Source organism: Bifidobacterium bohemicum DSM 22767 (assembly GCF_000741525.1).
Taxonomy (GTDB): domain Bacteria; phylum Actinomycetota; class Actinomycetes; order Actinomycetales; family Bifidobacteriaceae; genus Bifidobacterium; species Bifidobacterium bohemicum.
On record NZ_JGYP01000002.1, the window covers coordinates 692,057 to 807,399 of the forward strand.

The 115,343-nt window shown below is 58.8% G+C and carries 86 protein-coding genes, 2 tRNA genes and 3 pseudogenes (2 of these 91 running past the window's edge); 42 read left to right on the forward strand and 49 right to left on the reverse strand.

Annotated features, from left to right (window positions below; all coding sequences use genetic code 11):
• Both BBOH_RS05110 and BBOH_RS05115 read left to right on the forward strand, forming a co-directional pair.
• Positions 1–2,008, forward strand: the 3' portion of a protein-coding gene (locus BBOH_RS05110; protein WP_052118219.1) for a YhgE/Pip domain-containing protein. The gene continues 899 nt to the left of window position 1, outside the view; only the last 2,008 of its 2,907 coding nucleotides appear in the window; its start codon lies off the left edge, out of view; the stop codon is at positions 2,006–2,008.
• Entirely contained in the window at positions 2,005–4,314 is a 2,310-nt protein-coding gene (locus BBOH_RS05115) for a YhgE/Pip domain-containing protein (RefSeq protein ID WP_035140270.1), read from the forward strand. The genes BBOH_RS05110 and BBOH_RS05115 overlap by 4 nt, the downstream gene beginning before the upstream one ends.
• A gap of 382 nt (positions 4,315–4,696) precedes the next feature.
• Here BBOH_RS05115 and BBOH_RS05120 read toward each other — a convergent pair whose 3' ends face one another.
• The 5 genes from BBOH_RS05120 to BBOH_RS05140 form a co-directional block, all read right to left on the reverse strand.
• Positions 4,697–6,559: an ABC transporter ATP-binding protein gene (locus tag BBOH_RS05120; protein ID WP_033522160.1), complete on the reverse strand. Its 1,863-nt coding sequence runs from the start codon at positions 6,557–6,559 to the stop codon at positions 4,697–4,699.
• A gap of 114 nt (positions 6,560–6,673) precedes the next feature.
• Positions 6,674–8,548, reverse strand: coding sequence for an ABC transporter ATP-binding protein (locus BBOH_RS05125; protein WP_033522159.1), 1,875 nt, complete (start codon positions 8,546–8,548; stop codon positions 6,674–6,676).
• Between the two features lie 204 nt (positions 8,549–8,752).
• Complete coding sequence (locus tag BBOH_RS05130) at positions 8,753–9,310, reverse strand: MarR family winged helix-turn-helix transcriptional regulator (protein WP_044098147.1); 558 nt, start codon at positions 9,308–9,310, stop codon at positions 8,753–8,755.
• A 554-nt stretch (positions 9,311–9,864) separates the two neighbouring features.
• Entirely contained in the window at positions 9,865–10,080 is a 216-nt protein-coding gene (locus BBOH_RS05135; protein ID WP_033522157.1) for a hypothetical protein, read from the reverse strand.
• Positions 10,081–10,482: 402 nt separating this feature from the next.
• Positions 10,483–12,009, reverse strand: coding sequence for an amino acid permease (locus BBOH_RS05140; RefSeq protein WP_161786443.1), 1,527 nt, complete (start codon positions 12,007–12,009; stop codon positions 10,483–10,485).
• A gap of 229 nt (positions 12,010–12,238) precedes the next feature.
• Here BBOH_RS05140 and BBOH_RS05145 point away from each other — a divergent pair, with 229 nt between their 5' ends.
• The 3 genes and pseudogenes from BBOH_RS05145 (at position 12,239) to BBOH_RS09265 (ending at position 14,906) form a co-directional block, all read left to right on the forward strand.
• Positions 12,239–13,786 carry an amino acid permease gene (locus BBOH_RS05145; protein WP_081930341.1) on the forward strand — a complete coding sequence of 516 codons (1,548 nt, stop codon included), beginning with the start codon at positions 12,239–12,241 and terminating at the stop codon, positions 13,784–13,786.
• 548 nt (positions 13,787–14,334) lie between these two features.
• Positions 14,335–14,541: pseudogene (locus BBOH_RS09570) on the forward strand (DUF4143 domain-containing protein); the annotation flags it as partial.
• Positions 14,542–14,645: 104 nt separating this feature from the next.
• Positions 14,646–14,906 (forward strand): ATP-binding protein, encoded by a 261-nt coding sequence (locus tag BBOH_RS09265; RefSeq protein ID WP_237743141.1) that lies wholly within the window; start codon positions 14,646–14,648, stop codon positions 14,904–14,906.
• Positions 14,907–15,063: 157 nt separating this feature from the next.
• Here BBOH_RS09265 and menE read toward each other — a convergent pair whose 3' ends face one another.
• Both menE and menB read right to left on the reverse strand, forming a co-directional pair.
• Positions 15,064–16,713 (reverse strand): o-succinylbenzoate--CoA ligase, encoded by a 1,650-nt coding sequence (gene menE, locus BBOH_RS05155; RefSeq protein WP_035140268.1) that lies wholly within the window; start codon positions 16,711–16,713, stop codon positions 15,064–15,066.
• Between the two features lie 193 nt (positions 16,714–16,906).
• Complete coding sequence (gene menB / locus BBOH_RS05160; RefSeq protein WP_033522155.1) at positions 16,907–17,731, reverse strand: 1,4-dihydroxy-2-naphthoyl-CoA synthase; 825 nt, start codon at positions 17,729–17,731, stop codon at positions 16,907–16,909.
• A 120-nt stretch (positions 17,732–17,851) separates the two neighbouring features.
• Here menB and BBOH_RS05165 point away from each other — a divergent pair, with 120 nt between their 5' ends.
• Both BBOH_RS05165 and BBOH_RS09270 read left to right on the forward strand, forming a co-directional pair.
• Entirely contained in the window at positions 17,852–18,217 is a 366-nt protein-coding gene (locus BBOH_RS05165; RefSeq protein WP_033522153.1) for a PaaI family thioesterase, read from the forward strand.
• A 268-nt stretch (positions 18,218–18,485) separates the two neighbouring features.
• A complete protein-coding gene (locus BBOH_RS09270) occupies positions 18,486–18,689 on the forward strand; it encodes a hypothetical protein (protein WP_152595390.1) in 204 nt (67 codons plus the stop codon).
• Positions 18,690–19,197: 508 nt separating this feature from the next.
• On the opposite strand, the gene BBOH_RS05180 is transcribed toward BBOH_RS09270, so the two are convergent.
• Entirely contained in the window at positions 19,198–20,628 is a 1,431-nt protein-coding gene (locus tag BBOH_RS05180; RefSeq protein ID WP_033522148.1) for an ATP-binding protein, read from the reverse strand.
• Positions 20,629–20,829: 201 nt separating this feature from the next.
• Here BBOH_RS05180 and BBOH_RS05185 point away from each other — a divergent pair, with 201 nt between their 5' ends.
• Positions 20,830–21,204, forward strand: coding sequence for a hypothetical protein (locus BBOH_RS05185; protein ID WP_033522147.1), 375 nt, complete (start codon positions 20,830–20,832; stop codon positions 21,202–21,204).
• A gap of 104 nt (positions 21,205–21,308) precedes the next feature.
• The gene (locus BBOH_RS05190; RefSeq protein ID WP_033522146.1) at positions 21,309–22,682 is read left to right on the forward strand and encodes a DASS family sodium-coupled anion symporter; all 1,374 of its coding nucleotides are present in this window, start codon (positions 21,309–21,311) and stop codon (positions 22,680–22,682) included.
• Between the two features lie 263 nt (positions 22,683–22,945).
• On the opposite strand, the gene BBOH_RS05195 is transcribed toward BBOH_RS05190, so the two are convergent.
• Complete coding sequence (locus BBOH_RS05195) at positions 22,946–23,770, reverse strand: LPXTG cell wall anchor domain-containing protein (RefSeq protein WP_033522145.1); 825 nt, start codon at positions 23,768–23,770, stop codon at positions 22,946–22,948.
• Between the two features lie 1,257 nt (positions 23,771–25,027).
• On the opposite strand from BBOH_RS05195, the gene BBOH_RS05200 reads away from it, so the two are divergent.
• From BBOH_RS05200 to BBOH_RS08805, 3 genes are all read left to right on the forward strand, one after another.
• Positions 25,028–25,978 (forward strand): type IV toxin-antitoxin system AbiEi family antitoxin domain-containing protein, encoded by a 951-nt coding sequence (locus BBOH_RS05200; RefSeq protein WP_033522143.1) that lies wholly within the window; start codon positions 25,028–25,030, stop codon positions 25,976–25,978.
• Positions 25,975–26,283, forward strand: a complete 309-nt coding sequence (locus tag BBOH_RS05205) for a nucleotidyl transferase AbiEii/AbiGii toxin family protein (RefSeq protein ID WP_033522142.1) — start codon at positions 25,975–25,977, stop codon at positions 26,281–26,283. The genes BBOH_RS05200 and BBOH_RS05205 overlap by 4 nt, the downstream gene beginning before the upstream one ends.
• An 89-nt stretch (positions 26,284–26,372) precedes the next feature.
• Entirely contained in the window at positions 26,373–26,819 is a 447-nt protein-coding gene (locus tag BBOH_RS08805) for a hypothetical protein (protein ID WP_143242485.1), read from the forward strand.
• A 206-nt stretch (positions 26,820–27,025) separates the two neighbouring features.
• On the opposite strand, the gene BBOH_RS05215 is transcribed toward BBOH_RS08805, so the two are convergent.
• From BBOH_RS05215 to BBOH_RS05245, 7 genes are all read right to left on the reverse strand, one after another.
• Entirely contained in the window at positions 27,026–28,327 is a 1,302-nt protein-coding gene (locus tag BBOH_RS05215) for an adenylosuccinate synthase (protein WP_033522140.1), read from the reverse strand.
• A gap of 181 nt (positions 28,328–28,508) precedes the next feature.
• Positions 28,509–29,414, reverse strand: coding sequence for a ribokinase (locus tag BBOH_RS05220; RefSeq protein ID WP_033522139.1), 906 nt, complete (start codon positions 29,412–29,414; stop codon positions 28,509–28,511).
• Positions 29,415–29,755: 341 nt separating this feature from the next.
• A complete protein-coding gene (gene rpe / locus BBOH_RS05225) occupies positions 29,756–30,421 on the reverse strand; it encodes a ribulose-phosphate 3-epimerase (protein WP_033522138.1) in 666 nt (221 codons plus the stop codon).
• 14 nt (positions 30,422–30,435) lie between these two features.
• Positions 30,436–31,434, reverse strand: coding sequence for a LacI family DNA-binding transcriptional regulator (locus tag BBOH_RS05230; RefSeq protein ID WP_033522136.1), 999 nt, complete (start codon positions 31,432–31,434; stop codon positions 30,436–30,438).
• Between the two features lie 139 nt (positions 31,435–31,573).
• The gene (locus tag BBOH_RS05235) at positions 31,574–33,229 is read right to left on the reverse strand and encodes a PTS transporter subunit IIC (RefSeq protein WP_074428586.1); all 1,656 of its coding nucleotides are present in this window, start codon (positions 33,227–33,229) and stop codon (positions 31,574–31,576) included.
• Between the two features lie 559 nt (positions 33,230–33,788).
• Positions 33,789–34,916, reverse strand: a complete 1,128-nt coding sequence (gene fbaA, locus BBOH_RS05240) for a class II fructose-bisphosphate aldolase (RefSeq protein ID WP_033522134.1) — start codon at positions 34,914–34,916, stop codon at positions 33,789–33,791.
• 217 nt (positions 34,917–35,133) lie between these two features.
• Positions 35,134–37,800 carry an HAD-IC family P-type ATPase gene (locus BBOH_RS05245; RefSeq protein WP_044098227.1) on the reverse strand — a complete coding sequence of 889 codons (2,667 nt, stop codon included), beginning with the start codon at positions 37,798–37,800 and terminating at the stop codon, positions 35,134–35,136.
• Positions 37,801–39,018: 1,218 nt separating this feature from the next.
• Here BBOH_RS05245 and BBOH_RS08810 point away from each other — a divergent pair.
• Positions 39,019–39,237 carry a hypothetical protein gene (locus tag BBOH_RS08810; RefSeq protein WP_152595389.1) on the forward strand — a complete coding sequence of 73 codons (219 nt, stop codon included), beginning with the start codon at positions 39,019–39,021 and terminating at the stop codon, positions 39,235–39,237.
• Positions 39,238–39,538: 301 nt separating this feature from the next.
• On the opposite strand, the gene BBOH_RS05255 is transcribed toward BBOH_RS08810, so the two are convergent.
• From BBOH_RS05255 to BBOH_RS05270, 4 genes are all read right to left on the reverse strand, one after another.
• Positions 39,539–39,609, reverse strand: a tRNA-Gly gene (locus BBOH_RS05255).
• A gap of 187 nt (positions 39,610–39,796) precedes the next feature.
• On the reverse strand, positions 39,797–40,732 hold the full coding sequence (gene htpX, locus BBOH_RS05260) for a zinc metalloprotease HtpX (RefSeq protein ID WP_033522130.1): 936 nt from the start codon (positions 40,730–40,732) through the stop codon (positions 39,797–39,799).
• A gap of 308 nt (positions 40,733–41,040) precedes the next feature.
• Positions 41,041–42,498 carry an FAD-dependent oxidoreductase gene (locus BBOH_RS05265; protein WP_033522128.1) on the reverse strand — a complete coding sequence of 486 codons (1,458 nt, stop codon included), beginning with the start codon at positions 42,496–42,498 and terminating at the stop codon, positions 41,041–41,043.
• Positions 42,499–42,796: 298 nt separating this feature from the next.
• The gene (locus BBOH_RS05270) at positions 42,797–44,695 is read right to left on the reverse strand and encodes a S1C family serine protease (protein ID WP_033522126.1); all 1,899 of its coding nucleotides are present in this window, start codon (positions 44,693–44,695) and stop codon (positions 42,797–42,799) included.
• A gap of 242 nt (positions 44,696–44,937) precedes the next feature.
• Here BBOH_RS05270 and tgt point away from each other — a divergent pair, with 242 nt between their 5' ends.
• The 3 genes from tgt to BBOH_RS05285 all read left to right on the forward strand — a co-directional run bounded on the left by tgt (position 44,938) and on the right by BBOH_RS05285 (position 47,769).
• A complete protein-coding gene (gene tgt, locus BBOH_RS05275) occupies positions 44,938–46,452 on the forward strand; it encodes a tRNA guanosine(34) transglycosylase Tgt (protein ID WP_237743142.1) in 1,515 nt (504 codons plus the stop codon).
• Positions 46,453–46,580: 128 nt separating this feature from the next.
• Positions 46,581–47,420 carry a nitroreductase family protein gene (locus tag BBOH_RS05280; RefSeq protein WP_033522124.1) on the forward strand — a complete coding sequence of 280 codons (840 nt, stop codon included), beginning with the start codon at positions 46,581–46,583 and terminating at the stop codon, positions 47,418–47,420.
• 263 nt (positions 47,421–47,683) lie between these two features.
• A tRNA-Leu gene (locus BBOH_RS05285) sits at positions 47,684–47,769 on the forward strand.
• A gap of 204 nt (positions 47,770–47,973) precedes the next feature.
• Here BBOH_RS05285 and BBOH_RS08815 read toward each other — a convergent pair.
• A complete protein-coding gene (locus BBOH_RS08815) occupies positions 47,974–48,138 on the reverse strand; it encodes a hypothetical protein (protein WP_156097526.1) in 165 nt (54 codons plus the stop codon).
• A 326-nt stretch (positions 48,139–48,464) separates the two neighbouring features.
• Between BBOH_RS08815 and BBOH_RS05290 the strand changes: the two genes are divergently transcribed.
• The 3 genes from BBOH_RS05290 to BBOH_RS05300 all read left to right on the forward strand — a co-directional run bounded on the left by BBOH_RS05290 (position 48,465) and on the right by BBOH_RS05300 (position 49,764).
• Positions 48,465–48,752, forward strand: a complete 288-nt coding sequence (locus BBOH_RS05290) for a hypothetical protein (RefSeq protein WP_143242481.1) — start codon at positions 48,465–48,467, stop codon at positions 48,750–48,752.
• A gap of 151 nt (positions 48,753–48,903) precedes the next feature.
• Positions 48,904–49,146 (forward strand): hypothetical protein, encoded by a 243-nt coding sequence (locus BBOH_RS05295; protein ID WP_033522120.1) that lies wholly within the window; start codon positions 48,904–48,906, stop codon positions 49,144–49,146.
• Positions 49,147–49,503: 357 nt separating this feature from the next.
• On the forward strand, positions 49,504–49,764 hold the full coding sequence (locus BBOH_RS05300; RefSeq protein ID WP_033522118.1) for a hypothetical protein: 261 nt from the start codon (positions 49,504–49,506) through the stop codon (positions 49,762–49,764).
• Between the two features lie 207 nt (positions 49,765–49,971).
• On the opposite strand, the gene BBOH_RS05305 is transcribed toward BBOH_RS05300, so the two are convergent.
• A complete protein-coding gene (locus BBOH_RS05305) occupies positions 49,972–51,009 on the reverse strand; it encodes a hypothetical protein (protein ID WP_143242479.1) in 1,038 nt (345 codons plus the stop codon).
• A 122-nt stretch (positions 51,010–51,131) separates the two neighbouring features.
• Positions 51,132–52,151, reverse strand: coding sequence for a hypothetical protein (locus tag BBOH_RS08275; protein ID WP_052362749.1), 1,020 nt, complete (start codon positions 52,149–52,151; stop codon positions 51,132–51,134).
• A gap of 487 nt (positions 52,152–52,638) precedes the next feature.
• Between BBOH_RS08275 and BBOH_RS05315 the strand changes: the two genes are divergently transcribed.
• Positions 52,639–53,127, forward strand: a complete 489-nt coding sequence (locus BBOH_RS05315) for an inorganic diphosphatase (RefSeq protein WP_033521408.1) — start codon at positions 52,639–52,641, stop codon at positions 53,125–53,127.
• A gap of 183 nt (positions 53,128–53,310) precedes the next feature.
• Positions 53,311–53,868 (forward strand): manganese efflux pump MntP, encoded by a 558-nt coding sequence (locus BBOH_RS05320; protein WP_033521409.1) that lies wholly within the window; start codon positions 53,311–53,313, stop codon positions 53,866–53,868.
• A gap of 247 nt (positions 53,869–54,115) precedes the next feature.
• On the opposite strand, the gene BBOH_RS05325 is transcribed toward BBOH_RS05320, so the two are convergent.
• Positions 54,116–54,991 carry a hypothetical protein gene (locus BBOH_RS05325; RefSeq protein WP_033521410.1) on the reverse strand — a complete coding sequence of 292 codons (876 nt, stop codon included), beginning with the start codon at positions 54,989–54,991 and terminating at the stop codon, positions 54,116–54,118.
• A gap of 236 nt (positions 54,992–55,227) precedes the next feature.
• Here BBOH_RS05325 and BBOH_RS05330 point away from each other — a divergent pair, with 236 nt between their 5' ends.
• The 4 genes from BBOH_RS05330 (at position 55,228) to valS (ending at position 61,739) form a co-directional block, all read left to right on the forward strand.
• Complete coding sequence (locus BBOH_RS05330) at positions 55,228–56,007, forward strand: winged helix-turn-helix transcriptional regulator (protein WP_044098151.1); 780 nt, start codon at positions 55,228–55,230, stop codon at positions 56,005–56,007.
• A gap of 288 nt (positions 56,008–56,295) precedes the next feature.
• Positions 56,296–56,964, forward strand: coding sequence for an endonuclease III (gene nth / locus BBOH_RS05335; RefSeq protein WP_033521411.1), 669 nt, complete (start codon positions 56,296–56,298; stop codon positions 56,962–56,964).
• Positions 56,965–57,033: 69 nt separating this feature from the next.
• Positions 57,034–58,563 carry an ABC transporter substrate-binding protein gene (locus BBOH_RS05340; protein WP_033521412.1) on the forward strand — a complete coding sequence of 510 codons (1,530 nt, stop codon included), beginning with the start codon at positions 57,034–57,036 and terminating at the stop codon, positions 58,561–58,563.
• 317 nt (positions 58,564–58,880) lie between these two features.
• Positions 58,881–61,739 (forward strand): valine--tRNA ligase, encoded by a 2,859-nt coding sequence (valS, locus tag BBOH_RS05345; protein ID WP_033521413.1) that lies wholly within the window; start codon positions 58,881–58,883, stop codon positions 61,737–61,739.
• A 164-nt stretch (positions 61,740–61,903) separates the two neighbouring features.
• Here valS and BBOH_RS05350 read toward each other — a convergent pair whose 3' ends face one another.
• The 13 genes and pseudogenes from BBOH_RS05350 to BBOH_RS05410 form a co-directional block, all read right to left on the reverse strand.
• The gene (locus BBOH_RS05350; protein ID WP_033521414.1) at positions 61,904–65,320 is read right to left on the reverse strand and encodes a glycoside hydrolase family 2; all 3,417 of its coding nucleotides are present in this window, start codon (positions 65,318–65,320) and stop codon (positions 61,904–61,906) included.
• 256 nt (positions 65,321–65,576) lie between these two features.
• Entirely contained in the window at positions 65,577–67,172 is a 1,596-nt protein-coding gene (locus tag BBOH_RS05355; protein WP_044098228.1) for an MFS transporter, read from the reverse strand.
• A gap of 259 nt (positions 67,173–67,431) precedes the next feature.
• Entirely contained in the window at positions 67,432–68,511 is a 1,080-nt protein-coding gene (locus BBOH_RS05360) for a glycoside hydrolase family 43 protein (protein ID WP_033521478.1), read from the reverse strand.
• 269 nt (positions 68,512–68,780) lie between these two features.
• A pseudogene (locus BBOH_RS05365) lies at positions 68,781–71,066 on the reverse strand (glycoside hydrolase family 127 protein).
• 239 nt (positions 71,067–71,305) lie between these two features.
• Entirely contained in the window at positions 71,306–71,722 is a 417-nt protein-coding gene (locus BBOH_RS05370; RefSeq protein WP_044098152.1) for a chorismate mutase, read from the reverse strand.
• Between the two features lie 97 nt (positions 71,723–71,819).
• Positions 71,820–73,910, reverse strand: coding sequence for a transcription termination factor Rho (gene rho / locus BBOH_RS05375; RefSeq protein ID WP_033521415.1), 2,091 nt, complete (start codon positions 73,908–73,910; stop codon positions 71,820–71,822).
• Positions 73,911–74,385: 475 nt separating this feature from the next.
• On the reverse strand, positions 74,386–76,059 hold the full coding sequence (locus BBOH_RS05380) for an NAD(P)/FAD-dependent oxidoreductase (RefSeq protein WP_033521480.1): 1,674 nt from the start codon (positions 76,057–76,059) through the stop codon (positions 74,386–74,388).
• 240 nt (positions 76,060–76,299) lie between these two features.
• Positions 76,300–76,614: a DUF2469 domain-containing protein gene (locus tag BBOH_RS05385; protein ID WP_033521416.1), complete on the reverse strand. Its 315-nt coding sequence runs from the start codon at positions 76,612–76,614 to the stop codon at positions 76,300–76,302.
• Positions 76,611–77,678 carry a GNAT family N-acetyltransferase gene (locus BBOH_RS05390; protein WP_074428533.1) on the reverse strand — a complete coding sequence of 356 codons (1,068 nt, stop codon included), beginning with the start codon at positions 77,676–77,678 and terminating at the stop codon, positions 76,611–76,613. Before BBOH_RS05390 ends, BBOH_RS05385 begins: the two co-directional genes overlap by 4 nt.
• Before the next feature lie 396 nt (positions 77,679–78,074).
• Positions 78,075–79,574, reverse strand: coding sequence for an Asp-tRNA(Asn)/Glu-tRNA(Gln) amidotransferase subunit GatB (gene gatB / locus BBOH_RS05395; protein WP_033521417.1), 1,500 nt, complete (start codon positions 79,572–79,574; stop codon positions 78,075–78,077).
• Between the two features lie 25 nt (positions 79,575–79,599).
• A complete protein-coding gene (gene gatA, locus BBOH_RS05400) occupies positions 79,600–81,138 on the reverse strand; it encodes an Asp-tRNA(Asn)/Glu-tRNA(Gln) amidotransferase subunit GatA (protein ID WP_033521482.1) in 1,539 nt (512 codons plus the stop codon).
• Positions 81,139–81,146: 8 nt separating this feature from the next.
• Positions 81,147–81,447: pseudogene (gatC, locus tag BBOH_RS08560) on the reverse strand (Asp-tRNA(Asn)/Glu-tRNA(Gln) amidotransferase subunit GatC).
• A gap of 1,279 nt (positions 81,448–82,726) precedes the next feature.
• On the reverse strand, positions 82,727–82,951 hold the full coding sequence (locus tag BBOH_RS05410) for a hypothetical protein (protein ID WP_033521419.1): 225 nt from the start codon (positions 82,949–82,951) through the stop codon (positions 82,727–82,729).
• Positions 82,952–83,156: 205 nt separating this feature from the next.
• Between BBOH_RS05410 and BBOH_RS09275 the strand changes: the two genes are divergently transcribed.
• The 8 genes from BBOH_RS09275 (at position 83,157) to trmD (ending at position 90,408) form a co-directional block, all read left to right on the forward strand.
• Positions 83,157–83,834, forward strand: a complete 678-nt coding sequence (locus tag BBOH_RS09275; RefSeq protein WP_052118175.1) for a leucine-rich repeat domain-containing protein — start codon at positions 83,157–83,159, stop codon at positions 83,832–83,834.
• Between the two features lie 57 nt (positions 83,835–83,891).
• The gene (ffh, locus tag BBOH_RS05420) at positions 83,892–85,580 is read left to right on the forward strand and encodes a signal recognition particle protein (RefSeq protein WP_033521420.1); all 1,689 of its coding nucleotides are present in this window, start codon (positions 83,892–83,894) and stop codon (positions 85,578–85,580) included.
• Between the two features lie 423 nt (positions 85,581–86,003).
• Complete coding sequence (locus tag BBOH_RS05425; RefSeq protein ID WP_035140144.1) at positions 86,004–87,326, forward strand: endonuclease/exonuclease/phosphatase family protein; 1,323 nt, start codon at positions 86,004–86,006, stop codon at positions 87,324–87,326.
• Between the two features lie 109 nt (positions 87,327–87,435).
• Complete coding sequence (locus BBOH_RS05430) at positions 87,436–87,702, forward strand: hypothetical protein (protein WP_074428534.1); 267 nt, start codon at positions 87,436–87,438, stop codon at positions 87,700–87,702.
• Positions 87,703–87,887: 185 nt separating this feature from the next.
• Positions 87,888–88,367, forward strand: a complete 480-nt coding sequence (gene rpsP, locus BBOH_RS05435; protein WP_033521422.1) for a 30S ribosomal protein S16 — start codon at positions 87,888–87,890, stop codon at positions 88,365–88,367.
• 2 nt (positions 88,368–88,369) lie between these two features.
• Positions 88,370–88,603 (forward strand): RNA-binding protein, encoded by a 234-nt coding sequence (locus BBOH_RS05440; RefSeq protein WP_033521423.1) that lies wholly within the window; start codon positions 88,370–88,372, stop codon positions 88,601–88,603.
• Between the two features lies 1 nt (position 88,604).
• On the forward strand, positions 88,605–89,330 hold the full coding sequence (gene rimM / locus BBOH_RS05445) for a ribosome maturation factor RimM (protein WP_237743144.1): 726 nt from the start codon (positions 88,605–88,607) through the stop codon (positions 89,328–89,330).
• A 169-nt stretch (positions 89,331–89,499) separates the two neighbouring features.
• Positions 89,500–90,408, forward strand: coding sequence for a tRNA (guanosine(37)-N1)-methyltransferase TrmD (gene trmD / locus BBOH_RS05450; protein ID WP_033521424.1), 909 nt, complete (start codon positions 89,500–89,502; stop codon positions 90,406–90,408).
• Positions 90,409–90,623: 215 nt separating this feature from the next.
• On the opposite strand, the gene BBOH_RS05455 is transcribed toward trmD, so the two are convergent.
• The 5 genes from BBOH_RS05455 to rpmB form a co-directional block, all read right to left on the reverse strand.
• Positions 90,624–91,229, reverse strand: a complete 606-nt coding sequence (locus tag BBOH_RS05455; protein ID WP_033521425.1) for a nitroreductase family protein — start codon at positions 91,227–91,229, stop codon at positions 90,624–90,626.
• 373 nt (positions 91,230–91,602) lie between these two features.
• Positions 91,603–92,238, reverse strand: a complete 636-nt coding sequence (locus BBOH_RS05460; RefSeq protein WP_033521426.1) for an RsmD family RNA methyltransferase — start codon at positions 92,236–92,238, stop codon at positions 91,603–91,605.
• A gap of 126 nt (positions 92,239–92,364) precedes the next feature.
• A complete protein-coding gene (locus tag BBOH_RS05465; protein ID WP_033521427.1) occupies positions 92,365–95,172 on the reverse strand; it encodes an ATP-dependent DNA helicase RecG in 2,808 nt (935 codons plus the stop codon).
• A 206-nt stretch (positions 95,173–95,378) separates the two neighbouring features.
• Positions 95,379–96,902 (reverse strand): MFS transporter, encoded by a 1,524-nt coding sequence (locus BBOH_RS05470; protein WP_237743145.1) that lies wholly within the window; start codon positions 96,900–96,902, stop codon positions 95,379–95,381.
• Positions 96,903–97,176: 274 nt separating this feature from the next.
• Positions 97,177–97,371 carry a 50S ribosomal protein L28 gene (gene rpmB, locus BBOH_RS05475; protein ID WP_033521429.1) on the reverse strand — a complete coding sequence of 65 codons (195 nt, stop codon included), beginning with the start codon at positions 97,369–97,371 and terminating at the stop codon, positions 97,177–97,179.
• A gap of 519 nt (positions 97,372–97,890) precedes the next feature.
• Here rpmB and BBOH_RS09575 point away from each other — a divergent pair.
• From BBOH_RS09575 to BBOH_RS05495, 3 genes are all read left to right on the forward strand, one after another.
• The gene (locus BBOH_RS09575) at positions 97,891–98,580 is read left to right on the forward strand and encodes a sortase (RefSeq protein ID WP_074428535.1); all 690 of its coding nucleotides are present in this window, start codon (positions 97,891–97,893) and stop codon (positions 98,578–98,580) included.
• A 236-nt stretch (positions 98,581–98,816) separates the two neighbouring features.
• On the forward strand, positions 98,817–99,587 hold the full coding sequence (locus BBOH_RS05490; RefSeq protein WP_081930344.1) for a TetR/AcrR family transcriptional regulator: 771 nt from the start codon (positions 98,817–98,819) through the stop codon (positions 99,585–99,587).
• Between the two features lie 78 nt (positions 99,588–99,665).
• Positions 99,666–100,421, forward strand: coding sequence for a mechanosensitive ion channel family protein (locus BBOH_RS05495; protein ID WP_033521432.1), 756 nt, complete (start codon positions 99,666–99,668; stop codon positions 100,419–100,421).
• A gap of 121 nt (positions 100,422–100,542) precedes the next feature.
• Here the strand turns inward: BBOH_RS05495 and BBOH_RS08820 are convergent, their stop codons facing one another.
• From BBOH_RS08820 to BBOH_RS05520, 4 genes are all read right to left on the reverse strand, one after another.
• Entirely contained in the window at positions 100,543–102,144 is a 1,602-nt protein-coding gene (locus BBOH_RS08820; protein ID WP_143242415.1) for a CPBP family intramembrane glutamic endopeptidase, read from the reverse strand.
• Between the two features lie 124 nt (positions 102,145–102,268).
• Entirely contained in the window at positions 102,269–103,477 is a 1,209-nt protein-coding gene (locus BBOH_RS05510) for a D-alanine--D-alanine ligase family protein (protein WP_033521435.1), read from the reverse strand.
• A gap of 217 nt (positions 103,478–103,694) precedes the next feature.
• Positions 103,695–104,690, reverse strand: coding sequence for an NAD(P)H-dependent glycerol-3-phosphate dehydrogenase (locus BBOH_RS05515; protein WP_033521436.1), 996 nt, complete (start codon positions 104,688–104,690; stop codon positions 103,695–103,697).
• On the reverse strand, positions 104,687–105,694 hold the full coding sequence (locus tag BBOH_RS05520) for a lysophospholipid acyltransferase family protein (RefSeq protein ID WP_081930345.1): 1,008 nt from the start codon (positions 105,692–105,694) through the stop codon (positions 104,687–104,689). Before BBOH_RS05520 ends, BBOH_RS05515 begins: the two co-directional genes overlap by 4 nt.
• On the opposite strand from BBOH_RS05520, the gene BBOH_RS05525 reads away from it, so the two are divergent.
• Complete coding sequence (locus BBOH_RS05525; protein WP_143242417.1) at positions 105,684–105,899, forward strand: hypothetical protein; 216 nt, start codon at positions 105,684–105,686, stop codon at positions 105,897–105,899. The two genes, BBOH_RS05520 and BBOH_RS05525, sit on opposite strands and share 11 nt — an antisense overlap.
• Before the next feature lie 48 nt (positions 105,900–105,947).
• Here BBOH_RS05525 and murA read toward each other — a convergent pair whose 3' ends face one another.
• The 3 genes from murA to leuC form a co-directional block, all read right to left on the reverse strand.
• A complete protein-coding gene (gene murA, locus BBOH_RS05530; RefSeq protein WP_044098157.1) occupies positions 105,948–107,315 on the reverse strand; it encodes a UDP-N-acetylglucosamine 1-carboxyvinyltransferase in 1,368 nt (455 codons plus the stop codon).
• A 445-nt stretch (positions 107,316–107,760) separates the two neighbouring features.
• On the reverse strand, positions 107,761–108,441 hold the full coding sequence (gene leuD, locus BBOH_RS05535; RefSeq protein ID WP_033521438.1) for a 3-isopropylmalate dehydratase small subunit: 681 nt from the start codon (positions 108,439–108,441) through the stop codon (positions 107,761–107,763).
• A 182-nt stretch (positions 108,442–108,623) separates the two neighbouring features.
• The gene (gene leuC / locus BBOH_RS05540) at positions 108,624–110,027 is read right to left on the reverse strand and encodes a 3-isopropylmalate dehydratase large subunit (RefSeq protein WP_033521439.1); all 1,404 of its coding nucleotides are present in this window, start codon (positions 110,025–110,027) and stop codon (positions 108,624–108,626) included.
• Positions 110,028–110,262: 235 nt separating this feature from the next.
• Here leuC and BBOH_RS05545 point away from each other — a divergent pair, with 235 nt between their 5' ends.
• The 5 genes from BBOH_RS05545 to BBOH_RS05565 form a co-directional block, all read left to right on the forward strand.
• Entirely contained in the window at positions 110,263–111,003 is a 741-nt protein-coding gene (locus BBOH_RS05545; protein WP_237743164.1) for an IclR family transcriptional regulator, read from the forward strand.
• Between the two features lie 140 nt (positions 111,004–111,143).
• Entirely contained in the window at positions 111,144–112,142 is a 999-nt protein-coding gene (locus BBOH_RS05550; RefSeq protein ID WP_033521441.1) for a ribokinase, read from the forward strand.
• Between the two features lie 187 nt (positions 112,143–112,329).
• Positions 112,330–113,373, forward strand: coding sequence for a LacI family DNA-binding transcriptional regulator (locus tag BBOH_RS05555; RefSeq protein ID WP_033521442.1), 1,044 nt, complete (start codon positions 112,330–112,332; stop codon positions 113,371–113,373).
• A 326-nt stretch (positions 113,374–113,699) separates the two neighbouring features.
• Positions 113,700–114,659, forward strand: a complete 960-nt coding sequence (locus BBOH_RS05560; protein ID WP_033521443.1) for a nucleoside hydrolase — start codon at positions 113,700–113,702, stop codon at positions 114,657–114,659.
• A 42-nt stretch (positions 114,660–114,701) separates the two neighbouring features.
• On the forward strand, positions 114,702–115,343 hold the start of the coding sequence (locus BBOH_RS05565; RefSeq protein WP_033521444.1) for an MFS transporter. It continues 783 nt past the right edge of the window; only the first 642 of its 1,425 coding nucleotides appear in the window; the start codon lies at positions 114,702–114,704; its stop codon lies beyond the right edge, outside the window.

The window sequence follows — 115,343 nt, forward strand, 5'->3', positions numbered from 1 at the left end:
GGCCAATGGTCAGGTCGGCCTGGCACTGTCCACAGCCAAAAGCATCAACCAGAACAACAACACTCTGATCGACCAACTGGGGGCGATGCACCCGACAGACCCCGCGACCCAGCAGGCCGTCCAGGACCTCAAGGCCGAAAACAAGCGGCTTGACGACTCCATCAAAAGTCTCCAGAACCTCAATTCCAGCGAAAATCTCGGGCGGCTGGTCTCCGGTGTCACCGCGAGCGCCACAGGCGTGGATAAGGCGACCCAAGGCGCGCTGGCGAATTCCGGGGCCGCGCGCAACAGCCTGGCCGGCGGAGCGCTGCCGCAGCTAAATACCGGGCTGAATTCACTGGCGTCGGCGAGCGCGACGACCAGCGCCGGGTTGGCAACCCAAAACGCGCTGGTCGCGCAGGCCAACTCCGTCCTCGACCAGCTCGACCAGACGACAGCGGCCATGCAACAGGCTTTGGGCGGCACTGACGAGGGACTGGCGGCATTGCAGAACCGCCTGTCCACACTCACCACGGATCTGGGCGCATTGAACGGCTCGGCCCTTCTGAACACGTCGGACGTTTTGAAGAAGGAAACCGGCAATCCCCGGCTCGACGCTTCGAAAATCGCGGATTTCATGCTTTCTCCCACCGTGCTGGACACCAAGGTCGTCTACCCGGTGTCCACTTACGGTTCCGGCATGGCTCCGCTGTTCACCAATCTGACGCTGTGGGTGGGCGCGTTCATGCTGGTGGTGCTGATGAAGCTGGAAGTCGACGACGAGGGCATCGACAGCCCCACGCCGGGCGAACGCTACTGGGGGCGCGGGCTCGTGCTCATGCTCATCGGCGTGCTGCAGGCCGTCGCGGCCGTCACCGGCGACCTGATCATCGGCGTGCAGTGCCACAACATCCCGGTTTTCTACCTCACGGCGGTGCTGGCGTCAATCGTGTACGTGAGCATCGCATACGCCCTGTCGACGGCGTTCATGCACGTCGGCAAGGCATTGTGCATCGCGTTTGTCATCGTGCAGATCCCCGGTTCCTCAGGCCTCTACCCCATCGAGATGATGCCGAGGTTCTTCCGTTCGATGTACCCCTACTTCCCCTTCACCTACGGCATCAAGGCGCTGCGCGAGGCCATCGCGGGCTTCTACCGGGCGGACTGGTTCGTGGACATCGGCAAGCTGGCGATTTTCGCGCTGGTGTTCTCCGCCATCGGGCTGGCTTTCAAACCGCATAACGGCGGTCTGAGACGGTTTGTTGACCGTCAGCTTGCGGAAAGCGATATCATCGTCAACGAGCCGGCCCTGCACATCGGCCACGAATTCAAGCTGGCCCAGGCTCTGAGCGTGCTGGCGGACAAGAGGGAATTCCACGACGCGCTTCAGGAACGCACCACTCATTTCGCCGGGCTCTACCCATGGCTGACGCGCGGTGGTGTCGTACTCGGGTTCGTCGTGCCGGTCATCTTCGCCGTCACCTTCTCCCTGGCGCCCGGCGTGAAGGACGTGGCGCTGGCCGCATGGATCATTTGGTACCTGATACTGATCGTCTTCTTCGTCGGTGTCGAGCTCTACCGCGACAACCTTGCGCGGCAGGCCGAGCTGGGCAATCTGGACGACGAGGCCGTGCACGCTCTGCTGCGGACCTACGACAAGCCACGCGTGACGCGAAGACGGAACCGACAGGCCAGGGCTTTGGGGGCGGCGGGACCGACCGGCGACGCCGGCCTGCCGGCCTTCACGGCCGCCCAACCGAACGACGCCGATGACACGGTGCGCATCGAAAACGGCGACATCGCCATGCTGCGCAACGTGCTCAATGATTCCGTGCAGACCGCCGACGCCATCGGGCTCGACGACACCATCGGCCGGTCCGACAGCTCCGGCCGCCAGAGCGGTCCGGCTGAACCCACAGCCGGACCGGCGGCCGGAAACACGCCCGGCGCCGGATCACGCGATGATCCAAAGGGCGGGACAACGGAACAACCCGGCGATGAAGGAGCGACGGAGGGAGGACTGCGATGAACACAATATGGAAACTGTTCAAGGGCGACGTCAGGCGCATGACATCCAATATCATTTCAATTATCATCATGATCGGTCTGGTGGTGATTCCGGCGATCTTCACCTGGTTCAACGTGACGGCGAGCTGGGATCCGTTCGGCAACACGCGCAATCTGAAATTCGCCGTCGCCAGCGTCGACAAGGGCTACAAAAGCGACCTCATGCCCATCAAAACCGACATCGGCGACCAGGTGATCAACCGGCTGCGCGCCAACAGCAAACTCGACTGGACCTTCACCACAAAGGACAAAGCCATCGAGGGCACGAAATCCGGCGAGTACTATGCCGCGGTCATCATTCCGGAGGATTTCAGCCGCGACATGATGACCTTCTTCTCACCGGACTCCAGGCACGCGACGCTTGAGTACTACACGAACGAGAAGAAGAACGCGGTCGCCCCGAAGGTCACGGGCGCCGGGGCGGATCAGATCGCCACCCAGGTCAACAAAACCTTCGCCAGCACCATATCCGCCACCGCGCTGAGCGTCGCCTCGGGTCTTTCCGACCATCTGGACGACCCCGCGTCGCGCGCGCGGCTCAGCACCTTCGCCGGCAACATCGACAACCTCGCCAACCAACTCGGCGAACAATCGAATACCTTGGGCACTTACAGCGCCTTGGTGACCGCTTCGCAGTCGCTGCTGACCAGTTCTTCGGCTTTGCTCGGCGGCACCGCGAAATCCGCCTCAGACTCGGCCAAGGACATCGACACGGCCGGCAAAGGCGTGTCCGACGTGTCGGAGGCGCTCGGAGCGACGGTCGCGACGCTTTCGACGGCGCTGAAACAGAGCGCCGCCAGCTATGGCTCGGTTGGCGACACCATCGACGGAGCTTTCGCCAGCGCGGGCAAGTCCTCGGCCGACGTGTCCAAAACGATGCGGGACGAAGCCTCCACCGTCGGTCAGCAGGTCGCCAATTACCAGCAGATCTACGACAGGCTCAACGCGGTGAACGCATCGGGCCAGCTCAACGACGCCCTGGCCCAACTTCAGGCGATCATCCAGCAGCAGAAGGCGCTACAGGCCACCCTGAACGTCGCGGCCGCCCAGCTGGACTCCGGCACCGCGGCGGCCGAAGGCCAACGTCAGGAGGCCAAGCAGCTCGCGGATCAGACCAAGAAGTCCATCCAAGGCCTCAACTCGAACCTCGACGCGACCCTCAAGCCGCAGATCAACGCACTGACCTCGTCGCTGACGGAGGCGACGAACTCGCTCAAATCCGGAGCCTCGAACCTGAACACGGCCATTGGAGGGATCGACGGCGCCGCAGACGGCATGGGAACGAAGCTCGATGATACGCGCAAGCAGCTGGCGCAATCACAGGACCTGCTGAACAGAAGTTCGAAGCGGCTCAGGAACTTCAGCAAGGAACTGAGTTCCGCTTTGAACAGCGGGGACATGGCACAGGTCAAACGGCTGCTGGCCGGCGATCCGGGCGAACTTTCGGAGGTCCTGGCGACCCCCGTGAAGCTCAAACGCACGGCCGTCTTCCCCGTCGAGAACTTCGGCACCGCGCTCACCCCGTTCTACACCTTCATTCCGCTGTGGGTGGGTTCGGTGCTCATCGCGCTGACGGTCAAGACCGAGGTGTCGGACAGGGTGCGGCGCCAGCTTGGCGAAGCCAGCCGAGGATGGGGTTGGGACCGTGCGGGCGACGGAGGCAGGGGACGCGCCAGACCGCTGAGGCGGGGCGCCGCCGTCGGCGAAGCCCAAGACGACACCCGGAAGGCGACTCCGATCGCCGAAGCCGGGCGAATCACCGTCAATCCCGGCACGAACACGCTGTATCTCGGACGTTTCGGCATTTTCGCCCTCATCAGTCTTATGCAGAGTACGTTCTCGTGCGCCGGAACCCTTCTGTTCCTTCGGGTCCATGCGGTGCATCCGATGCTCTTCATGCTCGCCGGCTGGCTGTCGGGCCTGACCTACGCCTTTGTCGTCTACACGCTGGTCGCCTGCTTTGGCACGGTCGGCAAGGCGATTGCGGTAATCGTTCTGGTCATGCAGATTTCCGGCTCATCCGGTTCGTATCCGCTCCAGGTGCTGCCCAGGTTCGTCAGCGCCGTCAACCCGTTCCTGCCGGCCGCACACTCGATTCAGGCGGCGCGCGCGGCCATCGCGGGCATCTATCAGGGGGACTACTGGATGCAGATGGGCATTGTGCTGATCTATGCCGCCATTGCGCTGGCCGTCGGACTGATCGTGCACAAGCCGAGCCGGTTCTCTCGTTGGTTCAGCCAGCAGCTCGAACGCACCAAGGTGCTGTAGTCCGGAACGAACGGGAAGCCGAGCAGGCGGCCGGTCGGCTTCCCGCATTCGCGGACCCGACCGGCCGTACCATATCTGTGGTCAATCCCCCCCCCCATACCGGGAAGAGTTCGACCATGCGGCAGCAGTCCCGTCGCCCGGTCTCACCCGCATATCCGGCGGCATTCCACCCTACGACCCAAAACACGTCACGTCGCGATTCATTTCTCCTCGCATCCGGTAGAATTCGACTCCAGGAACCCCGTAACGTCCCGAATCACCCGAATGTCAGGCGGAAGAACGAGACAGTCGAGACAGTAACGGCAGAGACGGCAAAGCGTCGTGTTCCGCGCCCATATGAGGCGATACGCGACGCTTAAGTCCGTGCAGGCCTATATGCGGTCTACGCGACCAGGCTGGTGAACTGGCTGTTGTAAAGGTCGGCGTAGAAACCGCCCCGCCTGAGCAGCTCCTCGTGCGTGCCCCGCTCGACGACGTCGCCGTGGTTCATCACCAGGATCATGTCCGCGTCGCGGATCGTGGATAGACGGTGCGCGATCACGAAGCTGGTGCGCCCCACGGTAAGCTCGTCCATCGCCTTCTGGATGAGTTCCTCGGTGCGGGTGTCGACCGAGGAGGTCGCCTCGTCGAGGATCAGGATCGGCGCATCCTGCACCATCGCGCGGGCGATGGTCAGCAACTGGCGCTGGCCCTGCGAAAGCGACGAATTATCGTCCAGCACGGTGTCGTAGCCCTGTGGCAGCGAGCGCACGTAATGATCGAGCCCCACGGCCTTGCAGGCGTCCTCGATCTGCTTGTCAGTGACGCCTTTCTTGTCGTATGCCACGTTCTCCTTGACGGTGCCGCGGAAGACCCACGTGTCCTGCAGAACCATCGAGAACTGTTCGTGTACGTTGGCGCGCGGCACGGTCGAGGTGTCGATGCCGTCGATGGTCATGGACCCGCCGTCGATGTCGTAGAAGCGCATGAGCAGGTTGACCATGGTGGACTTGCCGGCGCCGGTGGGGCCCACGATGGCGATCTTCTGCCCGGCCTTGACCGAGGCGGAGAAGTCGTGGATGATCGGCCTGCCCGGCTCGTAGCCGAAGCTCACGTGTCTGAACTCGACGTCGCCGCGCACGCGTTCGGCCTTGCCGGTCTTGGGGTCGCGGCCAAGCAGCGCGGGCTTGTCGGTCTCGTCGCTCATCTCGGGCTCCTCCAGGAAGCCGAAGACGCGCTCGGAGGCGGCGGCGCAGCGCTGCAGGTTCTGGAACGCCTGGGCGAACTGAGAAAGCGGTTGGGTGAACAGGCGCACGTACATCATGAACGCCACGATCACGCCGAACTCGATCTTGCCGTTGATGGCCAAGGCCCCGCCGGCGATGCAGACGGCCACGAAGCCGAGATTGCCGATGAGGTTCATCAGCGGGTTCATCAGTCCCGAAAGGAACTGGCTCCTCCATGCGGAGTCGTACAGGTCGTTGTTGTACCGCTCGAAGCGGCGGATGGAGTCGGCCTCGCCGTTATATGCCTTGACCACGATGTGGCCGGAGTACATCTCCTCGACATGGCCGTTGACGTTGCCCAGCGCGAGCTGCTGGGCCACGAAGTACTTCTGGGAGAAGTGCATGATGACGGTCATGATGACCATGCCCAGCAGGGAGGCGACCACGGCGCACAGCGTCATGATGACGTTGTTGTAGAGCATCATCGCCAGCGACCCGATGAACAGTGTCGTGGAGGTGATGAGCATGCCGAGGGACTGGCCCAGCGTCTGGCCGATGGCGTCCACGTCGTTGGTGATGCGGCTGAGCACGTCGCCGAAGCTGGTCCTGTCGAAGTACTTGAGCGGCAGCCTGTTGATCTTCCTTGAGATCGACTCGCGCAGGCTCTGACCCACCCTCTGGGTGACGGTGGCGATCATCCAGTGCTGGACGTAGCCGAGGATCGCGTACGCGGCGTACAGGCACACCAGGATCCATGCGATGCGCGTGACCTGGTCCATGTCCACGGACGCGAGCACCGGCGCGCCGTTGACGATGACCGGCTTGCCGCCCGCCATCCTGGGTTTCAGCCCGTCGACGATGGCGTTGGTCATGTTCTTCAGCTCGTTCGGACCCGCGATCTGGCAGATCGTGGCCACCGCGCCGAGCACGAGCGCGACGACGACCGCGGGGACCCACCTGCGGCAATACCGCATGAGCTTTTTCATCACCCCGCCGAAATCTGCCGGTTTCTCCACCGGCCCCCTCATTCTTTTCGCCATGATAGTTCCTTATATGATTGTCGTTCTAACGTCTCAGGATTCGCGCTCCGGCGGGACGCCTTCCGGCCAACGGGGTCGATGCCCCCGGGCACGCCCGTCGAAAGCGTTTGCGGCCTATCCGGCCAGCTCGTCCGGGGTCAGCTGGGACTGGGCGATCTGCCTGTAGACCTCGCAGGTGTCCAGCAGCTCCTTATGGGTTCCCTCGCCCACGACCCTGCCGTCGTCGAGCACGACGATGGTGTCCGCGTCCATGATCGTGCCCACGCGCTGAGCCACGATGAGCCTAGTGGCGTCGCCGGCCTCGCGTTTCAGGGCGTCGCGCACGGCCCGGTCCGTCTTGAAATCGAGCGCGCTGAACGAGTCGTCGAAAATCATGATTTCAGGGTGGCGGTACACGGCCCGGGCGATGGAAAGACGCTGTTTCTGACCGCCGGAGACGTTCGAGCCGCCCTGGGCGATCGGCGCGTCGTAGCCGCCGTCCATCCGATCGACGAACTCGTCGGCCTGCGCCACCTCGCTGGCGATGCGAACGTTCGAACGCTGCTCGGGGGTCAGATCGAGGCCTTCGGCGGCGCCGCTTGCGGCGATCAGGGCCGCTTCGCGCTTACGCCCCTTGGCCGTCGACGTGTCGGCGAGTTCAAGCTCCTTGGGGTCGTCCTTGTCGCCCGGCCGGTCGCCGTAGGTCACATTCGATGCCACGGTGCCTTTGAACATCACGGACTGCTGCGGCACATAGCCGATCTTGTCGCGCAGCGCCTTCAGGTCGTAGTCCCTGACGTTGACGCCGTCCACGAGCACCTGCCCGTCGGTGACGTCGTAGAAACGCGGCACCAGATTGACCAGGGTCGACTTGCCGGAACCGGTGGAGCCGATGAAGGCGACCGTCTGGCCTTTCCGCGCCTTGAAACTAACGTCGGAGAGCATCGTGTCGCGGGTGCCGGGGTACGCGAAGCTCACGTCGCGGAACTCCACCTCGCCGGCGTGCCCCGGCAGGCCGGCCTCCTGCGAGCCGGAGATGACGGACGGCTCGGTGCCGAGCACCTCAAGCACGCGCTGGGCCGAAACATCGGCACGCGGCCAGAGCACGAACACCATGCTCAGCAGCAGAAAGGCCATGATCACCTGCATGGCGTAGCTGGAGAACACCACCATGTTCGAGAAGTGCGTGAGCTTGTCCGCGGGAAGCATCGCGTCCTTGATCAGGTACGCGCCGATCCAGTAGATCGACAGACCCAGGCCGTTCATCACCGAGCTCATCACCGGATTCATCGCGGCCATGGCGCGCGTGGTGAACAGCTGCGTGTTCGTCAGTTCGTCGTTGACCTTGGAGAACTTGTTCTCCTGGTAGGCTTCGGCGTTGTAGGCGCGCACCACGCGCAGACCGGTCAGGTTCTCACGGGCCACGGCGTTGATGTTGTCGGTCAGCCGCTGCATGGAGCGGAACTTCGGCATCACCAACGCCATGACGATGATCACGAACAGCAGCACGATCACCGTGGCAATCGCCGTGGCCGCCGTCCATTCGAAGCCTTTGCCCGCGATCTTCACGATCGCCCACACCGCCATGATCGGCGCGCGGAAAATCAAGAGCACGCCCATGGTGATGAACATCTGGATCTGCGTGACGTCGTTGGTGGAGCGGGTGATCAGGGAGGCGGTGGAGAACCTGTGCATCTCGGCCGGCCCGAAGGACTCGACCTTGCGGAACTCGAGCGAGCGCAGACGCTGGCTGAACGAGGCCCCCACGCGCGCCGTCAGATAGCCCACGATGATGGCGCACACGACCGATCCCAGCGAGACGAGCAGCATCTTGCCGCCCTCCTTGAAGATGTCGGCCATTCTGCTGCCGGGGGTCTCGACCAGTTTGGTGACGCTGGACATGTAATCGGGCAGCTTCAGATCGAAGAACACCTGTCCCGCTATGAACGCGAGGCTCAGGATAAGCTGCCCTATCTCCGTTTTCGAGAGATATCTACTGATGCGAAACATGGCTTCCTTCCATATCGCGATAAGGAATACGCGGGTTTCGGAGCCTGGACTACCGAACACCCTTGGTTGTTAATAGTGTTAGATATTTGAACGTTGCATGGAATGATGCTCCTGGCCTACGGGATTGCGATTCGTTTCACCGGACTCGCAGAGGGCCGCCGCCCCAACCGATCCCGAAAGAACCTCCGGCAGCGACCCGTGCAATCACCACGAAGCCCCGCCCGGCTTGGACCCACGGCCCACCTCACCGTCCGACGCATCGGATTCCTTGGCTTCGGCGCGCACGGCACGTTCGGCAAAGGCCTGTTCGATCACCTTCGGATCCGGACGAGGCTCGCCCGGCCGGCACACCGACATGTACGTCATGAACTCCTGCGTCAGGCCGACGTACTCACGCGTGCGGCGCTCCCCCATCTGGGAGAAGATCCAGCGAACCGCCGAATCGATGTCATCCCTGTCGTGCCGCGCCTGCGCGGCACCTGCATCGGTGAGGGAAACCAGAATGTTGCGCCGGTCGTTCTCGTTGATCTGACGAGTGACATACCCCTTCTTCTCAAGCGCCCCCAAAAGCGCCGAGACCCGACCCGAACTGGCATGCAGGGCTTGGGCCAGGCGGGAGGGGGTCTGCGTGCCGTGCCTCAACAGCTGACGGAGCACGAACGGCTCGCCTTTGCTGGCACCCTCCACCTGACGCCACATGGTCGACCTTCCGTTATGCATCTCCTCGCGCATCGCCTGCATCGCTTCCTGTTCGAATCCCATGCCGAGCCCCTCTCGCCCTCAAACGTAATTAAAAGCTATCCTACTGAATATCTTACCCTATGAGCATTTAATCAGATGCAGCATTCATCACATTTCTGCATCGGCTTAATCCACGGCCCGCGTCTTATCGTTCGACGTCAATCACACACAAACCGCTTGCGAAGATTGCCCGACAAACCCCCGATCCGCCCCACACAAACCAAGGCAAACGATCGACTTACACGCCCTGAAACCAGCCAACCTCCGCGAACCCGTTCCCCCGCTCACCCCCCCCCCACCGCACCGCCACGCCTATCCTCCATCGAGCACACGCGGCCGCAGAAACGCGGCACGACGAGGCACAACAGACAACACGGGGCAGAACCGGCCAAAAATGGAGTCCAAGAATGCCGGGGCAATCAACACAAGGCGGGCAGCGTAGGCAGAACCGACCGGAAACGAACTCCAAAAACACCCCTCCACCGCAAACGAAAACCACCATAAGCAAAGAAAAAGGCGGAGCCCCTCGTCCCTGACGAAAGACCCCGCCTGTCACAGCTCAAAACCGCAGAAAATCAATCCTTGTCCTCATAGACAGGACGCAGATCAGCATGATGATTGCCAAGATATTCACCCACGGCCTCACGAATGACGACGGACGGACGAACCTGCTCATAATCCGCACTCGCCAGCACCCAATCAGCCAGCTCGGTCGTGGCACGGACGCACCAAGTCCTCTCCTGACGCTGATGAGCCCCGCTCTGAGCTTTCACACCATTCAACATTTTCATACTCCGAATTCTCTATTAACTATTACGTAAATCAACAACAATTACCTAGAAATACCGTTCAACCATCCGGCGACGCTCTTTCCAAGGCACATGTGCACGGGGTCTCGTACATGCCCTGCATCACAACCATGCAAAAGATATGATACACACGTCTTCATCCCATTGCCACTGTATTACCTTATGAGCGAACGTACGCTTGCCCGAAGCGTCAATTCGTCGCCTTCTTTTGCCGGAGGCGATAATCCCACCAGAAACACCGAGAATGCATACATCGTTCTACCCCTAACTGCAACTGACATCGTATCATGCTTTTGCCGCTCGCAGACACCAAACAAATCGCATAACGTCAAAAAGCGGCGGTAGGGTTGTAAATATACTCGATTCAACTCAACACAGCGCGCGTCAAACGCGCCGTTCGCGCATAACGTTGTACCCTCCGAACACGAAAAGCCAGATGAGGGCGATGGCCGCAGGCAGTCTCGTATCAGAAGCAATGAACAGCGTGAGATAAATAAAGACGAAGAACGCGACGGTGACGGCGCCGGTGGCCTTGTATGCCGGCATCACGAACCCGTCCGGGTCGAAATCCGCCGAACGACGGTAACCACGATGCGCAAGCATGATCAGGACGTAGACGAAGATGATGACGGCGCTTGACGCCGACGTGAACAGCATGAACGCATTGGAAACCTGGGGAACCAGATTGATCAGCGGAGCCAGCAGGATGAGCGCCGCGGACAGGATGATGCCACGCGCCGGCACCTTGCGCGAGGAGACGACGCCGAGTTTGCGCACCAGGGGCGAGCCGGACTCCTGCGACAGCTGCAACAGATTGCGCCCCGCGGAGTAGAGCAGGGAGTTGAGCGCGGACGACGCGGCGGTCAGGACCACGAAGAAGACGAGCGCCGACGCCCAGTTCAGACCCACGTACTGGAAGACCATGATGAAGGGGGAGGCGAAGGAGCCGTCCTTGTTCGGCTGGAACACGCGCCACGGCACGATTAGCATGATGGCCACGAGCGCGCCCACATAGAAGATGAGGATCCGCATGATGATCTCGTTGATCGCCTTGGGCAGAACATTACGCGGGTTTTTGGTCTCCGAGACGGTCACGCCCACGAACTCGATCATCTCGTAGGCGAAGAAAACCATCTGAAAGCTCATCAGGAACGCAAGCCAGCCGTTCGGGGCAAGGGAGAACCCCTTGACCAGATTGTCGAAACCGGCATGACCGGCGGGGACGACGTGATCCACGCCATTGATGTGCGCAGCAGGATAATGGTAGCCGATCACGACCATCACGATTGCCGTGACGATCATGGCCACGATGAGCGTGATCTTGATCATCGAGAACCAGAATTCGGTCTCGCCGAACGCCTTGACCGCGATCAGGTTAATCAGCGAAAGAGCCAGCAGGAAGCAGATCTCGATAAGCCACTGCCAATGGTGCAGGTCTATGCCGAAACTCCTGAAAAAGCTGACGAAGTATATGCCCACGGCGGTGATTTCGGAAAGCCCCATGAGAATGAGGACGATCCAATAGCTCCAGCCGGCGAAACGGCCCCAGCCAGGGCTGACATACTTGCCGATGAAGCCGATGAAGGTGTGCTGGTTCGGGTCGTGATACATCAGCTCGCCGATGGCGCGCATGAGCAGGAACATCACCAGACCCACCAAAATATAGACAAAGATGATGCTCGGGCCGGTCAACGCGATTGACTTGCCGGAGCCGAGAAACAGGCCGGTGCCGATGGTGCCGCCGATGGCGATGAACTGGATATGTCTGTTACTCAGACTGCGTTCGAGCTGGTTGCCGCCGCCGGCGTCGCCGCTGGGAGAAGCCGATGCATCGTACGACGAATCGCGGGAGGCCGCCGCCCCATCACCACCTCTGTTCACACCGCCCGGTTTCATCGTTTCGTCGACCATATGCCCCCTCCTGAATCCGTCATATCGGTAAATCCACCATACGCCATGCCATGATTAGACACCGGGAGCCCCGCACGATATGGACAGATTCACAAATCGCACTTCGGTGCCGGGTCATCAAGACCCGGCGACGACATCGACACCCGCTCCTAGACTGTAGGCAGCCGCACCACATAACCTGGTGTCGCGGCATATTACGAGCAGGGAATCCCGTATTGAGGAGCGCCACATGACCGGTCAGTCAGACAAGACAACAGACAACAGCAACACCACCGCCAGCGGCGCAACCGCAGCCGTTCCGAAAAGACGCGACCGCAACGCCCTTGTCCGCAAACTCAAGACCCGCCACATCTCCATGATCGCCCTCGGAGGGTGCATCGGCACCGGGCTTTTCATGACCTCCGGCGGCACCATCGCGCAGGCCGGACCCGGCGGCGGACTCGTGGCCTACGCGGCCATGGGCGTCATGATCTACTTTTTGATGACCAGCCTCGGCGAGCTGGCCACGAACATGCCCGTCTCCGGCTCGTTCGCCGTCTACAGCACCAAATACGTCGACCCGGCCCTAGGGTTCGCGATGGGCTGGGATTACTGGCTCAACTGGGCGATCGCCGGCGCCACCGACATCTCCACGGCTGCCCTGCTGATGCAGTTCTGGTTCCCGAAATCGCCGGGCTGGGTGTGGAGCCTGACCATGCTCGTCATCATCTTCTGCCTGAACGCATTCGTGGTCTCGGCATTCGGCGAGACGGAATTCTGGCTCGCGCTGATCAAAGTGGTCACCATCATCGTCTTCATCGTCATGGGCCTGCTGATGATCTGCGGCATCATGTTCCAGCCGGCGGTCGGCCTGAGGAACTTCACCTACAAGGGCGGCCCGTTCATCGGCGGTCTGCCCGCGATTATGGGCGTCTTTCTGATCGCCGGATACTCGTTCCAAGGCACCGAGGTCGTAGGCGTCACCGCCGGCGAGTCGGAAAACCCAAGTCAGGCCGTGCCGAAGGCGATCAACAACGTCTTCTGGCGGATCGTGCTGTTCTACCTACTGTCGATTTTCGTCATCGCCGCGATCATCCCGTACACGGACCCGAACCTGCTGGGCGCCTCCGACAGCAACGTCGCAATGTCACCGTTCACCATCGTCTTCGAAAAGGCCGGCCTGGCCGCCGCCGCGAGCGTGATGAACGCGGTGGTGCTCACCTCGATCCTTTCGGCCGTCAACACGGGTGCCTACGCCTCCAGCCGCATGCTGTACGGCATGGCCAAGGACGGCTACGCCCCCAGATTCCTAGGCACCACCACCAAACGCGGCGTACCGCTGGCGGCGTTGATCACCACACTGTGCATCGAGGCGCTTGCCTTCTCGTCAAGCATCTTCGGACCGAAATTCTACATGTGGCTCGTCACCGCCACCGGCCTGACCGGCTTCATCTCATGGATCGGCATCGCGCTGAGCCATCTGCGCTTCCGCCTGGCCTTCAAACGGCAGGGCCACGACCTTTCCGAGCTCAAATACCATGCCAGGCTCTTCCCGTTCGGCCCGGTCCTGGCCATCGCGGTCTGTCTGATCGTGATCTGCGGCCAGGATATCCCGGCCTTCGCCTCCGGCGACTGGGGCAAGCTGCTGATGACCTATTTCAGCGTCATCCTCGTGGCCGTCCTCTACTTCGGCTATAAATTCACTCACCGCACCCACATCGTCAAGCTCGACGAGATGGACGTCATGCCCGAACGGCCTGAACAGGCGCACGGGCAGCCAACGAAGCAGAGCCGATAAAGACCGCGAGCAGGCAATTCCAACCGGGATTATCCGGCGACTCTTCCCCATCAAGGAAATCAGTCATTCCGATATTTACCGGCATTCTACCTAACGCCTCCACCTTACCAAAACATTCGGTCAATAGATTGACCAAAATACCCAGCGATATAAAATTCGGTCAGTCTGATGACGGTTTTTCAATAATTTCTGCTAAACCTGTCAATAGACCGACAGTTCTAATAACGAGTGGCGCAAAGGGTTCATATGATCAACCGTCCGTACTGTCTGTCTTGGCTCGAATGTGAAGCTGCTCTCAAACGAGCTTGCGACGACTGCCGACTGGACGGTACGTGGAGCTGACCATGTTCCCGCTTTCCTTCGCCGAATATCGCACCACGCGGCCGGAGTCCAAGACCGCCGACCAGACGTTCCAACGGTACCTCACTTACGGCGGAATGCCCTACACGACCCATCTGAACGACGAACAGAGCATTGACGACTACCTTGGAGGCGTGTTCAACACGATCCTGGTGAAAGGCATCGTGGCAAGACGTCCCAAAATAGACATGCCGGCGTTCAATGAAGTTGCCGCATTCCTTGCGGACAACGCAGGGAATCTCACCTCGATAACCGACATCGCGAACCGTATGAAACAAGCGCATACCGCGGTTTCACGCAACACCATACGCGAATACATATCCGCCCTTTGCGACAATTACCTGCTGTTCCGCGCCGACAGATACGACATCAAGGGTAAATCCTATTTGCAAACAACGGGAAAATACTGCCTCGGCGACCCCGGCTTCAGATTCTGTTTCTTGGCAAATCGGTCGGCGACACCGGTCATCGCATCGAGAACGTGGTCTAGCTTGAACTGTTGCGCCGCTACCCGACAGTCTCCGTCGGCAAGGCAGGCAATAAGGAGATCGATTTCTGCGCAACCGATGCCGACGGAGTGCACTACTACCAAGTCTCGCAAACCGTTCTCGACAGCGCGACACTGACCCGCGAGCTTGAGCCGCTGCAAAGCATCAACGACAACCACCAAAAGACCCTGCTGACTCTTGACCGAATCGGCAATGGCGACCATAACGGCATCAAACAAATCAACCTACTCGACTGGCTGTTGGAGGTTTAAGCTCGCTTCGGGATGGGACATGCGGAAGATTGGAACCCCCGACGTTCGCCCTTTGGCACAGTGACGACGAAACGCGCACCACCTGCCGATTGATACGGTAAACAAACAGCCCACAAAACCACCACGCACGAACGTGCCGCGACGGGGCGGGCGATGGTCACGCCAACGACATGCCGGGCGTATGACACCGCCCGAGCAGGAAACGGCGAATCTTGCCAGTGCTGGTGCGGGGCAGGGTCTCTACAAGGTAGAAACGGTGCGGAACCTTATAATGCGGAAGCCGCTCACGACCGAAATCACGCAGGCGGGCGGTAAGCGACCCGTCGGCTCCATGCGCCACCACATACGCCACCGGCACCTCGCCCCAAGTCTCGTCCGTTTCGGCGGTTACGGCGATCTCATCCACATACGGACAATCCGCGTAGATGCGCTCGATCTCCTCCGGGAATACGTGCTCACCGCCGGAAATCAGCATGTTGTCGAGCCGGCCGTCAACATAAAGATAGCCATCCTCGTCGAAATGGCCAACATCGCCCGTGCGGTACCATCCATCAGTGGTTTTCTTGGCCTCAAGCGCGCCCGGTCTGTTGATGTAGCCGGGGGTGAGCGCGCCGGTTTTGACCAGTATCTCACCGCTCGACTCATCCAGCTTCAACGACGTGGTGAAGTAGGGTTTGCCGCTGGAAAGGGGCTTGCGAAGGCCGTCGGCAATGGCGGTGCCGACGATTTGCGAGCATGTTTCGGTCATCCCGTACGAACGCACCACCACCATGCCCAACCGATCGCAACGTTCCAGCAACGAGGAGTCACTCTTCTCTCCACCGAGGATGAAACCCTTGAACGACGGCGAGTAGCCCAGGCCTGAAGCTGCCCGGCGCTCGCGTTCTGACACCAATTGCTTGAGCATCGTGGGCACCACGGATATCCACGTCACCGGCTCGTCCGTAAGAATTCGTTCCATTTCGGCGGCATCGAAATGCCCCATCAGGCGCACCGTCACACCGAAAATCAGGCCACGCAAGATAATGGAATATCCGCTGATATGGAAAATCGGGACGGCGCAGAGCCACTCATCGGCCGGGTCGGCGCCCAGATTCAGCGCCACGCCCGTGGCCGAGACGAAGTGGTTGCGCACCGTCTGCTGCACGCCTTTTGCTGGGCCGGTGGAACCGGAGGTGAACATGATACTCACCACGTGGTCGTCGTCGAATTCCCGCGGAATCAGCGGACTCGGCAGGGTTGACGGTGTTGACAGGCTCGGCTGGATTGACGGGGACACCGAATCCGACAGGACCGAGACGACCGACACGTCGGAGTCGCCATCGATACTCCCATCGTCCTTCTGCCGAACCTCACCTTTACTGGCGGCGACCCTGCCGTCACCCGTCAACCGGCCACCTTCACGCTGACCCGCTCGCCCGAAAATCTCATCGAAACCTATGACACGGACCTCACCTAACGCAGGAGCATCGCCCAGCAATCGCGGAGAAAGGCCGTCGTCCTTAAGACAGCTGACCACGCCGGCGTCGTGCATCTGCTGACGCAACTCGTCGTCGGTCAGACGCTTGTTGAGCCACACCACCGTCTTGCCGTATAGCAGCAGCGTGACGGCGAGCAGATAGCCACGCATGGTGTTGTTGGAGACCATTGCGACGCGTTGCGCGGCGAATGCACCGTACTCGTCGAGCACCGCGCCCAATCGTTGCGCCTGCTTGAACACGTCGGCGAACGTATAACGCACCTCGCCGTCGTCCACGGCCACACGCTCCGGGGTAAGCATCACGCGTCTCAACACCCAGTTATCCATAGCAACTCCCCAACTCGTCGCACCCGCAACTCAATTCCAGGAACCTGTCACGAAACGGCACCTCACACCATCACAGAGTCCGTTCCATCACCGGACCCTCAACAACCGGCGAACAAACGACACTTGTCCACATCTGAAAGCCAGTTCATTCGCAGGACTCCGCGCGACCAAAGCGACCCACGGCAACCGACGATCACGGGAATTTCGGGAACTGGTCGAAATCAGGCTCGCGCTTCTGGTTGAAGGCGTCACGCCCCTCCTTGGCCTCATCGGTGGTGTAGAAGAGCATCGTCGCGTCGCCGCCGAACTGTTGCAGACCCGCGAGCCCGTCGGTCGCCGCGTTCATGGAAGCCTTGATGAAGCGCAAGGCCATCGGCGACTTGGTCAACAGCTCATCGCACCATTTGAGGGTCTCCTCCTCGATGTCCGCGAGCGGGACGACCTTGTTGATCCAGCCCATTTGCAACGCTTCTTCGGCGCTGTAGAAGTGGCCGAGGAACCACACCTCCTTCGCCCGCTTCTGACCGATGACATCCGCCAATAGGCCTGAACCATAGCCGGCGTCGAAGCTGCCGACCTTCGGACCGGTCTGACCGAATTTGGCGTTGTCCGCGGCGATGGTCAGGTCGCAAACCAGCTGCAGCACGTTGCCGCCGCCGACCGACCAGCCCTTGACCATCGCGATGACGGGCTTAGGGATGATGCGGATGAGGTGCTGCAGGTCGAGCACGTTGAGGCGCGGAACCTGGTCACTGCCGACGTACCCGCCGTTGCCGCGCACGCCTTGGTCTCCACCGGAGGAGAAGGCGAGGTCGCCCGCGCCGGTGAAGATGATGACGCCGATCGTCGCGTCGTCGCGGCAGATGGTGAAGGCGTCGATCAGCTCCTCGATCGTTTTAGGCGTGAACGCGTTGCGCTTTCCCGGACGATTGATGGTAATTTTGGCTATATGCTCGGACCTGTCGAACAGTATTTCATCGTACTGTTTGACAATCCGAAAAACGTGGCTGTCGGTCATTGTCCCCCTCCTTTGCCTTTGCATGAATCCAACACTACATCACCCGCCGCACGCTATGCTATATATGAACGTCCAGGCCACCGGCCACGCAAACACTTTATGGGAGTGAGGTTCAGCGTCATGTCGCTTGCAGACTGTCTTGGGATCAGCCGGCAGGAGGTCTCCAGAACGAAAGTCATCCTGTCCCTGCCCGTCACCGAAAACCTGTTGCAGCCTTTCGGCGTCCTTCACGGAGGCGTCAACGCGGCTTTGGCCGAGGAGGCCGCCAGCCTGGGAGCCTTGGAGTGGCTTGACGCCTCTCACCTGGCCGTCGGCGTGGACATCGGCACACATCATTTCCGGCCGGTCGCGTCAGGAACCTTGACCGCCACCGCAACCCCCGAACATGTCGGCAAAACCCTGCAGACGTGGCGCGTCGAGGTGTGCGCGGAAAACAAGCTCACCAGTGTTTCGACAGTCACATTAGCCGTCCGCGAACGTCAGTAGCCCAGCCCGAATATCGGAAAAATACTCCAACGGCCAAGCCAATCGGGCAATAAACCAAATATTCCGGCCTGTAACCCGTTTTTAATACCGCACCCCATACAATAGACGTATACGTTTTCATATACGTTTAATGATGGAGGCGGAGATGGCTGACAAACCTTCCAATGAAGTGCCACGGCAACCTACGCAGCAAATCGCGCTTTCAAAACCGTCAGAAAAGGATACTATGACAGCGCTGGTTAAAAACTTCCTACAGTAAAGAAGCGAATTGTCGCTCAACATGAACATGACGTTCGACGCGAGCACATACAACCACGCTGTCGAGCAAAAGAACCGTGCCAGAGATAATCCCCTCGCCGAAATCCGCGAATATGTGCAGGAATTTGTCCCCCGCTCCGCCGAAGGTGACGACATGCACACCCACAAGGAACTCCAAACCGGTCATTCCCATAAGTACCGGCCCAGAGATTGAAGGCAGATTCCTCCCATACTTTTATGTATCTTCATGCCTGGCACAACGATATAATGACGGATTCTTATATTCCAGTTTTCGATAGGCCGACGCAGAAACACCACGAGTTCTAAATAGAATTCGGGCCATACTTAGCATAACTACGGTTATCTTAAGTGTGGTTATGTTATTTATCTGCGAACCGCAAATAATCCTGGGGGGGGGGACGACTTTAAGCCTGCGCACCATCCGCGACGCGTCAACGCGGTAGATGATCAGCCGGCTGGAATCCGGCACGTCCAGCGCGTCGCCGATAGCCGTCAGGACCTTGCCCTGTCGCCTAAGGAAATCGCCGGAAGCCTTGACCTCCACGATCCGGCATTGGAAGCATCGATAATCCTACATTATCTTTACTGCGGCGCAACAATCCCAAATCAAAGCAAACGAATAATCGCAATCATCCGAATTTGCAAACGACTTGCGCCGCCCTTACCGATTCGACCCGGATTGCGCCGAAGAGCTCCGCGATTCACCGGTATAGATCATCCGTGGCGACGAACCGCATGCGACGATCGTCCCGATAACACTCCAACGTCCCTTTGCTGACACGGTTTTTGCTGAAAAGCAAAAACTCCGTCTTCCCGATGGGGAACCCCTTGACCAGCCCGGCACGCGCCTGTAGTTTGTCGATCGCCTCGACCTCGTTGAAGGAATTCCTCCACTTGCATTCGCCCAGCAGAATCCGCTGCTCCTCGTCGTTGGCGACCACCACGTCGATATCCGTCTGCTCACGCGCCTGCGGGTCGTTGCCCCACCACTTGCCGAACCCTGTCGCCGGAAACGGCAGGTCGCCGGCCACGTTCTGCCGTACCAGCCATTGCCGGCAGATATTCTCAAACCGGCCTCCCACATACGTTTCGAACACCTCGCCAAATGCGGAAGACTTGGCCAACCCCGGCCCTCCGCCTGACTCGATGACGGCCAGTTTCCGCGCAACGAATCGGAACCAATAAGCAAAAAACGGATCGCCGATGGCATACCTGCTTTTCCGCGACGTCAAGACGTTCTCGCCGAACGGCACCATGCGCTCGACCAGCCCCAGATCCATCAGCGTCTTCAGATAATTACTGATAGCCGAAGTCTCGAGTCCAGCATGTTCGGCAATGAGTTTCGGCGTATTGCTGCCTGCCGCGATGGCCTGTAGCACAGAATAATAAATCGCGGGGTCGCGCGTCTCCTCCCTCAGCAACATCATGGGTTCTTCACCGAGCATTCCGAGTTTGGAATATATCAGATCGACGACGTTCTCACGGTAGCTTTTCTTGGGATCGATACGCTCGAGGTAATACGGCGTGCCGCCAAAGGTCGCATAGTAATCCACACGCTCTTCGGAACCGGCATCCCCTAGAAAACCCGCAGCGTCGTAATAATCGAGAGGCTGCAGCCTGATCTGGGCGGTCCGTCTGCCGAACAAGGGACTCTTTGAGCCGAGCACCTCACTTTCCATGAAACCTTGGTTGCTGCCGGAAAGGATAATCATCACCGGGGTGTTTTTGAACCCGTGATCGATGGCCACTTGCAGCAAAGAAGGCAACGCGCGATTCGCTTCAGCGGCATACGGAAACTCGTCAAAGACAAAGACGAACGGTTTGCGTTCACCGGACTTCGCCTCTTTTGCGCGGTCGACCAGATAGTCCAGCGCCGAACGCCAATCCGGAAACCCCGGCGTACCTTCGGGGATGCCGAAACAACGATAGACCTCGTGGGAGAAAAGCTCGAGATTCAGCTTTGAACTTTGCTGCAACGCCGAAATGTAAACAACCGGCTTGCCACGCACGAATTCATCGATCAAGGCAGTCTTGCCGACCCGCCTACGGCCATATAGCACCACCATCTCATAGTCATGTCGCGCATACAGCGCCTCCAGCGCTTGCAATTCCTGCTTTCTGCCAATGAACATGCCAGCCCTCCGGTTCGCTTCGGCCCTAACATCGATGATGCAACTAGTCTATCGCAACATAACTACACTTAACATAAGTATAGTTAGCTTAAGTATAGTTATGCTATTCGTTGCCGTCAGGGAAAACAACAACATGCGAAATTTGCACCAACTGCACCAGACGGTAAAACATATCAAGCAACCAAAGTCACCCTCGAAGCGATGCGATACGCACAGGAAAGAGCGAACGGCAAGGTGCCCGACGATTCACCGACGTTCGGCAACGTCACCGACATGCAATTCCTCTTCGCCAACAACACCAGCTTCGCCACGTTCGACCTCAACGGCTGGGACGCCGGCAACGCCGCGTTCGCCGGCGTCACTCAAACCGGCACCTGGGTCGACAAGAGCGGCATCACCAGCCCCGCATGGAACGGCAGCACCAGCGACCTGGCCGCGCGCCGTCGGCGCCGGCCCAGCAGGAGCGTACGTCGTGGACGGATCCGGAGTGACTTTCCCGCCACTGGCGGTAGAGCCCGTCTCCGCGCTGCACTAAAGGCGCGGAAACGCTACCTGTCCAGTTATAATCCCAGCTAGCCACAACAGTGTGCTACACCATGTTCCGAAAGGACCGAACCGCCATTATGTCTTCAGCACTTACCAAGAAAAAAATTCCGTTAGCCCTGTTCCTACTATGTTGCGTGGGCCTGATTGCGATGTGGTTCACGCCCGCCCCGGCGCACGTACAACCCGCCGGCTGGCACAGCTTCGCAATCGTCCTGTTCTTCCTCGCAGGTTGCGTGTTCAACGTCGCCCCGCTTTCGATTCTTTCGCTGACGATGATGTCGCTGCTGGGCCTGACCGCGACGATGCCCGCCGCAACGCTGATCTCGTTCTTCGGATCGGCCCCGGTGTGGCTCGTGTTGTTCGCATTCTTCATGGCCATCGGTTTTCGCAAGACGAACCTCGGCGCGCGCATGGCCTACTGGCTCATCGCCCATTTCGGCCGTAGCCCACTGGCATTGGCATACGTCATGGCCATCTGCGACCTGATTCTGGCCCCGGTCATCCCCAACACCAACGCGCGCGGCGCCGGCATCCTTTTCCCCATCAACCAATCGCTGGTCGAGGCGTTGAACGAGCCGAAGGACCAAAGCAAACGCTCGGTCAGCTCGTTCCTCACCCTGGCCACGTTCCACCTGAACCTCATCATCGGCGGGCTTTTCCTGACCTCGATGGCCACCAACCCGCTGGTTGCGAGCATGGCCGCCAGCACATTCCACATCAAAATCTCGTGGTTCCAATGGTTCGCGTACGCCAGCGTACCGACGCTGCTGGCCGCGGCGATCGTACCCATCGTCATCCTCGCCATCCACCATCCGCAGGACCAGAGTGCCGACATGACCGTCGTACGCACGGCCGCACGGGACGCATTGAAGAAGATGCCAAAAATGGCGTTGAACGAATACCTGATGATCGCCGTGTTCGTGGTGGTCGTCGCGCTGTGGGGCACCTCTTCGCTCACCAAGCTCGACAACACCCTGATCGCGATGCTTGGCCTGACCGTGCTGCTCATCCTGCGCATCATCGATTTGGACGATGTGTTCGCGGAAAAGCAGGGCTGGAACATTCTGCTCTGGCTCGGGCCACTGATCGGCGTGACCGAATATCTCAACAAGACGGGCGTCGTCGGCTGGATCAAGCAGTGCCTGACCTCAAGCGTGCGCGGCATCCCCGCATGGCTCGCCGTTGCGGTGCTCGTCCTGCTGTATCTGTATGTGCACTACCTGCTCACCAGCGTGCTGGTGCACGTGCAGACGTTCTTCATCCCGTTCGCGCTTATTCTGGTCTCGCTCGGCGTGCCGCCGATCGTGGCGACCATGCTGCTCGGTCTGCTCACCTGCGTCTCCCCCGGCATGACCCATTACGGCACCGGAACCGCGTCCATCTACTACTCGACCGGCTATATCAGCCAGAAGGAATGGTGGAAGGTCGGCTTCATCGTCAGCCTCGTCAACCTCGTCGTCTACGCGGGCGCAGGCACGCTCTGGTGGAAGCTCATCGGCCTGTGGTGACGCCGATTCCAGTGGTCTGACCGCACCCGCCCGCATGGTTCGGCGGCCGAACCATGCGGTTTGCGGGCGCGGGACGCCAAGAAGCCTATGAAACCGTATGAGGGCCGGGCCGCCGGTTGGGGATGCGACAACCATCCAGCATCCCCAACCGGCGGCCCGGCCCTCACGCCATTGCAAGGCAACGCACCCCGAAACCGGATTTATCCCCGGACGGGTAGCGTGGCGCCATCACAAGCCACACCGCGAATCACGCGGCAGGTCAGTCACGCCCTGTGACGACGCAGCACCAACGCACCGGCCGCGGCCACCAACGATGCCACACCGGCGATCACCACGACGGCCACGGAAGCGCCCGTGCTTGCGAGCTCGCCACCATTCGCGGCGGCCTTCGGGTCCGTTTTCACATCCGAGGCCTTGTTCGCCGAGGTCGGCGGTGCCGCAGGCTTGGCGGCGATGTTCACCGCGGTCCACCCGGCAAGATCACCGTTCTGGTCCAGCAGCGCGATCTTGTGCTCGCCGGTCTTGTCGGCGGGCAGCAGCGGCTCGACATAATAACCCTTGTCATCCTTCTTGACCGTAAGGAACGGCGCGCCGGTCGGATCGGTGAGTTGCGTCGGACTGGAATAGATATAACCCGACCAGAAGCAATCCGGGGTATTTTCGCCGTCCACATTGGCCTTGCACTGGTCGATGAGCTGCTTGATGTAGATGCGGGAGGGCGAATCGGCCACCGGATTGGAGGGGGCCACCACGTCCCCTTTGTTGCCGGTATTCAAATCACTATCGGAAGGAGCCTTTGGCTCCGCCTTCGTCGTGAAAGCTGGAATATCGACAAAATGTCCCTCCGTACCGCTCTCAGTTCCAAAGCCATTAGCAGTACCAGTCCATGATTCCTCGTCGGTCTGGAAGCCAACTCGCATCATCATGATATCAGTATTGATCTTCTGCCCGGCCTTGCCCTGCTTAACCAGCTCCTGAGCATGAGCCGCGACGATACTGGAAGCGCCTGCCTTGTCCAAGACCTCACCATTTGCGTTGACATTATGATTGTCATAAACTTTGGATGGTTCCAAACCAACCAAAGTCATATGTTTGGTTCCACTAATATCTCCATCAACTTTCTTGGTATCGCTGAAACGATAGAAGTTCTTATTCTGAACGGCTGATGCTACCTTGACGCTTTTACTGCCATCAGGAACATAGTGATACCAATTTTGAGAATGCCATCCATAGATTCGCCGATACGCAGTAGCATCGAGCTTGTCGTCTGAAACACTCCCGGGGTCGGACGAACCTCCAAAATAGTCCGGACTATTCCCCGCGTATGCTTCAGTCGCTGTCGTCTCCGGTGTCATGCTAGTGACTTGAAGGAAGTCGACTACTGGCATGTAGGATTTAATTTCCCTGCCGTCTGGATTAAGCATGCCAGGCCGCTTCTGCTCAATCTTATGCTTAATTGTATAGTCAAAGGCGATGTCAGCCGTATGAGCGCCAATATCACTGACACGCACATTCGATATGACGACAGAATCCGGCAAGGCAGCGTCTTCGCCGGACTGCGGACCGACAGGAACTGACTTGGTCGACGAATCCTTCGCTTGTGGAGATGGGGTTGGAACGGCGGGCTTCTCAGACTTGTTAACCGCGGCGGGCTTGCCGGCATCCGTTGCCGTGCCCCCTCTGATTGTCGTGCATGTCGAGGACGATCTTCTGCCCGTCGGACTTGTCGGCCTGGCCCTGCGTGTTCCCGTCGGACTTGTCGGCCGTCTTAGCGGACGAGGCTACTGGGGGGGGGGGTCACGGAAGAAGGAGAGTTTGGAGCCTCCTCGGCGTTCGCTGCACCCACACCGGCGCCCGCGAACATCATGCACGCCGCCGCAAGAAAGGCGGCGACCGCATAGCGTTTCTTTAACATACCCTTTCCTTTCTCTCCAGACACACACGGTCTGGAACAGACGATAATACGCATTGCGTGTTAACGCATCACACGGACCAATGCGACACCGGCCCATACAACGGAAACCCAAGGGCCAGCAGTCCGACGGTTTTAGGCCGACACGAGAAAGGTTGTAGATCAGAGGCGACTCCTACGCCCTCTTTACAAAGACTGCGCACACCTGACATCACACGTCTACCGAATAAAGCAACGTCGTTAAAAGACAAATACTTCATACTCATATACAGTACTAGTACCGTATATAAACCTATAGATATATACAACTTATCGTTACAAAAGAAGGTCTTTTTTTATTGAATACAGGAGATATCGAAATTGATAATGTACTAGCACACTATCAATGTTACTATTCTTTGTCAAATCATTCGGCGTGTGATACCGTTGAGTGATGATTCCTTCGTATGTTTTTTACAAAAAACTGAATAAGGACAATGTCGTCGACGAGGTGATGGCGGAAAGCGCCGTCTTTAACAACGTTTTGAATCAGACCGTTATCAAGTCAATCTACAAAACCCTCAACGAAAAGCGCCTTCTGCTCCAACGCACCACGCTCACCGATTTCAGGAATTATCTAAGCTCATCCGAAACAGACCTGTTCGAAGAGATCTCAATAACCTGCAAAAAAGACGGTAAGACAACAACCAGGCTGGTTACTCGACATAAGGAGGTTTCGCCTTATGCCATAGCGCTCTCCTTGGCCCCACACACCTATGCATCGCACTATTCGGCCCTCTACTTGCAGAATCTAACGTTGAACATTCCGAAACCCATCTATGTCAAAAAGAAGGCAACTCGGCCGAAGGCTATGCCGGAACCGGAAAAACTGTCTCAAGCGCAACTGGAGAAGACGTTCGCGGTTCCCGCCAAAACAACGAACAGCATATACACGTTCCGTTACAAAGGTGTCACACGCGAGGTCTATCTTCTCGAAAAATCAGCGACGGTCGATAACGGAATCACGCGAATCTCTGCGCCTCATGCTCCCGCTGGCATCGCGATAAGCGGCGTGGAGAAAACACTGATCGAATGCGTACTCAAACCGAATTATGCAGGTGGCGCGCAAGAAGTCCTGAACGCATTTTACGCGGCCAAGGATCGCCTGAAGATACTGCGGATGATGCAGCTACTTGAAGAAGGCCGCTACTCGCTACCTTACGGCAAAAACATCTTGTTTTACATGGATCGCGCAGGTTACAGCGAACGTCAGAAGGACTTGGTACGCCAACGCATGAGCCCTGCGACACAAGAGCTCATCACTTATCTTGAAAAAAATATGCATAACCCGGCACTCGACGCGAATATTGGAATCTACTACCCCGAAAGGATTGCCGTACAATGACGAACGGTCAGCTAACCCACCAAGAAATCATCGAGAGAACTCTCGCGGCGCTCTTTTCAATCGACGAGTTCGCCGGGAGAATCGCTCTACGCGGCGGACAAGCATTGATCGCATATGGCATAACCACCCGTGCTTCCCAAGACATTGACCTGTTCGTGGAAGAAAATACCATCACGGAGGATGAACGTCTTCTCATACAAACTGCACTCGAAGAGCAGTTCGCCGATGTGGACATGGAAGTCAGGCAGTGCAAACTGATACCTCTGCCAGCCAAGTCTGAGCCAAAAAGCTGGCCAGAATCATAGTCCACGTCGCGCCTCGGAGCAATTCGACCAAAAGCAACCAACAAACACCATGGCAAAGTATCACCATAGAGATCTCGTTATCGAATCGAATGTTCTCCCTCGACAGAATCAACTCGGACGGCGTAGGCATTGAAGCCTCTTTGCTCGCGAGACTCGTTGACGAAAAACTTCTGTCATTGTGCCAGCACTGCCCAAGCTACACCAAGATACATCCCCGAAGGGGCGAGCAAGGCAATAGCTACCGAGCCAAAGATATGTTCGACATATCCTCGATACTAAAAGCAGATCACCAAACACGAGCCCGGATGCTATCCAATGAAGAAATTGAGCATCTTCGACTTTTAATGGGCGATATTGATTTGACGGCCGGCGATCTTGCCGCTCTCGCCGGGGACATCAGCAATCACGGCGATGAATACGCAACCGAATACGACATGATGAACAGGGATCTTGTTCTCACGGAGGAACGCATCGCCTTCACCACCGCGAAGAAGGATGTGCTGGACACGCTCCAGGCGGTCTGCGACAAGCTGTGACCGGAAGAACGCTATTGTCTGAGCTAACGATGGCGCGACCGGCAAGAGCGCGTTAACGAGGAGGCACGCTACGAACGCGAGCCGACACTTGCACGACCGACGTTCTGAGACAGGAGCGAAAGAGACCCAGCAACTTCCCCAATCAGCCCGACTGCCGAATCGGTCGGCGGGTACGCCGATCACCGCCCGACCATTCAGCCTCGCGCTCAGTCCACCAGCGAGCGCACTTGAATGATGTGGTCGCGCTGCGGGCCGGTGCCGATGGCGGAGATGCGGCAGTTGGAAAGCTCCTCGAGCCGCTTGACGTAAGCCTGGGTGGCAGCGGGGAGGTCCTCGAAACGGTGGGCGTGGGAGATATCCTCGGTCCAGCCGGGCATGGTTTCGTAGACCGGCGTGGCCTTGGCGAACGCGGCCTGGTCGACGGGCATGTCCTCGTAACGGGTGTGTGTGCCGTCGCCGTTGTCCACGTCGTAGGCGACGCAGATCGGTATTTCGTTCAGACCGGTGAGCACGTCGAGCTTGGTGAGCACGATGTCGGTCAGACCGTTGACCTGCGTGGCGTAGCGCGTCACGACGGTGTCGAACCAGCCGCAGCGGCGCGGGCGGCCGGTGGTCACGCCGAACTCGTGGCCTTGGTTGCGCAGCCATTCGCCGGCATCGTCGTTAAGCTCGGTGGGGAACGGACCTTCGCCCACACGCGTGACGTACGCCTTGGCTATGCCGATGACGCGGCCGATCTTGGTCGGCCCCACGCCGGTTCCGGTGCATGCTCCGCCGGCGGTGGGGTTTGATGAAGTGACGTACGGGTAGGTGCCGTGGTCGACGTCGAGCATGGTGGCCTGGCCGCCTTCGAACAGGACCGTCTTGCCTTCGTCAAGCGCACGGTTGAGCAGCAGTGACGTGTTGGCGATGTAGGGTTTCAGCCGCTCACCGAGTTTGAGAAGCTCGTCGGTGGTTTCGTCTACGTCGATTGGGCTGGAGTCGTAGATTTTGACGAGCATCTGGTTCTTCTGGTGCAGGCTTGCCTCGACCTTGTCGCGCAGGCGTTCGGCGTCCAACAGGTCGTGCACACGGATACCTACGCGGTTGATCTTGTCCGCGTATGCCGGGCCGATGCCGCGGCCGGTGGTGCCGATCTTGTGCTTGCCTAGGAACCGCTCGGTCACCCGGTCGAGGACACGGTGATACGGGGCGATAATCTGGGCGGACTCGCTCACCCGCAGCCGCGAACAATCGACGCCACGGGATTCAAGGCCGTCAATCTCCTTGAACAGCACCTCAGGGTCGACCACCACGCCGTTGCCGATGACGGGGGTGACCTGTGGGTTGACGATGCCGCTGGGCAGCAGGTGCAGCGCGTAGGTCTCGTCACCGACCACCACCGTATGGCCTGCGTTGTTGCCGCCGTTGAACCGTGCGACATAATCGACCTTCGTGCCGATAAGGTCGGTCGCCTTGCCTTTGCCTTCGTCCCCCCATTGGGTACCGATAAGAATGATTCCGGGCATAATCGACCTCCGAATTCGCGTTATTTCACCATTATTAGAATACCCGCACGCCTATACTGCCCTATTCTGCATCATCGGATGACGCCGCAAAGAGGCAAGCGTCCCTCTCATCGACCGCTTACGCGAAGAATAAGAGGAACGCCTTATTATTTGGTGCGTTAAGAAGCACGTAGACAAGGTCTCATCGCATTTCGTCAGAAGTGGGGAACGCGAAATGGTTACCGACACGGCTTACTTTCAGTGCAGCAGCACGGTTGGCGAAATTCACCGCCGCCAGAAAATCCTTATGCTGCGAATAGTGCACCGCCAGCGCTCCGGCGAACACGTCTCCAGCGCACACGCTATCGACCGCGTTGACCTTCACGGCATCGATCTCGTAAACCTGGCCCTCATGATAAACTACGCTCCCAGCGTCGCCCATCTTGACGATAGCGGTTTTGGGACCAAGCTCGACAATCGCTTTCGCGGCATTGAGGGCATCCACACGGTTATTGACCTTGATGCCGGTAATCCTCTCAGTTTCCTGCTGGTTCGGTGTCACACAATCGGCATATCGCATCGCTTCACGGAAGTAATTATCTGCCGGAGCCGGGTCTAGAATGATGTACATGCCCTTTTTGCGCCCCTCTTCCAGGGCAGTCATAATGGATTCCTTGCATGTTTCTAGCTGCAGGTCGAGCACAGGCGCGTCGATCTGGCTCATCGCCGTCTTGATGTCTTGCTCCGTTGTGGAATTATCGGCGCCCATCGTCCCGACCATCGTGTTCTCGGAGCTATCATCAATCTCGACGATGAACGTACCGGTGCCCAAATCTTCCGATCGTCTGACGAACCGGGTGTCCACGTTCCAAGAATCGAGATCGTCAAGTATCTGCTTGCCTGCGCCATCGTTGCCAACGCTGCCGAGCATCGCCACCTTGCCGCCAAGTTTAGCTGCGGCGACCGCCTGATTGGCTCCCTTGCCTCCCGGAATCATCGTTATACTTTTCGCGGTGGCGGTATCACCGTGCTTGGGATAGGTTGCGGTGAAGGCTTTGATGTCAAGATGCATGCTGCCAAGGACCACTACGTCATATTTCGTGCTCATTGTTTGTTCCTTTTTGTTTAGGGCATCATCGGACGCCGATTACGTAACCGGTTACGTAAAGGGGCGTATGAGTCGCGAGAGGCGTAAAAGGTACAGTTAACTCTCGCAGCCACCTTACGAACAGCGGTATCACGCGCTTGATGACGCTTAGTTATGGTGATGAATTATGGCTGATTGATAATGAATTACCGATTATGAATATATGAATGCTTGTCCGTATGACGCGATTTGGACACGGGACCGAACCTTTCGGCTAACGAAGTCAAGAGACTTTGCCATTCCAGCCCCAACAGCCCCGACCGGAGCCTTAATCTTTTCAGATAAGCGTCCATGCCGTCAGACTACGCTTGATCGAACAACAGCCGCGTATTTCTGACATTGTCGGCCAACGAAGAGCCCTGGCGGAAAATCGCACTGGTGCCACCGATGAACCTCGTGGCCCCACGTCGTGCGCACTCGGGAATGGTCCCGGCGCCGATATTGCCATCGACTTCAATGGGAATATCGCGCCCCCTGCTCCTGATTCGCCCAGCAAGGTTTTCAATCTTATCATACATTGGCTCGATAAATTTTTGTCCCGCAAACCCGGGATTGACAGTCATGACAATAACGTAATCAGTTACGTCATACACATAATCCAATGCCTCAAGCGGAGTCGCCGGACTGATCGCCACACCGGCTTCCGCACCGGCCCGGCGAATCTGGCTCAGCGTTCCTTGCAGGCTATTTGTCGATTCGGCATGGACGGCAATTCTATCCGCCCCGGCGTTAACGAACATCGAGACATACCGCTCAGGCTTATCCACCATCAGATGCATGTCCAACGGCCTGTCCGTCATATTTCTTACGCTTCGCACCAAATCAGGCCCAAGCGTGAAATTGGGGACAAAAGAACCATCCATGATATCTATGTGGTAGAAATCAACCCCCGCAGCATCCAACTGCTTGACATCCCGTTCCAGATTTCCCAAGTCCGCACACATCAACGAGGGACCTATCTCATACATTTACAACACTCCTTCTATACGCTCCTTGTCTGCGAAGTGTCACGTATGACAAGGTGCGGATCAATCATCTTTTTTTGCGGCTCGCTTCCAGCCTTGCTGCTTTGTTCGAATATGTCCAGCACCATATCCCCGATATTTTCGGGAAGCTGGTTGACTGTGCTCAGACGCGGGACCGAATATTTACTCATGTCGATATTGTCGTAACCGATGACCCTCATATCCTCAGGAACCTTCAAACCAGCATCGGAAATCGCCCGGAGCACGCCGAGAGCAATGGCATCATCCGAACAAACGACACCGTCGAAGTCACTGCGTTCCCTGAATAACGAGCGCATTGCCTCATAGCCGCCGGAAATCGAAAAATCACTGTATAGCTTCGTCACATGCCTCACACCAGCTTCGCTGATGGCACGCATGTAACCCTCATATCGATCCTCGGAGCTTTTTTCGGCGCTCGGACCCGAAACGAAGACAAGTCTCGAACATCGACCTTGCTGAATCAGATATTTTGTCGCTTGATAGGAACCGTTTACGTGATCGACCGACATCGCCGCGTATGGATGTGAGAAACACGCCCTGTCAATCGTCAGCGGCACAATCCCCTTACGATTCAGCGCTTCGAGGTCTCGCTCAGTGACATACAGCGAGTCAATAATCGCTCCCCGAACCCGGATATTCTCCATGAACTTCAGATAATATTCGACCTTGGTCCGATCATCCTCACTGTTGCACAGATATACGTGGTAACCTCTTAAAGCCGCCGCCTGTTCAATGCGACTCACCAGCTCGGCAAAGAACTGGTTGGTCAGATTCGGCACGAGCAAAGCGATGAGGTTGGATTCTTGCTGCGACAACGTCTTCGCCACGAAATTCGGCTCATAATCAAGCTCATCGATTATGGCATTGACCTTTTTTATGGTCTTTTTGCTTGCGCCTCCTCTCTGGTTGATGATTCGCGACACGGTTGCGGTGGATACTCCACTCATCTTCGCGATGTCTTTAATCGTTGCCATCTGTGACCTTCCAGTCCCGTTATCAGATAGAGCTCAATATCTTTCAGACTAAACCGGAGGGATGATTTGGCAAGTATTCACTAGGATGACATGGTCGCAGTATGCATACTCGCAAACCCGACCATGCCCCCGGCCGCAATCAACCAATCGTGGTCATTGCAGGAGTTCGGGACGAACGTAAACGATTACGCAGTGACGCCTTCACCGAACAAGAAGATTGCGGCAGCAGACTCCGGGCCTTCGACTTCAACCGAGCCTGCACGCTTGCTTTCATTCCAGACTGCGACGCGGAATCTGCCGCGCCTTGTTCACGATGCTCGACAACCTCACCATCACGATTCTGAATGGCTGCATTCCCGAGGTTCTCTTGGGTTGATGCCGCACCCGATTTGCCATCGCCGAGCGTAAGAGCCTCTTTGCGAAGCGTGCGGACATACCAGACGAACAGCGCGACATAGACGACCAAAGCCACAATGGAACCCAAGATGAGCTTCCAGTCCAAAGTCTTCGCCGCATTGCCAAAAAGCAAGGCGAGCATTTTCTCAATTGGGTCGGAATCCACAGCGCTGAACATTTCGTTCTTACTAAGGCCGGCAGGGAAGACACCCATCACCTTCGACGTCTGGGTGAGGAATGGCGCAATCAGGGTGGCCGCCCACAGGAAAAGCGGAATCATGATGACACCGATGATAGTCATGCGCATCACCTTTCCACGCGTACCGATAAGGAGTGCGGGCGCAAGCACGGTGAGTATGATTCCACCGAGCGGCAAGACGTTGTTGCCGGGAAGCACCATTGCAATAATCAACAGTATCGGCGCAAGAATGTTGGCCACGGCCCAGATTTCAGCGCGTGAGGCGAGAATCGGCCAATCAATGGCTACATACAGTTTACGGCCATGCATCCTGCGTTCCATGAATGAGCTGATGCCCTCAGACAAGGGCTCAATCGCGGGCCCGAACCAATCACCAACGATGCCGAACAGTTCCAGGGCGACTCCCGCGGTGAACGCCAATGTGAAGATATGCGGTGCGTCCTGCCTACCAAGCAAACCGACGAACACGCCAAGGTAAGCGCCGATCGCTCCCTTGCTGCCGAGGAAGCCGATCTTCTTGTTCAGAGTTTCGGCATCGAAGTCGTATTTGTCAATGATGGGGAAGATTCTGCTGATCAGCCTGTCAAGCAACACCACCACTGGCGTAACCAACAACTCGGGATGCGCGGTTGTGGTGATATTGGTCTCGTCATAGCCCAATAAATCGTTGATGGTTGGCTTCATCGCGTCGGCGTTGAACAGCATGAGGGCGTAGATGAAGACGACGAAAACCGACATCAGGAAGAAATTGCCGCCCGAACTCCAGTTGATCAGAAGCCCGAGAATCGAAACGTTCCAGATATTGAATAAATCGACGTTCAAGGTATTTGTGACCTTCAACGCCAGCATAACCAGATTGGTGACGATGCAGATGAATGCGAAATAGAGCGTATATAAGGAACTCCACGTAATCACGGCGATAGGAGCCCAGCCAAGATCGCTGATGGACAGATGCAGACCCGTGAACGAAACGAACGACTTCAACGCCGGTCCGAACGCTGTGGTCAGCAAAGAGATGACCGCACTCATGCCGGTCAAGGCCATTGCCATGCGAAGACCGCCCTCGAACGCCCGGCTCAGCTTGACACCGAACGCCAGCGAGAGCAACGTAATGATGACAAACATCATCGCCGCACCGCCCAAGCCGATAAACCAATTAAACCCCTGATCCAAGGTTCCCACAACTTTGGAGAAATCCATTGGTACACACCTTCCTGTGTCTAGTCTATGTCACTTCGTCGATGAATCATATCCGGTTACGGAATACGTAACCGATTACGTAAATAGACTATAGATGTCTTTGATGAAAAATGCAAGTTTGTATGGGAACACTTTCAATCATACTTGAAATTGAGCGGTTTTCAACCTATTCTCCCGTGCAAAAATGCACATTCCAATTTTTCGGCGTCTCATAACTTGTTTTTTTAAAAACCGATTACGTACATTATCGTTTTAAAATTCCGCATGACGACGAACAAAAATATCACCGCCGGAATCGGCCATTAGTTCATGCTTGCGATCAAAAAGCCCCATTCAAGCTTCCACTGACACCTTCCATCAACGCCTTACCGGCGCAGCTAACAACATCATCTCTCACCAACATTTCATCTGGTACCTGCACATTACAACCACCGGCAAAAAGATTCGACGATGGAGAATTGGGGGGGGGGTAGAACCCCGAAGACTTTCTGTCCCACACGCATCCTGCAGCAACGGTTGTCGTCCCATCCACAGGCGCGCTTTCAAACCAACGTAATCACTATTTGCGGGCCTTGCCCGCGGACCCGAGTTCCACGCAGGCCTCGACCACGCGACGAGCCATCGCGCTTTCGGCCTCGCGCCCCCACGAACGCGGGTCATAATACTGCTTGTCACCCACGGCGCCGTCCAGTTTGAGCACGTCATCGTAATGCTTGAACATGTGGCCTGCGACGGCTCTCGTGAACGCGTACTGCGTGTCGGTGTCGATGTTCATTTTGACTACACCATAACTGACGGCCTGTCTGATCTGTTCCAGCGACGAACCGGAGCCACCGTGAAAAACGAGCGCGAAGGGCTTGTCGACCGAGCTGGGCGCTCCTGCCGACCCGGCCAATCCGACCGGCCCCTCGGATCCGGCCGGCCGCGCGACCCCTGTCGACTCCGCCGATTGCCCCGACCCTAAGGCGTCCTGAATTTCGCCGAGCAGTTCAGGATGCAGCTTGACCACACCAGGCTTGTACGCGCCGTGCGCGTTGCCGAACGTGAACGCGGCCATATATGGCGCGACACTGGTCATGTCTTTGCCGCCCCGCCACAAACCCAGGCGACGCGCCACCTGACGGGCATCGTCCGGAGTGGAGTAAAGACTCGCGCCGGAATCTGCGACATGCCCGTCCTCCTCTCCGCCGACCGCGCCGACCTCGATTTCAAGCACGGTGTGGGCGCTGGCCGCTTCGCGCAGGAGCAGCGCCGCGACGTCGAGATTCTTATCGAGCGGCAGCGCGGAACCGTCCCACATGTGCGATTGGAAGGCCGGCTGTTCACCCCGCGCGACCTGCCGCGTTTCATGCTGCATCAATGGACGCACCCATGTGTCGAGGTACTGCGCCGAACAGTGGTCGGTGTGCAGGGCGACCGTGATGTGCGGGTAACGGGCCGCGACCTGTCGTGCGAAAGCCGCGAACGCAAGCGATCCGGTGACCCTGTCGTTGATCCGTTGCCCGGAAAGGTACGCGGCCCCGCCCACCGAAACCTGGATGATGCCGTCGGAATCGGCCTCCGCGAAGCCCTGCAACGCGGCGTTCAGCGTCTGCGTGCTGGTCACGTTGATGGCCGGGTACGCATAACCTCCCTGCCGCGCCGCGTCAAGCATTTCAAGGTACCGCTCAGGAGTAGCAATCGTCATGGCTTCATTATCCCCTCAACATGCAACAAGCGCACCAGGGTGCGGAACGTAAGCCCGGACTCGGCTTTCGGGCCTTGCATTGACGACGATGCCGCGTGCCCTCATCGGGATGACGGAAAGAACGGAACGCGGCCGTGCCCAACCGCCGAGCGTGCACCTATGCCCCGCCGAGGCACCAAAAGCGTAGACCGTACTTGTCGGGTGATGGCGGACTTTCCTATCCCTTGCGGTCGCGCAATGCAGTCAAGGCCCAAAGTATCGAAACCACGTCAATACCTTCCTGCATAAAAGCGCCGACGACCACGGGAATGAGATTGAACGCGGCCAGCACCATGCACACAATCGCCAGGCCCAAGCCGGCGATCACCGACTGCAAAAGCACGCGCTTGGTTTCACGGGCGATGACGATCGCCTGCGGCACGTCACCGATGTCGTCGTTCATGATGACGAGTTCCGCCGACTGAGCCGCGGCTGTGGAGGTACCGTCGGTCACCGCGACGCCGATATCGGCCGCGGCGAGAACGGGCGCGTCATTCACGCCGTCGCCGACCATCATCGAAACGGGACGCGGGGTGGGCTGGCCGGAAATCGTGCGCAGCAAGGCCGCGACCTTCGCGGTAACGCCGGAGGCCTTCTCCTGCGGCTCGGAGGCGACTGCTTCGACTGCGGCCAGTTTATCTTGTGGAAGCATGTCGGCACGTACATCGGCAATGCCGACCTCGGCGGCGATGACTTCGGCCGAGGCGCGTCCGTCACCGGTGAGCATGGTGATCTGCCGCACGCCAAGTGCCTTCAGGCGTTGCAGCGATTCCTTGGCATTGTGACGAGGCACATCACGCAATACAATACGGGCGACGATTTCACCGTCCACCGAAACGTATGTCACCATTTCGTCGGCGGCGCGTTCGCCGAACCGCGAGACCGGGAAAAGGCCGTCGCCGCTGGAAGCCGCCGGCGAACTTGCTGGGCCGGAATGAACCGGCTGACCGGACGCGCTGGTTCGAGTGGGCACGTCCGATTCACCGGATATGCCCGACCGGTTCGACGAATCGGATGGCCTCGGCGCCCCAGAAAAGACCGTTGAGTTCCTCGCCCCGCCCGAAGAGCCCGTCGACGTATCGGAAACGTTAGAAACTTTGGAAGCGTCGGAAACGCCTGAAGCGCCAAACGATGCTTGCGAACCCAATGATCCCGCAGCGCCTGGTTGTTCCTGTGATTGAGATTGCCCCAACGGAGCCGACACATAGTCGAAACGTCCCACGCGGATGAGACTTCCGTCGACCATGCCCTCGACGCCCTGCCCCACCTGCTCGTGCACACCGCGCACCACGGGGTGGGTGCCGAACGGGAAATCCTTGGAACGCTGATGTGGCTGAGTGGACTTGGCAGCGGAAACGGAAGCCGTCCTCGGTCGTACGACGCCATTCGAGACACCGGCTCCGGGGCCGAATTCCTCGCTTAAACGCCGCGCGACGGCGCGACCGGCCTCAACGATTCCGTGTCCAAGAATATGGACGGAATACGTCTCCACGATAGCCGCCATGGCAATGACATAATCCTCGAGCATCTGAGAGGTAAAGCCCGAATCGGGGCGCCGAGCGACAGCCGCGTACCCCTCAAGGTCGGCGGCCGCGCGGATCTTGCCCATCAAGGTGTCTCGCATATCATCCCGCACTTCGACGCGTGCGACCTGCGGACGCGACACGGTGAGCGTGCCGGTTTTGTCAAAGAAGATATGCCTCACACGGCCAAGGCTTTCGAGCACGGCCTGCGTTTTGATGAAGACGCCGGACTTGGCCAGCCGGGCGGTGCCGGCCACATACGCCACCGGAGCGGCAATGAGCAGGGGGCACGGGGTGGCCAATACGAGCACTTGGGCAAAACGCATGGGCGTGCCGCTGGCAATCCAAGCCACGATGGCGATGGCGAGGGAGACGACGGTGAACGGCACCGCGAGCACATCCGCCGTTCTGACCACTGGGGCACGGGAGGTCTGGGCGGCAGCGACCAGCCCCATCGTCTTTTGGTACTGCGAATCCTTCGCCAACTGCGTGGCACGCATAACCAGTGCGCCAGAGCCGTTGACCGCGCCGGACATGATGCGCGCCCCGGCAAAAACCGTGCGGGGCAGGGGTTCGCCGTTGATCGCGCTCAGATCAAGGGTGGCCGAGCCGCCCAGCAATGTGCCATCCACCGGCACCGTCTCGCCGGGCAGCACCACGAGCACGTCGTCCAGCGCAACCTCCTCGGCCGGGATGGTGCGGAAATGTGATGCGGCGCGCGCGGCGGTCGCGGAGGCGGCTTGCGAAGCGGAAGTGGGGTCGGAACCGGAAACAGGATGTGCAGCGGAACCCGATTCCGGTCGGGTTGCGCGACCTGATTCGGAACCGGCGTGAACCACGCCAACCGGAGCAGAACCGGTGGCCCGGAATCCGTCCGCTCTCTGCCGATCCTCCTGCGCGGCCCCCTGCCGGGCCTCCTGCGCGCGTAAGTCCCTACTGATTCCAGGGACGGTGGAGATATGTGCCATGCGGGGCGCGGCGTCAACCAGCGCGTTCAGGTTGCCTGCTGCCTTGCCTTGCGCGAAGGACTCGATGGCCTCACCGGACCAGATCATGAGCACCACGGCCCAACTGGCCCAGTACGCCCCGACTGCGAGGGTGGAAAGCAGTGCCAGAATGGCGAGAACATCAACGCCAACATGCCCTTGGCGTATGGACTCAACCATGCCGCGAACCGCGTCGACCACGGAAACGAGCACCAGCGCGACCACTATCAGCTGGCCCGCCGAGGGGCTGATGAACCACGAGGGCGAACCGGCCCACAAGCGCACGCGCCACAGGAGCGCGACGAACACGGCCGCCACGATGGTAACGGGAAGCATGGGGACCTGCCGGCAGATTTCGGCGGTCTTGCGAAGAATTCGCTTAATCACAACAACTCCTTGCGCTGTGTCGGGTCGGCCACGGCACAAGGTGCGCGACCGTCATACGGTCACGCCTTGTTAACCCATCGAAGGCTCGGCGCAACAGCGCAAAGCCACCGATACACGGCGTAAAGATATCACTTATGATAGCAGCTCGTGTGCCCTACGAGCCATGCTTTTTCGAGGTTGGCTCAAATCCAGTCCGTTTCCACATCAACACCGGGTTCCAAGCCGCCCGTAAATCGCTACCCTGATCGGCTGCCGTCACCTCGCAATGGGGGTGGCCCGCCCAGAAGCGACGCGATTGGTCCAGGACATTGCGGTTGCCGCATCAAGCTCATATCAGTGTTGCATCGAACTGAACTGAATTGCTCAAAAGGCTTGAAATCATTGGAGAACTGAGGGAATGCCGAAAAGCGGATGACGAGAGTCAAACTCACGATATTTAAAAGACCACGCATAGAAATATCGTTAGAATTCCAACGTTTTATTGGTTCTTTAGAAGTCGTTTTTAGTATCCCATGTAACAGCCATGTAACATTCTTCAAAAAACCTCGACCCCAGTGCTTGTTTCCAAACATCGGGGCCAGCGGCATAATCAGCGGGATGTAACAGACACCCCATCCGTTGCGGCCTCTCTGAGTAAAAGCTTTAATGGCCGGCTGAAATCCCAGCGAGTTACCCTGCCGCAACTGATACTGGCATCATATCACAGACGCTAATATTCCTTTTCTCGGATAGAATGAAACCGTCGTCAACGCCTTTTACCCGGGTGGAGGCGGCCGTGCGGTCTTCCGGCCGTATCGACCTCGCCGCGCTCGTCGTCATCTGGAGGCATCGCAGGCGCTAGCTAGGGCAGGCCCGGCGCGGGGCGACCCGCGTCGGACACTTCCTCCTTCGGTCCTTTGACTGTTCGGTTTCATTCTTCGTGTTGTCGAGCGTGCGGTGGATGGCGGCGCGACCGACGTCAAATCGGGCGGCGATCTCGTTGACGGTGACGGTGCCGGACCCGTAGAACTCAGGGACCCCGCCCAGCGTGGGCCCGGGTGAGTTTGGGCTTGCGCCCGCCCTTATGTCCTCGGCGACGTGCGAGCTGGAGGCCGGTGCGCGCCCGCGCCATGATCCCAGGAGGATCTCCGAGCACGTCATGGACGCGTTCATCACCATGCAGGGGGAGTGCGCGGAGCCGATACCGCACACCAACAGCCTCGTCGAGTCAAGGAACCGCCGGCCGCGCGACATGCCCCACAGCCACAAGGCCCATCGACGTTGCACAAGATCAAGGCCATCCGCCGGTGGTGCCACATGCACACCCCGGCACCGGAATCCTGCGCATGGCTCGCCACCCACGCCATCACCGACGAACAGATCGAACGGCTCAACGAACAGGCATGACAACACTCGCCCAAAGGCGCGGCACGCACCCTCGGCACACCGGAGAACTGGGGCACCGGCATCGATCGGAACGAAATTCCACACCCCCAACCAGATACCCCAATGCCACCGACTAGAGACACGTTTTTTGGCCTATAACCCCGGTAACGCGCATGAGCAAGGAGATAGAAAAGGCGGAGACGATTAGCCACCAACAAAACCGGCAACAATTTATCAAAATCGCAGTGATGTACGTGATTTTCCTGAATCACAGAAACGTTGATAAATCAACGATTTTGGTAGACTTCGTTGATACCCAAAGAGCGGATGACGGGAGTCGAACCCGCCTCTGAAGCTTGGGAAGCTTCCATTCTACCGATGAACTACATCCGCAATCGTACGCACACGACACATACGCTTAGTTATTCTACCACAGGCCGTCGGCAACCGTGCCGAACCCGTGTCCTACTTACGAGTGCAACATCCTTCCAGGCAATGGAATCCGAATAATTCCGTCATCCCGCGGATGTCGCACATCTCAATTGAACTCGGGCGCAATCGACGAATCATTATCGGATTCTTAACGACTCCGAGGCGCTGTTGACGAGCCCTCGACCGCATCCATCTGGCGCGCCATCTGCATCAGGCGCGCGATGCGCTCGGAGGTCGGCGGGTGCGTGGAGAACAGTCGGCTGAAACCTTCGGATCGGAACGGGTTCTGAATCATCATGGCGGCGGCTGATTGCGTGCCGGCGGTCTGCGGGAGCGGATCGGCGGCCGCGCCGTGTTCGATCTTGTTGAGCGCCGAAGCCAACGCCTCCGGGTCGCCCGTAAGTCTGCTGCCGTCCTCGTCCGCGTCATACTCGCGCGTGCGGGAAATGGCCAGCTGGATCAGCGAGGCGCCGATCGGCGCAAGAACCGAACTGATCAGCACTCCAAGCAGTCCGGAAATTCCAGAAGCTCCGTTCCGGTCATCGTCGCGCGCGCCACCGCCGAAATACATGAGCGAATAGCCCAGATACGTAATCACCGTCGCCATCGCGGAAGCCACGGCAGAGGTGAGGATGTCGTGATTGTAGACGTGCATCAACTCGTGGCCCAGAACTCCTCGAACTTCGCGTTCGTTCAGAATCCGCAAAATGCCCTGCGTGCAGCAGACGGCCGCGTGCCGCTCGTTGCGCCCGGTTGCGAAAGCGTTCGGACTGGTGGTCGGCGCGATGTAGATGCGCGGCATCGGCTTACCTGCCCGACCCGAAAGCTCACGAACGATGCGATAGAGTTCGGGTGCCTCGGCTTCCGACACCTGTTGTGCCCCCATCGAGGCAATCGCGACGCGATCCGAGAACCAGTATGATCCGAACGTCATCGCAAGCCCGATGACGACGTACACCCCCAATGTGCCGCTACTGGCCCCGGTCAACCACCAAATGACCATGATGACGGCCCACATCAGCCCGAAGAGCAGTGTGGTCTTAAGTCCGTTCCAATGCCCGTGTACCTTAAACGTGCTGTCCATAACCCAGATTCTAGTCGTCATATCTGTACTTTTGCTGTGAAGTACCCGAACGGAATGGAGACACGGCAAACGGGCACACAGTACGACCTGAGCACTGCGAACACACCGCCAGGCCAATAATCACGACAGAATCGCTACTTCGTCAACACCGATCAATTACGCTGCCGATGTACCCTTGCCACAAAGTCGTTTCAGACCAATGATCGACAAAACCGGTTTCCCGCGAGCCTTGAAGTCACCGCCGTTGCTTACGACGAAAACAAAGCGACCACCCGCCGAAAACTCCGACGGTGGCCGCTTCTATGATGTCAGCCTAAGGCCAGGGACCGCATCTGGTCCGGGTCGATCACCTTTTTGTGATCGCGACCCTCCTTGGCGCCCTCGGCGCGCTCGTAGGCGTCAACGCGCTTCCATCCGGCGAAGTCGATCGGCCTGACGCCACGTTCGTCGAGCAGACGGTCGATGGACCCGGGGTCGCGGTCCTTCGCAGGCAGCCCACCCTGAGCCAAATCCTCAAGCATGTTTCCGACGATCGCCAACGCATCGGATTTGGTGGAGCCGATCAGCCCGACCGGCCCCCGCTTTGCCCAGCCCGTTGCATACAGTCGCGGGCACACAGCCGCATCCCCCGTCTCGTCGGAGCTTGCGGGATTGTCGATGATGCGCCCGTCCACGTTCGCCAGCACGCTGCGACGCTCGTCATAGGCCACCCCCGGCACGCTCGCGGGTTTGTATCCGATGGCATGATAGACCGCCCCGACCGGATAGTCCACAAACTCACCGGTGTGGCGCATCACGCCGTCAGCTCCGGTCTGCGTGTGCTCGACTCGCAGCCCGACGACGTGGCCGTCCTGCCCCAGAACCTCAGTGGGCGCGGCGTTGAAGTGGAGATAGTACTTTCGTGGTGCGGGGTTTCCTTCGAAATCGACACCCCCGGCATCTTCCATGTCCTCGGCCATTTCGCGAATCACGAAAAGCTCCTCGACCATCTGTCGCGTGAGCTTGTCCTGTCCGGCGACCTCGATGGTCTGATCATCCAGTTCGAAGTCGTCCTCGTTGATGATCAGCTGCACGCCCGGCAGCTTCTCCATCTCGCGCAGCTCCTGCACGCTGAACTTGGCCTGCGCCACTCCACGCCGGATGAACAGGTGCAGTTCACGCGCCTTGTTTTGCGCGATTCCCTCGTAAACGTTGTCGGGGATATCGGTGCGTTCCTTCAAGTCGTCGGCGTTGCGCACCAGCTCGCGCGCCACGTCCATCGCCACATTGCCTCCGCCGATCACCGCCACGCTTTCGGCATCGAGCGGCCATGTGCGGGCGCCGGTCGGATAGCCGTCGTACCATTCCACGAACCGCGCGGCGCCGTGGACTCCGTCGAGGTCCGCGCCCGGAATCGTCAACAGCTTGTCGGCCACCGCACCCGTGGCGAACAGCACCTCGTCGTAGCGCGCCAGCAGGTCGTCCAGCGTCACGTCGCGTCCGAATTCAACATCGCAGTACAGGTGAATGTCGGGGTTGTCCAGCGTCTTCTCAAGCGCGTCCGCAATGAATTTGATGGCCGGGTGGTCGGGCGCCACACCGTAACGCACAAGCCCGAACGGCACCGGCAGCTTCTCGAACAGGTCGATACGCGCATGGCCTGGAAGGCCAAGGTCCGCTCCGCGCTTGGCCAGTTCACGCAGGAAAATATCGGAGGAGTACACACCTGCGGGGCCGGCCCCGACGACGGCGATACGCAGTTCGTTGTCATTATCGTTTTCAGTCATAGCTTCTAGATTATCGCAACGGGAAGGATTACGGAAAATTATTGCTCCCGGAACAAGCCCCATACATGACCAGAACAGATGGCTCGACCAAAGCACCGGGCCACCACCGTGCAGGCGCAACCAATCCGGTGGAACACCCCGCAAACCGGCGCATCGCCAGCAAATTCACGACAGAAAACCCAAGAGAATAGACTCGGCGGGCGAGGCTCCGAACGACATGGACCATATGCCGTTCCAGCGCCCCCGCCCGCCGAATCGTTACCTCCGAAATCCGTTCAACGATTCCGGTTTCACCGATTTACCAAAGGCCGAAGGGATCGAACAGGCCGCCGCCACCGTTGCCGTCCGAACCGTCACTGCCGGAACCGTTGCCGTTGTTGCTCTTGCCCTTATTCCCGTTCTGCTTCGGCGTTTCGGAACGGTTGGAGCCGCTGACCTTCGACTCCTGCTGGTCAAGCGTGACGTCCACCTCAATGGTCTTGCCGTCACGAACGACCGTCAGTTTCGCCTTGTCGCCCAGGGAGGCCGCACGTACGTACCCGAGCAGCGCGGAATTCGAACCCACCGCGTTGCCGTCGAAGGCGACGATCGTGTCGTTGGCCTTGATGCCGGCCTTCGCCGCCGGGCTACCTGGCGAAACGGCGGCGCCGCCATTGGAAGGAGTGGTCACCTGCGCGCCGCCGCGAGTGATGCCGTCGGCCTCGACCGTCGCGCTCTTGATTGCGACGCCAAGCACGGCGTGCTTGACCGAACCGTTTTCCAGAATCTCGTTGGAAATGCGCTTGACGAGATTCGAGGGGATGGCGAAACCGATGCCGATGGAACCCGACTGTCCACCAGAGGAGGACGCGGAGGCGATCGAGGAGTTGATGCCGATGACCTGTCCGGCCGCGTTGAAGGTCGGCCCGCCTGAATTGCCCGGATTAATCGCCGCATCGATCTGGACCGCGTTGGTGACGATCTCGGATTGCTGATTGTCGTCCATCACCGAAACCGGACGTTCCAACGCTGAAACGATGCCGGTGGTGGCGGTGTCGTCGTAACCGAGCGGATTGCCCACGGCCATCACGTTCTCGCCGACCGCAAGCTTGTCCGAATCCGCGAACGCCACAGGCCTCAGATCACTGGGCGGGTTCTGCAGCTTGATGACCGCCAGATCCGTGGAAGGATCGGCACCTACCACGTCGGCCTTGTACATCTGACCGTTCGAAAGAGTCACGGTAATGTCTGTGCTGCCGGAGATGACGTGGTTGTTGGTCACGACATGCCCTTTGTCGTCGAGCACCGCACCGGAGCCCTTCGCGACGCCTTGGCTCACCGTTGACTGAATCGAAACAACCGACCCCTGCACATTCTGCGCGACCGACTGCCAGTCCGGGGCCTGACCTCCCTTGACCGAAGCGGAGCCGGAGCCGGATTTGTTCGACGAGATGCCCGACATCGAACCGGAGGAAGGCACCTTGATCCAACCATTCGAAATGCCGGCCCAGCCAAGGCCGAGGCACAGGAAGGCCGCGACCAAGGCGGCCACCACCGCGGTGATGACATTGCTCGACGTCATACCGGACTGCCTTGCCGCGCCTGGCGCACCGTTCGGCCCCTGCGGGACATTTGGATCTTGCGGAACGTTGGGGCCATAGAAACCACCACCATTGGCTCCGGCACCCGCGCCGTTGAATTGACCCTGCGCATAGTACGGGTTGGCCTGGGGCGAACCGTTCCGGGATTCGGAAGAACCCCGGTTGCCTTCAAAGCCGCGGAAGATGCCGTTCCAAGGCATGCCTTTGGCAAAATCATCGCCCGGGTTGGACGGATTGCCTTGGTCCTTGGGGGTCTGACCATACTGCGGATTCGCGCCTGCCGCATTTTGCGTTGGAACCGTGCCGTACGCACCGTATTCCGGAGCGGGACGATATTGAGCCGTCGCGGATGCGGATGGTTCAGTCCCCGCATCGGCATCGGCCTGCTCGGAATCCCGGGTAGGCCGTGAAGACGCGCCATCAGGCCGATAAGTCGTGTGGAAAGTCTCGGTTGGAGCGGTGCCGGTATCCTGTGTCGCATTTACGCCATTCGGAATCACTTCGGTCGGAATCTGACCACTCGCATCGTCGCGGACATTCGAAGATGTCGTCTGCGTATCCTCATTAGGACGCGGGCGCTGGCTTGAACCCCACTCGTCCTTGTTATCTTCAGCCATTGCTGCTCCTTATGTACGGTTGTACGGTCTCAATAAACAGTCTTACCAAGCGTTCGACACCGCGTCATATTATGACACCACCGCAGAACGTGATACCTATAGTAAAGCACCCGTTCTCAACGTTTGCTGAATGTTTCTTGAAAGAAATACCTCAACCCCTTACGATATTACTTAGCACCACCGATTGCCACGAATGGCCTACTTGCGCTTATTTGAGACCGCCTTCGCCTAGAGTGAATGCCATGAGCACTTTTGACATTGACAGACCGGCAGCAGGCAACGACGAGAGTCCGTCCGCCCTGAACGAGGGCAACACGCACGATGTGTCGCGCGAGTCCAAGCTTTCTCGCAACACCGATACCGTCATGCGTCGGGGGACGCCGAATGTGGCCTCCGAAGCGACTCTACACGCGCAAACACATTCCGGCACGAACAGCTGGAACCCGGCACCAAGCGCTTCGGGACTTCTCGAACACCCGCTTGGGGCCGTCAAAGGCAAGCCCGCGGACCGCAGCAAGTTCTGGTTCGAACAGAAGACGCGGCTGGCGGACTCGGCCAAAGGACTTGGACGCGGCGGAGCCCGATACGGACGCACCGGTGTTCTGCACACTCCGCACGGCGATATTCGCACGCCGGTGTTCGTGCCGGTGGCCACGCAGGCCGCAATGAAGGGCGTTCTGCCGGAGATGATGAAGGATATGGGCGCGCAATGCCTGCTATCCAACGCATTCCACCTGTTCGAACGTCCCGGCGAGAACATCCTTGACGAGGCCGGCGGGCTGGCACGATTCGAGAATTGGGACGGACCGACCTTCACCGATTCGGGTGGGTTTCAAGTGCTTTCGCTGGGAGCCGGGTTCAAAAAGACGCTTGCGATGGACGTCACCGACATGAAGTCCGACGACGTGATCGCTCCAGGACGCGAGCGTAAGGCGTTCGTGGACGAGGACGGCGTGACGTTCAAATCCCCGCTCAACGGGGCGGAGCACCGTTTTTCCGCCGAAATCTCGATGGGCATCCAGCATAAGATCGGTGCGGACATCATGTTCGCCTTCGACGAGCTGACCACGTTGATGAACACGCGCGGCTATCAGGAGCAATCGGTCGAGCGCACCTTCCGCTGGGCGAAACGTTGCGTGACGGAGCACCAGCGGCTTACGGAGGCGCGGCTGGGCAAACCGTACCAGGCGCTTTACGGTGTGGTGCAGGGTGCGAATTACGAGGACCTGCGGCGTAAAGCGGCTTCCCAGATCGCCTCGCTCGATTTCGACGGCGTGGGTATCGGCGGGGCCATCGAGAAGCGCATCATCGGCGACATATGTGCGTGGATCTGCGATGAGATGCCTGAAAGCCGGCCTCGGCATGTCCTTGGAATCGCGGCGGTGGATGACATCTTCGCCTGTGCGGAGAACGGCGGCGACACCTTCGACTGCGTGGCTCCGGCCCGTTGTGCCCGCAACGGCGCCATCTACACGCGCGACGGCCGGTACAACATCAAACGTGTGGCGAACAAGCGCGATTTCGGACCGCTTGAGGAAGGCTGCGACTGCTACACATGCACGCACTACTCGCGCGCCTACGTCGATCATCTGCTCCGCGCGCACGAAATCAACGGGGCCACCTTGGCCACCATCCATAATGAGCGCTTCTTCATCAAGCTGCTCGACGACATCCGGGACTCGATCGACGGCGGTTACTTCGATGAATTCCGCGACGAGACCCTCGCCCGCTACTATGCGCACGGATCCAAGGGGTGAACGGACGTTCCGGCCCGGCTCACACATAATAGGTGACGTATATCACACATGGGGCCTCCCCGCAGACTTCCTCTGCCGTCGTTCAGGTACGATGGGAGACGCTCACCAGCGGCCACGAAAGGGTTGACATGGATTTGCATGAAGCGATGCTGCAACGGCATTCCGTAAGAATGTATACGGACGAGGCGGTCAAAGCCGATGCCCTACAAGCCATCGAAACGCAGATAACGAGTTGCAATGCGGCTTCGGGCCTTCACATCCAGATGGCAAGCGGGTTGGACGACGCGTTTTGCGGATATAAGACGCATTACGGTCGCTTTGCTGGGGTCCACAACGCCATCGCTCTGATAGCCGACATCCCATTGCCTTATGATTTGCAGCCAGGAAAGACGGGCAACGGCGCCGCGGACCACATTCCGAGGCAGGAGGCCTCGATTGAGGAAGCCGTGGGCTGGTACGGGGAGCGGCTGGCGTTGACGCTGACGCAGCTTGGTCTCGCCTGCTCGTGGGCGGTGCTCGACGACGCGACGAATGGTTGGTGGGACCTCGATGGCACCGAACGCGTCATGTGGGTGATCGCGTTCGGTCACGCGGCACGCCCCGGGGCCAGGCATCACAGCAAACCGCTGGAATCATTGTGCTCGTTGACCGCCAGTCTAGGGGCAAACGCGACACTGGCCGACGCGCCCGAGTGGTTCCGGCGCGGCGTCGAGGCGGCCTCGCTCGCCCCCACGTCCCTCGGCCAGCAACCATTTATTTTCGAACTTGCCTCTCGATCGTCCACTGAGCCCGCATCGGCGTCTGTCGCGGATCAAGAACCGTACGGAGCCGGTTCAAGAAGCAAGTCGGCAACCGCCGAGGTAATCGCGCGCGCCACGCCCGGCCTTTTCGCCCACGTAGGGCTCGGCTGCGCCAAGTGCCACTTCGAGATCGGAGCCGGCGCCGAGCATTTTGTTTGGAAGCGCTAAAGCAGTATCTTCACCCCTCCCACCGCCTTTCATTCCACAGGCGCCTTACGACGGGGAAAGCCGCACGAAATGGCACGCAATGGGTTTGTTCCAACGCGGCTATGCTCCATCATCGCCGGTTCTCTCACTCCACCGTGCGTCCCGGGAACGGGATTCGACCGGATGTTTGCGGCGACGATGGCAGGCAGAGGCCCACTAACTCAACACGCCGTTTGCCCTCGGTTGCATTCGTCCTTGGGCGGCGGTAATCTTGTCCCTTGTCTGCGAGTATGGCGGAATGGTAGACGCGCTGTCTTCAGGTGGCAGTGAGCGAATGCTCGTGGGGGTTCAACTCCCCCTACTCGCACCACAGTTTGAGGCTTCGGGAACGTTGAATTGCAGTGGTTCCGAAGCCTCAGTTTTTTACGAAAAACCCGGAACACAACAGGAAATATAACGCTTTTCCGATAACTCACGTGATTCAGAGCCATTCAAACGGCCTTATCGGCAATCAGTCAAAAGACCGAAGGAGGAAGTGCCCGGCACGGGTCGCCCCGCGCCGGTCCGGCCCTAGCTAACGCCTGCGCCACCTCCAGATGACGACCAGCCCGCAACCGACAACGATCGTGAGCAGCACGTCAACCACCGCGTTGTCCGCGTTGGCCGCCGGCACGACGACAAGCGCCGTGATGGCCTGGATGATCTCAGGCTCGTCAGAACCCTTCCTATCATTCGGCATATCAATACCCTTTTATACGAGCCGTCGGCCCCGGAACCTGGGAACAGGAACCGGGGCCGAGGCATACTTGGTCTCCTTAAAATCTCTGCCCACTTTCTGCCCACAGATTGCCCACAGATTGCCCACAATTTACTGAAAACACGATAATTTTTGGTGAATCGCAGCAATGACAGCAATCACATAATCGTTGGAATTGCAACGTTTCTGCGCCGAACCCTATAACGTTGGTCTTTGGGGACATTCCTAAAGAGAATAAGTCTATTCAATGGTTCGGGAAAGATCCTGTTTTGGTCGGAGCCAGATGGCCGGTACATAAAGAGGGTGCTTTGAGTGAGGATGCCGGCAAAGAGGCGATGCTTCAGCAAGGAAAAGATTTTGTGCTCAATGAGCTTTCAGAACAAATGTCCACAGACATGTTGGCGGTTGGCGCGAAGTTTGAGGAAACGCAGAAGCGGCACCAGGGCGAGCTCGAGAATGAGGTATTGTCTTTGAAGCGGAAGATTGACAGAGTTGTCGATACTTCGGAAGAACAGAATCACGAAGAATCGTGTTCGACCGTCCCGCAGTCGCAACCGGGAACCGGGGAACGAACTGATTCGATATGCCGAAACTGAATATGGGCTACAAAAGATGAGGGGTTGACCCTGATGCTGTTGAGTTACGCGCGCGTGAGTACGTTGGAGCAGAGCGAGGATCTTCAGACCAAAGCACTTAAGCGTCGGGCGCAACGGACGCTCCGAAGATGATGAGATAAGGATATATCTGATGACAAGTTCACAGGACGAAAAGGAATTCCAGGAATACAAGAATTACCTAGCCCAACCGTCACGACCCCTGCAAAGCGACCCTCTGGGGGAGACCAAAGGGGAGGACGCCCGCAGGTTCGGGGCGGCGTTGGCCGACCCCGCCACCAACAAACGGCAGTTGTTCGCCACCCTTATGGGACACCCAAGCCTCGAACAGCAGACGAAGGGCCGTGGCGAAAGTGTGCAGTACACCTACGCGTGACCCCGCAATTCAATGCATACATTAAAGAGGCCGTCAAACGAGAGAAGCTGAAAACCGTAGCGAATATATTCGAATGCTTATCGCCCGCGACGCCGAGATGCACCATATTGATCTGGCTGGCTCGCTGGTTTAATATAAGTCTGGTGGCTGATATGCCCGAGGGTATTTGATGTCAGTGAATCGAAACAATATGAGCTTCGCAGCTCATATTGTGTGCGTGAATGGGGAGGAACCTGTCCGATAAGGGGTTTCGCCCCATCCGGTCTTCCGAGTTGTTATGTCTTTAATGCGATACTCCGCAAGTGCCGACAACTGGCCACACCTCATCGCGAAATAATCTTCGAAAGGTAGGACTAGATGAACAGGACACAAAAAGAACAGGATGAGATCCGTGATTGGGCCGCCGACCTCAACCGTCAGGTCGAGCTTGGCGAGATCAGGCCCGTTCCCGGCGCCAAGGTGTATCGGGGCGAACACGCGGAGGCGATGACCGGCGATGATCTGCTGGCGATATTCGAGGGTCGTCCGCGCGAGGAGCATCTGAACACTTCCGCACTGATCCGCAAAGCTGTGGCCGAGTATCTTGGCAGGCACCACTTTTCCGCACGGCCGGCCTGAGATGAAGGCAGCAGGGTGCATTTTGAGAACTAAGGGACCCGAACGCCGCGAAACATCCAGTCGCATATGGGATTCGGTAGGCTTTAGGGACTGCGTGCATCCCGCGTTGTTCGCCTCGTGGTCCGAACCGATAATTGTGACGAGTTTCCGGGAGGATGAAATGAACGACGACATGACCGAATATGAGAAGGCGCTGGACGAGCTGCATCACACGCCCTCGAAACCGCCGCTGGCATCCTGGTCGGTCGACCGGGACATTCCTTTCCAATGCGCGTGCCCCCGGTCGTCGACCCTCGAGGTCGAAGGCGCACGCACCGTCACGTCCAGACTCCACTCGAACGTGTGACCGTCGGGCAGGGCGCCGCCCCTCCACGTCGCATGCGCCACATCCCCCGCCGGCGTCGCGCCGTCCTTGGTGTCGAACGCGAACTGGCCGCTCACGTCATGGTTCGCGGTCGCGTCGAACACCCGCTGGTTAGACACCGTATAATGCTGGCCATGCGGGTCGAACCGGTCGCTGAACGTCATCTGGCTGCCCATGCGGCCCGTATGCGACGAGATCACGGTCGTGTTCGTCATGCCGTCCGCGCTCACGCCCGGCTCGATGCCCTTCTCCGGCGGCGCCGGCGGCACATCCGCGACCGGCTCGTACTTGTTGAGCATAATCACCACGATCGAGACGTCGGCCGAGGCATACTGGTCCACGAGGGAATTCACCGAGGTACCCGGCTGATCCTGGAAAGGGTCACCAGTCCCGTAAGTAGTGCCGTTGTTGGCGTAGGTTCCGCCTGCCACCTGCTTTATCCAGTTGTCGATCCATATCTGCTTGGAGTCGTGGGACAGGCCGAGGTACCGCTTGTCCGTGCCGGTCATGGTGCCCACGCCGACCACGCGGCAGTCGGCCGTGCCGTCGCCGGGATGCGCCTCGTTGTAACGGGCCACGCAGTTCGTGTTCGCCTCGTCCAGCGCCTGCCGGGCCGAGGCCCGGCCCGCGTCGGCCATCGTCACGCCCGACGCGCCGAACGCCGCCAGGATCGAATCCATCGAATACCCGCCGAACCCGCCGTCGTTGTCGTCCCGATAGGCCCACTGCTGGACCATGTCGCCCGGAAGGGTGCCGCCGCCGCCCGCCGCGCCCGCTCCGCCGCCGGCATACGCCACGCCCGGCAGCAGGCCCGACAGGGCCGCAACCGCGGCCACCGAGGCGGCCGCCAGCCTTCCCGCTCTCTTTCCGTTCATCCTCATATAGCTCCTCCGCTATCATTGAGGAAGAGGACACCATGCCCTCTTCCAAATATATGGAGCCGTCGCCCCCCGTTCCGATCCGCCAAGAAAGAGACGGGGGACGACAGCAAAACCCTCAAAAATCAGCCAATACCACAAGCAGCACCATGCTGACAAACAGGTGCACCTCCATTAGTAACTCCAGTATGGCTAACCCAGTCCGGGTCATACCCGGGATTCGATGGCGCGGCCGGGGCCGCCGGGGCCGGACGCGCGGCGGGCGCGGGCGCCACGGGACGGTAGGACTGGCCGCCGCCCGAATAGCGGGCGCCGCCCGAACCGCCACCCGTGTATCCGCCACCCGAATAGCCTCCGGACGACGACGATCCGGTCGAAGCCGACACCTGCGCCTGCGCCTGCGCCGCGGCCTGCGCGTCCGCGTCGGCCTTCGCCTGCACGCTCGCGTTCACGGCCGACATCGCGTCGTCCAGCGCCTTGCCCGCGGCCCGCACGTCCTTCAGCGTCGAACCCTTGCCATCAAGCAGCCCGCCCGCACGGTCCACCGCGCCCGACAACACATCGCGCGTGCTCTCGTCCGCCACGCTCCCCGCCGACGAATCCAGCAACGCCCTGCCCGCGTCACGCCTCGAACCAAGCGAGGCACGCGCGTCGGCCAGCATCTTCGCGTCACGCGACGCCAACACACGCCTCGCCCGACGCACGACCTCCGACCGGGCCCCACGCAGCGAATCCACGGCCCTCGCGGCGCCATCCGACTCCGCCCGCGCCGCACCCGGCGAACCCGCCGAACACGACGGCAACGGGGCCTTCACCGCCTTCGACAGTTTCGCGTCCGCCCCGGCGAACGCGTCCACCGTGCCCGCATCCGCCACATCCGCCCGCGCCACCCTACGCGCCGAACCCACCCCGGCACCCAAACCACGCGAACGCAACAAGCGAACCTCCGACACACTCCCACGACACGAACCATTCGCCGAACCCACGGCCGAACGCCACCACCACCCGACACCCGCCGCCACGGCCACCAACACCAGCACCACCACACCGACAACCCAGACACGACGCCCACGCCACCAACGCCGAGGCAGCACACCGGGCTCGGGAGTCGCATCCGGAGCATCTATCTCACTTCGCCTATTCACACCACTCCTTTCCTTGTGGTCAGATACACATACAAGTCTATCAAAGGCAATACAAAATAACGCTTTATCGTCAGTCCCCTTCAATACCTCCGACCTGGTCATGCATCATGTACACATCCCCTTCTTCATCACCCCTGCTCGATTTGATGAACTCCGCTCGATACGTCGACATTGCTTGTTCCGGCAGCTATCTTTGATATTCACAGATTGACTCGTACAAGTAAAGTCGAACAGGGGTATGTGACCTAAATCGAAAGGCTTCCGGCGTGTTGTGGATAACTCAATATGCGACTATCCACATTCCGCCAATTCGAGCATTTCAACTGCATATCTATCCACCTAATTACTCTCAAAGAAGGCATTCACCATTCCGCTATCCACATTTTCAAAATCAAATTCCCCTCAACATCTCCGATATTTCTTTTTCGACCCTGACCTGCGATAAGCTGGTAGGGAACATATCTGACAACCATTTCAAGGAGCAACCATGGCAGAGACATTCAACGTCGTCGTCGAGATTCCGCGCGGGTCAAAGAACAAGTACGAGGTGGATCAGGAGACGGGTCGCATCATGCTCGACCGCACCCTGTTCACCGCGATGGGATACCCGGACGACTACGGCTACATCGAGGGAACACTGGGCGAAGACGGCGATCCGCTCGATGCTCTCGTGATGATTCCGAATTCGGTATTCCCCGGCTGCGTCATCGAGTGCCGCGCCGTGGGGCTGTACCACATGGAAGACGAAGAGGGCGGCGACGACAAGGTACTGTGCGTGCCTGCCGACGTACGCTTTGACGATATCAAGGACGTGAACGACGTCAACGAATATCACAAAGCCGAAATCAAGCACTTCTTCGAGCAGTACAAGGCTCTGGAGCCTGGCAAGGAAGTCATGCCCGGCGATTATTGGACCGGTGTCGAAGAGGCGGAGAAGCAGATCAAGGCCTCCCGCGAGCGCCTCGCACAAAAGTGACGCCTAGCGTCCAATATGATGTACAATAGACGGAACCCCGACCGGCAATACCCGATCGAGGTTCTGTTGATTACCATTTCGTTGGCTACCGTTCCTGCCCAGCCAAGCCTTTTGCTAAGAATCATAAAATTCGGAATATGAGTTAGGCTGATACACACACCCGGATCAAGCGAAAGCGATATCATGAACGTTGAAATACTGCTCATTGCGATTTCCTTATCGATGGACGCTTTTGCTGTCTCCATTTCCAAAGGCCTGGCCGTGCGCCACGTACGCGCGCTTGACGTGGTGATGTCAGCACTATGGATGGGCGGATTTCAGGCGCTTTTCCCGCTGATCGGCTACTTTTTCGCGTCTTTGTTCGGTCAATATTTCAACGCTTTCGGCCACTGGATTGTTTTCGCGCTTCTCGCAATAATCGGCGGGAACATGATTCGTGAGGCTTTTGGCGACAACGAAAACGATGACGCCGGCAGTTTCGACTGGCGGCATATGGCTCCATTGGCGGTGGCATGCAGCATTGACGCCTTCGCAATAGGCGTCAGCTTCCAATTCATGACCGTGAATATCTGGATGGCAGTTGCAGCCATAGGCGTAGTCTGCGCGGCATTCACCATAGCAGGCCTTTATCTTGGGCATCTTATCGGCAAACGCTTCCAGAAGCCCGCTGAAATCCTAGGCGGCATCATCCTTATTTTGCTCGGCGTCAAAGCCGTCCTCAATCATTACAGAATCCTATAGAAGCAGCATGAAAGCGCCTGAGAACTAGATATCTTTTGAGACCGCGTATCATATCAACTATCAACGGCAGATACCGACAATGGATACCATCCAACTGAACGGTCTGCCGCCTGATGGATCAGCGGCTCGAACGGCCTGACACGTAAACAGCCAAGCGATCAGATAATTGAACGATTAGACAATCGGACTCTCAAACGGCCGGACAGCCGAAGACCGGATAGACACGGCACGTTGAATCGGTCAGAGATCATCCGACAAGCAGCACCAAGGCCGCCACCGCCAAATAAATAACGAAACCGGAGAGCATCGGCACTGTAAGCCCCACGCCAATCCAGCCGCCACGACGGCGCCAAACGGTACCCTCATGCCCGTCGTTGGCAACCACATCACTGGCGTTCAGATCCCGCCACCAACGCGTCATGGCGACCAACAAACCGGCCATCATCAGCAATGCAAGCACCACGACCGCGATAGTAACCCATTCGCCGAACCGTGCAAGCGGACCTGTAGCGGCACCATGGAGATGTCCACCGAAGTAGCGCACCAACACCAAGGCGAAAAGCCAACCGGAAGCGCCGACCATCGTTACGGCGACCAAAAGCCCGTGCGCGAGCGAACGCACCATATTCGTGCGTTTCCTACGCAACATCTGACGTCCGAACCCCAGAATGACGAATGCCACGAATACAACCATGACACTCATGGCCCATCGAGTGCAGATTTCCAACAACACGGAAGAGGGAACCTGACCGAAATCCCCGGAGTGGCTCAGCACCGCGATACGCCGGCCTGACGCATCCGTCTGCGGGAGCTGCCCAAGCATCAGAAATTGCATGTCACCGACCAATACCGCCGCGCCGATCACCCCGATCACCCGCTCGAACGCCATGCCCGGAACAGGCCAATAGCCGGCCGCGAAAATCACCATGAAATCAGCTGCGAGCGCCAGAAGGGTCAACCCCACGCGCCCGTCGAACAGCAGCGATACGCCGAGCAGTATCAGCAGCAACACATACAACGAAACCGCAAGTACCACAGGCTTTTTTGAGATACCGCCATGATTGCGTCCGACGCCTTTTTCCTCGACATCGCCAACAGACCGTTGGGTCGCCTTCGCGTTCATCGTATCCGCACTCCATCCTCGAATCGCCCACAAGCCAACTCATAGGCCGCCCGATCCGCTCCCGCTTCCTTTAGCGACAATCAAGCGCCATAACCACAATGTAGGGCATCGGAAGCGAAGGTACTTTATATCGTCTATGCTAGCCGTAAGTGTCCACAACCTGCGGATGCGACAGTTCAAGTCGTTGTTCAACCTAAGCCCGTCCACGGACTTGACGACTTCGGCATGGAGGTGACATGATCGATCTGACTTTGATGACCAACTGCGCGGAACCCGCTCAAGTGCTGCCGTCCCTGACTTTGCTTTCACACCGAGTGCGCGTTCTGCCGATGGATGCCGGCAGCCTGGCGAAACTGCCCGACGACACCATTGTGCTACTCGATGCGTGCGACGACCTTGCCGACGCCAAGCGTCTATGCAGTCTGATTCATGCCGCCGGGCTCACCGTGTCGATTGTCCTCATCATTACCGAAGGCGGCTTCACCGCCGTGAACGGACAGTGGGGCATCAGCGACGTGATGCTTGCCTCGGCATCACCGGCGGAGGTCGAAGGACGGCTGCGGCTGGCCAGCGAACGCCGCACGGCGGGCGCACCGACGGTTGCACCGACCGGCATGCAAAAGGATGCGCCCACCGATTCGGAAGGCATCATACGGTCTGGCGAGCTCGTCGTGGATACGCGTAGCTATATCGCCAGCATCAAAGGACAGCCGATCAACCTCGCCTACAAGGAGTTCGAGCTGTTGAAATATCTCGCTCAGCACCCAAACCGTGTGTTCACCCGGGTTCAGCTCCTGCAGGAGGTATGGGGTTACGACTACTACGGCGGCACCCGCACAGTCGACGTGCACATCCGGCGCTTGAGGGCCAAACTCGGCGGGGAATACGAACATATGATCGGCACGGTGCGCAATGTCGGCTACCGCTTCGACCCGTCCGACGACGGCGCGGGCAACGCAGCACCAGACGACGAAACGGATGGCGAACATAACGGACCGGTTTCCCGACATCCGTAAATCACCTCGATTGCCATGACCGTCGCACCTTCTGACAGCGAAGGCCGGATGAAGATGCGTTGGCCTCCCAGGAATATTCGCTTAACCCAGTTTCTGCAGAAAAAAACACATTCCGGGAAAACACATCTGGGACCTGCAACAGACAATCCCGGTGAGTTCCGAGCGAATAGCCCCCCCGATTACCTTAATCTATGGCCGACAGCCATCGACGTCATCGGCTCAGCATGTCGTTGCCGCCCACAACCTCTACCATGAGACTGTCGAAAAAGTGCCACAGGAAGACCGAATATGCCCGAAGAAAGCAAACGCAAACGGCTTGAGCGCATGCACGCCGAATATGAGGTGCTGCGAGAACTGATACCCAGCCCACAATGCGCATTACATTTTAAGACACCGTTCCAGCTTCTGGTGGCGACGGTTCTGAGCGCGCAGACAACGGACGTGCGCGTCAACGGCGTGACCCCCGCACTTTTCGCGCGGTACGGCACGCCGGAACTGTTGAGCCGAGCCAATCCCGAGCAGGTGGAGGACATCATTCATCCGGTCGGCTTTTACCATACCAAGGCCGCGCACATCATTGAACTTTCAAGCCAGATTTCAACCGATTTCAATGGCGAGGTTCCGCAATCCATGGAGGAGCTCACCACGCTTTCGGGAGTTGGACGCAAGACAGCCAACGTCGTTCTTGGCAACGCGTTCGGCATCCCCGGCTTCCCCGTCGACACGCATGTGATGAGACTTACCGGCCGGCTTCGCTGGCGCACGGACTGGCGATCGACGCACCCCGACCCTGTCAAAATCGAAAAGGAAATCACCGCGTGTTTCGCACCCGAGGAGTGGACGAACCTTTCCCATCGGCTGATTCTGTTCGGCCGTTCCACCTGCCACGCACGCAAGCCCGATTGCGCGGACTGCCCCTTGAACGACACCTGCCCGTCAGCCGGAATGTGGGCCTAGGAACACCGATCGGCACCCAAAAGTCATCATTTTCAGCGACTTTTCAGACACGCGTTGTAGAATCCAGCTATGTCAGAGCGCGCACATCATTCGAATGGGCCAGTTAAAGGCTTGGTCTTCGTCGGCGTGGCCGCAATGCTCTTTGCCGCAATCGGATTCGGCTGGTCGCAACATGATCGTCGGGCACCAAACGGCACCACCTTCGACGCGATTTCGGAAGTGACCATCGGACTGGACGCCAAGGCCCCGCAATCGCTGGACATACGCACCACACCCGGCACCGGACTCGACCAGGCGTTGATCGGCAACGTCTATGAAACATTGGTCAGCCGGGACCAGAACAACAAACCGGTCGGCGGAGTGGCGAAAAGCTGGGAGACGTCGAAGGATGCACTGTCTTACACGTTCAACCTGAACAGCGACATGCGCTTCTCGAACGGTAACGCCATGGATTCCTCCGACGTAATATTTTCACTTGAATCGGTCATCAAGAACAAATACATCGGCTACGAGGGACTATCGAAAGTCAAGACGATCGCGAATCCCAACCCGAACACGGTAGTCATCACCCTCAACTCACCCGACCCGCAACTGCCAAGCACCCTTTCGACACGGGCCGGCATCATCTACGATTCAGCAAGCAACATAGACTACTCAACGGAGGCCTTGGGCAGCGGGCCGTTCACCGTAAGATCGTTCGATCCCGGCAACAGCATCAAATTCACCCGCAACACCCTGTGCTGGAACCAGCAGTCCGCCTCCTCACAAGTGATATTACGATACGTCGATTCGGCGGCAAAGCTGAACAAGGAACTCAAAGCCGGCGAGATCCAGATGGCCGTGCTCAAACCAAGCGACTCCCCCGAACCGTTCAAAGGCAAGAAGGACTACCGGATCACCTCAGGACAGAGCACTTCGAAACTGATACTCGCGCTCAACAACGCCGCCGACTCGATCTTCTCCGACCAGCTGGCTCGCAAATCCCTGCGTTACTCGTTGGACACCGCCAGTCTGGCCAAGCAGGAACCCATTGCCGGCTCACAGCTTGGAGGCCCCATCGGTCCGCTCGAACCCGGCTATGAAAATCTCAATGGCCTTTTCCCGCACAACCCGGAGGAAAGCAAAAAAGGACTGAACTACTTCAGTACCGGTTATTTGGGCACGATTACTTTCGTGGTGCCACAGGAGTACCGTGAAGTGGGTGAGGCCATCGTCAAACAGCTTGAGGCCACAAAGTTGAACATCTCCATGCAGGTGGTCGACGACAGCACCGCCGAGGCGCGCATGGCAAGCGGCGGTTACACGATGGCGCTGACCACGATGAGCGGCACCAATGACGACGCGGGCCAGTTCGCGCAGAACCTCTACAACTATCAGAACGGCAACGCCCAAGACCAGTGGAAGGCCGTGCTGAACGCGACCAGCGAAAACGATTACGAAAACGCGCTGAAGACCTATGCAAGAACCGTCAGCGGCGACGCAGCGAGCGCATGGCTTTTCAACCTTTCCACCACCACCGCGACAAGGCCAGGCGTCAAAGGCGTCAAAAAGAACATGACCGACCAGCGTCTGCCCCTGCGCGACATCCGCAAAGACTGAATTTTCCAGCTTGCCAAGATTTTCCAGCTTGCCAAGACGACCGGACGCACTTCGGCCATTTCGGATTCAATCAACCTCGTCTCTATCCTTATCCTCGACGAGCTCGACCGAGCTTTCGTCGGCCGTGCTCTAATTGCGGCTGTGCTCCGGCTGGACTCATGCGCCCCGGTTGGTTCAATGGACCACTATCGGGCAATCCGTGCAGTACACCCGAGCCCGACGTCCTCCGGCCATACTCCGACTCGACCGGCAAGTGCTCACGAAATCTCCTCAGCCTAGGGTTTCTATGTCACCATTGCTTTCTAGACTGGTCAGCTATGACTAACCAGAGCAACCGCGCAATCAACGCAAACCTTTCCCCGTTGCCCGACAAGGTGGGCGTCGACGGCCTAGAAGACAAATGGCGCGCCGAATGGGACCATGACGGCACCTACGATTTCACCATTCCGCGCGACGGCACCGGCGAACCGGACCGCAAGGCGGTCTACTCAATCGACACGCCGCCACCCACCGTCTCCGGACACCTGCACGTCGGCCATGTCTTCTCCTACACGCACACCGACGTGATGGCGCGCTACGAGCGCATGACCGGCAAGCACGTCTTCTACCCGATGGGATGGGACGACAACGGCCTGCCCACCGAGCGTCGCGTGCAGAACTACTATGGCGTGCGCGTGGACACGACGCTCAGATACGACCCGGACTTCAAACCCCCGTTCGAAGGCACCGAAGGCAGGAAAATCGATGCCCGCGACCAGGTTCCGGTAAGCCGCAGGAACTTCGTGGAACTGTGCGAAAAGCTCACGGCCGAGGACGAAAAGCAGTTCGAGGAGCTGTGGCGCTCCCTGGGCATGTCCATCGACTGGCGGCAGACCTACCACACCATCGGCGAGCACCCGCAGCGCGTGGCGCAAAAGGCGTTCCTGCGCAACCTTGAACGCGGTGAGGCCTACCAGAAGGACGCGCCCGGCCTGTGGGACGTCACCTTCCAGACCGCCGTGGCCCAGGCGGAGCTGGAAAGCCGCGAATACGACGGTTTCTATCACCGCGTCGCCTTCCGCTTCGAGGACGGCACCCCGATCTACATCGAAACGACCCGCCCCGAACTGCTCGCGGCCTGCGGTGCTCTGATCGCCAACCCAGACGACGAAAGGTACAAGCAATACTTCGGCCGATACGTCTATTCGCCGCTGTTCAAGGTGAAGGTGCCGATTCTGGCTCACCCCGCCGCCGAAATGGACAAGGGCGCCGGCATCGCCATGTGCTGCACGTTCGGCGACCAGACCGACATCGAGTGGTGGCGCGACCTCAAACTGCCGACCCGTTCCATCATTCAGCGCAACGGCCGCATCATCATGGGCGTGCCGGATTGGATCGAAGACGCGAACGGCAAGGCCGTTTTCGAGCAGATCGAGGGCAAGACGACCTTCTCCGCCCGCAAGATCATCGTCGATCAGCTGCGTGAATCCGGTGACCTGGACGGCGAACCAAAGCCGACCAAACGTATGACGAACTTCTATGAGAAGGGCGACAAGCCACTCGAAATCGTCACCTCCCGCCAGTGGTACCTCAAGAACGGCGGCACCGATATGAAGCTGCGCGCCGAACTGCTTGAACGCGGCAAGGAACTTGACTTCCACCCCGATTTCATGCGCGTGCGCTATGAGAACTGGGTCAACGGCCTCAACGGCGACTGGCTCATCTCACGTCAGCGCTTCTTCGGCGTGCCGTTCCCGCTGTGGTACCCGGTGGACACCGACGGACAGACGGATTACGAGCATCCGATCACCCCCTCCGAAGACCGGTTACCGATCGACCCGACCACGGACGTGCCCGAGGGATTCACCGAGGACCAGCGCGACGTTCCCGGCGGGTTCACCGCCGAAACGGACATCATGGACACGTGGGCGACCTCGTCGCTGACCCCGCAGATCGTGACGCATTGGGCCGAACCAGATGCGGAAAGCCGGGACCTGTTCAAGGCCACGTTCCCGATGGATCTGCGCCCGCAGGGTCAGGACATCATCCGCACCTGGCTGTTCAGCAGCGTGGATCGCGCGCACCTGGAGAACCGGTGCCTGCCGTGGGCGCACACCGCGCTTTCCGGCTGGATTCTGGACCCGGACCACAAGAAGATGTCGAAATCCAAAGGCAATGTGGTCGTACCCAAGGAGCCGGTGGACAAATACGGCGCTGACGCGGTGCGCTATTGGGCCGCGTCAGCCCGTCTCGGCCTTGATGCCACCTACGATGAGGGTCAGATGAAAATCGGACGCCGTTTGGCGATCAAGCTGCTCAACGCCACGAAATTCGCACTGGCCATCGGCCGTGAGGACGACAACCATCATGTCGGCTCCGCGGCCTCGGCCGCATGGGACCCTGCCGATGTCGTCGAACCGCTGGATCGTGCCGTGATGGCCAGGCTGGCCGAGGTGGTGCGCGAAGCGACCGCCTCGATGAACTCCTACGAGCACTCCAAGGCGCTCGAGACCATCGAAACCTTCTTCTGGCAGTTCTGCGACGATTACATCGAACTGGTGAAGAACCGCGCCTATGGCACGGCGGACTCCACCGGCCGCACCCCCACCCAGGAGGCCGTGAAGTCCGCTCGTACCGCCCTCGGACTTGGCCTGGACGCTTTTGCGCGTCTGCTTGCACCTTACATGCCGTTCGCCACAGAAGAGGTGTGGGGCTGGATGCATGCCGGGGAAGGCTCGGTGCACACCTCGAGCTGGCCCACTGATGAGGCTTATGTGGTTGCGGCAGCTGAACCAAGCCGTAAAGGCGAAAACGTCGAGACCTTACGCGCAAACGAGGAAAGGACCAGGCTGACCGACATGCTCGTGTGGGCCGGCAAGGCGCTGGCTGAACTGCGCGGACTCAAGTCTCAGGCGAAGGTCTCGATGAAGACCCCGATCCTGAAGGCCACGCTCAATGTGCCGCCGGAAGGCCTCGGCGCCGTCGAGGCCACGGTCGACGACATCGCCGAAGCCGGGCGCGTCACCGGAAAACTGACCGTGGATATCGCCCAAGCCGTCGAGACGACCGACGGCAGTGACGATGACGCGGGCTCCTCCAAGGAAGCAGACTCCGCCAAGTCGGACGATTCACCGATCGTCGTCAAGGTTTCCGATGCCGCCCTTGGTGAGCCGCCAGTCAGGAAACCGAAGCACTAACCCGGGCTGGACGCCACGTAGCAGTAGCAGGGGTGTCAGCGGAATTCCGCTGACACCCCTGCTTTATGAAAATCGGTCAAGACGCAACGGTTCGCGCGTCTTGACCGATTTTCATAGAACGGTGGATCGTGTTGCTAAGTCGATCCAGCGGAATACCCGGCCGCTTAACGCACTTGAGGCCGCAAAGTCAGCGAAAAGTCAAAACCGGCCTCATCAAGACGGTGTCGCCGCGCCAACTGCGGACCGCATGAATTGGAACCCATACCCGACTGCGCATAGTCCAAACACAACACCGTGTAGGGTGATGCTTCAAGCTCGTAGTCGTGCAGTCTCAACGTAAGCTCTTCCTGGGTGTACGGCGAGCAATTGAACGAGAACGACTTCGGCGATGCGACGGCAAGGCTCAGGATGCCAGAAGACACTTCGACCACGTCGGTGCCGAAATGCGAACCGTTCTCCTGAGGCTTGAGATACCGCTCGGTAAGCCCCTGCGCAGTGGAAGTGAAATCGCCATACCAGCTGGCCATATGCTTGTCCACGTAACTCTCGTAAGGTCCATATCCACAATATTCGACCCGATTCATCGCCTTGGGAAGGAACAGCCGCAAACCGAAACGAGGCAGGAACGGGAACGTCGCGGCATCACGACTTACGTGGAGCGTCATGCTCACCACGCCTTGACCATTCACGACCCACTCGGCACCCACTTGCGCAATCGGCTGTATGACCGGAGCCACGATGGCGATATTCGCGTTCACGTGCACGGCACCCTCGGCGTCCGGCTTCGCCTCGCAATCGTAGGCACGGCAGTAGGCACGCGAATATCCGGCATCCTGCCAGTCTTTTTTCGCGTAGATATCATTGTCGGTGGGGGCGCGCCACACGTTCAATTGGGCGGGCTGAGCCAGCAGCGACCGTTCACCGACCGACATCGAATCGACCAGACCGGTACGCCTGTCAAAAACGTAACGCCAGTTGTCGCTCGTAAGGACAATCTGCCGCGACGTCTCACCGACCCCAATCGAGTTCACACGCAGCTGCGACACGGCTGAATCGATGATGGCCGTCGCGCTGACATTGGAACGATTTGCAACCCGCACCGGCACTTCATCAAATCCGAGGTCGAAACCTTGCGGCAGCGTGGAACCGGCCCTCCGCAGACGGTACCGGACCAGCAGCGTGACTCTGCCGTGACCGGGGACATCAAGGTGCGGGAGTTTCAACGAACCTTCGCGATGCGCCGCAATACCGACGACCGGTCCACAATAAGCATTGAACATATCCCCGGGCAGCCCGGAGGCGGCGCCCCGCTCGGCAGATGGCGCAAAGTAACCCTGTTCGCGCGCCTCGCCGTCCACCAACAACTGCCATGAAATCGTCACATAATCGGACAAGTCAACAAAATCCATGTAATTATGGACCGTCAGCGTACAGGACTTCGGTTCAAAACCGACCACGCGTGCGGGACGGAACACGTTCTTGAACTCCTTAAGCCCGGTGTGCGGTGTTCTATCGGGGTAAACCAGTCCGTCCATGCAGAAATTCGCCGCGTTTGGAAACTCGCCGTGGTCACCGCCATAGAAGTAGATCCTATGCCCGTTCGTACCATGACCCATATCGACGGCATGATCGCACCACTCCCACACGCAACCGCCGAGCATACCGTCATGGCGCTGGAACGCATGGAAGTAGTCCTCGAGGTCGCCCGGGCTGTTGCCCATCGCGTGGCTGAACTCGCACAGGAAGTACGGACGCGATCCGTCGTCGCCATCGTCCCCGTTTTCACAGGTTCCATGCGGGCCTTCAGGCGTAAAGTAGGCGTCAATCGCCTCGACGGAAGGATACATGCGCGAATAGATGTCCAGATTCGAATAGTCGAGGTCGCTCCTGGGCGAACCGTGGATCGCGGCCTCGTAATGGGTCAAGCGGCTGGAATCGCGTTCCTTGGTCCATTTCAGCGCCTCTTCGAAGCCACAACCATAGCCGGATTCGTTGCCCATCGACCAGATGATCACGCCAGGATGGTTCTTCTGGCCTTCCACGTTCCGTTGCACACGATCCACGATGGGTTGGATGAAACGCGGCTCATCGGAGATCTTGCCGTTCCAGCATTCACGGTTGGCGCGCTTCTCGTACAGCACGTCAATGCCATGCGTCTCCATATCGGACTCGGCTATGACATAGAAACCGAGCTTGTCATATAGCGCGTAATAATGAGGGGCGTTCGGATAATGGCTCGTCCTTATGGCGTTGACGTTGTGCTCCTTCATCAACGTCAGGTCTCGCATGATCTGCTCCTGACTGATGGCGTAGCCCGTCCGAGGGTCGCTGTCGTGACGGTTCACGCCGTGTATCTTGATCGGACGGCCGTTGACTTTGACCACATTGCCATCCACGCTAACGTCACGGATGCCTATATATTCGGTGATGACCTCCACGGGAACGGCGCCCGTCCGTTGCCGGAGGTCACCCGGTCGCACCTCGTCGCGCGCAAACGTCTCCAGCACCAGACGGTAAAGGTCGGGTTGCTCCGCGTTCCACAGCATCGGCTTATCGACGGAGAACGTCAAGCTCGAAACGTCGCCTCCGGGTCGAGCCTCGGAACGCCCGACGAGGCTGCCTTGCGGATCGTATAACGTCGCGACGACCGGGCAGGGACGTCCCGGAAGATTGCCGACGAATGCGTCGGCGCTCACGACACTGCCGGAGACGGCGTCGGCAGCGGCCGGACGCCCGTTCCTCCCAACCGTGGTCGGCTCGGAATTCACGTCATGATTCCCGTCTATTTCCTCGGAACTTCGAGGGGCGAGGAAATCGACATCGACACGAACCTCTGCCCGGCCGTAATCGTCATGAAGGTCGGTGTGGACGAAGTAATCACGGATACCATCCTGTGGACGACGCAACAGGTAGACGCTGCGGAAAATCCCGCTCATACGGAATTTGTCCTGATCTTCCAGATAGCTGCCATCGCACCACTTGAGGACCAGCACGGCCACACGATTGCGACCCCGCCTGAGCTGACGCGTCACCTCGAACTCGCTGGTCGAATGGCTCACCTGGCTGTAACCGACGAAAGTGCCGTTCAGCCACACGTAGAAGCAGGAATCAACGCCCTCGAAATTCAGGAACGCCCTTGGAGCGGTCGAATCAACGTCGTATGTGAAATCACGCAGATACACCGCGCAAGGATCGTCCTGCGGCACGCAAGGCGGATCATACGGGAACGGATATTCGGTGTTCGCGTACTGGTGCTGGTCGTACCCCTGCATCTGCCATACCGAAGGAACCTCAATACGGTCGTATACGCCGATACCCGCATCCCCGTCCATATCGAAACCGTCGTCATAAAACGGCTTTCTCCCCTGCGCTCGAGCCGCAGTGACCTCCTCGTCCAAATCGTAGACGCTCGGGTAATAGCGGAACCCCCATTCCCCATCAAGACTTACGAACCTATCCGACCGCATACGCAGGTCGCCGCGATCGTCTTGGGGCACCGAATCGGGGACGAAGTAGGCACGCGGGGGCTCGGCACCGACATGCAGTCGGGTTAAATCCTCATAATAACGTTGTATGAACACAGCTATCTCTTATTCCTTTGCTTCATCGCAACGGCCTGAAAGCCGGGAGCGAGGCCACCATTGCATTTCATAACCAATGGTAGGGATATCCATGGCTGGAAACTCGAATAAACGCACAGCTTTCCAGTACTTTCCAATTTTCGAATTCTCCTTTCTTACATCGTTTTCCAAGGGGAACCAAGCGAGACGGCACGCATGTCAGCGGACGAAAACGTTCACAACGACCCCCCGGCATCTCCGACGCGACAATGTGCAATCACCCTTCCAAAGAGCCAGCCGCACGTTCTCGATCCATCCCCCGTCCATAGGGCAGTCCCGTAAGCGATTCGATCACGGCACGGTCGCCAGGAGCGATGTCGCACGGCCTACCACCTTCACGCTTGCGGTTGATTTCATCAAGTACCACCGCATCGGTACGCCTATCAAGCGTGAATGCACGTGAAACAAGCAGAGCCACAATCACCGAGACCGCAACCCAACCGAACATCAGCACCGCCAATCCCAATTTCGCGCTTTGCGGCTGCCAATGCCGCGTGGAATCGAAGCCACACCACATAAGGACCATACCTACGAGAATGTTCGCCAGTCCCGAGAACATCTGACGCAGTCCGGCTTGGATTCCTGAGAACGTGGAAGGACGGTAACGGCCGGTCACAACCTGATCCACATCCGAAATGAACGGGAACATGGCCCAGGGGACGGAACCGTACAACGAACGGAACGTGAAGTACAGTATGGATCTCGCATACACGAAGACGGTCCACCATGGATCAGGCAAACGCCCGACGACAATGGTGGATACGAACATGAGCAAGAGAGATGTCAACGCCCCTACGAAACCGACCGCATAGAGCGGCTTTGGCCCAAAACGGGTCAGCATTGTGCTGAACAGCGGCATAAGCGGCAACGAAATGACACCGGAGGAAAGCAAAAGTGAGGCGAAAGCCGCCGTGCGATTCCAATCGTAGATAACGAAGAACACGAAGACCTGGCCGAACACATCGTTGGAAATCTGGATGAGCAGGTATATGCAGAGATGCTTACGGAAAATCGACAGGCGTAACGTGCTTGCGTATTCGGCAAGCGCCATGGCAATCCGATGGATGAACGTGCCATGACGACTTTCATCTTTACTGCGGGTTTTAGAGTTCGCATCCCCAGCCGCCGCAAACTTCCCCTCTTCGCGCGCGTATTGACCGAACCCGGCTTCCTGAGGCGTCATCTCCCACGTCGAATGCCAGCAAATGAATACCGCCACCGAAAAAAGAACGACTATGGAGATAGCCAGTATCATGTAGCCCTTCGGATGCCGGTCACCGAAAATACCCAGTATGAAACCACCGGCTATCAGAATCACCGTCCCTGACAGCCCCGAAATGGTAAGCCGGGTCGTGGAAAGCTTGTTACGCTCACCAAAATCACGCGTCATTTCGCCGGCAAGCGGATTGTACGCCGCCGCGAAAAGCTGAGCCACAATAATCCAAAAAGCATAGGTGACGAAATAGACGGGAGTCGGGAAACCGGGAATCCACATCAATATACCGAGCAGGATCATCGGGGAGACCATGAATATGATGAGGCGTCTGCGTCCGAATCGACGGCCTAGCCGAAAACGGTACAGGTTGTCATCAAGGATGCCGAAGCACAAGGCGGCAACCGCACTAATCAGCGCGCTCATGCCGATGAAGGCCTGTGCGGTGCCAATCGACATTCCACAGAACCTTGTCCAGAAAAGCGCCAGATACGTGCCGATAAGCGCCATCTGCCCGCCACCGAAAAAGTCACCGACTCCGTAGCCGATTGCGGATTTCAAAGTGATTTTGCGTTTCCTGTCTGAATCATGGTCCGGCATCGAAGACGGTCCCATTCGTCCGGTCTTTTCAGAACAATCGGTCTCCTGGCGAACCGAATCATCAAGAGATCGGGAATCATCTTCCCGTTTGATCACCAGGCCGGAAGCATTACTTTTGTGAAACAAACATTGCATTATATCTTACGCACCCTGTCCACGTTCTTTGTCGCCATCGACGAGTCCCACACCGCCCCATTGTACTCTTGAGACAACGTAAGACACCCTTGTCGCATGCGATCCGCGTTTTCTTCCCCGGCTTCTATCGCCGCGTCCCGGTACCTATGATGCCATCGGATGACCTCAGGCGTTCATACTCGGCCCGTGTCAGCGAAAGCACTCCACCATGCTTGGTGTGGGCGCGCATATGGAAATCGTCCAACGCCATGTATTCAAATCCGCGATCGGGGTCGGAACCGACCATCGGCCTGTACCCTATGGACGGAATCACATCGACATACAAATAGACGTTCGGGTCGCTGTGGGACGCGAACAAAGCCGGACCTTCCACACCTGCCGGATTGTTATCTTCGATCCAATTCGCGCCAATCCTTTCTTGAAGCACCGTCCACCGGGTCTGCGGAAGCCACCAATGTGGATCGTCCGTCGCATCAAGCCAGATATTTGGATCCGGCCCATTGTCTTTCGTGACGCGGTAGGTGCGTTTCGCGCCCGAGGGCGATTCCAGCTGCAGCATCGTCGTATCGATGGTATCGTGCCCACGGTCGATGAAAACACCACCCAGAGAGAATGTCTCCTGCGTGAAATCGGTCGTCACGCCCCAAAGCACACGGTCATGCACGGTTGGATCTTCATGGCCCGAATCATCGTCCGCGAAAAGCTTGCTTGACCAGTACAGCACGAACGCACCACTTCCTCCACTATGCCCTTGCGGGTAATAGTCGGGAACCCAGGTGGCCTCGGGAGCCCATGCCATGCCCAATTGGGCATGCGAACCATCGCCACGGTCAGAAACGTCAAGCAGCCGAACATCGCTCCAATGCACAAGGTCATCCGTCTGCCAGACGAGAAGATTGGTGCTACCCTGATGGGAGCGGGCGTACCAGTCCTCGATACGGTCGGATCCGCCTTCTTTGCCGAAGACACGCAAATCGGTCGCCAGTAGGTAGATGCACCCCGTTTCAGGGTTACGTACGACATACGGGTCACGCGATCCGGTGGTGCCCACATGAGATGTGAGCACCGGGACGCCACCGTTGAGGGGCCTCCAACTATTCGGATTGTCACCGACGGACAGATCCATATAAATACGCTCAGCATAACTGGTCGGATCCTCGATGAAATGCACCAGCAAATAACCGTATGGATCGTCGTTACTCATGTTCACCATCGCTTGATAACTTTCCTATCGTTCATTCCTTGTCAGGATGGTCGATTACCTACTTCCGCAATCGGCCACCATATTCGTTGCTTGGTCGATCCTTCCTCTGAATCAAACAATAACGTTACCGGCTTTGCCACCGAACTCAAACAGCTCCCGTATGACTTTCAGGCAAAGCCGATTTCAGAGAAGATCGAAATTCGGGCAGTTCAGATTCCAGGCGGAATCAGAGCGCCGAATCAACTTTTGTCGGCTTACCCAGACCGGACTCAGTCGACATCCAAAAAGACGCGCATCTCCCCCAATCCTCGGTTGGCCCAGACGAAATAAGGGATCAAGGTCACCGTGGCGGGCTCACGCTTCGCCGGTATCCATTTGGAGTATAGCGGTTGAGAAGCCGCTTCAGCGAGACAGGCCGCCCGGTCATTTCGCCAGCCTCGCACCCTTAACCTCACGATTGGCCGAGTACATTCATCAACCGCGCCCAACGCCTCATCACCGAATCCTCGTGACCCGGCCCTGAAATCATATCGCTCGGCCGACACCTCAATACGTCCTTGCGAGCCGTCAACATGCAGCAGATGCAACCCGGGTCAGTTGTCGCACTCTTCCGCGCAATACACGATTGGCCCGCGGACGAAAGCGACCTTGCCGGCGTCTTCACTGACTTTTGGATTGGCCATGACGGGAACCACGTCCATCGCGAAGTCGAGTCTTACGACATCACCCTCATGCCAGTCGCCGCTTAGATACAGGTAACCGTCACGCACCACTCGGCTCATCCGCGGACCCACAGGCTCCCCTGCGGCATCCACGACGCTCACGGCGGCAGCGCTGGTCCGCCAGTCGCCAGCCCATGAAGGCAGGCGGAACGCGATGGCGAAATGCCCCGATTGGCGACCAGCACCTCTTTCGCCCGTACGACTTTGCGATTTTTCGGAGTTCTGAGCTACAAAGTGCACCGTTGCAGCGGCCAAGCCGGACCAGGGTTGATCGCCGTGCATTTCGAGACACACCGTGCAAGCGCCATCGGTGTCGTTTTCGGCATCGACCGCTTCGAAGCTCGTCCGGCCACCCACATACAGATGGACGAACAGGGTACGGCCATCGTCACCCTGCGTGTAGGCGTAGCACTGCACCGATTCAACGAGCCTTGCGATGTTGGGCGGGCAGCAAGCGCAACAGAACCACTTGCGACGCAAAGGCGAGACGTGGGCAAAACGCGAATCATGGTTAAGGTACGTCCGTGGTCTGACCTCTAGCGGGTTCACATAGAAGAAGCTTTTCCCGTCCATTGCCATGCCGGCAAGCACCGTGTTGTAGAGCGCCCGTTCCATCACATCCGCATACTCGCTTTTGGGTTCCAACTCAAGCATGCGCCGGGCGAAGAACACGAGCGACACGGCCGCGCAGGTCTCGCTGTAGGCAAGATCATTGGGCAGGTCGTAGTCGTAGGAAAACGCCTCACCCGCCGAAGTCGCTCTGATCCCTCCAGTCACATACAACTTACAATCGACGATATTGCGCCACAACCGGTCCACGGCTTGCTTAAGTTCAGCGTCATCAGTCAGCCTCGCAACATCGGCAGCACCGGAATAAAGATATCCTGCGCGTACGGCGTGCCCCACAGCTTCGTCCTGCTTTTTGACGGGCCTATGCGCCTGATAATAAGCGTATGGGGCGGGGCAATCGGTATTCGGCCTATATGCGACACCGTCATGAGCCGCCCGCTTACGGTCTTCCTGCTCGAAATACAGCGGGTCTTGGCCACGTTGCGTAATGAAATAGACGGCCAAGTCCAAATATCGGGACTCCTTCGTCACCTCATAAAGCCGCACCAAAGCCATTTCCGCGATCTCATGACCTGGATAGCCGTGCAGCCGCTCAGGTGAGGAACCGAATACCGACCAAACATAGTCCGCGAACCGACAGGCGGCGCGCAACAGCTTGTCTTTACCGGTGCCCTGATAATACGCTATCGCCCCTTCGATGAGATGACCCATGCAATACAGTTCGTGATGGTCTTTTAAATCAGTGAAATGCCGATCCATGCCGCCAAGGATGTAGAATGTATCGAGGTACCCGTTGGGCTGTTGGGCGGCGCAGACCACATCAATCGCACCGTCGGCGGTGGCCTCCAGATCCGGGTCGGGATGATGCGCCAAGGAATATCCGACCGCCTCGATCCACTTGGAAAAGTCCGTGTCCTGGAACACGAAACCATAGAATTTGTCGGGGTCCGGACGCGAGGGGTCTTCGGGCAGTACGTCGAAACCACGATCCGTGTAGGTCGGTGCCTCGAATCGCCCGCCCGTCGCTTCAGCTTCGGCCTCGCGCTGATTCTGTCTGGCCGCAGCACGGAAGTTATGCATGCAATAGCTTGGATCAGCGCCCGCTACCTGATCGTTGAGCACCCACCACTGATACGGCAACACCGCCGTACGCACCAATTCCTGCTCACGAGACCAAAACGAGCTGTCCACCGACGCCGACCGTATATCGATCGGATGACTGGTATGCGCAGCGCGATCAACGGACTTGGCTTTTTCGCTCATGCTGGACGCCTCCCAAAGATGGATTTCCAACGTTGAAATACCATGATAACAGCACCTGCCACACAAAAGCCAAACTCTGATCCAAGGGAGTGGTTCACGCGACCGAAGCCGGATTATACTACGTTTCGATTTGCGGGGAGGATAGGGATATTGGCGTCACTGTCGCTAATTATTGACTGGACGAGGTGATTCGACGACATCGCCTTGACAACGTCACTCATAAGCGTCGATGTCGACCGTCATTGATGCTCATCATTGACGCCCTCGGCATCGGAGACCGCAGCGCGGCTGTCATCCATGATCTGCTGATGCCGTTTTTTGGCCGCGGTGACCACGAATCGCAGATACTCCTGGGCAATGGCAGGGTCTAGTCCGTTTTCGTCCGCAAGATGACGCAAACGCTGCGACTGCGACCGTTCACGCCCCGGATCCTGCGGGGCGAAGCCGGCATCGGCCTTGAGCCTGCCGATCTCTTCCGTGTACGAAAAACGCTGCGCCAGCAGGCGGACGATATCGTCGTCTACCACGTCGACCGAATGCCGTAATTGCTCAATACGCACCACTTCCCGCGCAATGTCGGGATTTTGCCGAGCTTGCGTATCGTCAATGGTCGTATTCTGCCAGTCCGTTGTTCCTGAAGTCTGCCTGTCGTTCATGGTTTCAACAATACCGTGCGCCGCGCACTTACCCGACAAGCAAAAAGGCCCGCTAGAAGCGGACCTTTTGAACCACGGTCATTCACACCCGAAAAAGTCAGCCGTTGCCGTTCTGTTTGATGATGGCCTGAAGGAAGTCGCGGTTGGTCGGCGTCTTCTTCAAACGCGGCACTATGGTCTGATAGGCCTGTTCCGGCTCAAGTCCGCCAAGCAGACGACGCAGGCGGTAAATAACCGCCAACTCGTCGTTCGCCGTGATCAGCTCCTCACGACGCGTGCCGGAGGCGTTGATGTCGATGGCCGGGAACAGACGCTTGTCCGCAAGATCACGCGACAGGCGCAACTCCATGTTGCCCGTGCCCTTGAACTCTTCAAAAATGACCTCATCCATCTTGGAGCCCGTCTCCACGAGGGCCGACGAAATGATGGTGAGCGAACCCCCGTTTTCGATGTTACGAGCGGCTCCGAAGAACTTCTTCGGCGGGTACAACGCCTGCGCATCCACACCGCCTGACAGGATACGGCCTGAGGCCGGCGCAGCGATATTGTAGGCACGTGCCAAACGGGTCATCGAATCGAGGAGCACGACCACATCCTGCCCCAGCTCCACCAGACGCTTCGCACGTTCAATGGCCAGTTCGGCCACGGTGGTGTGGTCGGAGGCGGGGCGGTCGAATGTGGAGGAAATGACCTCGCCCTGCACGGTGCGCTCCATGTCGGTGACCTCTTCGGGTCGTTCGTCCACAAGCACCACCATGAGGTGCACCTCAGGATTGTTGGCCGCAATCGAATTCGCGATGTTCTGCAACGTGATCGTCTTGCCGGCCTTCGGCGGGGAAACGATGAGACCACGCTGACCCTTGCCGATCGGTGCCACGAGGTCAATCAAACGCCCGATAAGGTTGCCGGGTGCAGTCTCCTGTTTGAGTCGTTCCTGCGGGTACAGCGGGGTGAGTTTGGAGAACTGCGGACGGTTCGCGCTCTGTTCAAGGCTCAGGCCGTTGATGGTATCGATGGATTGCAACGGCACGAACTTCTGACGCTGGTTGCGACGGTCATTCTCTCGCGGCGGACGAATCGACCCTGTCACCGCATCACCTTTGCGTAGGCCATATTTGCGGATCTGCCCCATCGATACATAGACGTCGTTAGGGCCAGGCAGATAACCGGAAGTACGCACGAAGGCATAAGAATCCATCACGTCGATGATGCCTGCCACCGGCACCATGCCCTCCTGAGAGTCAGTACGGCGAACTCCTTCTTCACGCTCCATGCGCTCAGAACGATTCAAGGAGCGACGTTCGTCGTCATCGTGTTCCTCAGCGCCATAGCCACCGCGGCCACGCAAACGACGCTGGTGACGATCGTTGCGGTCATTACCGCGAGAATATCGGTCGTTACGGACGGCGTTGCGATCATTATGCCGCCCCCGACGCGTGACTTCCTGCCGGGGCTCGTCAGCCAGATCGACCTGATCGTCGCTTTCAGCGGTATCCACCACGGGCAGGGTTGCTAGAATATCGTCGAGATCACGTACCTGGCTCGCGGCGCTGTCGCGCTGAGACTGTTCTTGCGCACGGAAACTACGTCTGCGAGCGTGTTGCTCCTGCTCTGCGGAATCCTCGTTCTCGTCTTCGTCGGACCTCACACGGCGGGCGTTACGATGGCGAATCTGTTCCTCCTCAAAGGGAAAATCACCACCGTCAGCACGCCTACGACGATGAACGCCACTTTGCGAACCCGTCGTGCGCCCCTGATCGCCGGACTCAGCGCCGGACTTCGTGCGCTTTTCGTCATGGACATCTTCAGCAGCCGCTGTTTCCAGAGCTTCCTGAGTGTATCGGCGCTTTGAACGACCAGCCGGCTCCTTCTGACGATCAGCGGATTGTTCATCGCTGGAAGAACCCTTCTGACCAGGACCCTTAGCGATGTTGTCGTCTTCTGTTTCGGCATCCGCAATAGGAGCTGATTTAATGCCGTTTTTGTCTATGGAATCAGCGGACTTTGCAGATGTGCGAGACGCCCCGACCGTAACACCCTGCGGCGCGGCACCGCCGTTACGGGCAGCCTGAAGCGTCGCGACCAACTCGGGCTTGCGCATCGTCGAAGTGCCACGAAGACCCATCTGCTTCGCGAGTGATTTGAGCTCGGTGAGCTTCATATCCTCAATATTTTGGCTTGTTGCCACTAGCGTTACCTTTCCTCGACCTCTTATAGCGATACACCAAGAGGCTTAATGAAAAAGATGCGGATTGATTCAACCGCGTATGAACGTTCGTCGTTACCATACGACTTTCGAACTGGAATCAGTCTACAACCCAGTTCCGACTACAGTCAACCGGCAGACGGATGTCTGGCGTGGCGTTCATCACGTATATACGCGTAAATGAAGGAACCCCATGTTTAGCGTCAAGAGCCAGATCTTTCTAAAGGCGCTCTCGATCAGGGCGATTGCCATCCGTCAACCTTACGATCGATCTCGATCAGACACACGCAAAAGCACGGGTCACTCATGGTGAACCCAACTTTGACAAAGCTTGCCTATTCTAGACAATCAGCTGCAAATCGACCGATGACCCGAATATGAAAAGAGCGGGCATCCATTGGACACCCACCCTTGTGACCGTTATCGTCGGCACGGCAACCGACGGACTAAAAGATCGTTATTTCTGCTCGTGGTAGGATTTTTCGGTGTTGACGCTCCAGACGTTCTTCTTGTCCTCGCGTCCAGACTTGATGTTCGCCACGGCCTCCATCGCGCTGGCCATCGAATGGTCCTGATTGTTGTAACGGTGCTGGCCGTTGCGGCCGACGCAATACAGGTTGCCGAACGAATCGAGGTAATCAACCAGTTCAGGCATCTCGTCATACGTGTCGAAGTAGGCCGGATACGCTTTCCTGACATGCTCGCGGTGCGAGTCGAGCACGTCCTCCGGCCCGTTGATCACGCGCATGCGGGTGAGCTCCTTGACCGCGAACGCCGTGGCCTCCTCGTCGCTCATGTTCCAGAACTCGTCACCCTCCTGGCAGAAGTACTCCAGGCCGACCCACACCGTGTCGTCCACATCCTTGACCAGATACGGACTCCAATTGTTGAAGATCTGCACGCGGCCGACCTTGTAGCCCGGATCCTGCACGTAGATCCAGCAGTCCGGCACGATCGGCGGATTGCCGAGCGTCTTCATGTCCGTCGTGTTCCTCAGGCGCAGATGCTTGACCAATAGTCCCACCGTCACGAAATCACGGTAGGGCAGACCATTGGCGATGCGCGTTATATCCTCCGGAACCGCGGCCGCCTTGGTAAGCGCGCCACCTGCGTCCCGTCCGCCTTCTTCGACGGTCCGATCGCTGGGACCGCCCTCGAACGGACGCCCGATCGAATTGACCAGATCCTTGACCGGCATGGAACTGATGAACTGGTCGGCCTCGAGCTCCGTGCGCGCACCCTGCGAATCGACGTACACGACCGAGGCGATGGATCCGTCGCTCTTCTGTCTGAGCTCCACCACGTTCGCGTCGGTGATGACCCTGCCGCCGCCGTCCACGACCTGACCCTCCACGATCTCCCACAACTGACCAGGGCCAAGCTTGGGATACCAGAACTCCTCGATCAACGAGGTCTCGACCTGGCTGGAGTCACGCTTCCTCGGCATCATCTTCCGCACCGCGTTCTTCAACACGGAGATCACCGAAAGACCACGCACACGCTGGGCGCCCCAGTCCGCGCTGATCTGAACCGGAGTGCGCCCCCACACCTTGGTGGTGTACCCCTCGAAGAACATCGAATACAGCTGACGGCCGAAACGATTGATGTAAAAATTCTCCAGATTGTCTTCAGGCAGCTTGTGCACCATGCTCCACAGGTAGCTGAAGCCCGCCTTCATCGTCAGCTTGAACCCCAACGCCTTGAACAGACCGGGCGACAGGCTGATCGGATAGTCAAGGAAGTGCTGGTTCCAGAAAATACGCGAGACGCGATGCCGCTTGAGCATCACCACGTCGGTCCGCTCCGGATCCGGGCCGCCGGCCTCGAGATCATGGTGGCGGCCGAGCTTCTTGTCGTCGTACGAAGGGGCCCCCTGCAACGGCATGATGTTCCTCCACCAGTCCATCACACGGTCGTCCTTGGAGAAGAAGCGATGCCCGCCGATGTCCATGCGATTGCCGTTGTGCTTCACGGTCCGACTGATGCCACCAAACTCACGCGTCGCCTCCAACACGGTCACATCGAAACGCTCCGCGCCCCCGTCCTTCAACAACTCCCAAGCCGCGGTAAGCCCCGCAGGCCCACCACCGATAATCACCACGGACTGTCTACCAGATTTGCCCTCAGCCACGTCTACCTCCAAAACGCACTACCGTAATCGCATTATCAATTTCAAGTCAGCACAAGTCTACACGCACCCTGGTTCCGAGCCACTGGCCGCGCCAAAACGTACACGAGCCACTTGCAAAACCAATCATTCGTGACCGGGACGAAGGAGGAAACACCATCCGTGACGTCACTACTCAAGTCATGACCTGACGACGATCAGACAGACGGACAGACGGACAGCCGAACCATGTCACCGAGTGCATCAAGTCAGGGAATCCGGAATGTCGATGTCGGTCTTTTGGACTTCTTCCACATTCACGTCCTTGAACGTCACGATGCGAACGTTCTTGACGAATCGCGAACTGCGGTACACGTCCCAGACCCACGCGTCCGTCAGTTGCACGTCGAAGTAGACGTCCTGCCCGGCAGACCGCACGTTGAAATCGACCTTGTTGGCCAGGTAGAACCGCCGCTCGGTCTCCACTACATAGGTGAAAAGCTTGATGACGTCGCGGTATTCCCTGTACAGCGCGAGCTCCGCATCGGTCTCATAGTTGTCAAGATCCTCGGCGCTCACCGATGCTCCCCTCCGTGTTGACCCGCGTCGCCGCCCTTGCCGCGACTGGCATCGTCTTCATAACTCTCGCAACCCTTGCGGTCGCCTTCGCCGTGATTTTTTGCTGGATCGTCAGCCTTATCCCGGCTATGACCGTTCCGTCCGATCGTGCGCCACCACGCCTTCTTCGAGGTTTTGCCCTGCGTGGCGGAAAACGGCCAATTCGTGGCACCGTCGTTCGACGCAGGGCCGTCGTTCGACACGGCGCCGGCATGGTCGTCAACCATGGAATCCCGTTCGATCTCCACAGTGTGTTCGTGCGCGGCCATCGCCTCGCGAACCCCGGGATTGCCTTCGATCACGTGCATGCCGAAGGCGTCCAGCGAACGAATCGGATCATATTCATCTGCCAAAGTGTCAAGAATCATGAGATTCTGGTATTTCTGCAGCGTATCGTCCCACAGTGCGTCCCGCGAAGTGCCCGAATGGATAAAGCCGAGCGACTGGTACACCGAGAAGGTGCGGCTGCTTTTCTCAGGCACCGCCACCCAAATGCGATGCATTCCCAAGCCGGACGGCGTAGGTGCGAATCCGTACGTCATCACACGCGGCATGGTATCGCGGGAATAGCCGCGGCCACGGTAGTCCTTGCCCAGCATCATCTGAATACGCGCCGAACGCGACCACTCATCAACATCAATAAGAAAGACCATGCCGATGACATTGTCCGTTTCACCGGCGTCCACCTTGCCATCCGCATCATGGTCGGCATCCGTAAGCACCGACCACGCTATGGTGCGACGGGACTCCGGGTCACCGACCCCGGATTCAAGCGGGGTCAGACCGTTCATCCACGCCACGGAACGCTTTACCCACGTCTGAACCACGGTGCGCTCGGATTGCTCGTCTTTGCCGGTGTCCCCAGCCGCGTTGACGAACGCCTGCAAATCATCGAGTTTGGGCAGGTCATCAAGGGTCGCGGGACGCAGATGAACCATTTCCCCCTTGATTTCAGGAATTGTAATGCGTTCCGGTAACTGACGTTTATCGAGCTCGTTGACAAGGTTTTCGGAGTTTGCAGACATTTGCTTCCATTCCTCCAACACATTCGGAATCTTCGTTAAGGGTACCGCATTCGTCTGACTATTCCCCGCTCATATCATCATCTGCACTACCAGCGTCTTAATTCCGTTTTAGCTCTTTCAATTCCGTCGGCACAATCCAGCAAACCCGCAATATAGACCTATTTCTGAGCTTTGGCCGCACCGCAGCACGAACCGCACGCTTCTCCACCGCCGCACCTTCACATACCTGCGAAGGGTTTCATCGCCAGGCATTCAAAACGCCGACACGAAGCACCGGTCAACAACACAGCGACACCTGCATATCAAAGTGGGAGGCGGAACGATCTTGGACCGTTCCGCCTCCTGCAATCAGCGTCCGTGCAACTTATTGGAATTCAAAAGTTCCCAGAGCCGCACTCAGCCCCTGATCTTCTTCATGACGATTGACGTCACGGCCTTGGCGTCGGCCTGACCGTGCGTGGCACGCATGACGGAGCCGATAATCGCACCCATGGGCTTCATGTTGCCGCCCTTGAGCTTCTCGGCAATGTCGGGATTGGCCGCAAGAGCCTCATCGACGGCCTTTTCCAGCGCGCCATCGTCGGAGACGACCTCGTAGCCGTGCTTCTTCACGACCTCGGCCGGGGTGCCTTCGCCGGCGAGGACGCCGGAAACGGTCTGCTTGGCCAGCTTGTCGTTAAGCTTGCCGGCGGCGACGAGCTTCTCGACCTCGGCAACATCGGCCGGGGTGATCGGCATCTCCTCGAGCGCGACACCCTTCTCATTGGCAGAACGGGCGATCTCACCAAGCCACCACTTCTTGGCGCCGGACGCACTCGCGCCATCCTTGACGGTCTGGTCAATCAGGTCAAGCGCATCGGCGTTGACCACATCGCGCATTTCAAGATCGCTGAAGCCCCACTCATTTTGCAAGCGATGACGGCGTTCGCGCGGCATCTCCGGCATCGTCTTGGCAATCTCGTCGATGTGGTCCTGCGTGATGTGCAGCATCACGAGGTCGGGGTCGGGGAAGTAACGGTAGTCGTTGGCGTCGGACTTCACGCGCCCACCGGCAGTGGTCTGCGTGGCCTCGTCCCAGTGACGGGTCTCCTGCAGAACCTCGCCTCCCTCGTCAAGAATCGCGGCCTGCCGGCGAATCTCATACTGCAATGTGCGCTCGATGCCGTGGAACGAGTTGACGTTCTTGGTCTCCGAACGGGTACCCAATTCGGTTTCGCCCTTACGACGCAACGAAATGTTCACGTCCGCACGCATGTTGCCCTGCTCCATACGACCATGCGAGATTCCCAGGGTGCGCACGATGTCACGGATGGCTCGCACATACGCACCGGCGATCTCCGGCACGCGCTCTCCTGCACCCTCAACGGGCTTCGTCACGATTTCAATCAGTGGCACGCCGGCGCGGTTGTAATCAACCAAAGAATGATCGGCGCCTTCGATGCGACCGTCGGCACCGCCGATATGGGTGTTCTTACCCGCGTCGTCCTCGATATGGGCACGTTCGATCGGCACACGGAACACGGTTCCGTCGTCAAGCTCCACATCAAGGTAGCCTTCACCATTGGTCGGCTTGTCGAACTGCGAAATCTGATAATCGCGCGGCATGTCCGGATAGAAGTAGTTCTTGCGCGCAAACTGGCTCCACTCGTTGATCTGGCAGTGCAGCGCCAGACCCAACTTGATCGCGAAATCGACGGCGGTCTGGTTCACCACCGGAAGGCTGCCGGGCAAGCCGAGGCTTACGGGGGTCAGCTGCGTGTTCGGTTCGCCGCCGAACTCGATATGCGCCGGGCAGAACAGCTTCGTGTTCGTGCACAGCTCGACATGCGTCTCCAAACCGAATACCGGGTCGAACTCCTTGACGGCATCGGAATACTTCATCAATTTTTCAGCCATGATATCAATATCTCCTTGCCGTCTCTTACTTCGCGGACCCGAGCCACGGGGTCTTCAGGGACTGCCAGATCGGTCCGCCCCACTGTTCCTCGAGCGCCGCTTCGAGGGCGGCTGCCGGCTTGTACATCACATCGTCGCGCTTCTGCGGGGCAATGAACTGGAAGCCGACCGGCAGGCCGTCGTCCGAAAGCCCGGCCGGAATGCTCATCGCAGGGGTGCCGGCCATATTCGCCGGAATCGTGGCGATGTCGTTCATATACATCGAAAGCGGATCGTCCATCTTCTCACCAAATTTGAAGGCGGTGGATGGCGCGGTCGGAGAAATCAGCACGTCTGCCTTCTCGAACGCCTTGTTGAAGTCATCGATGATCAACGTGCGCACCTTCTGAGCCGAACCGTACCATGCGTCGTAGTAACCGGCCGAAAGCGCATAGATGCCGAGAATGATGCGACGCTTGACCTCGTCACCGAAGCCGGCCTCGCGGGTGTAGGCCATCATATTCGCTGCCGTTTGCGGCACGCCTTCCGGGGGCATGACGCGCAGACCATACCGCATGCCGTCGTATCGTGCGAGATTCGAGCTCACCTCCGAGGGCATGACGATATAGTAGGCCGCGAGCGCATAATCGAAGTGGGGGCAATCGACCTCAACGATTTCGGCACCCATGTCCTGAAGCAGCTTGACGCCCTCGTTGAAGCGGGCTTCGACGCCGGGCTGGTAGCCGTCGCCGCCAAGCTGTTTGATCAGGCCGACCTTCATGCCCTTCAGGTCACGCTTCCGGCCTTCGCGGGCGGCCTTGGCCAGCGGCGGAACGTCCATCGGAATCGAAGTGGAGTCACGCACATCGTGACCGCCGATCACCTCCTGCAGCAACGCTGAATCGAGCACGTTGCGTGAGACGGGGCCGATCTGGTCGAGCGAGCTGGCCATGGCGATCGCGCCGAAACGGGAGACGCCGCCATAGGTGGGCTTGACACCGACCGTACCTGTGAGAGCACCGGGCTGTCGAATCGAGCCGCCGGTATCCGTTCCCAAAGCCAGCGGGGCTTCGAACGCGGCCACTGCAGCAGCGGAACCGCCACCGGAACCACCAGGCACACGCTCCGTATCCCAAGGATTGTGGGTCGGGCCGAACGCTGAATGCTCGGTCGACGAACCCTGTGCGAATTCGTCGAGGTTGGTCTTGCCCAGAAGCGGCATGCCCGCGGCCTTGAGCTTGGTGATGACGGTGGCGTCGTAGGGCGGCACCCAGCCTTCGAGGATCTTCGAGGCGGCGGTGGTCTCGATGCCCTTGGTGACGATCATGTCCTTGATGGCGATCGGCACACCGGCAAGTTCCGGCAGACCTTCGGTTTCCCCGGCGGCGTTCCTCTTGTCGAATGCGTCGGCCTGGGCGCGCGCCTCATCGGCGGAAACGTGCAGGAAGGAGTGCAGAGTCGGCTCGGCGGCGTCGATCGCGGCCAGCTCGGCATCCACCAGCTCGCGGCTGGAGACCTCCTTATTGCGGATCTTTTCGGCCATCTCGGCCGCGGAGAGCTTGATCAGCTCATCATTATTCTGCATTGCGGCCATCACTCCTCACCTCCCAGAATTCGGGGAGCCACGAACATGCCGTCCTCAGTGGCGGGGGCGCCGGCGAGCGCCTCTTCGCGGGTCAGCGGCGTCTCGGCCACGTCCGGACGCAGGTACGCCTCAAGAGGGATTGGATTGGCGGTCGGCTCGACCTCATCGGACGCGACCTCCTGGACCTTGTTGATGGACTCGGCGATGACGTTCAGCTCGCCCTGGCATGCGGGTCGCTTCCTCGTCGGTGAGCGCGATTTTGGCTAGATCGCCAAGGTGCTCGACTGTTTCTCTAGTAAATGTAGGCATAACCCAATTGTATGTGTCGTCTGTGACGTTCAGATTGCCTCAACGTACTGCGAGGACATCGACAAGAAATCTTCGCGATACATATCCGAAATCACGCACCCCATACGACGATAACCGCGAAAACCAGGGTCAAAGCGTGACTTTCGTCGCATGGGGACAAACTCGGTGCCGGGAAATCCGGAGGGGGAGGACGAATATGCAACAGAATCAGCTTTTATGGTCGGAATCAATACGTTCCGTCGCATCCCCATGATTCCTCCCCGACGTGTTGTGAACACGGAACCCCGAAGGCTTGAAGCCCTGGGGTTCCGCTTAAGGATTGTCGTTTCGGTCTTCCGCACGACACCGGTAAACAGGGTGGGAACGGACTCAGAGCGTTATTCCGTATCGCCTGTCCGCCAAGGCCAGGTCTTCTGCTCCTGCAAATTACAAATTACATCGGAGAGCAGTGACAGCCAATCCTTTACTGGCACTGAGCAAACCCTTCTCCAAGCCAGAGGAAAGTCACCCGATCAAAAGCATCGAAAAACCGTAGCCACAGCAAACCTTCTCCGAGCCAAAGCAAAGTCACCCGACCAGGCAGCCGACGTCGCCTCCGGTGCTACACACGAATCCGCAGTCCCGGTCAATCGTCCAGCCCTTGTCCAAGCCGGCAAATCACCGGCTACCGCGAAACCGAACTTCCTTGACAGCGGCTTTCCGAGCCATCATAGCAGCGTCATCGCCCCAGGCGACCATGGCTTTCCCGGCGGTCTCGTCATCGAAGTTGCCATGGACTGTGGGTCCAAGAACCCCTTGCAATGCACCGGCCTCATACTCGTACGCCATTCGTTCGAATCATCGCCCACAGGCGACAGAAGACGCAGCCACGTCAACGGACCATCGGCTCGTAGATAACCTCGTAGATGAGGTAGGCAATAAGGTGCAATGGCCGTTTTTCGGCACAATCCGGCGTTCGTGCCGAAAACCGGCCAAATTAGACATCCCAAACGACCCCTTTTCGGCAGAACTCGACGTTCGTGCCGAAAACGAGCCAAATGGAGACGCTAAATGGCCCTTTTTCAGCATAACCAACAGTTCCTGCCAAAAAAGAGCCGGTTGCGAATACGTTATGAGAGCACTAACTCCGAGGACGAAAAGGCAACCGTGCCAAGTTCATATGGCGACGGGGCTTCGACATACGGCGGAAGGCCATGCGGCGGCGAACCCCAGAGGGCGCAAACACGATTCCGATGAGCAGAAGGAGACGGACGGCCCAGCCAAGGACAGGGCCGCCGCTCTAGAACATACCGTTATAATTGACAGTGGTCATCGAAGCAAGCGCTAGACGCTGCTTGTCGCTTTTGTGCACCGTGAGCCGGTCGCCTTCGATATGCCGTTCAGGGTATTGATAGTTGTCCTTCCGCCGAGGATCACGACACCAATGGGTCAGTGGTGTCGGATTATATTCACCCAGATCGTCGAGCACGACAAGCCCGTTCTGATGCAATCCCAGCTCAGCCATCAGTTCCTGTAGCGGAATCGGTGTCGAGATAACCGGCTTCGTTTTGTGACCAATTTTTACAAAGTTAGCTCAATTTTGTAACCTGTTTGCGAAAAATGACCTTATTCCGTAGTCAGTTGACACAAGCACCACTATCGAGCAGCCAGTAATCACCGGTTTTTGCTTCTGCGACCCGTCACGTGCATGAATCTACACATGATCATGAATGTCCGACATCGCCGCGCTCACCGGATTGGCCACGCTCAGCCTCAACGACAACGTCATAGACGGTTCCGGCCCGAACGGCCTCGAACAACCGGCCAATCTCACGAAGCTCACCGGCCTTTCCGCGAAGGGGAACGCCATTCAGAGCCTAAGCGCATTGCGCAAGCTGACCGGACTGACCATACTCAAGCTGGCACGCCATCGCATCACTGACATATCGGTGCTCAACAACTACCTTGACGGACTCGAGAAGGCGTTTCTGATTTACCGTGCCGAGCAGACCGATCTGACGGGCAAAGCGCTGTTGCGTCCGCAAAGCAGGTTCTATCCGGTCGATATTGGACTGCGGAACCTCACCGACGACTTCTCCCGCAAGGACCTCGGCGCCAGGCTCGAGTGCGCCGTGTACATGGGATTGCTCCGGCGCGGCTATCGCGCCACGGTCGGCTCGTCACGCTCGGCGGAAATTGATTTCGTAGCCACACGACAGGAATTCACCCGCATGGAGAGAACCTACGTGCAGGTAACGGCGAGCCTGATCGACGAGGCGACCACAAAGCGCGAACTGGCGCCGCCGCAGGCACGCACCGACGCATTCCCACGACTGGTGGTCACCCTCGACCCTTCCTCGGCGGGCACAACGGCGGAGGGCATCGAAATCGTTAACGCACTCGATTGACCGGGACAGTAGTCGAAGCGCGATTTCTCCCCACGAACCGGTAGGATTGGGAGCATTATGGCAGCATTTTCTTCTTTGACAGACAAGCTTTCGAATGCCTTCAAGCATTTACGGGGCAAAGGCAAGCTCTCCGAGGCGGACATCGACGGGACGATCCGCGAGATTCGACGCGCCCTTCTGGACGCGGACGTGGCGCTCGACGTGGTGCGGTCCTTCACCGCGCGCGTGCGCGAACGGGCTCTGGGCGCAGAGGTGTCCGAGGCCCTGAACCCGGCGCAGCAGGTGGTGAAGATCGTCAACGAGGAGCTCACCGGCATCCTCGGCGCGGGCGTCGACAGGCCGCTGAACTTCGCGAAGAACCCACCCACCATCATCATGCTCGCGGGTCTGCAGGGCGCCGGCAAGACGACACTTGCGGGCAAGCTCGGCTACTGGCTCAAGGACGCGGGCCACACCCCCCTTCTGGTGGCGGCCGATCTGCAGCGCCCGAACGCAGTGACGCAGCTGGAGGTGGTCGGACAGCGTGCCGGGGTGCCGGTGTATGCGCCGGAACGCGGCGTGCAGGCGCAGGACGAGGAGGGGCAGGCTGTCGTAGCCCCGGGTCAGGCCGCCGGCAACCCCGTGAAAGTGGCGCAGGACTCCATTACTTACGCACACGAGAAGCTTTATGACACCGTCATCATCGATACCGCCGGCCGACTCGGCGTGGACGACGAGCTGATGAGGCAGGCCCGCGACATCCGCGACGCCGTCAACCCCAACGAGATCCTCTTCGTCATCGACGCCATGATCGGCCAGGACGCGGTGCAGACCGCCAAGGCCTTCGATCAGGGCGTGGACTTCACCGGTGTGGTGCTCTCCAAACTTGACGGGGACGCGCGAGGCGGCGCCGCCCTCTCGGTGGCAAGCGTAACCGGCAAGCCGATCTTGTTCGCCTCTAACGGCGAGGGACTGAAGGACTTCGAGGTCTTCCACCCCGAACGCATGGCCTCGCGCATCCTCGACATGGGCGACATCCTGACCCTCATCGAGCAGGCGCAGAAGCAGTTCGACGAACAGGAGGCCATCGAATCGGCCAAGAAGCTCGCCACAGGCACATTCGGACTTGACGACTTCCTGGAGCAGCTGCAGCAGGTGCGCAAGCTCGGTCCTATGAAAAGCCTCCTGCGTATGATTCCGGGAATGGCTGCGCATTCCAAGGAACTTGAGGCGCTCGATGAACGCGAGATCGACCGCACGGAGGCCATCATCCATTCGATGACACCTGAGGAACGTCGAGACCCCTCCATCATCGACGGCTCCCGACGCGCCCGGATCGCCTACGGTTCCGGTAACACGGTATCCGCCGTGAACGGTCTGTTGCAACGATTCGAGCAGGCCGCGAAGCTGATGAAGCGCATGGGCAACAAGGTCGGTGGCGGCATCCCCGGATTCGGTGGACCTGCGTCAGGCGGCGGCTATGGCGGCAAAAAGGGCAGCAAAGGCAAAAAGAAGGGCAAGTCGAAGTCAGGCAACCCCATGAAGCGCGAGGCGGAGGAAAAAGCGTTGCGCGACAAGCTCGCCGGCAAATCCGGATCCGGTAATTCCAGATCCGGCGGAGGCTCGGCCTTCGCCAGGAAAGCTCAGAACGCCGACATTCCGCAACAGCTCAAGGAGGCCTTGGGGGCCGCTGACAACAAGACGGCCAACGGTCTGCCTGATTTGCCGCCGAATCTCGGCGGCGGCCTTTCCGGCCTGTTCGGCTGATCGACCGATAAGTTGCGGAAACCGCGTATTTCGGCAATAACGAGTGACGGAATACCCCAATCATTCCTGTTGTTGTGATGCAGGTAGCTGCCGTTACCGGAATTTTCTGCGCCATACATCCTTCATCAACGCGACCCCCCCCCGTTGAAGGAACCCCCTCGTTGATGCCTTCAGTCCCACAGGGCATGACCCGAACGGGCTTTCACGGGCGGACGCTAAAAGCCGAGGATAGCCCCGAAGGGGCGAAACGGCCATCCTGCCGCACGCACCGTCGATTCCGCGATCACGCACCCGCGTTCGAATGACCCGACATTCATGACTGACCATGCCGAATCGGTCGGCTCTCGGCGGATCGGTGACAAGTCATTCCGACACACCCATTACCATTGGCATATTCCACTGTTGTTCGAAGATCGGTGATATATGACAATCATGTTGATCGCGGCCCTCGTGATCATTGCCGCTTGGGCCGCCACGCGCTCACTTCCCGCAGGGTTCGACGGACACAAACCGTTGCCGTACCTCATCGCGCTCATCCGATGGCTGTGGGTTCCGGCGTTGCTGATCGCCGTCGTTTCCGGCGTGTCTGGCCATTGGCCCCTGACGTTCCTGGCGCTGGCTCTCGCGGCGGACCTCGGATACCTCGCCTCGCCCACCTACCGGAACCGGCAGGAACACGGATCGACGAATCCCGGTGCCACGTATGCGGCTCGTTTGAAAATGGCTTCGGACGGACGGAAGGCATCGACGACACTCCAAAAATCCCCAAAGGCGCCAACGACGTTTCAGAAGTCGACCCCGACCGAGAATCCGGCCGACACTGAGATGACCTTCAAGGAAACCGAGCCCAGCCACGAAGGTCTCAACGTAATGACGCTCAACTGTAAGTACGGGCACGCGGACGCCGTCGCCATCGTCCGGGCGGTAGCCGAACAGAACATCGACATACTCGCGCTCCAAGAAATGAGCATAACCCTGTCGCACCGCCTCGAACAAGCCGGCCTGGCCGACCATCTGCCCTACCGCCAGCTCGGCGAGGCCAAGGAATCCGACAACGGTGGTTTTAATGGGCTCTATTCACGTATCGAGCCAATCCGGCAGAAGGCGAGCGCGGTGGACTTACCGGCGGCCGATGTGCCCTCCCTTACCGTAAACGCCAAGGACGGAGGCACCATCACGTTGCATAGCGCCCATCCCAAATCTCCGATGCGCGGATGCAGACAATGGTCACAGGGAATTCTCGCCTTACGCGCGCTGGTAAATCGACAGGAAAACAGCGGCACGGTCGAAACCGTCGAATCGGCGGGTGACCCGGCCATGCAACCCGACGTCACCACCGACCCGGCCGAGGCACTCGTCAACCAGCCAAGCAACGCTGCTCCCAATGACAACAACACATCGCGCCCCATGACCGGCATCCACGGGAAGGACTGTACAAACCGCAATGACGCAATGCGCATTGCCGCCGGCGAGACCGTGATCATGGGGGATTTCAACTCGAACGTGGACCACCCAAGCTTCCGCGCTTTGCTCGCAAGCGGCCTGACAGACACGGGCCTGGCCTCCCCGCATCGAAAGGTCGCGAGCTTCTGCACATGGCTGAAATGGCCGCGCATGGAGTTGGACCACATTCTGACCACCTCCGGCCTGGAGGCCTACGATGTCCACGCCATCTCCGTTCCGGGCACCGATCACCTCGGACTAACCGGGCGGCTGACGACGAACGCTTCGGCCCGTTCCCGCTGAGAGCACCGACACTGCAATAAAGCCGGCACCAGTGTTGACAGAATCGGGGGACGTCCATATGCTGTCACGTTGGTTGCGAAACAGACTACGTTGAATCCATACTGGAACCATGAATTCAATGTTGAATGCAAAGAAGGGCATCATGGACGACACGAATGACTCGGAGATTAAGTTGGGCATTCCATTGACCGCTGGTCAATACCGGCAAATCGCACGGGCAGCGGCACTCGAACAGATGCCGGCCCAGGACTGGGCGACCCAGAAACTGCTTGCCGAGGCGGATGACGCCGTCGAACAGGAGGTCACATTCCAAGAGGTCAACGAGGAGTTCGACAGGATTCTCGAAAGCCTGGAAAAATCCACGGCCGCGGCTTGATGAGAGGCGGGAATGCGCCGATGGCCCGCCCGTGCGCACGCAATCCAGGCCGGGCGATATGCTGGTGAGGTTATTCGTGCGCACGGGCCCTCTCATACCGGGTGGCACGAGGAACACGTTCGTTCGGAGTGGTATGCCCCACATACGGTTCGGAACGAACACCCTGACATATAAGGAGAGCCATAATGGCCACCAAGATTCGTTTGAAGCGCATGGGCAAGAAGTTCTATGCCTTCTACCGCATCGTCGTGATGGATTCGCGTAAGAAGCGTGACGGCAAGTCGATCGAGGAGATCGGCATCTACGACCCGAACAAGCAGCCTTCGCTCATTCAGATCGATTCCGAGCGCGCGCAGTACTGGCTGGGTGTCGGCGCACAGCCGAGTGAGCCGGTTTTGAACCTGCTCAAGATCACCGGCGACTGGCAGAAGTTCAAGGGTCTGCCGGGTGCCGAGGGCACGCTGAAAGTCGCCGAAGAGGGGCCGGACGCCGCCGCTCGCGTTGAGGAAGTCGATTCGAAGGCTCAGAAGCTCAAGGCCGCCGAGTCCGCCGCCAAGGCGAAGGCCGAAGCGGAAGCCGCGAAGGCCGCTGCCGAGACCGAAGAGGCCGACAGCAAGGAAGAGGCCGCTCCCGCCGCCGAATCCGAAGCCGAGAAAGCCGAGTAGTCATGCTCACCCAGGCCGTTGAACATCTTGTCCGCAACATCGTCGATTTTCCTGACGACGTGTCGGTAAGGTCTCACGAAAACGCCCGCGGCGAATTGCTACGGGTGCGCGTCAACCCTGAAGACATCGGCCGTATCATCGGTCGCTCCGGCCGCACCGCGAATGCCCTTCGCACCGTGGTGCAGGCTCTGAGTGACCACGATGTGCGAGTCGACATCATGGATGTGCGCCACTAACGTGAACGAAGAATCACTCGGTTCATCGCGTCCGGCAGACCCTCAGCAACCAGAATCTGAGCTGCTGAGGGTCTGCCGTATTGGTCGCGCGCAAGGTCTCAAAGGCGAGGTCACGGTACAGACGTTTACCGGCGAACCAGAACGAAGGTTTGCCGCCGGTTCCACGCTTTATACGTCGGACGGCGCACACACCTACACCGTCGCCCATTCCCGCACCTTCAAGGATCGTTGGATTCTGCATTTCGAAGGTGTCGCCAACCGCGACGCTTCCGAAGCCCTCAACGGGTTGGAGCTGTATGCTCAGGCCGACGACCGTGACGAAATGATCGAAGAGGACGCCTGGTACCCCAAGGACCTTATCGGTCTGGAGGCGCGAATCGCTGACAAACCGGTCAACGGCGCTGATTCCGGCAAGGCGGGTGCCCTGGTCGGCAAAGTCGTCGATATGATTGACACGCCAGGCCAATCCCTGCTCAAGATACGCCTTGTCAGGCCGATGGTCGAGCACGCTGACGGCAGTTATGTTCCTGCCGAAAGCGCAAATGCCGAAACGCACGCAGGGAAAATCGAACAGTCCGGTAGTCGCAAAGGCAAAAGCAACGCCAAAGAGCCGAAAATCGTCAGAACGGCGCTGGTACCCTTCGTGGACCAGCTTGTACCCGACATCGATCTTGAAGCGGGTTCACTCAGGCTCGACCCTCCTTGCGGATTGATTCCTGGACTCTGACCCGTTCCCGACTGGCCAGGTCAGCAACTGTCATTTTCGTGATATTCCAAATTGCTTCAGTTGAATCGTGATTCACTGAATGCAGGGAGCAGTGAGGATTCTTCCCCACGGTCAGCGAAACGGCAGCTCATGAAACGACCTCGGACGGGGTCACGGTAGGGTTGGTAACATGTTTATTGACATCGTTTCGGTATTTCCTGAGTATTTTCGCTCGCTCGACCTCGGCTTGTTCGGCAAAGCCATCGAACGCGGGCTTGTCGAAGTGCGCACGCATAACCTGCGCGACTGGACCCACGACGTGCATCATTCAGTGGATGACACACCTGTGGGCGGCGGGGCCGGCATGGTGATGAAACCCGAAGTATGGGCCGAATGCCTTGACGATTTGCTGGACTTGGCCCCCCGAGGAATGACGGGCGGCACTTCCGGTTCGAAAAACACGAAGAACGCAGGCGACGCTTCGGCGCCCGCAATACCGAGAGCCGAAGATCCTGAGCACGGTGTCGACCCGGATCCCAAGGACACCGACTCCCCCATCCTTATCTTCCCTAACCCTTCGGCACCCCTATTCACCCAACACGACGCGACCGAACTGTCGCAGGCAAAGCGGCTCGTGTTCGGGTGCGGCCGCTACGAAGGCTACGACGCTCGAATCCCGACCTACTACGCTTCACAAGGCATCGACGTACATGAATATTCAATCGGCGACTACGTGCTCAATGGCGGCGAGGTCGCGGTGTCCGTGATGCTGGAGGCCATAACCCGCCTGGTGCCCGGATTCATGGGCAATCCGGAGTCCATCGTGGAGGAATCCTACACGGGCGGCGACGCGCTGCTTGAGTACCACCAATATACGAAACCGGCGGTTTGGCGAGGCTTGGCGGTGCCGGACGTACTGATCAGCGGCGACCACGGAAAAGTCGACCGTTTCCGTCGTGACGAGGCGCTGGCCCGTACATCGGAACTGCGGCCAGACCTGGTCGAGCGGCTCGACTGCTGCACGCTGAGCAAGCAGGACCGCAGAACGTTGATGACCCTTGGCTGGGAAGTCTCCGGCGACCATCCTCATAGGCTCTGATATGTCAAAATGGCCGAAGGTTGAACCGGCCGTCGGTTTTCATTCTTCAAGCGCTTTCACCCGATAGCACCCCGGCATGCCCCGCAGGAGAGGCGGTATCCAACCTTCCTGAAACAGGTTCGGCGCTTTACAACTGAAAACGCCCGCGGAATGGAAACCGCCCTCGAACTGAGCCGCCATCCGCCCGGATCGACTCCCGCCTTCACGGTCGAATGTCAGCGGCCAAGAACCCTTACGCGCTCGGAAGCGGGCATCCGCTCGGTGTTGCCCGTGGCGGTTTCGAAATCACCGAAGGGCATCTGCGCGGTCAGTCGCCAGTCGGCAGGGATGTCGAAAGCCTCGCGGACGGCATCGTCGATGAGCGGATTGTAGTGCTGGAGTGAAGCGCCGATTCCGGCCTCGGAAAGCGCGGACCACACCGCAAGCTGCACCATGCCCTGCGCCTGCTGGGCATAGGTCGGGAAAGCGTCAGCATAAGTCGGGAACTGTTCAGAAAGCTGCCTGACTCCATTCTCATCGTCGAAGTAGAGCACGGTGCCGTGGGCTGCGGCGAAGGTGTCGATTTTGGCGCTGGTCTTGGCGAATGCCTCGTCGCTGGCTGCCACCTTGCGCAAAGCCCCCTTGACGATGTCATTCCATAACTTGTCGTGCTCCTGACCGAACAGCAGCACGACGCGTTGCGCCTGAATGTTGAAGCCGCTCGGCACCGCCACGACCACGCGGCCAATCAGATCCACCAGCTCATCATCGCTCAGTTTCGAAGTGCCCTGAAGCATGTACTGGGAATGACGGCCTTCCAGTGTTTCGACAAAATCGGACATGTTTTCTCCTTATTTCACATCAGTAGTCCACGCGGCGAACCGAATGGCTTATGTCGTCAACAATACCGTCGTCCGCCTAAAGTGTTCACAGTAAAAAACGATTGTTCGCTAAGCAGTTCTGTGAGCTATCACACGCGACGTATCATATTTCTTTCTTAGCATAATCGATGCCGTTTGATTGACCCGTTGTGTTTACCGACCTCTACTTATTCGAAAACCCTAGGCCGCACATATCCGCGGCTCATCGCACAAGGTCATCTGATTGAAGGGTCGGCGCAAGCCATCCCGTTCGATCGATGAGACAAGCTCTCTTATTTCGCACGACCGACGGATCCCACGTCGCAGGTCTTCCCACCGAGAATAACGCCACCACTTACGCAGCGCTCGTATCGCTTGAACCGTCGTTCGCGGGCAACGCCTGCCCGTCATCGGCCGCAACCGCCTCGATATAGAACACGGCCGTCTCGCCATAGTCGCGACGGTCGGCGAACCGCCAGCCTACGGGCAGACTCAATGCCTCGGAACGCGTCGATCGCTCAAAAACGATGATCGTCCGCGAATCAACGACATCGGAAACAGCCAGACCAGCCACCAATGCGTTGCAATCCGAGGTGGCAAAATCGTAGGGTGGGTCGGCAAAAACCACATCGAACGCAGGTCCACTGTAACCGGAGGCGATACGCTCGGCACGTTTGCGAACCACCCGAGCCTTCATTGCGCCGGCATCCCAAGCCCGATTGCGCTTGAGTTCTTCCAACGTCCGGGAGATCAGCGCCGAAGCCGGGCCAGCCGCTTCGACGGCCACCAACTGGTCGGCGCCACGCGAAAGCGCTTCGATGCCAAGCGCGCCGGTGCCGGCGAACAGATCGAGCACGCGAGCGCTTTGCAGCACGCCCCAAGACTCAAGTTTCGAGAAAATGGCCTCTTTGGTGCGATCGGTGGTCGGTCTGGTGCCGGGTTTCGCTTTGGAAAGTTCGAAACCTTTGAATCGCCCTGAAATTACACGCATACCATCATGGTACCGTCTGGGAAGACCCAGGGACTCGAAGACCGAAGGTTCAAGACGTTGCCGGCGTATACGCCTCCAAACATCATGGACTTTCGCAGGGGAGCCACAGATCGCTTCCGACGAGGTTCAGCTGCTCAGGATTGCCGATTCGCCGCCCCGCGTGAAGTCGAGCACGGCACCGGCCAATTCGATCTCACCCTCCAATGACGGATCCCGGGCCAGGAGAGCCGAAGCCTGCGAACGTGCGTCGGCTATGATCCTGGCGTCCTGCACAACGCGCAACAGCTTGAGGCCGGACTTGGCACCCGACTGCGCATCCCCGAGCACATCACCGGCACCGCGCAGTTCAAGGTCCGCCTCCGCGATCTTGGCGCCATCCAAGGTGTCGGCCACCACGGAGACGCGTTGCTCGGCGATGCTGCCGGGTTCGGCACGCGAGACGAGGAACGCCCACGAGTTGGTGCCACCGCGCCCCACGCGCCCGCGCAACTGGTGTAGTTGGGTCAGTCCATATCGGTCCGCATCGAAAATCACGATACAACTGGCCTGTGGCACGTCCACCCCCACTTCGATGACGGTGGTCGCGACAAGTATCGGCGTTGCACCCGATTCAAAATCAGCCATGACCCGACGTTTGGTTTCGTCATCGTCACGCCCCGTCAGCGTCGAGAAGGCGACACCGGCGAACTGCGGCAGTGACGCCAGACGCTCGGCGATCTCATCGACGGCGTGCAGCGGCGGTTTTGGCGCGGCGTCCGCCAGGCCGTCCTGCCCGAAGTGGGCTTCGACGAAGTCGCCTTCCACGTCATTGTTTTTGGTGGAACGAACCTTTCCGACAGGTGACCGGACATGCGTTTGCCCCGATACGGCATCTTCCGCAACCGACGAACCGCCACGTTGCCCCGGCCGTCCGTCAACGCCATCATCGCTCCTATCGCCGTCGTCGATCGGATTCCCTTCGATCCGCGGGCACACGACGTAGGCCCGCTCCCCCGCATCGATCCGCCGCCGAATATGCACGAACATCTGTGCCATGGTGTTCGCATCCGCTTCGGGCACCACCACCGTCCGTATCGGCTTACGCCCACCCGGCAGTTCGGTCAGGGTGGAGATATCGAGGTCACCGAACCATGTCATCGCAGCCGTGCGTGGGATCGGCGTGGCGGTCATGACGAGCAGGTGCGGCGTCTTATCGCCTTTTTCCCGTAGTGTATCGCGTTGTTCGACACCGAAGCGGTGTTGTTCGTCAATCACCACCAGAGCAAGGTTCGGCGCCTGGAAGGTTTTGGAAAATGCCGCGTGCGTGGCGATGATGATGCCGGGATCGCCGCTTGCGCATTGCGCCAATGCCCGTCGCCGCGCGGCCAGCTTCATGCCTCCGGTCAGCAACGTCACAGGAACGTCATCCTCGAGTTTATCGACCATCCGTCGTATCGACTGCGCATGCTGCTCGGCCAGCACCTGCGTGGGCGCGACCAGCACGGACTGGTAACCGGCACCGACGGTCTGGAGCATGGCCGCAAGCGCCACAACGGTTTTGCCTGAGCCGACCTCACCTTGCAACAGCCGTTGCATCGGATATCCGTGCCCCATATCCTCGCAGATATCGTCAATCACTTCCCGCTGGCCTTGCGTCAATTCGAACGGCAGGGAGTCAAGAAACCGCTCACGCAAAGGCCGCCCCGCGTCGCAGTCGAACGCGTTCGCTTTCCGAGCCACCGTCCGCGCCTGCAACACGGATACCTGGGAGACGAAGGCCTCCTCATAACGCATTGCGTTTATGCCTTCACGGAATTGCTTGGTGGATTGCGGATCATGAATGGCAAGGAACGCGTCGGCTCGGTGCATCGTTTTTCGCGCGGCGATGACGTCGGCGGGAAGCACATCGGCGATGGCCTGACGCAATGCAGGAATGTCATCAGTCGGACCGACGGAGGCCGGGTCGTCTTGGGGATCCACCTGGCCGAATGACTCATTATCCGCTTCACCGCTCATTCTCACATTTTCCGGGCGGCTTTCACCTTCGTCATGGGCGCCGTTCGGTTCACCCGGCCGTGGGCTCGCAACCGCGTCACCGTGCCGCAGTGCATCCAGCATAGACAGGATCGATTCATGGATGTGGTCGCTCGAAATACGTGAGCTGGCATGGTAGACCGGTCGCGGCCTGCACACCCGCGCCAATGCCTGAGCCGAAGTCCGGGCATCGTAGCGGATTCCGCCTCGCTCCGGACCGGCCCCGGCATCACCGAAGGCAGACACACCATCCTCACCGTCACCTCGACCGTTCAGCCTGCCTTGAGTGTCCGGATTGCGCAGACCCGTCGCATTGCCCACAGCGTTATCGCCATTGAGCGCTTTGCCGTCGACGGAGAGACCCGGACGCGAAACCCTGATGTCATCGCCGCGCGAAGCCGCACCAATAACGGTGTTTGCGGTCCTCGTTTCACCGCGATCGAACGGCTCGAACACCATGGCGTCTTCCGGCGCGACGGTCAGAATCTCGGGATGCGTGAATTGCAGCTGACCGTTGAATGCCGTGGGCGCGCCCGCCACGACCACGGTCGACGACGTGCGCAATCGCCCTGCAAGCCAGTCCATATATTGTTTTTTGTGCGAGAAGAACACGAGTCTGCACCTCGAGCCGCGTACATGCCGCCAAGCCGCGAATTCCGCATCGTTCACCAATGCCTCAAGCCGGAAGCCGCGCCGACCCCCCATCGGCACGACACGCACGTCAAGCACCCTGGCTGCGAATGCCATCGGAATGCCGACCCTGGCTTCACTCACGGCATGCAGCGACACGGGATCGGTGACCCGAAACGGATAATACGTCAACGCGTCAGCGACGGTCGTCACGCCAAGCGCCTTGAGCGCACCGACACGTCTGCCGTTGGAGATCAACTTGGAAATCGGGGTATCGAGGCTCACGTTCATACCTTCATTCTAAGGAGCTCGGTCGAACGTCGACCACGACGCACCAGACAGGAGGGCGATGTCCGTCCGGAAGACGGGGGGGGGATAATCCTCATCGGAACCTTGATCCATGCATCCCACGGCAAAGGCCCCGCATGCCGACGATACGGCAAAACGAGGCCTTGATGCGTTACGTCACCGAGCGGGCTGATCATCGCGAACGGATGTCACCCCTGACGCACCGCCCCCTCGGAGACGGTGGAGGCCTTGAGCCAGAAGGAGGCGACCAACGCGATCACCGCCAACGCCAGCGCAAAAACAAAGCCCCACCGGCAACCGGCGACGAAGGCCGCTGCCTTGCCTGCGCCGGCCGCCTGCGCACCGGATTGACCGGCGCTGAGCAGAATGGTCGTGACTGCGGTGATCACCGCGCCCAGCACCTGCTGCAGCGTGTTGAGGATGGTCGAGCCGTCCGTGGAAAGATTCCCCGGCAGCGCGCCGAGCGCCGATGACTGTGCAGGGTTCATCGCCATCGGCACACCGATCATGAGGATGACGTGCGCGAAGACGACGAAGGCCAACGCCGAGTTCGGTCCTGCGAGCATGAGCAGCACGATTCCGACCACGGAAAGAGCCAAGCCGCCGCGAACTAGCCATTTGGCGCCGAAGATGTCGTAGAGCCGCCCGGAGATCATGGACATCGCCGCATTGACGATGCCGCCGGGCAACATCACCAGTCCGGTCAGGGCCACACGCACGCCCAAGCCGTTTTGCAGCTCCTGGGGCATCAGGTACATGGTCGCCAGGGTGATGCCGAAGTTCATCATCACGATGACCGCCCCGACGGCGAACTGGGGAATGGCCAGCGCGCGTAGGTCGATCACCGGGGCGGTCATATGCAACTGACGGTAGCTGTACCATGCGATGGCCGCGACGCCGACGACCAGAATAAGCACCACCTGCCATGCAAAGCCGAGCACGCTGACCAGACTCACGCCAAGCACCAGTCCGCCGAAGCCCAGAACCGAGGTCACGCACGAGAGCAGGTCGATGTGCGGACGCGTGAGCTCGTATGGATTGACCATCCAGACCGCGGAGCACACCAGCGCCACGACCGAGATGACCGCGAAGAACACGAAGATCGAACGCCAGGAGAACGCGGCGATCAGAGCGCCCGAAAGCGTCGGGCCGATGGCCGGGGCGAACATGACAACAAGAGCGGCGACCCCCATCGCTGAACCGATTTTGTTCAGCGGGAAGAGTTCAAGGATCACGGAGAACATCATCGGCAGCACCAGACCTGTCGAGACGCCCTGGATCACGCGACCGGCCAGCAGTACGCCGAACATCGAGGACGGCGAGGCCGCGCAGATCAGCGAGCCGACCAAAAAGGAGGAAAGCGCGACAAATACGAGGGTGCGGGTCTTGAACCATTTGGTCAAGAGGCTGGAGAAGGGCAGCACGACGCCGATGACGAGCATATAGCCCACCACCATCCATTGCGCGACGCCGGCCGAGATCCCGAAGCTCGCTTTGAAATCAGGCAACGCGATGTTCATGGAGGTCTCGCTGAGCATACCAAGGAAAGCCCCCATGTACAGGCCGAGCATGGCAAGGTGCGGGTGAGGCACCGCGCAACGCGCCTTTGGTTGATTCGGGGCACCACCGACCCCTTGCTGCGGCCTGAGACCGACGTTTTGTGATTGCCGCCCGTTTTCGGGCGCGGTGACACCAGGCATGGTAGAAACCATACTTCCCTTTCAATTGCGATTCCGTGACTTACCGCCGTTCAGGCCGCACGAAACCAATAAGATTCCACGCCCGAGGCGTGCTGCTTGGCGAGGGTGGCGCCATACGGCAACCGCTCCATAAACGGGAACCCCTCGTATTCCCGAAGCAAGTGGTCATTGTTCGCAACCCTTTGGACATTCCGGCCACCGTTGAGGTTACGTAACACCTCAATAAAAGACCCCCGACGTCTCATAACGTTCGGGGGTCAAAGCTTAAAAAGCCGAATACCGCGATTCACGCGACCACACGCTGAACCTTACCTGCCTTGAGGCATTTGGCGCACACGCGCACGCGGACATTCTGCCCGTCAACGGTGGTGCGGACCTGCTGGAGGTTCGGGCGGAAGACGCGCTTATTGCGGATATGTGAATGCGAAACAGTGTAACCGGACTGCGGTCCCTTGCCGCACACCGCGCAACGAGCTGCCATGATGACTCCCTATAATTGACTATACGCCTATATGCCCTGAGACTAAGCCGTTGGGCCACCCAAAGCATGCAACTTCTCAAGTATACATGATGCCCGGACCAGCCTTGGCACGACACCATAGGCCCCTTCGACCGGCTTTCGGCGGTGGCCGCGGGAAAGACCTTCAACTCCATGCCCTGCGTTACATTTAAGCGTATACATAATACATGTGGGACGGGTCTTCCGCGTCTTCATCGCAATAGCACAAGATTACAACGCACGTATCGCCGCATCCGGACAATACCATTTGGGTGAAGTGCGTGACGTGTTCAGCAGACACCCGGACGAGGATACCGAATCGATCAAGGATGCGGAATACCAATCCATGTTGCATAAGCCTCGCAGGGTAATGGGCGCCCTACGCATCCCCAAGGTCTCGATCAATCTTCCGATCTACCACGGCACCGCCTCGTCCACGCTGGCCGTCGGCGCAGGGCATCTTTACGGCACCTGCCTGTCGGCGGCAAATCCACCAACAGCGTGCTCACGGGCCATCGTGGCCTGCCTGACGCCCTGCTGTTCACCCGTCTCGACGAATTGGGCAGGGGCGACCCGATATACATACAAACCCTCAGCCGCACCATCGGGTATAGGGTCACCGCCCTTCGCGTCGTCAAACCGACCGACACGCGTTTCTACAAGGTGGTGCCAGGCAAGGATCTCGTGACGCTGATGACCTGCACTCCGTACGGGGTAAACACCGAACGTCTCGTCATCGCAGCCGAACGCGCCAACATCCCCGAAGAGATCCCCCGATCTTGCCGACAACAAGGACGCCGTGCTTCACGGCACGGTAACCGCGATAGTGCTGCTGCTGGCCGGCCTGGCATGGATCCTGATCCGAAACGCCTGCGCCATTGCCCCCCCCCCGCCTTGGCACTACGACGGTTCCCCCGTACCGAAGACCGGCCCGTTCCCGCGCCTGCTCGACCGAGGTCCGCCGAATCTAGGCAGCCTGCCTGGCCTGTCCAACAGCCGAAAGCAACAACGCAACCAGCTGGGGCCATAAGCATAGGCAACCCATTGGCTCGAGATCATTCGAGGATCCGGGACAGCCATTATTCGTTCGCCAGATTATCCAAACACGGCGCGGCAATGCCGATCGGAGAACGGATTCCTGCCGCCGCATTTTCATATTCGCATCTCATCGTATTATCGCTCTGGGCGTAATACTGGCCGATCGTTGAGCCTGCACTTAGAGTTGAGAGGTCATTACAATTCAACAATTTGAGCTACAAGTCATTCTGCCGATCGACAATTCTGAAGTTTTCACCTCACTCGGGCAAAGAGGGAATCGCTATTTGGCAGATCGTCGTTTCAATTGGCGCAAAACGTAATTGCCGCCTAAGATGGTGGCAATAGCGCGTTGCGCAAGAATAACTACGTAACACAATCAGGGAAGCACAATGTCCAGACCACGTCATGACTCAAGCCAGCCGTCGGCTACTATTCGCATGGAAGAAGCGTTCTGGGAGTTGCTCGAAGAGAAGCGGTATAGCAAAATCACCGTCACCGATATCGTCGAACGGGCAGACGTGAACCGCAACTCGTTCTACTATCATTACAACAAATTGAACGCCCTGGCACAGTCGGCCGTGCGCCACTGCGTCGAAGACATCGTCAAGACGTTGCCGGAGATAGGCCAGGATTACTCGGAGACATGGCGCAACATCGTGGTACAGACCTTAGGCGTGCCATCGAACATGAAGAACCTCAGACGCATTCGCCTGCTCGTCGGCGAGCACAGTTGCGCACGGCTGTTGGAGTGCATCAACGAAACAATGTACGACTGCTTAGGCAAGTGGCTCAACTTGGGCGACGAAATCGGGACCGTCTCAGGGCTGACGCTGGAGTTCACCGTCGGCGGCCTCCTGTGCCTCATATCCGCTTGGCCCGCTCTTAAACACCATTGCAACATCAATGAATTGAATAACCTCGACAGCGCCCTGATCGCACGATCGGTATACCTGACCCTGACCAACGAACGTGCACCCTCCCTCCAGATACAACTACTGCGTATGGCCCTCAAAGAAACCAATGACTCAATGATCGACGCGATCCACAAGACCGAAACGGAGGACCCTGAGTTCAAACAGGAAATGGACAGCCTACTTGTAGGCATGCGGCACGCCGAGCAGCGAAACGACAATCCACAAGCGCCCCACACCTCGGAGTAAGACCGTCGGATAGACCACGGACACATCAAGTCTCCACAATGAGGCACGCAATGCCTCCATTGCGCTAGGATACTTGATATGGAGTTCCTATTGACATGGCTGAAGCGCAACGACTATAAGCTCATTTTCCTCGCCGTCACCGTGCTCGTGGCTTTTATTGCGGCAAAGATCGCGGCAAAGACATTGAGACGTCTGCTTGACAGGTCGAACATCCCGAACGCCTCGATTTTCGTCAACCTCGTGCTTGCCGCAATCTGGATAATCGCCGCGGCCATGGTGCTCCAACCGGTCTTTGGGATCAATCCCACCACCATCGTCACCGCTCTGGGCATAGGTGGCTTGGCCATTTCGCTCGGCCTTAAAGACACCATCGCCAATATCGTGTCCGGTTTCGGACTAATGGCCGGGCACGTCATCCAACCCGGCGACTACGTCTCCATCTCCGGCGTCACGGGAATCGTAAAGGACATCACCTGGCGGCAAACCGTGGTACGGGAGGCCAACGGCAACGAACTGATCATCCCCAACTCCGTGCTCAACACCTCACAACTTGAACGACTGGACGACCTCAACACATCCTGCATCACCGTCCCGTTCACCATCAAGCCCGGCACGGATCTCAGCAAGGCCTTGGAAAAGCTGACACAGCATGCGACGGATGCGACTTCGGGGCTTGCCCTGCGCAAACCGTCGATACGCATACGCCTCATCAGCTATGCCGCCGCCACGGGAACCTCGGCCGAGTTGCTCGCGTTCGCCAAGGAGACCACCTCTCCGGACACTCTGCGCAACACGGTCGTCAAGAGTCTGGCCGCCGAAGAGTTCATCGCCTGAGGTGCACCGGAGACATGAAATGCACGGATGAAGGCAACCGGACGTCATGTCAAAAAGCCGTCCAAGCCGTGAGCGGCTACCGTATACCGGATGCCCTTCAACACCGACATCATGGAAACGGTCAGGAAACCAACGACACCACCATCAAAATTGCCGAAAGTATCGCAAACGTGATTATTCCTGCGTTCCCCAACGCAACCTTAGCGCGGAAACCAGCCGGGATCTCCTGCGGAGTGCGGTGGAAAATCAACTTCTTACGGTTCACGATGGCGACGATGACACCTACAACGGTCAACACCAATCGGAACAGCAGCAACACCAGCAACGGTAGCAACTCCATGACCTGCCCGCTTCGCACCAGCCTCAAGAGGTCGGATGAGTCGCCGCCCAAAGCATCCATCGTCTTCTGACTTATCATTGACATACATATCATCGGCAGGAATCCTCCGATGAAGTTGAACAGCATATGCATGGCGACCGTGTAGCGCATCCGCCCCGTACGCACGTACACATAGCCCAGAATCAACCCTAACCCAGCGGCATAGAAGAATTGGAAGAGGTTGCCGTGGAGTAGTCCGAAAATGACCGCCGATACCACGATCGCTAGCTTTTCACCGTACGGCAGCAGGCGATCAATAACCAGTTTGCGGCAAAGCCACTCCTCGAAAATCGGTGCGAGAATCACGGTAAACACGAACACGGAGCCAAGGTCAAGGCGGTTGAGCAGCTTGTCGAGCCCATTCTGCGCCTGACCGTTCGACACCAGATTCGAAAGCCCGGTGCCGATCAGACCGCCGACGAACGAGACGGGGAAACTAAGGGCGAACAGCCCGAAGAACCGGGCGGGTCCGATGCGCGATGTGGTGCGTTGAATCACAGGTAATCGGCGGAAAATCAATAGTGACAGCGGAATCGCCACCAAGTACAGCGGACCGTTGCCCAAAACGATCGTCGCCCAACCCGGCAAATGGGAGACGGGGCCGACGAAGGCCGTAACAACGGACGTAATGATGAGCTGAAGCAGCATCCACACCGCCACAACCATCACCATGGCGAACCCGACGGCGGAGAAGACCTTCCGCGCAGACCGAAGCCACTGCTGCATATGCTGGTTGACCCAATACATCGGTTGGGGTCGGGACTGAGTCTGTGGGATATATTGCGGTCGATACTGCAACCACGGTTCGGACTGCGGTCGGGCCGCATACTGATACTGCTGTTGCAACTGTGGTTGCGCAGGATATAGGGGTTGCGGACGGTTTTGCGACTGGGACCCAGATACGTACTGCGGCTGGGATTGAGTCTGTGGAAGATATTGATATTGTGGTTGCGGTGTTGGAGCGTACTGTGATTGCGGCTGGTACGCCTGTTGCGACTGGCGCTCGGACTGCGGCTCAACCCGGTACCGATTGTACGACAGGTACTGGGGTTGAGGTCGCTGCGGATTCTGCGGGTACTGACTCTGTTGGGCGACGTGCTGCGGCTGGCTTGGGCGCTGAGACTGAGCCTGCCATTGAACCCCCTGTCGCGATTCGAAAACCTGTCCGGCCGGTACAGTAGCGGAATCATCCGGCTCGTCCGCAACACGAGGTACCCCGCCCTCGGTCGCGTCCGAAACAGGCTGCGAAGCCGCAACAATACCATCCGGTGATGTTGCGCAATCGTCGACCTTCAAACGGCCTCCATGCCCTGAACCATCAAAACGAGGCTGCTGATCGTCCACGTTCCCACCTTCATCCCTGGTTTGTACCGCAGTGCCTTATGCCTCAGCAGCGCCAAATTCGCAGATCGGAACCGCACCCAGCATTACCGGTAACATTAGCACACCGTTATACTCGGTCACGCGGCTATCTCGACACCCCGTCGATCAGTCTGCTGATCAGTTCACCGTACTCCACGCCAGTGGCCTGCCAGGCCTTGGGGTACATCGAAATCGGAGTGAAACCGGGCATGGTGTTGATCTCGTTGACCATAACCGTACCGTCGGGAGTCACGAACGTATCGACTCGAGACAAACCCGCGCCATCCACAGCCTTGAACGCCTGAACCGCGATACGGCGCACTCGTTCAAGAACCTCGGCCGGCAGTCGGGCAGGAACCTCGACATGCGAAGCCCGCGAATCGGTGTATTTGCTGTCGAAATCGTAGAACTGGTCACCGCCGTCCTCGCGCCTGTCGAGCACTATCTCACCGGGCCATGCGGCCTGCGGCTCCTCAGTGGCCACCGGCGCCAAGATTGCGCATTCAATCTCGCGTCCTTCGATGCCCTGCTCGACCAGAACCTTCCAGTCATGACGCGAGGCCTCCAGCAGCGCGGCCGCCAACTCGGCCTCGTCACGCGGGTTTTCCAGCTTGGTCACCCCGAAGCTGGAGCCGGCACGGGACGGCTTGACAAAGAGCGGATATTTGAGTTTTGCATCGTTTATGCGTGACATGACCTGCTTGGCACCGGCCGTGAATCCATCGGCTGCGTCAAACCCGCGCGTATCCACAACGACATCGGGTGCCACGGGGATACCGGCCGCGCGCAACAGCGCCTTCGTGAAAGCCTTGTCCATGCAGGCGGCAGAAGCAAAGACGCCACAACCGACGTACGGCACGCCCATCATCTCCAATAGGCCCTGCACCGTGCCATCTTCGCCGTAAGGACCATGCAATACAGGAAAAACGGCGTCTATGAAACCAAGGGAGACGAGGCTGCCGTCAGGCTGACGGGCGAAGAAGCCGTTGTTGCCAAGGGACACATCGAGCACCACCGGGCTAGGGGCCGTAACGCCGATAGTCGAGGCGCTTCGCGACACAACCGAGCCTTGGTCCGACGCTGGCGCCGGCCGGTCAACAACGTCCCGAACCACGGGCATGGAACCGTCGCTGACATCAAATTCACGTGGATCGGGACCGCCAACCACCCACTGACCGTCCTTGGTGATCCCGATCGGCACCGGCTCGAAGCGCCCGGTGTCGATGGCGCTGAGAACACCTGCCGCTGAAATACAGGAAATCGAATGCTCGTCCGCCTTACCGCCATACAGTACCATCACGCGTTTTCTACGCATCTCAACCTCAATTCACCAAGACATGATTCTTCAGCCAAGACTAGTCGCCAATGCGAGCAGCACAAGAACGCGAGCGCACATTGGCACAAACCCGATGCAGAACGGGTCGTACATCGTCGTGATGGAAAAGCGCATCGCGATCCGTCACAATCAATGTTTCAGCCGGGTTGTCGCAACAGGCTCCTGAGGGCCTCGCGGCCCGTCCGCCCCCGACCTTTCAGCGTTCCCAGTCGCCACCCATCGCTTGTTCGAGCATCCGGGCGCAATCAATGCCTTCCTCAAGCACGGTTTGCATCGCGCTTGCCAAGGACGTGGGGACGCCGAGCGACTTGCCCATCGCCACGACCGCGGCGGTGGTAGGCACGCCTTCAGCCACGCCATCACTGACCTTCGCGGCCTGTTCGACACTCAGCCCCTTGCCGAGATTCGCGCCGAACGTATAATTGCGGCTCAACGGGGAGGCGCAGGTCGCGATCAGATCGCCCACCCCCGCAAGACCATAGAAGGTTTCCGCCTTGGCGCCGGCGGCCACGCCGAGCTGCACGAGCTCCGAAAGCCCCTCTGACTGGACCATCGCGGCCGTGTTCTCGCCATAACCTGCCCCGCGCGTCATACCTACGGCCAAAGCGACGACGTTCTTGAGCGAGCCGCACAATTCCAAGCCAATCACATCGTCGGAAGCGTACAGCTTGAAATACCTGGTGGCGGCTGCCTGCGCGACGAAGTACGCCACGGCAAGATCGGCGGAGGCCACCACCGCGCCTGTTGGTTCACGCGCGGCGACCTCCCGACTGAGGTTCGGGCCCGAAATGGCCGCGAACCGCTCGGCGGGCAGGCCACCGAGCGCCTCGCGCACCACCTGATCCATACGCTTGTCCGTGGAGCGCTCAATGCCCTTCATCAGAGAAACGACGACGGCATCCTGCGCGATCATCGGAGCGAAGGGCTCCAACGCCTCGCGAGCATGCTGGGCCGCGATGGCGACCACCACGATCCGCGCGCCTTCGACGGCCTGAGCCCTGTCGCCCGTGGCGGTCATATTGACCGGCAGACGTCCGACACTGGGCAGACGCACCTCGTTGCAGTGACGGTCGCGTATGCCCTCCACGATCTGGGGCTCGCGCGCCCACATCATCACGTCGTTGCCCGCGTCCGCGAGCACCTGGCCGAAGGCCGTGCCCCACGCGCCTGCACCCAATACGGCGATTCTCATGACTGTGCCCCCTTGTCCACCATGTTCAGGCCCGGATCGACCCCGCTTTCGCCTATTACGCCATCGGTCGGAGTTTCGGTCGCCAAAGCGGACGAGCCGATTCTCCAATCAAAGTCTTGCGGCCACGGTTTGCGGGTCATCGTGCGAAAATCCCAATAACCCTCGGCCGGAGGCTCCTCACCTCGGATTTCGGCCAGAAGGGCGACCAGGCGCAAATGGACACGTCGGACCAGCTCATCGACCAGCTCCTTTGGCGGTTCATCACCCCATGCACCCATGTCCTTCAACAAATCGCCGTATGGCAACCGATCGTCGAAACAGCTCACCACATTGCGACGCGGCCACGGCCACCACTGATTGATGCTGGCGGCGCCCCAAGTGGCCGAGCAATGAAGCGGAACCTCCCGACCCAACCGGCGCGAAGCCTCAAGAGCAATGATACCGACGCCGGGCTTGAGACTCATCGGCCATTTTTGAGGGTCACGGGTCAGAGTACCTTCAGGCCATAAGGTCAGCGGACGGCCGGAAGCGAGAATCCTGATCGATTCGCTTTCGATGGCCAGCGCCTTGCCGCTGCCACGCTCGACCGGCTGCATGCCGACCAGCTGGAACCATCTGCCGATCAGCGGCCACGTTGCCATCTCCGCCTTGGCCATGAAACGCGGACGACGGCCCTGATGGAAGATCGACATCATCGGGATAAAGACATCATACATCGCGACATGCGTGCAGGCGACAATGAACGGCCCGTTGGTCGGAACGCGATCGTATCCCCATGCCTTCACCCTGCTGCGCTGACGCATCACGATTGAAACGCCTTCAAGCAACCGCGCCGTGGCCCGTGGATTCTGCGCCCCGATTTCTGGCGCGTCTGGCATACGAGGCCCGTTGGGGTAATAACGCGTCACATCCACCAGATTATGCCGCTCACCCAGGCGCGCCACCTGCTCGTTGCTCAACGGCCGCACCGACGAGCGCGGCGAGGGTTTCCCTTTGGAAGTCATAGCGTCCATTGTGCCCCAAGGCACGGAATACCGCTCTTCCGACCGTGATTTCGCGCAGAACCGGCCTTCAGCGGGCAACGGTTTCAATTCCACCGTCACTGCGCGTATGAAGGATCGCCGGCGCACCCCTCTGAAACCGAACACGGCAGGAACGGCCGTTTTGATTTTAGTAGGGCGACATGCGACGATGCCGGATGTCAACTGAATGAAAACCGCGAGCAGAATAAGGTCGAACGGAGGCGGGGTCCGAAAATCAGTCGATATCGGCACCGAGGGCGGCGAGCTTGCCTCGGAAATCGGCGTAGCCACGGTCGATCAGACTGATGCCCTGCACATTTGACGGGCCTTTGGCCGCCAAAGCCGCGATCAAATGACTGAAACCACCGCGCAAATCCGGCACATCGATATCGCGCCCTTCAAGCGGGGTGGGACCGAAGATGACCGCTGAATGCTTGTAATTGCGCTGCTGGAAGCGGCAGGGCAGACTACCGAGGCACTCGCGGTAAAGCTGGATGGTCGCGCCCATCTGCACAAGGGGTTTCGTGAAGCCGAAACGGTTCTCATAAACGGTCTCGTGGACGATCGACAAACCGTTGGCCTGGGTGAGCGCCACGACAAGCGGCTGCTGCCAGTCGGTCATGAAACCTGGGTGCACGTCGGTCTCGATCGCCACGGGCTTGAGGTCCCCGCCCGGGTGCCAGAAGCGGATGCCCTTGTCCGTCACATCGAACTCACCGCCGATCTTGCGGTATACGTTCAAAAAGGTCATCATCTCCGGCTGCGTGGCGCCCTTGACGAAAATGTCGCCGTGGGTGGCCAAGGCGGCACTCGCCCAGGACGCGGCCTCGATTCGGTCGGTCAGCGCGGTGTGGGTGAAGCCTTCGAGTTTCTTGACCCCTTCGATACGGAAGGTGCGATCGACATCCACGGAGATGATGGCGCCCATCTTCTGCAATACGGCGACGAGATCCATGATCTCCGGTTCGGTCGCCGCGCCGGAAAGCTCGGTGCGCCCCTCGGCCTGCACCGCGGCGAGCAGGGTCTGCTCGGTGGCCCCCACTGAGGGGTACGGCAGATGTATCTTCGCGCCGTGCAGCCCATTGGGGGCGGTGATGTGAATGCCGTCGGCATGCTCCTTGTCGACGTTCGCACCAAGCTTGCGCAACGTGTCCAAGTGGAAATCAATCGGACGACCGCCGATGTTGCATCCACCGAGCTGCGGGATGAACGCCTCGCCAAGCCTGTGCAGCAGCGGACCGGAGAACAGAATCGGAATGCGCGAGGAGCCCGAAAGCGTATCCACATCGGCCACATCGGCCAGCTGAACATTCGTCGCGTCAATGGTCAGGATGCCCTTTTCGTCGTTCCATTCGACGGTCGCCCCATGCAGCCGCAACAGATCGGAGACCACATGCACATCGCGAATCTCAGGCACGTTCTTCAGTACGGATACACCGGGAGCCAGCAGAGCCGCAACCATCGCCTTGCTGACGAAATTCTTCGCGCCACGCACTTTGATGGTGCCGTTGAGCGGTTTCCCGCCCACTACGTGCAATACATCGTTTTCTTGTTGTTCAGCCACCACTGCCCCACTTTCATCATTTTCACCGCACGCCGCCATCAACACCGCCCGGCTTCACGATTCTTGACGCCATACGCCTACGCGATTGTGGCGCCGAAAACCGATTTCAATGCCATCCTCTATACAGTGTGCCACAACGGTTGTGGCGGCTCGGTGAACATAAGCCGCAAGTATGAATTTTTCGCGACCAGAAATAGCCGCTTTCCGTGACCGAAGCACGTTGTTCGGCCCGACAAGCTTTCAGCAACCCAATAGAGTTCACCGACACACCCGAATGGACGGTTTTCGGCATAAATACCGGTTCATGACGAAAAAGGGACACTGACAGACACTAAAAGGCCATTTTTCGGCATAACTCAAACTTCATGCCGAAAAAGGGACACCGACAGACACTAAAAGGCCATTTTTTGGCGCAAACACCGGTTTATGCCGAAAAGGAGCCGTCGGATTGGCACGACGCTGAAATGACACCACGCTGAAATGGCTACGCTCCCATTGGGCCGAACCAGTCGCCGCCACCGACCGGGCGCGCCGAGGAAATCGGCCGCTCGGGTTCATGCAGGGCGGGTAGGGTTTTGGGCTTGAATGGGAAGCACTCGGCGCGCTTGGCTTCGTAGGCGGCGATGGCATCCTCATGCTGCAAGGTCAGGTCGATGTCGTCATAGCCGTTCATCAAACGCCAACGTGTGTAGTCGTTGACTTCGAAGGGCAACGTCACGTCGCCGCAGTTCACCGTGCGCTGGACCAGATCGACCGTCATCTCGCGCCCGGGCTCCTGCTCGAGCAGCTTCCAGAGCAGCTCGACGCTTTCCTGAGGCATCACGGCCGCCAGCACACCGTTTTTAGCGGTGTTGCCATAGAAAATATCCGCGAACCGAGAGCAAATCACGACACGGAAACCGTAGTCTTTCAAGGCCCACACCGCATGTTCGCGCGAAGAGCCGATGCCGAAATCCGGACCGGTGACCAGAATCCGTCCCTTATCGCGGTATTCGGGCTGGTTGAGCACGAAGTTCGGGTCGCGCCGCCAGGAGTAAAACAGCGCATCCTCGAAGCCCGTCCTGGTCACGCGCTTCAAGAAGACGGCCGGAATGATCTGGTCGGTGTCGACGCTCGACCTTCGAAGCGGTACGCCCACACCGTTAACCACCGTAAGCTTCTCCATGTTCTGTTCTCTTTCGCTCTTGTCCGACTTGCTATCGTCCGGTCGTTGTTTGATGAATCCAAAGGCTTTGCCGCAACCGACGGGCGGCCAAAACCCCGAACCACCTCCGCCGCCATCCGTCTTCCCGCCCGGAAATGGAGGAACATCACGATTCCATCACATCCGCCGCGAATCCATGTTCACTACAAATCGGCGGGACCGGATATCGTGCCACGGATCGCAGTCGCAGCGGCAACCAACGGGGAGGCCAGATGCGTACGACTGCCCTTGCCCTGACGACCTTGGAAATTGCGGTTCGAAGTCGAAATCGAACGCTCGCCCGGCATCATCTTGTCCTGGTTCATCCCCAGGCACATCGAGCAACCGGCATTGCGCCATTCAGCCCCGAAGTCGGTGAATATCTTGTCAAGCCCTTCGCGTTCGGCCTGCAACCGCGCCCGGGAAGAGGCCGGGACCACCAGCACGCGATGGATGGAATCGGCCTTATGATGCCCCTTCATCACCGAAGCGGCGGCACGCAGATCCTCGATACGACCGTTGGTGCAGGAACCGATGAACACCGTATCCACAGGAATCGACTTGATCGGTGTGCCTGGTTTAAGACCCATGTAGTCGAGCGCCGCGACCGTGGACTCACGCTCGGCGACATCCGCGATGGCGGCCGGATCGGGCACGCTTGCGGTGATCGGCGCCCCCTGCCCCGGGTTCGTGCCCCAGGTGACGTATGGGGCCAGTTCGGCCGCATCAATCGTCACCTCCGCGTCAAAGACCGCGTCGTCGTCGGTTCTCAGCGTCTTCCAGTAGGCCACGGCCTGATCCCACATTTCGCCCTTGGGCGCGTGGGGACGTCCCTTCAGATATTCGAAGGTAGTCTCGTCCGGAGCAATCATGCCTGCGCGGGCACCCGCCTCGATGGACATGTTGCAAATCGTCATGCGCGCATCCATGGAAAGCGAGCGTATGGCCTCTCCGCGGTATTCGATGACATACCCCTGCCCGCCCCCGATACCGATTTTCGCGATAATCGCAAGAATGACGTCCTTGGCGCTCACTCCTTTCGGCAGCTTGCCTTCGACGTTGACGGCCATGGTCTTGAACGGTTTGAGAGACAGGGTTTGGGTGGCCATGACATGCTCGACCTCGCTGGTACCGATGCCGAACGCGAGCGCGCCGAACGCGCCGTGCGTGGAGGTGTGCGAATCGCCGCAGACGATGGTCATGCCCGGTTGCGTCAGCCCGAGGTTCGGAGCGAACGCGTGCACGATGCCCTGGTCGGCGTCGCCCAGCGGATGCAGTCGCACACCGAATTCCTTGCAGTTCTTTTCCAGTGTGGTCAGCTGTTTCGCCGAAACCTCGTCGGGATTGGGTTTGTCGATATCGATCGTGGGGGTGTTGTGGTCCTCCGTGGCGATGAGCAGGTCGGTGTGACGCGGCTTGCGTCCCGCCAGACGCAGGCCTTCGAACGCCTGCGGGCTGGTCACCTCGTGCATCAGCATCAGGTCGATGTAGATCAGGTCCGGAGCACCGTCGCTCACGTGCCGCACCAAATGGTCAGCCCAAACCTTTTCGGCCAATGTGCCACCCATGTAATCTCCTTGCGTCAGTCAATCGGTCCTCGAACGGCTTGCGGGCGCATCACAACTGCGCACCGGCATTGCATAGGTTTCGAGTATCGACACTTCACCTGAAAATGGACACTGTCATTCCGGAATATGAGATATCTGACCGCGTGTGTATTATTCGATTATGGACCCTATGACAGAAGCATCCGATAACAGCCAGCGCGACTTTCCCGTTGACACCTCAATCAACAAAGCCCAGATGATTGTGTCGTCGGATGAGATTCATTCCGGAGTCGGCGTTCTTGACAAGGCGGTAAAAATTCTTGAAGCGTTGGAGGCCGGTCCTGCCACGCTCGGCCAGCTCGTGGTCGCAACAGGGCTTGCGCGCCCGACGGCCCACCGTTTGGCGATTGCGCTCGAACGGCACCGTTTTGCGGTACGCGACCAGCACGGACGCTTTGTTCTTGGCTCGCGATTCGCCGAGTTGGCGGCGGCCGCCGGCGAAGACCGCCTCCTGACCGCAGCCGGCCCCATCCTGCAGACCCTGCTCGACCGCACCGGCGAGTCCGCGCAGATCTATCGCCGGCAAGGCGACCAGCGCGTGTGTATCGCAGCGGTCGAACGTCCGACGGGTCTGCACGACTCGATTCCGGTTGGCGCGATTCTGTCGATGCAAGCGGGGAGCGCTGCGCAAATCCTCACCGCCTGGGAGGAGTCCGAACAGATGCACCGAGGGCTACGTCACTCCAAGTTCACCGTTCAGACACTCGCCATGGTGCGGCGCCGCGGCTGGGCCGACTCGGTCAACGAACGCGAAGAGGGGGTGTGCTCGGTTTCGGCGCCGATTCGCAACGGCTCGGGCCAAGTGATTGCGGCCATCTCAATCTCAGGCCCCTCCGGGCGCATGGGCCCCACCCCAGGCCGCCGTTACGCACCATACGTCATGGCAGGGGGGCGCTATCTGACCGAGACGCTTGCGAAGGCGAGCGCCAGGCAGTAACCCGCGCGGTTCGGGTCTTTTGCCATAGCGCTCACCAGGTTTCCCCCGCGATTCGGCCATTCCGGATATTTGACTTTTGTGATAAAACGTTTTATCATAGGTTGGCATCATTCAACGGAAGAATACGAAATCGAGGATTCATGCCTGACGCAACCTTGTCGCTCTTTGACAACATTTCCGGATCAGTGAGCATAGTCGGCTCGATGAACGCGGACTACACGGTGACCACCGCGCGCCTGCCCCAACCCGGCGAGACCGTCAACGGCGGGCCATTGCAGATCCTGCCCGGAGGCAAATCAGGAAACCAGGCTGCGGCTGCGGCACGAATCGGCGCGAACGTGAGCATCTTCGGCGCCGTGGGCGACGACTCAAACGCCGACTTTCTGCTCGCCCAACTAGGCAACGCCAACGTCGACACCTCACATGTATCCCACGTCAAAGGCGCCAGCGGCACCACCGTCATCACCGTGGACGGCAACGGCGAGAACACCATCGTCTACTCCCCCGGCTCGAACGGCAAGGTCGACGTCGCCTATGTCGAGGCCCAGAAGGACGCCCTTCTCAGCTCATCCGTGCTTGGCCTGTGCCTGGAAAGTCCGATCGAGACCGTCACCGCCACTGCCAAAATGTGCCACGAAGCGGGAATCAAGGTTCTGCTCAACGACTCTCCGTTCCAAGACACGCTTCCAGACGAACTGATTCAATATTCCGACATTCTCCTGGTCAATGAGCATGAGATGGCCCAACTGCTCCGGATCGACGAGCCCCGGGATGGCGACTGGCTGGCGCCGGGCATCGACTGGAGCGCCATCGCCCGCACCATGGCCGATTTCGGATTCGACCAGGCCGTCGTCACGCTCGGCCACGAAGGCGCGCAGGTCATCGAGAACGGACAGGTCGAACACGTCGACGCGACGAAAATCCAAGCCAAGGACACTACCGGCTGCGGTGATGCCTTCATGGGCACCATATTGGCGGGGCTGGCCTCCGGATACGCCCTTAAGGACTGCGCGGCACTGGCCGCCTATGTGGCCGGCTACGCCGCCACAGGCTACGGCGCACAAGCCTCATACGGCACCGCCGACCAGATCCGTGAGTTCTTCGCACCCTCAGACGTCAGGAATGATTCGGTCAGGTAACGGCAATACGGGTCTGAGACCCGGACCAATCCACCGCAACCGAAAAATCGGAACAACCAGCCGAACCTGTGTCCGATAGCTTCATCACGACGGCCATATAGCTGAATTCCAATGGCATAAGGTATTATTGGGGGCATTCTCCACGAAGAAAGGGATCCATTCCCCGGGAAAGGCAGAGTTGACGGCAATGTCCCGCAAAGTGACAATCAAAGACGTGGCCAGACTTTCACACGTCTCGATCACCGCTGTCTCGCTGGTGCTGAACAACCGGCCGACCAGGATGTCGAAGGAAAAGCAGAAACTCATCATTGACACCGCCGAACGACTCCACTACATTCCCAACCAGGCGGCACGAAGTCTGGCCACAAACCGGTCCATGCTCCTGGCGCTGCTGGTTCCTGATATCGAGAACATGTTCTTCGCCTCGCTTTCCAAGGCATTGGAGGATGTAATCGGCAATGACGGATACTCGTTGCTCATCGCCAACTCTGACGACTCGCAGCAAACGGAACATCGGCTGCTCCGGCAATTCGCCGCGCGCGGCGTAGATGGCCTCTTCCTGATTCCCTCACGCGAATCCGCGAAACGGTCGGACGAACTGCAGAAGGACGTCGCCGATCTCGGTTTTCCCGTCGTGCTCACCGACAGACTGGTCAGCGAGCATTGGTGCGATGCCGTAGGTTCGGACAATTATGTTGGCGGCTCGCTGGCGGCGGAGACGCTTCTCACACAGGGGCATCGCCGCATCGCATGCATTTCCGGAGACGGCAGGACCGGCGAAACCAACAGACGTATAGCAGGTTTCAGCAACGCTCTTGACAAGGCCGGCTTCGGCCTAGATCCGGCACTCAATTGCGCGGGAAACTACCGTTTCGACGGTGGATACCGTGCGGCCGATCACATCATCGATGCGCATGCGACAGCCGTGTTCTGCGCCAACGACCTTATGGCGATGGGCTTCATCCAACGCCTTGAGGAACGCGGGCTCAGCTGTCCCGAGAATTGTTCGGTGATTGGTTACGACGACATTTCGCGACGTTTCGGGTTCAACCACCAGCTGACCACCCTCGACCAGAACATCCAGACGCTGGCAGAGACCTGCCATAAGATGATCTCCTCACGCCTTAGTCAGGTCGGAAGCGCTTCCTCGGAGCATCCGTGGCTGACCGATCCACAACAGAAATTCATCAAGCCGAAGCTTATCAGCCGCTCCACGGTCTCACATCTTTAGGCGCTTTCGTTCTCAAGCCATATGATCGACTCGATACCAAACGTTCATTTTCGACCAGTACGCGACCATCGCACCGTCTACTGATTAAAAACGGACGCTCGTGGCATCACTGCCCAGCAAACAGTAGTATTCTCTTCAAACACTTAGATTCCAACGTTTTCGACACCGTTTGATTTGACTTAGCGACCAAATTGCTTTACAATTATGCGTTATATTGATAAAGCGCTTTATCAATATAACGCCGTGAATATGCAACGACGCTACATGGTCGCATCGACAGTGTGGAGTCTTCCAGCAGCCTCAGCGCAAAAGATGAAAGGTCAACAATGAAGAAGATTATCTTAGATTTGGATACCGGCATTGACGATACGCTCGCCATCTCCTATATTCTAGGCAGTCCCGAGGTCGAACTCATCGGCATCACCAGCACCTACGGGAACGTTCTGCTTGATCAGGGCATCCGTAACGATCTTGCGGTCACCGACCTGCTCGGCCACCCCGAAGTGCCGGTATACCGTGGCGAGCCCCACTCGCTGGAAACCGACTCCTTCGCGGTCTCTGACATCTCCGCTTTCATCCACGGCAAGAACGGCATCGGGGACGTCGACATCCCCGATTCGCCGCGCAAGGTCGAAAACGACATGAACGCCGTCGACTTCATCATCGCCTCCGTGAAGAAATACGGCAAGGACCTTACGTTCGTACCCACCGGCCCTGAGACGAATATCGCCAAAGCCCTTCAGAAGGCTCCGGAAATCAAGGATGAAATCGGCAACATCGTCATCATGGGAGGCGCGCTGACCGTATGCGGCAACGTCAGCCCTTGGGCCGAGGCCAACATCTCACAAGACCCTGAGGCGTGCGATATTCTCTTCCGCTCAGGGGCGCCAGTGACCATGGTCGGCCTTGACGTGACGCTGCAGACACTCATGACCTACAAAGATTCCGAGCAGTGGCGCCGGATCGGCACCCCGGCCGCCAAATTCCTGGCCGATATGGTTGATTTTTACATCAAGGCTTACGAGACCACTTCACCGCACCTGGGCGGATGTGGACTGCACGATCCGCTGGCCGCCGCGGTGGCCGTCGACCCGACGTTGATCACCACCCTGCCGATCAACATGCAGGTCGACACGGAAGAGCCGACACGCGGCCGTACCATCGGCGACAATGCACGTCTCAACGACCCCGCGAAGACCGTCAAGGTCGCCGTGGGCGTGGACAAAGAGCGCTTCCTCAATGAATTCATGACCCGCATCGGCAACGTCGCTGCCGCCGCAAAGTGACCGATTTCGTCCAAAATCAATATCGTTCAAAGATAAAGAAACATGACTGAATTTAACGAACAAGCCGTGGCCGATACCACGGACAAGAAAAACGATCCGGAAATCACCAGCGACATGGCGGTCAAGGCCCTCATCCCGCTGCTTATCACCTTCGTCCTCGGAACGCTATGTCTGCAAGGGTTCAACCTCGTCTTCACCCAGGTCGGTCAGGCAGTCGGCGCCCCCAAACAGGCCTCGCTCATCACCGCACTACCCAGCATCGTGCTCGGCATCGTATGCTTCATCTACGGCTCGCTGGGCGACTTCGTCTCACTGAAGAAGCTTGTGACCGTCGGCATTTCACTGCTGCTGGCCGGTTCCGTCTTCGGTTTCGTCGCCACCTTCTTCTTCACGCCGAACATCTGGGTCGTAATCATTGCACGCATCATCCAGACTGCCGGCGAGCAGGTCGCCGGCTCCGTATACCTCGTGGTGGCCAGCAAGTACCTTAAGGATTCTTTGAAGGTCATCTTCTTCGGCATCTTCACTGCCGGCTACCAGGTCTCCGCCGCCATCGGCGTTTTCGCAGCCGGCTGGCTGACCTCGATCCACTGGCAGTACCTCTTCCTGATTCCGGTGGTAACCGTCATCTTCCTGCCCATGTTGCTGCACAACCTACCCAACAAGTCGGGCACCGGGGAAAAG

What these genes read in the sequence shown, in the direction of transcription:
- BBOH_RS05115 (WP_035140270.1), top strand. Translation starts at nt 2,005, where the DNA reads ATGAACACAATATGGAAACTGTTCAAGGGCGACGTCAGGCGCATGACA.
- BBOH_RS05120 (WP_033522160.1), bottom strand. Translation starts at nt 6,559, where the DNA reads ATGGCGAAAAGAATGAGGGGGCCGGTGGAGAAACCGGCAGATTTCGGC.
- BBOH_RS05125 (WP_033522159.1), bottom strand. Translation starts at nt 8,548, where the DNA reads ATGTTTCGCATCAGTAGATATCTCTCGAAAACGGAGATAGGGCAGCTT.
- BBOH_RS05130 (WP_044098147.1), bottom strand. Translation starts at nt 9,310, where the DNA reads ATGGGATTCGAACAGGAAGCGATGCAGGCGATGCGCGAGGAGATGCAT.
- BBOH_RS05135 (WP_033522157.1), bottom strand. Translation starts at nt 10,080, where the DNA reads ATGAAAATGTTGAATGGTGTGAAAGCTCAGAGCGGGGCTCATCAGCGT.
- BBOH_RS05140 (WP_161786443.1), bottom strand. Translation starts at nt 12,009, where the DNA reads ATGGTCGACGAAACGATGAAACCGGGCGGTGTGAACAGAGGTGGTGAT.
- BBOH_RS05145 (WP_081930341.1), top strand. Translation starts at nt 12,239, where the DNA reads ATGACCGGTCAGTCAGACAAGACAACAGACAACAGCAACACCACCGCC.
- menE (WP_035140268.1), bottom strand. Translation starts at nt 16,713, where the DNA reads ATGGATAACTGGGTGTTGAGACGCGTGATGCTTACCCCGGAGCGTGTG.
- menB (WP_033522155.1), bottom strand. Translation starts at nt 17,731, where the DNA reads ATGACCGACAGCCACGTTTTTCGGATTGTCAAACAGTACGATGAAATA.
- BBOH_RS05165 (WP_033522153.1), top strand. Translation starts at nt 17,852, where the DNA reads ATGTCGCTTGCAGACTGTCTTGGGATCAGCCGGCAGGAGGTCTCCAGA.
- BBOH_RS05180 (WP_033522148.1), bottom strand. Translation starts at nt 20,628, where the DNA reads ATGTTCATTGGCAGAAAGCAGGAATTGCAAGCGCTGGAGGCGCTGTAT.
- BBOH_RS05185 (WP_033522147.1), top strand. Translation starts at nt 20,830, where the DNA reads ATGCGATACGCACAGGAAAGAGCGAACGGCAAGGTGCCCGACGATTCA.
- BBOH_RS05195 (WP_033522145.1), bottom strand. Translation starts at nt 23,770, where the DNA reads ATGACTTTGGTTGGTTTGGAACCATCCAAAGTTTATGACAATCATAAT.
- BBOH_RS05200 (WP_033522143.1), top strand. Translation starts at nt 25,028, where the DNA reads ATGATTCCTTCGTATGTTTTTTACAAAAAACTGAATAAGGACAATGTC.
- BBOH_RS05205 (WP_033522142.1), top strand. Translation starts at nt 25,975, where the DNA reads ATGACGAACGGTCAGCTAACCCACCAAGAAATCATCGAGAGAACTCTC.
- BBOH_RS08805 (WP_143242485.1), top strand. Translation starts at nt 26,373, where the DNA reads ATGTTCTCCCTCGACAGAATCAACTCGGACGGCGTAGGCATTGAAGCC.
- BBOH_RS05215 (WP_033522140.1), bottom strand. Translation starts at nt 28,327, where the DNA reads ATGCCCGGAATCATTCTTATCGGTACCCAATGGGGGGACGAAGGCAAA.
- BBOH_RS05220 (WP_033522139.1), bottom strand. Translation starts at nt 29,414, where the DNA reads ATGAGCACGAAATATGACGTAGTGGTCCTTGGCAGCATGCATCTTGAC.
- rpe (WP_033522138.1), bottom strand. Translation starts at nt 30,421, where the DNA reads ATGTATGAGATAGGTCCCTCGTTGATGTGTGCGGACTTGGGAAATCTG.
- BBOH_RS05230 (WP_033522136.1), bottom strand. Translation starts at nt 31,434, where the DNA reads ATGGCAACGATTAAAGACATCGCGAAGATGAGTGGAGTATCCACCGCA.
- BBOH_RS05235 (WP_074428586.1), bottom strand. Translation starts at nt 33,229, where the DNA reads ATGGATTTCTCCAAAGTTGTGGGAACCTTGGATCAGGGGTTTAATTGG.
- fbaA (WP_033522134.1), bottom strand. Translation starts at nt 34,916, where the DNA reads ATGACGATTGCTACTCCTGAGCGGTACCTTGAAATGCTTGACGCGGCG.
- BBOH_RS05245 (WP_044098227.1), bottom strand. Translation starts at nt 37,800, where the DNA reads ATGCTTCCCGTTACCATCGTGGCGGCCGTGTTCGTCGCGCTCCTGTGG.
- htpX (WP_033522130.1), bottom strand. Translation starts at nt 40,732, where the DNA reads ATGGACAGCACGTTTAAGGTACACGGGCATTGGAACGGACTTAAGACC.
- BBOH_RS05265 (WP_033522128.1), bottom strand. Translation starts at nt 42,498, where the DNA reads ATGACTGAAAACGATAATGACAACGAACTGCGTATCGCCGTCGTCGGG.
- BBOH_RS05270 (WP_033522126.1), bottom strand. Translation starts at nt 44,695, where the DNA reads ATGGCTGAAGATAACAAGGACGAGTGGGGTTCAAGCCAGCGCCCGCGT.
- tgt (WP_237743142.1), top strand. Translation starts at nt 44,938, where the DNA reads ATGAGCACTTTTGACATTGACAGACCGGCAGCAGGCAACGACGAGAGT.
- BBOH_RS05280 (WP_033522124.1), top strand. Translation starts at nt 46,581, where the DNA reads ATGGATTTGCATGAAGCGATGCTGCAACGGCATTCCGTAAGAATGTAT.
- BBOH_RS08815 (WP_156097526.1), bottom strand. Translation starts at nt 48,138, where the DNA reads ATGCCGAATGATAGGAAGGGTTCTGACGAGCCTGAGATCATCCAGGCC.
- BBOH_RS05295 (WP_033522120.1), top strand. Translation starts at nt 48,904, where the DNA reads ATGACAAGTTCACAGGACGAAAAGGAATTCCAGGAATACAAGAATTAC.
- BBOH_RS05300 (WP_033522118.1), top strand. Translation starts at nt 49,504, where the DNA reads ATGAACAGGACACAAAAAGAACAGGATGAGATCCGTGATTGGGCCGCC.
- BBOH_RS05305 (WP_143242479.1), bottom strand. Translation starts at nt 51,009, where the DNA reads ATGAGGATGAACGGAAAGAGAGCGGGAAGGCTGGCGGCCGCCTCGGTG.
- BBOH_RS05315 (WP_033521408.1), top strand. Translation starts at nt 52,639, where the DNA reads ATGGCAGAGACATTCAACGTCGTCGTCGAGATTCCGCGCGGGTCAAAG.
- BBOH_RS05320 (WP_033521409.1), top strand. Translation starts at nt 53,311, where the DNA reads ATGAACGTTGAAATACTGCTCATTGCGATTTCCTTATCGATGGACGCT.
- BBOH_RS05325 (WP_033521410.1), bottom strand. Translation starts at nt 54,991, where the DNA reads ATGAACGCGAAGGCGACCCAACGGTCTGTTGGCGATGTCGAGGAAAAA.
- BBOH_RS05330 (WP_044098151.1), top strand. Translation starts at nt 55,228, where the DNA reads ATGATCGATCTGACTTTGATGACCAACTGCGCGGAACCCGCTCAAGTG.
- nth (WP_033521411.1), top strand. Translation starts at nt 56,296, where the DNA reads ATGCCCGAAGAAAGCAAACGCAAACGGCTTGAGCGCATGCACGCCGAA.
- BBOH_RS05340 (WP_033521412.1), top strand. Translation starts at nt 57,034, where the DNA reads ATGTCAGAGCGCGCACATCATTCGAATGGGCCAGTTAAAGGCTTGGTC.
- valS (WP_033521413.1), top strand. Translation starts at nt 58,881, where the DNA reads ATGACTAACCAGAGCAACCGCGCAATCAACGCAAACCTTTCCCCGTTG.
- BBOH_RS05355 (WP_044098228.1), bottom strand. Translation starts at nt 67,172, where the DNA reads ATGCCGGACCATGATTCAGACAGGAAACGCAAAATCACTTTGAAATCC.
- BBOH_RS05360 (WP_033521478.1), bottom strand. Translation starts at nt 68,511, where the DNA reads ATGAGTAACGACGATCCATACGGTTATTTGCTGGTGCATTTCATCGAG.
- BBOH_RS05370 (WP_044098152.1), bottom strand. Translation starts at nt 71,722, where the DNA reads ATGAACGACAGGCAGACTTCAGGAACAACGGACTGGCAGAATACGACC.
- BBOH_RS05390 (WP_074428533.1), bottom strand. Translation starts at nt 77,678, where the DNA reads ATGTCTGCAAACTCCGAAAACCTTGTCAACGAGCTCGATAAACGTCAG.
- gatB (WP_033521417.1), bottom strand. Translation starts at nt 79,574, where the DNA reads ATGGCTGAAAAATTGATGAAGTATTCCGATGCCGTCAAGGAGTTCGAC.
- gatA (WP_033521482.1), bottom strand. Translation starts at nt 81,138, where the DNA reads ATGCAGAATAATGATGAGCTGATCAAGCTCTCCGCGGCCGAGATGGCC.
- BBOH_RS05410 (WP_033521419.1), bottom strand. Translation starts at nt 82,951, where the DNA reads ATGGCTGAGCTGGGATTGCATCAGAACGGGCTTGTCGTGCTCGACGAT.
- BBOH_RS09275 (WP_052118175.1), top strand. Translation starts at nt 83,157, where the DNA reads ATGTCCGACATCGCCGCGCTCACCGGATTGGCCACGCTCAGCCTCAAC.
- ffh (WP_033521420.1), top strand. Translation starts at nt 83,892, where the DNA reads ATGGCAGCATTTTCTTCTTTGACAGACAAGCTTTCGAATGCCTTCAAG.
- BBOH_RS05425 (WP_035140144.1), top strand. Translation starts at nt 86,004, where the DNA reads ATGACAATCATGTTGATCGCGGCCCTCGTGATCATTGCCGCTTGGGCC.
- BBOH_RS05430 (WP_074428534.1), top strand. Translation starts at nt 87,436, where the DNA reads ATGAATTCAATGTTGAATGCAAAGAAGGGCATCATGGACGACACGAAT.
- rpsP (WP_033521422.1), top strand. Translation starts at nt 87,888, where the DNA reads ATGGCCACCAAGATTCGTTTGAAGCGCATGGGCAAGAAGTTCTATGCC.
- BBOH_RS05440 (WP_033521423.1), top strand. Translation starts at nt 88,370, where the DNA reads ATGCTCACCCAGGCCGTTGAACATCTTGTCCGCAACATCGTCGATTTT.
- trmD (WP_033521424.1), top strand. Translation starts at nt 89,500, where the DNA reads ATGTTTATTGACATCGTTTCGGTATTTCCTGAGTATTTTCGCTCGCTC.
- BBOH_RS05455 (WP_033521425.1), bottom strand. Translation starts at nt 91,229, where the DNA reads ATGTCCGATTTTGTCGAAACACTGGAAGGCCGTCATTCCCAGTACATG.
- BBOH_RS05460 (WP_033521426.1), bottom strand. Translation starts at nt 92,238, where the DNA reads ATGCGTGTAATTTCAGGGCGATTCAAAGGTTTCGAACTTTCCAAAGCG.
- BBOH_RS05465 (WP_033521427.1), bottom strand. Translation starts at nt 95,172, where the DNA reads ATGAACGTGAGCCTCGATACCCCGATTTCCAAGTTGATCTCCAACGGC.
- BBOH_RS05470 (WP_237743145.1), bottom strand. Translation starts at nt 96,902, where the DNA reads ATGGTTTCTACCATGCCTGGTGTCACCGCGCCCGAAAACGGGCGGCAA.
- rpmB (WP_033521429.1), bottom strand. Translation starts at nt 97,371, where the DNA reads ATGGCAGCTCGTTGCGCGGTGTGCGGCAAGGGACCGCAGTCCGGTTAC.
- BBOH_RS05490 (WP_081930344.1), top strand. Translation starts at nt 98,817, where the DNA reads ATGTCCAGACCACGTCATGACTCAAGCCAGCCGTCGGCTACTATTCGC.
- BBOH_RS05495 (WP_033521432.1), top strand. Translation starts at nt 99,666, where the DNA reads ATGGAGTTCCTATTGACATGGCTGAAGCGCAACGACTATAAGCTCATT.
- BBOH_RS05510 (WP_033521435.1), bottom strand. Translation starts at nt 103,477, where the DNA reads ATGCGTAGAAAACGCGTGATGGTACTGTATGGCGGTAAGGCGGACGAG.
- BBOH_RS05515 (WP_033521436.1), bottom strand. Translation starts at nt 104,690, where the DNA reads ATGAGAATCGCCGTATTGGGTGCAGGCGCGTGGGGCACGGCCTTCGGC.
- BBOH_RS05520 (WP_081930345.1), bottom strand. Translation starts at nt 105,694, where the DNA reads ATGACTTCCAAAGGGAAACCCTCGCCGCGCTCGTCGGTGCGGCCGTTG.
- murA (WP_044098157.1), bottom strand. Translation starts at nt 107,315, where the DNA reads ATGGCGGCGTGCGGTGAAAATGATGAAAGTGGGGCAGTGGTGGCTGAA.
- leuD (WP_033521438.1), bottom strand. Translation starts at nt 108,441, where the DNA reads ATGGAGAAGCTTACGGTGGTTAACGGTGTGGGCGTACCGCTTCGAAGG.
- leuC (WP_033521439.1), bottom strand. Translation starts at nt 110,027, where the DNA reads ATGGGTGGCACATTGGCCGAAAAGGTTTGGGCTGACCATTTGGTGCGG.
- BBOH_RS05545 (WP_237743164.1), top strand. Translation starts at nt 110,263, where the DNA reads ATGATTGTGTCGTCGGATGAGATTCATTCCGGAGTCGGCGTTCTTGAC.
- BBOH_RS05550 (WP_033521441.1), top strand. Translation starts at nt 111,144, where the DNA reads ATGCCTGACGCAACCTTGTCGCTCTTTGACAACATTTCCGGATCAGTG.
- BBOH_RS05555 (WP_033521442.1), top strand. Translation starts at nt 112,330, where the DNA reads ATGTCCCGCAAAGTGACAATCAAAGACGTGGCCAGACTTTCACACGTC.
- BBOH_RS05560 (WP_033521443.1), top strand. Translation starts at nt 113,700, where the DNA reads ATGAAGAAGATTATCTTAGATTTGGATACCGGCATTGACGATACGCTC.